This window comes from Microbispora sp. NPDC088329 (assembly GCF_040685655.1).
In the GTDB taxonomy this organism is placed as follows: domain Bacteria; phylum Actinomycetota; class Actinomycetes; order Streptosporangiales; family Streptosporangiaceae; genus Microbispora.
This window is the reverse complement of the sequence record NZ_JBFBIP010000008.1, coordinates 57672-171737: the sequence shown is the minus strand read 5'-3', so window position 1 is coordinate 171737 and position 114066 is coordinate 57672. Positions and strand designations below refer to the sequence as shown.

The window sequence follows — 114066 nt, the reverse complement described above, 5'->3', positions numbered from 1 at the left end:
GTGACCCGCCTCGGCTCGCTGCGCCGGGCGGCCGGCCATCTGCACCTGTCCCAGCCGGCCCTGAGCGAGACCGTGCGCAACCTGGAGCGCGAGCTCGGCGTCGACCTCCTGGAACGGCGCCGGTCCGGCGCCACGATCAGCGACAAGGGCCGCGAGCTGCTGCCGTACATCAACGGAGTGCTGGAGGCGGTGGACCGCCTGCGCGGCGCGGCCGACGAGCAGCACCGCACGGCCCGCCTGGTCAGGCTGGGCACGGTCAACGCGGCCACCGTCCCGCTGCTGATCCCCGCCGTACGGGCGTTCCGCGAGGCCCATCCGGCGACGCAGGTCGAGGTCGTCGGCGCACAGCAGGCCGAGATCCACCGGCGCATCCGGGAGGGGAGCTTCGACCTCGGCCTGGTGAACTACCTGAGCGGCGACGACCTGCCGCCCGACCTCGCCACGACCGAACTGCTGCGCGGCCGCCCCGTCGTGTGCGTGCGCCCGGACAGCCCGCTCGCCTCGCTGCCCGCGGTCGAGGTCGCCGATCTCCTCCTCGAGCCTCTGATCGTGATGCGCGCCGGTTATGTCATGCACCGCCTGGTTCACCGCCTCCTCGGCGGGAGGACGCCGTCGTTCTCGTATTCGACGGACGGCGCGGAGATGGGCAAGCTGATGGTGGCCGAGGGGCTCGGCGCCACCGTGCTTCCCGAGTTCAGCGTGGCCGGCGACCCTCTCCTGCGCAGCGGCGCGATCACCTACCGGCCGCTGGCGCGGCGCGTGGCGGAGGTCCTCCTGGTGATCCAGTCACAGCGCGCCGCGTCCGGCCCCCGGGTCGCCCGCGACCTGCACCGGTTCCTCCTGGACCGGGCGCGCGAGTGCGGTGACGGCACGCGCGTCGCGGGCTGAAAGGGCGGCCCTATCACTCCCCCGCCGATCGTGTGTGGAACTTCCGGCATGACCGCCATACGATTCCTATTGTCTGAGTAGGAAATGCATGGAAGGGGTCCTTCGTGTCCGCGAACGTCAGTTCCGAGCCGCTGCGGTTCGCCTATTGGGTGCCCAACGTCAGCGGCGGGCTCGTCACCAGCACGATCGAGCAGCGCACCGACTGGAGCTACGACTACAACCGGAAGCTGGCGGTGCTCGCGGAGAACAACGGCTTCGAGTACGCCCTGTCCCAGGTGCGGTACATGGCCAGCTACGGCGCCGCCTTCCAGCAGGAGTCGACGAGCTTCAGCCTGGCGCTGCTGCTCGCCACCCAGCGGCTGAAGGTGATCGCCGCCGTGCACCCGGGCCTGTGGCATCCGGCGGTGCTGGCCAAGCTGCTCAGCACCGCCGATCACCTCGCGGGCGGCCGGGCCGCCGTCAACGTGGTGAGCGGCTGGTTCAAGGGCGAGTTCACCGCCCTGGGCGAGCCGTGGCTGGAGCACGACGAGCGCTACCGCCGGGCCGAGGAGTTCATCCGCGTCCTTCGGGCGAGCTGGACCGAGGACAAGGCCCGGTTTCAGGGTGACTTCTACCGGCTGCACGGATACGACCTGCAGCCCAAACCGCTCTCCGGGCCGGACCGCCCGCACCCCGAGATCTTCCAGGGCGGCAACTCCACGGCCGCGCGCGCCATGGCCGGCCGGGTGTCGGACTGGTACTTCAGCAACGGCAAGGACTTCGACGGCGTCACCGAGCAGATCGAGGAGGTCGGCGCGGCGGCGCGGGCCCACGGCCGCCGGGTACGGTTCGGCCTGAACGGCTTCCTCATCGCCAGGGACACCGAGGCCGAGGCACGCGAGACGCTGCGCGAGATCGTGGCCAAGGCCGACGTCGAGGCGGTCCACGGGTTCCGCGACGCGGTCCGCCAGGCCGGCCGGTCCACCCAGGACGGACGGGGGATGTGGGCCGACTCCTCCTTCGAGGACCTGGTGCAGTACAACGACGGCTTCCGCACCCGCCTCATCGGCACGCCGGAGCAGATCGCGCACCGGGCGATCGAGTACAAGAAGCGCGGCGTCGACCTGCTCCTGCTCGGCTTCCTGCACTACCACGAGGAGGTCGAGTATTTCGGCCGCCACGTGCTGCCCATCATCCGCGAGCTGGAGGACGAACTCGCGGCCAAGGGCGCCTTTCCGGTGGAACCGGCCCGGGCCTGATCCCATGACCGATCTCGTCGACACGCCCGGGACCGCGCACGTCGTCGCCGGCGACGAGGAGGCCCTCGCCGTCGCCGCCGAGCTGGCCCGCCGGTTCGCGAGCGGCGCCGCCGGACGCGACGCCCGCCGCGAGCTCCCGCACGCCGAGCTGGCCGAGCTGTCGGCGAGCGGCCTGCTCGGCGTCACCGTCCCCCGCGAGCACGGCGGCGCCGACGTGCGGACCGCCACGCTGGCGGAGGTCGTCCGCCTGCTCGCCACCGCCGACCCCAACATCGCCCAGATCCCGCAGAGCCACTTCGTGTACGTCAACGTGCTGCGGCAGCAGGGGTCGGCGGCGCAGCGCGCGTTCTTCTTCGCCGAGGTCCTTGCGGGCAGGCGGTTCGGCAACGCCCAGTCGGAGGCGGGCACCCGGCACGTGCAGGACTACCGCACCCGGCTGCGTCCCGCCGACGACGGCGGCTTCGTCCTCGACGGCGTCAAGCACTACTCGACCGGAGCCCTGTTCGCCGACTGGATCACCGTGCTGGCCAAGGACCCCTCCGACCGGCTCGTCGTCGCTTATGTGCCGGCCGGCGCGCCCGGCCTCACGGTCGTGGACGACTGGGAGGGCATGGGCCAGCGCACCACGGCCAGCGGCACCGTCCGGCTGGAGGGCGTGCGGGTGCCGGCCGACCGCGTGGTCCCCCATCACCTGACGTTCACCGGGCCGCAACTGCACGGCGCCCACGCGCAGCTGCTGCACGCCGCGATCGACGTCGGCATCGCCCGCGCCGCGCTCACCGAGGCGGCCGAGTTCGTGCGCACCCGCAGTAGGCCGTGGTTCGAGAGCGGCCTCGACGCCGCCGCCGACGACCCCCTGACGATTCAGCGCTTCGGAGAGCTGGAGGTCTCCGTACGGGCCGCGGAGGCGCTTCTGGGCGAGGCCGGGCGGGCGGTGGACCGCGCGCGGGAACGGCTCGACGACGAGACCGCCGCGGCGGCGTCCATCGCGGTCGCCACGGCGAAGGCGTTCGCCGACCCGGCCGCCGTCGAGGTGAGCGACGCGCTGTTCGAGGTGTCCGGCACCAGGTCGGCGCTCGACTCGCTGAACCTGCACCGGCACTGGCGCAACGCCCGCACCCACACCCTGCACGATCCGGTGCGCTGGAAGATCCAGCACATCGGCAGGTACGCGCTGAACCGGACCCCGCCCCCACGGCACGGCCTGATCTGATCCCGGATCCGGCCCATCCGCGTCCGGTCCCCGTCTGACGGAGGTTCCGCCATGTCCGCCATCGTCGTCCTGTCCGGCAGCCCTCCGCCGCGCCGTCGGCTGCCGGCCGCGTCCTGAGGGGAGTCCCATGACACTGACGTTCCACTGGTTCCTGCCCACGTACGGCGACAGCCGTTACCTCGTCGGCGGCGGGCACGGCACGGACATCACCACGGCAGGCGGGGACCGGCCGGCCACCCTGACGTACCTGGGCCAGATCGTGCGCGCCGCCGAGCAACTCGGGTTCGAGGGCGCCCTCACCCCGGCCGGCGCCTGGTGCGAGGACGCCTGGCTGACCACCGCCATGCTGGTCGCGAACTCCGAGCGGCTGAAGTTCCTGGTCGCCTTCCGGCCCGGGCTGCTGTCGCCCACGCTCGCCGCGCAGATGGCCGCCACGTTCCAGCGGCACTCGTCCGGGCGCCTGCTGGTCAACGTCGTCACCGGCGGCGAGGACCACGAGCAGCGCGCCTACGGCGACTTCCTCGCCAAGGACGAGCGCTACGAGCGCACCGACGAGTTCCTCACGGTCGTACGCGCCCTGTGGCGCGGGGAACGGGTCACCCTGGAGGGCAGGCACGTCAGGGTCGCGGACGCCGCGCTGAGCCGGGTGCCGTCCCCGGTGCCTGCCGTGTACTTCGGCGGATCGTCCCCGGCCGCGGGCCCGGTGGCGGCGCGGCACAGCGACGTCTACCTGACCTGGGGCGAGCCGCCCGCACAGGTCGCCGAGAAGCTCGCCTGGATCCGCCGGGAGGCCGCCGCCGCCGGCCGCGAGGTGCGCTTCGGCATCCGGCTCCACGTGATCAGCCGGGACACCTCGGCGCAGGCGTGGGCGGAGGCCGAGCGCCTGCTGTCCGCGCTCGATCCGGAGGTCGTCGCGTCGGTCCAGGCGGGTCTGTCGCGCAGCGGGTCGGAGGGGCAGCGGCGGATGCGGGCCCTGCACGGGGGCCGCACCGACGCGCTTGAGGTCTCGCCGAACCTGTGGGCCGGGGTGGGCCTGGTCCGCGGCGGCGCGGGCACGGCCCTGGTGGGCAGCCACACCGAGGTGGCGGAGCGGATCGAGGAGTACCACGCGCTCGGCATCGACGAGTTCGTGCTGTCCGGTCATCCGCACCTGGAGGAGGCCTACTGGTTCGGCGAGGGCGTGCTGCCCCTGCTGCGCCGCAGGGGACTGTGGCGGCACCCGGTGGACGCGCCCGAAGACACCTCCCCCGCCGCTATCCCGTTCGCCGGCGCCGCGTCACGGTGATGTCCCGGTGACATGTCCCGGGTTCGCGGGCGCCGCGTGCCGTGTGACGCCGCCCGGTTTCACGCGTTGATGCGCGGCGCACGGTGTGACGGGTTGGTGCGCGTTGATGCCCGTTGGTGCGGCTGCGCGCCCTGCCGTCGCCACATCCGATCGCGGCGGGTTATCCATTTCCCGGTGGCACCGGTAAGGGTGCCGGGCAGGGAGGGAGAAGTTCCGTGACGAGGTGGAGCGTCCTGCGCGCCGGTTTCAAGGCACTCGCCGTCGGTCCGGTCGCCGCGGCCGTCGTGCTCGCGGGGACCGCTACGGGAGCGTGGGCCGGGCAGGGATCGGGCGCGGGTTCGGGATCGGGTTCCCCGCCGGCTCCCTCCGGATCGCGAGGGGCCAACGCGGGACCGGCGCCGGCGGGGACCGAGCCGGGGCGCCTGCCCCACCGCTCGGGAACACTGTGCTCGCTCAACCCCGGCAGGGGGCTGTGCGACGGAACCGACCCCGTCGACACCGGATGCGACTCCGACGCGTACACCGTCGCCAGTTCGAGGCTCTGGTTCCACGACCGGAACGGACGCCCGGCCTGGCGCGCGGACGCCACGGTCGAACTGCGCTACTCCCGCACGTGCCGGACCAACTGGTCCAGGGTCACGGCCGGCGGAGGGCACAGGGGCCCGCTGACGGTCGAGGTGTGCCGCGGCACCGGCTCCGGCGCCTGTACGGAGGCCTACGTCTCCTATGGCACCGACGCGTACTCCGACCAGGTCTACGCGCCGGACGTGGTCGCCACGGCGTACGCCTGGTGCTGCGGCGCCGGGCCGGCCACCGCGAGCGCCCGGGCACGGGGGTGAGCGGCCCCCGCGGCGCGAACGCCCGAGCGCGAGGCCGAGCGGGCGGGTGAGGGGAGCCGGGCGGGGTCAGCGCAGACAGCGGGTCCTCGCGTGGGGGCCTTCCCCCTGCCCGGTGACCACCCATCCCTCCACCCACACGCACCCGGGAGCGAGGGAGAGCATGTCGCCGTAGCTGCCGGGCGGGGTGTTGTTGGACCACTGGGAGCGGACCTGGGCCTTGTCCGCCGGGCGGTGCGCGGCGAGCCAGACCGTGTAAAGGCGGGGATTGTCGAAGTACGCCGACGCCCAGGCCGTGTCGCACCCGGGGCTGCGCCGCAGCCGGAGCGTCCCGAACCTCGTGCCGTCCGGCAGGTCGAGCGGGACCGCGTCGAGCGTCTCGATGGTCTCGAGGTCGGTCCCGCACCCGCGGGCGCGGGGATCGTCGCCGTCCATGTCCTCGGCCCTGCTCGCGTCCACCACCCGTTCGGTGACGTGCTGGTTGCGCGCCCGCCAGCCGGGCGCGAGCCCGTCGTGCCCGGCGAGACCGAGCGCCGTCGCGCCGACGGCCCCGAGGGCCACGAGGACGGCGAGGGCCGCGACCGGTGCGGGCAGGCTCCGGCGGCCTGTCGACCGGCCGGCACTGCCGCGCACGAGATTGGCGCCGGGCCGGCCTCCCGCCCCGCCGGACGCGCCGGACGATACGGCCCCCGCTGCGCCGGGCGCCGGGCACGGATCGACGTCGACGGCGGGCTCCGCCGATGCCCTCGCGGACGCCGACAGCTCCTCGCTGACCTGCTGCCAGCGCCGCGCCCACGCGTCCTCGTCGCCGCCGCAGGCCCGTACGAAGGCGAGCGTGACCTCCAGGCTCGGGAGTGCGCGGCCGCCCGCGGCCCGCGACAGGACCGTGGGCGAGTAGTGCGCCCTTTCCGCCAGAGCACGGTAGGGGGGCGACCCGGCCTCCTCGCGCAGCCGCCGCAACGCGACGGCGAACGCCTGTACGGGCCCTTCCTCGGGGCTGAGGTCGCGCTCTGGTCGTCCCATGGTCCCCACACCGGAGTCTCGGCGGCCACGTCGCCGCGGGCGACGCCGTCCGGCGGCATACGGGGACGGGGCGGCCCGGGCACCACGCTCGCTGACAGCCCAAGCCCACTCACGAGAACGGGCGGGAGTCAGACACGCCCAGATGCTAAGCGCGGGGACGGGCCGCGGCAAGACTGCGCCGCGGCCCGTGAGCCCGCGGAACGCGGGACGACGCGAGGGGACGCCGTCAGACGCCCATCGCGTGCACGCCGCCGTCGACGTGGACGATCTCGCCGGTGGTGGCGGGGAACCAGTCGGACAGCAGCGCCACGCACGCCTTGGCGGCGGGGGCGGTGTCGGCCAGGTCCCAGCCGAGCGGGGCGCGCTCGGGCCAGGCCTCCTCGAACTCCTTGAACCCGGGGATGCTCTTGGCCGCCATCGTGCGCAGCGGACCGGCGGCGACGAGGTTGACCCTGATGCCGTGCTTGCCCAGGTCCCGGGCGAGGTAGCGGGAGCACGACTCCAGCCCGGCCTTGGCCACGCCCATCCAGTCGTAGACCGGCCACGCCTTGGTCGCGTCGAAGTCCAGGCCGACGACCGCGCCGCCTTCCTTCATCAGCGGCAGGCAGGCGACGGCGAGCGACTTGAACGAGAACGTCGAGACGTGGACCGCCGTGGCGACGTCCTCCCAGGAGGTGTTGAGGAAGTTGCCGCCGAGGCAGGACTGCGGGGCGAACCCGATCGAGTGGACGATTCCGTCCAATCCGTCGAGGTGCGCACCGACCCGGTCGGCGAGCGTGTCGAGGTGGTCGTCGTTCTGGACGTCCAGTTCGATCACCGGCGGCGGCTCGGGCAGCCGCTTGGCGATGCGCTCGACCAGGCTGAGGCGGCCGAAACCGGTCAGCACGACCTGGGCGCCCTCCTCCTGGGCCAGCTTCGCCACGTTGAAGGCGATCGACGAGTCGGTGAGGACGCCGGTGACCAGCAGTCGCTTCCCGTCCAGCAAACCCATGTCCAGCTCCAGTCTGTCGTTCGCTCAGTGGCCCATGCCGAGGCCGCCGTCCACGGGGACGACCGCCCCCGTGATGTAGGAGGCGTCGTCGCTCGCCAGGAACCTGACGACCCGGGCGATCTCCTCGGCCTGCGCCTGCCGCCCGAGCGGGATGCTCTTGCGGATCTGCTCCTGCTGCGCCTCGTCGAGCACCGCGGTCATGTCGGTCTCCACGAACCCGGGCGCGACCACGTTGACCGTGATGCCGCGCGAGCCGAGCTCACGGGCCAGCGACCGGCCGAAGCCGACCAGGCCGGCCTTGGAGGCGGCGTAGTTGGTCTGGCCGGCGGAGCCGGACAGGCCGACGACGGAGGAGATCAGGATGATGCGCCCGCGCCGCAGCCGCAGCATGGGCCGCACAGCCCGCTTGGCGACGCGGTAGGCGCCGGTCAGGTTCGTGTCGATGACGTCGGTGAAGGTCTCCTCCTTCATCATCGGCAGCAGCGTGTCCTTGGTGATCCCCGCGTTGGCGACGACCACCTCGACCGGGCCGTGCTCGGCCTCGGCCTTCTCGAAGGCGGCGTCGACGTCGGCGGAGCTCGTCACGTCGCAGCGAACCCCGAACAGCCCCTCCGGGGGCTCGCCGGAACGGTAGGTGACGGCGACGGCGTCCCCCGCGGCGGACAGCTCGCGGGCGATCGCGAGGCCGATGCCGCGATTTCCGCCGGTGACGAGAACAGAGCGAACCATGCGACCGACCGTATCGGCTACCCGGGGGTATTCCACTTGTCCGCTGGGCACAAGATCACAGGGTTAGGATCGTGGACATGCGCCAGATCGACCCCGACTTCCTCGCCCTGCCGCTGCGGCGGCTGGCGGACGCGGCCCTGCAGCGCGCCCGTGACCTGGGAGCCGAGCACGCCTCGTTCCGGCTCGAACGCGTACGCGCGGAGACGCTGCGCCTGTTCGACGCCCGGCTCGAGGGGTCCTCGGACGCCGACGACCTCGGCTTCGCCGTACGGGTGATCAAGGACGGCACGTGGGGCTTCGCGTCCGGGATCGAGCTGACCCCGGAGGCGGCGGTCCGGGCCGCCGAGGAGGCCGTGCGGGTGGCGGCGGTCAGCGCGCCCATCAACCGCGAGCCGGTGGAACTCGCCCCCGAACCGGTGTACGACGACGTGACCTGGGTGTCGGCCTACGACGTCGACCCGTTCGACGTACCGCTGCCGGACAAGGCGGCGCTGCTCGCGGAGTGGTCGTCCGGCCTGCTCGGCAGGGTCGACCACGTCTCGGCCTCGCTAATGCAGGTCAAGGAGCAGAAGTTCTACGCCGACACGGCCGGCACGGTGACCACGCAGCAGCGCGTGCGGCTGCACCCCGTCCTGACCGCGATGCGGGCCGACGGCGACCGGTTCGACGACATGCGCACGCTGGCCCCGCCGGCCGGCCGGGGGTACGAGTACCTGACCGGCACCGGCTGGGACTTCCCCGCCGAGCTGGCCGAGATCCCCGACCTGCTCGACGAGAAGCTCAAGGCGCCCTCGGTCGAGGCCGGGCCGTACGACCTGGTGGTCGACCCGTCGAACCTGTGGCTCACGATCCACGAGTCGATCGGCCACGCGACCGAGCTGGACCGGGCCCTCGGCTACGAGGCGGCCTACGCCGGCACCTCCTTCGCCACCTTCGACCAGCTCGGCACCCTGCACTACGGCTCGCCCGTGATGAACGTGACGGGCGACCGAACGGTCGAGCACGGCCTGGCCACCGTCGGCTGGGACGACGAGGGCGTGGCCGGCCAGTCGTTCGACATCGTCCGCGAAGGCACGCTGGTGGGCTACCAGCTCGACCGGCGGATGGCGCTGCTGAAGGGCCTCGGGCGGTCGAACGGCTGCGCGTTCGCCGACTCCCCCGGGCACGTGCCGATCCAGCGGATGGCCAACGTGTCGCTCCAGCCGGCCGCGGACGGCCCGTCCACCGACGAGCTGATCTCGCGGGTCGAGCGCGGGATCTACGTCGTCGGCGACAAGAGCTGGTCGATCGACATGCAGAGATACAACTTCCAGTTCACCGGCCAGCGGTTCTACCGCATCGAGAACGGCCGCCTGGCCGGGCAGCTGCGCGACGTGGCCTACCAGGCGACCACCACGGACTTCTGGCGCTCGATGGAGGCCGTCGGGGGCCCGCAGACGTACGTGCTCGGCGGCGCCTTCAACTGCGGCAAGGGCCAGCCGGGCCAGGTCGCGCCGGTCAGTCACGGCGCCCCTGCGGCACTGTTCCGCGGCGTACGGATCCTCAACACCGTCCAGGAGGGTGGCAGCAAGTGAGCGACGGGGTGACCACACCGCAGGAGACGGTGGAGCGGGCGCTCGCGCTGAGCGAGGCCGACGGCTGCGTCGTCATCGTGGACGAGGGCTCGACCGCCAACCTGCGCTTCGCCGGCAACACGCTGACGACCAACGGGGTCGCGCGCTCGTCCCGGCTCACCGTCATCTCCGTCGTGGGCGCCGGGGTGGGGGTGGTCTCGCGCTCCGCCGTACGCGCCGATCAGCTCGCGGACGTGGTGGCCGCGGCGGACCGCGCCGCACGGGAGGCCCGGCCGTCGGAGGACGCCCGGCCGCTGGTCGAGGGCACGGCCGGGGAGGGCTGGGAGCGTCCGGTGGAGCCGACCTCCATCGACGTGTTCGGGACCTTCGCCCCCGCGCTCGGGGAGGCGTTCGCCGCCGCCGACGCCTCGGGACGCAGGCTGTACGGCTTCGCAGAACACATCATGACCTCCACGTTCGTCGGCTCGTCCACGGGCCTGCGGCTGCGCCACGACCAGCCGACCGGGCGGCTCGAACTGAACGCCAAGTCGTCGGACATGTCGCGCTCGGCGTGGACGGGTGTGGCCACCCGCGACTTCTCCGACGTGGACGTGGCCGCCCTGGACGAGACGCTCGTCCGGCGGCTGGAGTGGGGCAAGCGGCGGATCAGCCTGGAGCCGGGCCGCTACGAGACGCTCCTGCCGCCGACGGCGGTCTCCGATTTGATGATCTACCTGTACTGGTCGGCCGGCGCGCGGGACGCCGCCGACGGCCGCACGGTGTTCTCCCGGCCCGGCGGCGGCACCCGGGTGGGTGAGCGGCTCTCGACGCTGCCGATCTCGCTGCGCAGCGATCCGGCAGGGGCCGGCGTCGAGTGCGCCCCGTTCGTCGTCGCGCACTCCTCCGGCCGGGAACAGTCGGTCTTCGACAACGGCCTGCCCCTGGCCCGCACGGAGTGGATCAGCGACGGCACGCTGGCCAACCTCGTGCAGACCCGGCACTCCGCCGAGCTGACCGGCCTCGCCACCACCCCGCAGATCGACAACCTGGTCATGACGGTGCCCGGTGGCGGCCGCTCCTTGGAGGAGATGATCGCCTCGACCGAGCGGGGCCTGCTGCTGACCTGCCTGTGGTACATCCGCGAGGTCGATCCGCAGTCGCTGCTCCTGACCGGCCTGACCAGGGACGGCGTCTACCTCGTGGAGAACGGCGAGGTCGTGGGCGAGGTCAACAACTTCCGGTTCAACGAGTCGCCGGTCGACCTGCTCGGCCGCCTCACCGAGGTGGGCGCGAGCGAGCAGACGCTGCCGCGCGAGTGGAACGACTGGTTCACCCGTGCCGTCATGCCGCCGGTCCGCGTGCCCGACTTCAACATGTCGACGGTCAGCCAGGCCAGCTGATCACAGCCGGCCCGGCCTCATCCGGTGTCCTCGAGGCGGAAGCCCACTTTCATGCCGACCTGGAAGTGGGCCACCTCGCCGTCCACGATGTGCCCACGCACCTCGGTCACCTCGAACCAGTCCAGATGCCGCAGCGTCTGCGCGGCCCGTCTGACGCCGTTGCGAATGGCCTGATCGACGCTCTCAGCCGAGGTGCCCACTATCTCGGTCACCCGGTAGGTGCGATCCGACATCACGTCCTCCTGCCTGTGCCTGTCGCGTGATCGTAACGCCGGTGCGGGCGTCACCCCCGCCTCCCTCGGGGTCTACCGTGGAAATCGTGAATCCATGGCGCTGGTTGAGAAAAGACCGCCCGGTCGTTCACCAGGTGACGGACGCCCAGCCGTCGCTGTCCGACGACGTCCGCAAGCGGGAGATCAGCTATCTCATCAAGATGGGCATCCGGCTCGCCTGCCTCATTCTGGCCGTGGCGGTGCCGGCCCCTTGGCCGGTCAAGGCCCTGTTCGTCGCGGGGGCGGTCCTTTTGCCATACCTTGCCGTTATCGGGGCCAATCAAAGAGGTCACGAGCCTCCTCCACCCCCGGACTTGACCTCGTCTAACCAAAACGAGATACCACGGCATCGACGCGAGATCGGGTCGTGACAAAGTCTTGACGCAACCCAGTGGTTAGAGGTGTACAGTTTAGCCAAGCGCTCTGGTCCCCCGTCGGAGCGCTGGTGCCGGCGTTCCGGGCCCCCGTCGGAACGCCGATGAAGCGGCGCCGGGTGGTTTGCCCCCGTAACCACCCGGCGTCGCCCTTTTTACAACGTGGCATGGCCATACGGACCGGCCGTCGCGGTCGTCCCCCGCAGGGGATGGCCCTTCCGCCGAGCGGCCCCGGCGCCCGCCCTTCCCCTCTTCGCGGCGCGCCGGGACCGCGGCAGCCGTAGTCAGGAGCCTCGGCGTTTCAGAAGCCGCGCGTGTCAGGAATCGCAGCGCCTCGGGAATCGCAGCGCCTCGGGAATCGCAGCGCCTCGGGAATCGCAGCGCCTCGGGAATCGCGGCGTGTCAGGGGCCGCGAGGTGTCAGGAATCGCGAGCGTCGGGAGTCGCGGGTGGCTCCGCGGTCGCCGCCGCCCAGTCGTTCGCCATCCGGGACACCCGCTCCACCACGTCGGGCGGCGCGGTGCCCGCCCCCTGCGCCAGCCCCACCAGGTAGGCGGTCAACGGGGCGGCCGGCCGCGCCACACCGTGTGCCACATCCCTGGTCAGGTCGAGCACCGCGGTCCGGTCCACCCGGGCGGGGTCGATGCCCAGTTCACGGCAGACCAGTGCCGTCCATTCCTCCAGTACGTTCACGCGCACTCCCTTCACCCGTGCCGCCGGGCCCGCTCCCGGGCCGCGCGGAGATCCTCGACGGTGTCGCAATCGAACCACGGCGGGGTCTCGCCGGGCGCCACCGGCGGGCGCACGGGCGCCGGCCCCAGCGGGCCGAGCAGCCCGCGCAGCGACCGCCCCCGGTAGGCGCCGAGCGCCGTCCGCAGCGCCGCCGTCCGCCACGCACCGGTAAGCCACTGCTCGCGGCCCTCGTCGTCCACGAGCACCGCCCCCGCACCGCTCTCGGGCACCGCCGCGAGGATCGCACCGACGTGACCGGCGACGACGAACGGCAGATCGGCGGCGAGCAGCACGACCATCGGGGATGTCACCTCGGCGAGCCCGGCGCGCAGCGCCGGCACCGGCCCGCCGCCCGGCGGGTCCTCCCGGGTGAACGACACGCCCGGCATGTCTCTCGGCGGGCCCACCACGACCACGGCGCGGGCGTCGCGGACCGCCGCCGCCACGCGCTCGACGAGCGGCAGCCCGCCGACGAGCGCGCCGGGTTTGTCCGCGCCGCCGAGCCGCTCGGCCCGGCCGCCGGCCAGGATCACGGCGTCGTACGGCGGCGGGCAGGGCGGCACGCTGGGTGCCGCATCGGCGCCGGTTCCGGAACGGGGAAGCACGGGTCGCTCCCTGAACTCTCTCTGGCTCTCGGCTCTCGGGGCTTTCTCCGGGCTTCGTCAGCCGCCGATGGCCGACATCGGGCGGGCCGGCTGGAGGAACGCGGCATCGTCGATGCCGTGCCCGGCCTTCTTCCCCCGCACCGCGGCGATCCACCGCGCCGCCAGCTCCTCGTCCGGCACGCCCGAGCGCAGCGCCGTACGCAGGTCGGATTCCTCGGTGGCGAACAGGCAGTTGCGCACCTGGCCGTCGGCGGTGATCCGGACGCGGTCGCAGGCGCCGCAGAACGGGCGGGTGACCGAGCCGATCACGCCCACCCGGTGCGGGCCGCCGTCGACCAGGAACAGCTCGGCGGGCGCGCTGCCCCGCTCGCGCGGGTCGTCCTCGGTGAGGTCGAAGGAGTCCTTCAGCAGCCCGAGGATCTCGTCGGCCGTGATCATCTCCTCGCGGCGCCAGCCGTGCTGGGCGTCGAGCGGCATCTGCTCGATGAAGCGCAGCTCGTATCCCCGGTCGAGGCAGAAGCGCAGCAGCGGCACGGCCTCGTGCTCGTTGACGCCGCGCATCAGCACCGCGTTCACCTTCACCGGAGTGAGCCCCGCGGCCGTCGCGGCGGCGAGCCCGTCCAGCACGTCGCGCAGCCGGTCGCGGTGCGCGAGCCGGACGAACACCTCACGGTCGAGCGTGTCCAAGGAGACGTTGACGCGGTCGAGGCCGGCCCGCGCGAGCGGCTCCGCGAGGCGGGCCAGGCCGATGCCGTTGGTCGTCACCGACACCTGGGGGCGCGGGCTCAGCCCGGCGGTCGCGGCCACGATCTCGACGAGCTCGCGCCGCAGCAGCGGTTCGCCACCGGTGAAGCGGACCTCCCGGACGCCGAGCCGCTCCACGCCGATCGTCACCAGGCGGACGATCTCCTCGCCGGTGAGCAGGTCGGGCTTGGGCAGCCAGTCGAGGCCCTCGGGCGGCATGCAGTAGGCGCACCGCAGGTTGCACCGGTCGGTCAGCGACACCCTCAGATCGGTCGCGACCCGGCCGAACGAGTCAACCAGCACGAGAGGACCTCCAACCCCCAGAGAGCCTCAAGCCTAAGCCCTGCCGTCACGATGGCGGCAACCTCGGTCGCCACGGGCGAAGTCAGCGATCACGGCGGCGCTCGATCCGCTTGCGGCGGGCGACCTCGCGCCGGTGCTCGGCCAGCGCGCGCTCGCGCTCGCGCCGGTTGACGCGCGCCTGACTCTTGGTGCTCTCCAGTTCGAGCCGCAGCGCCTCCTGCGCGGCCGTGCCGCGCCGTGTGACCTGCGCCGCCGCTCGCGCGGCCAGCTTGGCCGCGCGTTTGGGATTGACCCGCCGCTCACCGCTCTCCCCCACGGGTACGGCGGGGGCCGCCTCCGCGCGTTCGAGCAGGGCGACCCCGTGCCGCATGAGGAACTCATGCAGCTCGGGGTCGGTGGGCTCCGATCCGAACACAAACCGGGTCGCGCGGAGCTCGCCGTCCTCGACGATCTCCAGGACGCCCACCCAGAACGGGCTCTCGAAACAGACGGACAGGGAAACCACGATGCCTCCACAGGTATGCCGACAGGCGGCTTGGCGAAGCCGCTTTCCGGCACACCGGACATCCTTCGAGGTTCCCCGAGGGGACACGAGAGGCGGATACGGAAACCACCGGCCCGGAAGGCCCCGGCGGGCGCCCGGGCTACCAACCGGGACCGCGTTTTCGTGTGCTCGGCCCAGCTTAACGCCCGTCTCCCGGCCACGGCCATCGCCTTTTCGCGGCACCGCGTGGAGCCCGGGGCGGACTGACGGACATGGAGCCGATCCGTCTCGGCGTACGTGCCGGGGAACTACTCGAACGCGCCGCCGCGGCGCCCGGCGGGCGCGCGGCCGACACCGTGCACGGCGGCCACGAGCACAGCGCTGCGTCAGACGCTGCTCGCCCTGACCGCCGGGACCGGCCCGCGGCCCGCCGGCGGGAGGAACCGCTAGACGGCCTGCAGGACGCAGCCCAGGGCGAGCAGCGACACGACCTTCACGCCCTCCAGCGCCACGTAGTAGAGGTGCGCCCTCGACCGGTGCAGCGCCGGGTCATCGCCGGACAGGACGCGGTCGGACCTGCGGTTGAGCGGCGGGCGTACGACGGCGACCTGGATCACCAGGACGGCCGCGGCGACCGCTGTGAGCACCACCGCGGCGGTGGCGGGCGATCCGGTCGCGACCGCCGCGATCACGACGACCGCCAGCACGGCCTCGGCGGCGTTGAGCGCGCGGAAGACGAGCCGGCCGATGCCGAGCCCGATCGGAATCGTCACCCCCGGCGCGCGGAACTTCAGGGGCGCCTCCAGGAAGGAGATCGCCAGCACCATCCCGAGCCAGACGAAGGTGGCCGCGCCGCCCACGGCGGCCGAGGCGGGATTCATTCTCGCTCTCCTCTCGCGCACGCGAAATCGGCGGACGGACGGGACCGCGTCCCGGCCGAGCCGTCCCGCCGGTCACGGCTTCCGCCGCCGCCCTCGCCCAGGGTTCCACGCGGGCTCCCCGGTTTCCGACCCAGGGTCATGCGCCAACCGGAGATCACCGCTCCATGCCTGCCCCTTCGCCGCCCTCATGACTCCGGAAAGATGGCCGGCCGCACCGCGAGCACGGGCCCGATCGCGGCGCGGTCGCCGCTGTCATCTCCAGCCGGTCCGCCGCCGCAGCCAGGCCAGCGCCGCCCGGCCCTGCGCGAGCTGGAACGCGCGGAGCGTGGGCAGGCCCGGCGGCGGGGGGAGGCTTCCCCGCTGCAGGAAGAAGCCGGTCACGGCGGCCAGGACCGCGGTGACCGCGTCGCCGTCCGCCTTCGCCGCGACCGGGTGGCCGTCGAAGACCTCGGCCGGCGGCGGCCCGCCCTGCATGACCACACTCGGGAGCATCCCGAGCAGGTCGAACCACGGGGCCGCCAGGCACGCCCAGGGCCAGTCCACCACGTAAACACGCCCGTCCGCGGCGAGCAGCAGGTTGTCGGCCCGCAGATCGGCGTGGGCCAGCGTGTCGCCCTCCGCCGCCGGGCCCCAGCCCGCCTCCAGCTCCGCCAGCCGGTCCAGGTGCCGCCGGGCCCACGCGACGTCGGATCCGTCCGGGCCGAGAACATCCGGGCCGAGGACGTCCGGGCCGGCGGCCAGGCGCCGCCATCCCCGGTATTCCTCCGCGAACCGCTCGGCGGCCGGCGGCACGGCCGCGGGCGAGGGGGTGAGCGACTCGGCCAGCTCGGCCATCACGCCCAGCACGAGGCCCAGCTCGGCCGCGACCCAGGGCTGGGCCGGCTGCCGTCCCTCGACGTCCTCGAACAGCAGGACCACCCAGCCGTCCTCGTCGAAGGACGCGAGCAGCCGGGGCGCGGGCGCCGTGACCGGCAGGGCGGCCGCCACCCGGGCCTCCGATCGGTGGATAGCGGGGCTGAGCGGGCTCGGCTCGGGCCCGACCGCCTTGACGAAGGCCCTGCCGCCACCGGCGAGCCGCAGGCGGGCGGCCACGCCCGGGGAGAAGCCGCCGGGCTGGGTGACGGCCTCGGTCACGCGGTCCCCGAGGTGCGCCTCGACCGCCAGCCGCAGGTGCGCGGGCACCGCGGTCCACGGCAGTCGTACGCCCCTGGCGGGCGGGGGCGGGGCGTCGCCGCCGCGGCGATGCCGTTCCGCCTCGGTCCGATCATCGGGCTCCAGGGAATCGTCGCGCATTGCGGCATGATGCGCGGCGGGCGGGTAGGGCGGCAAACGACTTTCGCGCGCGAATAATTCGGTTGGGATCGCACCCGCCTCCCCGGCACAGTGGATCTCGACCGAGGAGGAGATCCACGATGCCGAAGCACATCGCCCCGAAGCTGCTGTCCTGGGCGAGCGAGATCGACGAGGGAACGATCGACCAGGCCGCCCGCGCGGCGCGCCTGCCGTTCGTGCCCGGCCACGTCGCGCTCATGCCGGACGCGCACGTCGGCATCGGCGCGACGGTCGGCTCCGTCATCCCCACCGAGGGCGCGATCATCCCGTCCGCCGTCGGCGTGGACATCGGCTGCGGCATGGTCGCGACCGAGACCACGCTCACCGCCGCCGACCTGCCCGACTCGCTCGACCCGCTGATGCGGCTGGTGGAGCGGCGCATCCCGGCGGGCGTGGGCAAGGGGCACGACGACCGCGCGGTGGACCGGGCGCTCGCCGAGCTGGGCCGGCCGCACACCTCGCTCACCCCCAAGCAGGAGAACACGGTGGCCTGCCAGTTCGGGACCCTCGGCTCGGGCAACCACTTCGTGGAGGTCTGCCTCGACGAGCGCGACCGGGTCTGGACCGTGCTGCACTCGGGCTCGCGCGGGATCGGCAACCAGCTCGCCACCGCGCACATCAACGGTGCGAAGCGGCTCATGCGCGACCTGGGGATCGGGATGGAGGACTACGACCTCGCCTACTTCACCCAGGGCACCGCGGAGTTCACCGCGTACATCGAGGACATGCTGTGGGCGCAGCGGTACGCGATGGGGTCGCGGGCGCGGATGGACAAGGTGCTGAGCGAGGCGCTGTTCCGCGTCGTCGGGACCGGCGCCCGGGTCCGGACCATCAATTGCCACCACAATTTCACCCAGATGGAGACCCATCAGGGCAAGGAGCTGTGGATCACTCGCAAGGGCGCGATCAAGGCGGACACCGGAGACGAGGGCGTCATCCCGGGCTCGATGGGCACCCGGTCCTACATCGTGCGCGGGCGGGGCAACCCGCTGTCGTACAACTCCTGCTCGCACGGCGCGGGGCGCAGGATGTCCAGGAGCCGGGCCAAGCGTGAGCTGTCGGCGGCGTCGCTCAAGGAGGCGATGCGCGGCCGGACCTGGAACTCCGACCGGGCCGCCGCCCTGGTGGACGAGCACCCCGAGGCGTACAAGCCCATCGACCGGGTGATGGCGGACCAGAAGGACCTCGTGGAGGTCCGGCACACGCTGCGCCAGGTGTTCAACTACAAGGGATGAGCCGCCGGGCGCGGCCGTTCCGCCCCCACCGTCTCCCGGGGCACGGCCGCGCCGGCCGGACGCAGGACGAATCCGCTCGCCACCCGGGCCGGGATCCGGTACGGCGAGACGGTGAGGTCCTGCTCCGGCACGGTGTAGTCCAGCCGGGCCAGCCGTGGCACGAGGGCCTCCAGCAGGCCTGCGGCGACCGGCTCGCCCGGGCACCGGTGGCCGGTCGCCGGGTCGCCCCCGCCCTGCGGGATCAGGTCGTACGGGCCGATCTCCCGCCCGGCGAAGCGGCGGGGGTCGAACGCGCACGGGTTCGGCCACAGGGCCGGGTCGTGGTTCTGGCCCCAGATGTCGAGCAGCACGAGCCAGTCCGCCAGGATCGGCTCATCCTCCCAGGTGAGGTCCTTGACGGCCGTGCCCGCCACGAACGGCGCGAAGGGGTAGAAGCGCCGCACCTCGTGCGCGAACGCCTCGGCGTACGTGCCGTCCGTGTCCTCGCGCAGGCGGACGCGGTTGACCGGCCAGCAGTGCAGCGCGTGCGCGGCGAACGCGAGGAACCAGCTCACGGCCACGGTGGGGCGCACCAGGTTGAGCAGTTCGACCGCCGCGATCCGGGGCGCGAGCATCTCTCCGCCGGGCTCCCGGTGGCGGGCGGCCACGGCGAGCGCCGAGGCGTCCGGCACCCGCAGGGCGCCGCGCCGCACGTCCTCGACCAGTCCCGCCAGCCATGCCTCGCGGCGCCTGCGCGCGGCGCGGGCCCGCCAGTGCCGCGGGCCGGGCGACCCGAAGCCGTCGACCAGCGCGACGAGGTCGTCGGCGAGGGGCCCGGTCTCCTCCTCGGTGAGCGGGATGCCCGCCCATCGGCACGCCCCTCGCGTGATGACGCGGGCGGCCTCGTCGAAGAGCACGACGTGTGCCCTGTGCGGCCAGGTCGCCACCGCCGCGTCCCACGCCGCGGTGGTCTCGCCCACCAGAGCGGCGACGCTCTGCGGGGTCATGAGCGACATGAACATGCCCTTGCGCGCCCGGTGCGCGGCCTGGTCGAGCGTGTGCACGGCGCCGTGGCCGAACAAGGTGCTCTTGATCGGCTCGGGCAGCGCCGGAGCGCGCTGGATGTGGTTGTCGTCGTAGAAGAAGCGGACGGCGTCCGGCCCGCGCAGCACGACGGCGCGCCGGCCCATCAGCCGGGTGTGGACCATCTCCCCCTGGGTCTCCCGCCAGCGGGCCGGCAGCCAGGCGTAGCCCTCGAGCAGCAGGAGCAGCGTGGTGTCGAGCAGCGGCATACGTCCTGACTGCCCGCGTCCGTCCCGGAGAAACGGGTTCCGCCGTACGGCCCGCCCCGGGCGGAGGCCGGCCGTACGGCGGCGGGGATCAGCTCACCACGCAGTTGCGAAGGTTGAGGGTGAAGCTCCGGGGATCGGGATTGGCGCCCGCGTAGGTGCCGTTGAACCCGATCTGCACGGTTGCGCCGGGCTTGATCCTCGAGTTCCAGTCCGCGTTCACGGCCTTGACGTCCCTGCCCGACTGGGACCACGTCGCCGAATAGCCGCTGGTGAGCTCCTGTCCCTGCTCGGGGAAGGCGAAGCGCAGCTCCCACCCGTCGATGTCGGCGGAGCCGATGTTGGTGATCTTCGCGGTGGCCGCGAAGCCGCCGGGCCACGTCCAGGTGCCGTAGTCGACCCTGCACGTCGCCGGTGACGCCGAGTGCGTGGGGTAGTCGGCCGGCACCGTGGCCGTCACCAGGTCGGACGGCAGGCTGACGTTGCCCGCGGCGTCCTTGGCCACGACGAAGTAGACGTACGACTGACCGGCGGTGAAGTACGTGTACTGCTGACCGGGGATGGAGCTGTAGCCGGCCTCGGTGAAGGACCGCGCCGTGCCGGGCAGATCCCTGCCGGCCCGCGTCCAGCCGGTGCCGACGCGCCGGTAGACGTCGTAGCCCGCGACGCCGACGTCGTCGGTGGACGGCGTCCAGCAGAACGACGTTCCGTTGAAGTCGGGCAGGCAGTCGGCCTGCGTCCCGGCCGGCCTGGTCGGCGGCGTGGTGTCGCCCGTGGCAGGGGTCGGCGTCGCGTTCGCGCCGGAGACCGCGGGCGTGCTGAGCAGCGCCGAGGGCTGACTGGCGTTTCCGGCGGCGTCCCTGGCGACGACGTAGAACGTGTAGGTCCGGCCGTGGACCAGCCCGGTGGCGACGGCCGTCGTGCGGGTGGTGGAGGTCACCGGGACGAACCCGTTGGCGGTGAGAAGGTACACGTCGTACCGGGCGACCCCGACGGTGTCGGAGGACGCCGTCCAGCACAGGCCGACCACACCCTGGAAGCTCCCGCTCGGGGGCGGGGGCGGCGGGCACGCCCGCAGGTCGCCCGGCGCCGTCGGCGGCGTCACATCCGACCCCGGCGACGGCGACGGCGACGGCGACGGCGAGACCGTGGTCATCGCCTTGACAACCCGTAATCCGGCCGCGCCGCCCGCGAGCACGGGCGGCGCGGCGATGTTGACCGCCAGCAGGGCGGCCGCGACGGCGCCCGCCGCGGCCCACGCGGCCGGCCATGACAGTCTGGGCACGGTTCCACCTCTTCCGAAGACGAAGATCCGCCGACGATGTGCCCGGATCATCGGTCGGCCGTGCCTCCCCGTCAAAGGATCGCCCCTGTCTCCGCCGGTCATCGCGTAAGGAACTTGAAATTTTCAGCGAGCCGGGCCGTCGCTACCGTGGCGCAATGAAAATCTTGGTCACCGGCGCGGCCGGTTTCATCGGGAGCCGCGTCGCCGATCTGCTGCGGGACGCCGGGCACGAGGTGCGGGGATTCGACCTGCGCGGCGGCGCGGGCGTCACGGAAGGCGACGTGCGGGACGAGGACGCCGTCGGCCGCGCGCTCGCCGGAGTCGACGCCGTCGTGCACCAGGCGGCCAAGGTCGGCCTCGGCGTCGACGTGTCCGACCTGCCGGCGTACGTGTCGGTCAACGCGCTCGGGACCGCGGTGCTGCTCGCCGCCATGGCGCGGCACGGGGTCGCCCGGCTGGTGCTGGCGTCGTCGATGGTGATCTACGGCGAGGGCGTCTACGACTGCGCCGAGCACGGCCGCGCGCGCCCCGGCCCCCGGGACGAGGCGGACCTGGCCGCGGGCCGGTTCGAGCCGGCGTGCCCGCGCTGCGGCGCCCCGCTGGCGCCGGGGACCGTCGACGAGGACGTCCCGCCCGATCCGCGCAACGCGTACGCCACGAGCAAGCTCGCCCAGGAGCACCTTGCGGCCGGCTGGGCCCGCGAGACCGGCGGCGCGGCGGTCGCCCTGCGCTACCACAACGTGTACGGGCCCGGCATGCCGCGCGACACCCCCTACTCGGGGGTGGCCGCGATCTTCCGGTCCGCGCTGGAGGCCGGGCGGGCGCCGGCGGTGTTCGAGGACGGCGGCCAGCGCAGGGACTTCGTCCACGTCGGGGACGTCGCGGCGGCCAACCTCGCCGCGCTCGGCGCACTGGAGTCCGCCCCGCCCGGGCGGCTCCGGGCGTACAACGTGGCCAGTGGTGAGCCCCGCACGATCGGCGACCTGGCGGACGCGCTCAGCGCGGCGCGGGGCGGTCCGGCCCCCGAGGTCACCGGCCGCTACCGGCTCGGCGACGTGCGGCACATCGTGGCCTCCCCGGACCGCGCCGCCGCCGAGCTGGGTTTCCGGGCGCGGATCCGCTTCGCCGACGGCATGCGCGAGTTCGCCCACGCCCCTTTGGCGACGGCCGGCTGAATCACCAGGGAGATCTCACGAACCCCTGCAGCAGCAGGCCGAGCACCGCCTGCGCGGCGAGCAGGCGGCGGTCTCCCCCCGTCCGCCCTCCCGCCGCGGCGATCCAGAGCGCGTACGGCAGCCAGATCCGCTCCACCTCGCCCCTGGTGACGCCGCTGACGTCGAGGGCGAGCACCGCCGCCAGCGCCGCCAGCGGCAGGATCCGCTCCCCGGCCCGCCCCGGCGCCACGAGCCCGGCGGCGGTGGCGGGACCGGTGACCAGGGCGAGCACGGCCAGGTTGGCGGCCAGGAAGTACAGATACGGCCGGTCCGCGCCGGGGTCGGCCGCCCATTCGGCGTGGGTGGCGAGCACACCGGCCGGCCACCAGAACCCCCCGGCGGCGAACAACGCGCTCACCGCGGCCATCCCGGCCAGGCAGGCGGCCACGGCCGCCCGCGGCACTCCCACCGCGACCGCCGCGACGAAGGGAACGAGCAGATACGGCACGAGGCCGTAGCTGAGGTAGGGCAGCGCGCCCAGGGCCAGTCCGGCGCCGAGGCCGAGCGCCACCCGGCCCGCCCGGCTCTGCGCGCCGAGCACCAGCAGCGCCGTCCCCCACGCCGCCACACCCGCGAAGAACGCGTCCATGGTCGTGGCGATCCACACCGCCGCCGGGCTCAGGGCGAGGTACGGCAGCGCGCGCCTGGCCGCCTCCTCCCCCGCGACCCGCCACACGGCCAGCCCGATCGCGACCGTGGCCGAGCACCCCGTCACGACCACGAGGACGGCGGCCCAGAACGGTCCCGGCAGGCCCACGGCGGCCAGTGCCCACAGCACCAGCACCGGCAGCGGCGGATGGCCGCGTACGTGCGTGGGGTAGGCCGGCAGGTCGCGGGTGAAGTGAGCCAGCCAGCCGAGGGGGTCGCCGCCCACGGCCCCGAGCCCGGCCAGGTACTCCTGCGGGTGGGTGAACGGCCACGCCAGCCCCTCCCCCGACACGGCCAGCAGGACCGTCCAGGCGAGCGACGCGGCGAAGGCCGCCGCCAGTGCGGCGCGCATCGGCAGGTGCGCGGTCAGCCGGGGCAGCACCGGCACCGCGACCACGGCGAAGGCCGCCGCCGGAAGCAGCGCGGCCGTGGGCAGCCGCGCCAGCGCGTGCAGCGGCGGGAGATGGTCGATGCGCAGCACCCCGCGGGCGTGCAGCAGCCCGCCCACCGCGAACGCGCCCGCCACGAGCGCCGCCCAGGCCGCCGTCGCACGCCGTCGTGTGATCACGGCCCACACGTTAGGCCCGGCGGGGTCCCTCTCCCCGCCCCGTAGTCACTTCGTAAGAACTCGCCCCGCGTTCGCCCCGGTCCCGGCGGGCGGGCCGCAGGCGTAGTCACTTCGTAAGAACTGCGCGGTCCCTGCGGCCCTAACTTCTGCGGCATGCAGATCGATGTGGTGCTTCCCTGCCTCGACGAGGCGGCGGCGCTGCCCTGGGTGCTCGGCCGCATGCCGGACGGCTGCCGCGCCGTCGTGGTGGACAACGGGTCCACCGACGGGTCGGCCGAGGTGGCCGCCCGGCACGGCGCGCTCGTGGTGACCGAGCCGCGGCCGGGCTTCGGCGCCGCCTGTCACGCGGGCCTGGAGGCCGCGACCGCCCCCGTCGTGTGTTTCATGGACGCCGACGCGTCCCTCGACCCCCGGCAGGTGCCGTACGTCGCGGAGGGGGTGGTGAGCGGCGCCGCCGACCTCGTGCTGGGCCGCCGCAGGCCCGTCACCGCATCGGCGTGGCCGGCGCACGCCCGGCTGGGCAACCGGGTGCTCGCCTGGCGGCTGCGCCGCCGCACCGGCGCCCCGCTGCACGATCTCGGCCCGATGCGGGCGGCCCGCCGTACGGCGTTGCTCGCCCTGGGGCTGCGGGACCGGCGGTTCGGCTATCCGCTGGAGATGGTGCTGCGGGCGAGCGAGGCGGGCTGGCGAATCGGCGAGGTCGAGGTCGACTACCTGCCACGGGTGGGCCGTTCGAAGGTGACGGGGACGGTCCGCGGCACCGTGCGGACGGTCCGCGACATGTGGCGGGCGGCGTGACGCCGGACATCACCCGGGACGCGACGCAGATCGTCGTCATCGCCAAGGCGCCCGTGCCGGGGGTGGTCAAGACCAGGCTCACGCCGCCGTACACCGCGCGGGAGGCCGCCGCGCTCGCCGAGGCGGCGCTGCGCGACACGCTGGCGGCCGTCACGGCCGCTCCCGCCGCGCGCCGGGTGCTCGCCCTGCTCGGCGAGCCGGGGCCGTGGCTGCCCGCGGGGTACGACGTGGTGGCGCAGCGGGGGGACGGCCTGGCGGCACGGCTGGCCGCCGCCTTCGCCGACGCCTGGGCGGCCCTGCCCGTCCCGGCCGTGCTGGTCGGTATGGACACCCCGCAGGTCACCCCCGCTCTGCTGGCCGAGGCGGGACGGCTGCTGCACGGGCACGAGGTCGTGGTAGGCCCGGCCTCCGACGGCGGGTTCTGGCTGCTCGGGCAGCGCAGGCCCGACCCCGCCCTGCTGGCCGGGCTGCCGATGTCCCGGCCCGACACCGGGCCCCTGCTGATGGAGCGGATCCGCTCCGCGGGCGTGCGAGCCGCCCTGCTGCCCGAGCTGACCGACGTGGACACCGCCGCCGACGCGCGCGCGGTGGCCGCGCTGGTCCCTTCCTCCCGGTTCGCGGCGACGCTCGCGGCCCTCGGCGCGGACGTCCCCGCGTGATCAGCCCCCTGCTCCCGGAGGCGCCGCGTGCGGAACCGCCGCGTCCGAAGGTGCCGCATGCCAAGGCCCTGCATCCGGGGGCGCTGTACGCGGAGGCGCTCGACGGCGCCCTGGTCGAGGTCGAGTCGGCCGACGGCACGACACGACCGCTGGAGTCGTGGCGCTGGCTCGACGGCGCCGAGGGGGACGAGGCGATGCTCGCCCGCTGCGCCGACCCCACACTCGACGTGGGCTCGGGGCCGGGGCGGCTGACCGTGGCGCTGACGAGGCGCGGGGTGCGGGCGCTCGGCATCGACGTCGCCCCCCGGGCCGTCCGGCTGACCCGCCTGGCGGGCGGGCGGGCCCTGTGCCGCGACGTGTTCGGCCACGTGCCCGGCGCGGGCCGCTGGGGCACCGTGCTGCTCGCCGACGGCAACATCGGCATCGGCGGCGACCCCGACGCCCTGCTGCGGCGGGTCCGCGACCTGCTGCGGCCCGGCGGCGAGGTCGTCGCCGAGCTCGATCCGCCCGGCACCGCGACCCGCGCGCTGCGGGTCAGGCTGCGCAGGGAGGGCAGGGTCACCGGATGGTTCGCCTGGGCGCGGGTCGGGGTGTCCGGCATCGTCCCGCTGGCCCGGAGCGCCGGCTTCCGCCGGACGGAGGTGTGGACCGAGGCCGGCCGCTGGTTCTCCGTCCTGCGCTGACCCGGTCCGGCGCCCCGGAGCGAGGCAGGCCGGGCACGCGGCCGGACGTGGACGCCCCGTCACTCGGGGCCCGGTTCAGGGACGGGCGTAGAGGCGGTGAGTGGCCAAGATGTTGAGGCGGTGCAGATTCCGGCACAGGTCGAGCATGCCGCGCCGGGCGACGTCCCGCGGGATCCGGTACCACGCGAGCGCAGCGGACAGCGCCGGGTCCAGACCCTCCGCCCACGGGTCGGTGCACGCCGTCATGGTCTCCTCCACCGTACGGCCCGCCTCCACGGCGTGGAGGACTTCCTCGTGCAGCCGCTCGAGGTAGGCGATCAGCGCGTCGATGGCCGCGTGGCCGTCTCCGGAGGGTCCGTGACCCGGCACGATGGTCACCAGATCCGGAAGCGCCTCCTTCATCCGGCGCAGGGTGCCGACGTACGGCTCGGGGCCGCCCTGCAACAGCATGTGGGCGATGCCGGCGTGGCACAGGAGGTTACCCGTCCACGCCACGCGGGCGTCGGGCACGTACACCACCGTGTCGCCGGGCCCGTTCCCCGGGCCGAAATGCCACAGCTGCACACTTCGCCCGCCCAGGTCGATCTCGGCGAAGGCGTCGAACACGAGGTCCGGGGTGCGCCATCGGGTCACCGCGTCGAAGAGCGCCTCGTCGCCGTACATGTTGCCCGACCTGACCCGCTTCTCGTAGGCGAGGTCGGCCATGTTCTCCTTGTTGTGCCGCGACGACACGATGACGGTCGCGGCGGGGAACGCCATGTTCCCGAAGGTGTGATCACCGTGGTAGGTCGTGTTGACGAGGTACCGCAACGGCCGGTCGGTCAGCTCGGCGGCCAGCCCCTGGATCCGGTCGGACACCTCCGGGGTGATTCCCGCGTCCACGACCAGGGCGGCGTCCCGGCCGACGACGAGCCCGTTGTTGTCCTTGGGAGGGATGGTCGCCATCAGCGCGTGGACGCCGTCCGCGAGGGCGTGCGGGACCAGCCGCAGGCCCGAGGGCGACAGGTTCGGCCCCGAGTATCCGCTCGGCCGCTCGGCCAGCTCGCGTTCCGGAATGCGGCTCGTGGCGTTCATCCCTCGCTCCTCAGCAGCTGGGCGGTGAAGGGGTTGAGCTCGACGGGGCCGTCCTCGCCGATGACGACGGTGCCGCCGAGATTGGCCAGGCGTTCGCCGACGACCGCGTTGGGCTCGAAGGCGAAAGTCATCCCGGGCATCAGGGGAAGCCGGCCGCCCATGGTCGGCAGGTCGAACAGCCGGCCGTACCGCGCCGCCTCGGGCAGCCTGCGCAGGCCGGCGCCGAAGCCTCCGACGGGCCCCATCGGGTTGAGCAGGTGCACCAGCGGGTGGACGTTCCACGCGCCGGCGTCGCGCAGCGGACCCTCCATGGCCTCCACCAGGTCGCCGAAGGTGGCGCCGGGACGGGCCGCGGCCAGGCCGGCGTCGTAGCTGGCCCGGGCCACCTTCGCGCCGGTCTCGATGTCCGGGTGCGGCTCGCCCACGGCGATGGCCACCTGGTGCTGGGTCTCCTTCATCCCGAAGCGGCAGAACACCTCGGCCATGACGACGTCGCCCTCCTCGACGACGCGCGGCGCCTGGGGCCGGTAGGACCAGGCGGGCGGCCCCCATGAGACGAAGCCCGGTCCGGACGACAGCAGCATGCCCGGGGCGGCCAGACCGCGCCGGAACGCCGCCGCCATCCCCGCCGCGTAGATCTCCGCCTCGCTCACCCCCGGCCGGGCGGCCCTCCGCATGGCCTCGGCCATGACGTCGCCCGTCTCGGCCGAATACCTGATAACGGCGAGCTCCTCCTCGGACTGCCGCACCGTGGCGAGCAGGAAGCTCAACCCGACGGGTTTGAAGGTCACTTCCGGCAGCTCGGCCAGCACCTGGGACCACAGCCCGTACGGCATGATCGGGTTGATGTGGAACGGCGGGTAGGGGTCCAGCCCCAGCACCCCGACGGACGCCGCCTCCAGGCGGTGTTCCCTGAGGACCTCCGCGACGCCCGCCGCGTGCTTGGCCACCCGGACGCGCTCCGGAGGGATCCACAGCTCCTCGCCGCGTCTGCTCGCCTGGATGTGGTCGGCGACGGGAAGCGTCGACCAGGTCAGCTCCACGGGATCGGCGTCGCCGCAGAAGACGACGATCGCGCCGGGCCGGTCGTTGGTGAAGTAGGCGTCCGGGGCGAAGGGGGCGAGATCCACGCACTCGTGCTCGCCGTACGCGATGAGCGCCTGCACGCCCTCGGCTTCCATGATGCCGCGGGCGAGTGCCCAGCGGCGGTCCCGCTCCGCCAGTGAATAGGTGGGAATGCTCATGCCGCCGAGGCTAGGAACGGACGCGCCCGCGCCGCCTCCGTCATGTGACGGTAATGCCGGGCACGTCGGCGGGGTCCGCTTAGGTCATCACGAACCTGGCGAGTTCGGCACGCGAGCTGATGCCCAGCTTGGGAAACGCCTTGTACAGGTGATAGGCGACCGTACGCGGGCTCAGGAAGAGCTGCGCGCCGATCTCCCGGTTCGACGCGCCGCCCGCCGCCAGCCGCACCACATGGAGCTCCTGCGGGGTGAGCGTGGCCAGCGGGTCGCGGCCGTGGTCGCGGGGGGACGGCGAGACGCCGGTGGCACGCAGCTCCGCCGCCGCGCGGGCGGACCACGGGGCCGCGCCGAGGCGGACGAAGGTCTCCATGGCGGCGTTCAGCCGGATGCGGGCCTCGGCGCGGCGCTGGTGACGGCGCAGCCATTCGCCGTACAGCAGCTCCGTGCGGGCCTGCTCGAAGGGGTGGTCGGCCTCGCGGTGCAGGGCCAGCGCCCGCTCGTACGCCGCCTCGTCGCCGGTCACCAGCGCATGGCAGCGCTCCAGCACGGCGAGCGCCCACGGCTGCCCGATGGCACGCGCCCACGTGGCGAAGCGCTCGAGCGCGTCACGTGCCCGATCGGGGGTGCCCACCCGGACGGCCGCCTCGACGTAGTCGGGATAGGCGTACCGCCAGATGAAGGCGTGCCGGCCGGGCCCGCTCATGCGCTCGTCCATGCGCTCGAGCACCGACGTGTAGCGGGCCGCCCCCAGGTCCAGCATGATGGCCGCGTACGTGGCCCAGGTGGCGCCGGTCATCCACGTCTCGGCCGCACATGCCCGCGCCATCAGCCGGCGGCACTCCTCCTCCGCCCCGGCCACCGCCGCGAGCCAGGCGGAGACGCCGGTGAGGTAGTTGTCCCAGTACGGCTGGTCGTTGTCCGCCGCGATCTGCAGGCCTTCGCTCACGCCGGCCCGCGCGGCGCGGTGGCGCCCGTTGAGGATCTGCGCCACGGCCTGGAGCAGCATGGCCTGCGGGAGGCGGCCGACCCGCCCGGTCTGACGGCATTCGGCGACCAGGCCGTTCGCGTCCTCCAGCATCATGCGCTGCCGGCCGTGGACGAAGCCGAGGTAGGTCCTTATGGCGCGCAGCTCGAACGGGAGCGCCGCCCGATGCCCCAGCCTGGAGTACGGCATGCCGAAGACGGCCGTGTCATCGCCCTCGAGCAGGTGGACCACGTCCATGCTGAACTCTTTGAGCACGCTCAGGGGGCCCTCGACGAGCGGAGTCAGGTCCGCGATACGGCGGGCCAGGCCGAGCTGGTCGGGATGGGGAGTGCTGCTCCAGATGTAGACGCTGGCCATGCTCGCCATCGGCAGCACCGCCTCGGGGTCGACCGGGGCCAGGGCCTCGACGCCGTCGAGGGACAGCCGGATCGCCTCCAGCGGCCGGCCCGCCTCGAAGGCCAGCGTGGCCCGCACCCTCGCCAGCTCGGCCGCCACCGCGGGGTCGGCCGCGGGACAGACCCTGCGGGTGAGCTCCTCGGCGCGCCGCCGCAGGCCGGCGTCCAGGGCGGCCGCCGCGGCGGCGGCCCAGCGGCGCGCCGCGGCCCGCGGATCGGCGGAAAGCCGCGCCGCCCGCTCGTACGCCGCCGACGCCGCCGCCTGGCCGCTGCGCCTCGCGGCGCGGATCGCGGCCTCCTCCAGTTCCCCCGCCACCCGCTCGTCGGGCCCGGTGGCCACCGCCGCCAGGTGCCAGGCACGGCGGTCCTCGTCAGTTGCCCCGGCCAGGGCGTGGTGCGCGGCGACGCGCTGTGCCACGTCCGCCGCGAGCCGAGTCGCCGTACGCACCAGAGGGTGGCGGAAGGCCACACCCGTGGGGGTGACCCCGACCAGCCCCGCGCGTTCCGCGGGCGCGAAGTCGGTGAGCGAGACGCCCATGCCGTGCAGGGCGCGGTTGAGCGTGTCGATGTCGCCGCTGTCGTCAAGGGCCGCCACCAGCAGACATGACCGGGTCGCGGCGGGAAGCTCCAGGATCGCGGCGCGGAAGCCCGCCAGCACCCGGCCGGAGACCGGCTCGGCGCCGCCGAGGGAGAAAACCGGCGGCCCGATGGCTCCGGCCCGTTGCTCGGCGGTGAGCGTGCGGGGAAGCTCCAGCAGCGCCAGGGGGTTGCCCTGCGCCTCGTTCACGATCAGCTCGCGTACGGCCGGCGGGAGCTCTCCGGCCCGCTCGGCGAGCAGGCGCGCGGCCGGTCGCCTCGCCAGCCCGGTCAGCCACAGCTCCGGCTGTCCGGGGGCGGGGAACGACGTCCCGTCGTCGCGCGCCGCGAAGATCAGCGCGATCGGCTCGGCATGCAGGCGGCGGGCCGTGAACAGCAACGCGTCCGCCGACTCCTGGTCCAGCCACTGGGCGTCGTCGACCAGGCAGACCAGCGGCTGGTCGGCCGCCAGCTCGGTCAGCAGGCTCAACGTGGCGAGCCGGACGAGGAAGCGGTCACCGGGCGCCGCCCGGCCCAGCCCCAGGGCGCTCGTCAGGGCGTCCGCCTGCTGGTCCGGCAGCGCCGCGAGGCGGTCGAGCATCGGACGCAGCAGCAGGTGCAGAGCCGCGAACGGCAGTTCCGCCTCCGACTCGACCCCGCTCACCCGCAGGACGCGGCCGTGCGCGGCGGAGGCCGCGTACTCCAGCAGCGCGGTCTTCCCGATCCCCGCCTCGCCGCGGAGGATCATCACACCGGTGCGATCGGTCAGCAGCCGGTCGATCTCGGCCTGTTCCGCTTCGCGGCCGTGGAGCATGACGCATAGTCTGCCGCAGACAGGGGCGGGATGATCCGCTCGCGCATCCCGGCCGCTCCGGGCCGGAGGGAACGCCCGCCGCTCACGTGGCGGTTCCGGGCCGCGCCGTGCGGCGCCGCTAGGCTGCCGCAGGGAGCGGGCGGAAGCGAACGGGACGGATGGCGGGGATCGCGCGAGCAGTCGCAGGGATGGCCGCACGATGGTGCCGGGCGCGGCGCCGGGACCAGTTCGGCGGCGCCCCCTCCACCGGGAAACCCACCCGTGGGGACGTCGCCTGCGTCGCGGCCCTCACCGCCGCGGCCGCGGCGCTCTACGCGTTGTACTCCCTCATGACGCTCGCCCGGTTCCGGGCCGGCGCGTACGACCTGGTGATATTCGATCAGGCGATCCGCTCGTACGCGCGCTTCCAGGCGCCGGTCTCGATGCTGAAGGGCGTGCACAACGGGTTCGGACCGGGGTTCTGCGTGCTCGGCGACCACTGGTCCCCGGCGCTGGCGCTGCTGGCGCCGCTGTACTGGATCCACGACGGGCCCGCCACGCTGCTCGTCGCGCAGGCCGTCCTGCTCGCGCTGTCGATCCCGTTCGTGTGGGCGTACGCCTTCCGCGCCTCCTCACGGGCCTCCTCACGGGCCTCCTTCCGCTCCTCCTCGCCGGCCTCCTCGCCGGTCACGGACGGCCGTCGCGTCGCCTATCCCGTCGCGGCCGCCTACGCCCTGTCGTGGCCGATCACCGAGGCCGTGGCCTTCGACTTCCACGAGGTGGCGTTCGCGCCGCTGCTCACGGCGGTCGTGCTGGAGCGGTGCCAGGCCGGGCGCGAACGGGCGGCGGTCCTCGCGGGGACGGCCCTTCTCCTGGTCAAGGAGGACATGGGCCTGCTGCTGGCCGGGTTCGGGCTGTATCTCCTCACCCGCCGCCGCGGCCGGAGGCTCGGCGCGCTGCTCGTCGCCGGCGGCGTCGCCGCGACCCTGGTGGCGACGCGCGTCCTCATCCCGCACTTCGGCGGCAGGGCCGGCTACTACTGGGCGTACTGGACGCTCGGCCCCGACCTCCCCCGCGCCGTGGTGCACGCCGTCACGCGGCCCGGCGACGTCGTCGCGCTGCTCGCCGACCCGCCGCTGAAGCCGCGCACGCTCGTGCTGACGCTCACTCCCGTGCTGTTCACCGCCGTGCTGTCCCCGTTGGGCCTCGCTCTGCTGCCGCCGCTGCTGGAACGCATGCTCGCGAGCACGTACCCGAACTGGTGGACGCCGCGATACCACTACACGGCCTTCGTCGTCGCGGTAATCTTCGCCGCCGGTGTCGACGGAGCGCTGCGGGCGGCCGCCCGCTTTCCCGGCCGGCCAGGAAGGCTCGTGCGGGGATGGGCGCTGCTGGTGCTCGGCGCCGCGCTCGCGCTGGTGCCGTTCTTCTCGTTCGGCGCGCTGTTCACGCCCTCCTTCTACGCGCAGACCGTCCGGACCCGCGCCGCGGAGCGAGCCGTGGCGGCCGTCCCGGACGGCGTGCTGGTCGAGGCGGCAGGCTCCCTCGCTCCGGCCCTGTCGCCGCGTACGCGGACCCTGCTGTGGGACCGCACGCCGCGGGGGGCGCCGTGGGTCGCCGCCGACGTGGGGGTCAGGACCTTTCCCTTCGACTCGGTCCGCCGGCAGATCGCCCGGGTCGAGGCGCTGCGCGAGCAGGGCTACCGGGTGGTGTTCCGGGAGGCCGGATACGTGGTGCTCACCCGGTCGTGGCCGTCCGCCTCAGGACCGCACGTAGGCGTGCGGGGTCGTGCCGAAGGCGTGCCTGAACGCCTGGATGAACGCGCTGGGCCCGCTGTAGCCGCAGGCGGCGGCCGTCGAGGTCACCGACCGGCCGCCGGCCAGCAGGATGAGCGCGCGGTGCAGCCGCAGTTGGGTGCGCCACTGCGGGAAGCTCATGCCGGTCTCGGCGCGGAAGAGCCTGCTGAGTGTGCGTTCCGAGGCGCCCACCGCCGCGCCCAGCTCGGCGAGGGTCCGGCCGTCCGCAGGATCCGCCTCCAGGATCGCGGCCACGTCGCGCAGCCGGGGATCGGACGGCGCGGGCAGGCACAGCGGCAGCGCCTCGACCTTGCGGAGCTGGTCGAGCAGGACGCGTTCGAGGTTGGCCCGCTGCTCCGCCGTCAGGTCGTCGTCGCCGGTCAGGGCGACCACCACCTCCCGCAGCAGCGGTGTGATCGCCAGGACCGTGGGCCGGTCCAGTCGCAGCGGGTTGACCGGGGGGTCGAAGACCAGCGCCCGCATCTCGGTCGGCCCGTACGCCTCGTGCGCGTGCGCCACCCCGGCCGGTATCCACACGCCCCGATGCGGCGGCACCACCCAGTCCCCGACCGGGGTCGAGATCCGCAGCACCCCGCGGTGCGGGTGAATGAGCTGATGCGCGGCGTGGTCGTGCCAGTCGATGCGCTGGCGGTGGGCCAGCGGCACGCGGGACGGGCCGCCGCTACGCGGATGGCGGGTTGCCGACATGACTCGGCAGAGTATCGATAGTTCGCCGCCGCGGTCCTCCGCGATGCTCGATGGAGCCTCTCAAGGAGACGATCAGTGACACAGACATCCGTACGGGCGCCGGCGGCGCGGGCGACGTCCCCGTGGCGGCGCATGTGGCTGTGGGCCGCCGCGCACGCCGTCGACGACCTCTACCAGGGACTGGTGCCGGCCTGCGTGCCCTATTTCGTGCTCGACCGGCACTACGGCTACGTGGCGGCCTCCGGACTGACGCTGGCCGCGGCGTTGGGCAGTTCGATCCCGCAGCCGTTCATCGGCCTGGCGGTCGACCGTTTCCGCCTGGGCTGGCTGGCCGCCGCGGGCGTCGCGCTGGCCGGGCTCGGCCTCGGGCTGTCCGGACTCGTGGAGCCGTACGCCGCGGTCTGGACCCTCGTCCTGCTGTCCGGTCTCGGGGTGGCCATGTTCCATCCGGCGGCGGGCAAGGGAGCCAGGGAGACGGCGGGTGACAGCGCCGCGGCCATGAGCGTCTTCGCGGCGGGCGGCAGCGTCGGCTTCTTCCTCGCGCCGGTGCTGGCCACGCCCGCCCTCATCGCGATGGGCGTCGGCGCGACGGCGCTGTTCATCCCGCCGGCCCTGCTCATCGCGTTCGTGCTGCTCAGGAAGCGGCCCTCGGCCCGGACGGCGACGGCGGGCACGCGCGCCGGCACCGACAGGTGGGCGCCGTTCCTGGTCCTCACCGGCATCGAGATCGTCAGGTCGGTGACGTTCTTCGGCGTGCTCACCTTCATCGAACTGTTCTGGATCAGGCACCTGCACGCCGCACGCGGCCTCGCGGGCGGGGCGCTGGCCTCCTTCCTGGTCGGCGGGGTGGCGGGCACCCTGCTCGGGGGGCGGCTCGCCGACCGGATCGGGCTCGTGCGGACCGTGCAGATCGGGGGCCTGCTGGCCATCCCCGCGCTCGCCGGGCTGCGCCTGCTGCCGGGGCCCTACCTGCCGCTGCTGTTCGCCCTGCTGGCGGGCATCGCGATCAACATCCCCTTCGCCGTGCTGGTGAAGCTGGGCCAGGACTACCTGCCGAACCGGCCGGGCACCGCCGCCGGGGTCACACTCGGGCTCGCCGTGAGCGTCGGAGGGCTCGCCGCGCCGGTGCTCGGCGTCGCGGCGGAGACGTACGGCCCGCAGGGCGTCTTCACGATCCTCTGCCTGGTGCCGATCGCGGCCGTGGGACTCGGACTGTTCCTGCGGCGCGAATGACCGCCGGCGCGGCCTGGCCGCGACGCCGGCTCAGGCCGCGGATCAGGTTACGGCTCAGGCCACCTCGGGCCGCGGCTCAAGTGGCGGCTCGGGTCGCGGATCAGGCGGCGGCTCAGGCGGTGAAGGCGCCCGGCGTGACCGCGAGCAGCAGGACGTCGATCCCGGCGGCGCCGACGGCGGCGACGAAGGGCGCCGCGGGCACGCGCCGGCCGAGCAGCAGGCCGGCCGCGGCGCACACGGCCACCCCGGCGAGCGCGAGCCATCCGCCCGCGCGGGCCGGTCCCGGAGGCGCCACCACCAGCAGCGCGGACGCGGCCAGCAACGGCAGCGGCAGGAGAACCCGCACCCGGGCGGGGCCGAGGCGCTGCGGCCAGCCCCGCACCCCCGCGGCGACGTCCGTCTCGATGTCGGGAAGCACGTCGGCGAGATGCGCCGCGCAGCCGAGCAGCCCGGCGGCGAGCACGGCCCACCATGCCGGAAGCGGGGCCGGCAGCGGGGCGGGCGAGGAGGCGGACAGTGAGACGGACAGGGCACGGCCCGGCATCCCGGCCGCCACGAACACCGGCACGGCGCCGAACCCTGCGGCGTACGGCACCCACGAGGCGGCCGTGCCCTTGAGCCACAGGTTGTAGGCCCAGGCCGCGGCCACGGCGAGCAGGTGCGTCGCCCCGGCCGTCACGCCGCAGGCCAGCGAGAGCGGCACGCAGGCCGCCAGCGCGGCGAACGCCGCGGCGCGCACCGTCCCCACGGTCACCAGTCCCGCGACGATCGGCTTGGCGGTCCGCTCCGCCGCGGCGTCTCTGGCGGCGTCCACCGCGTCGTTGCACCAGCCCACGGACAGCTGGCCGGTCAGCACGGCGAGGGCCGCGAGCGCGGTCCCCGCCGGGCCCCACCCGGCGAGCGCCACGAGCGCCGCGACCAGGGTCGTCACCGCCGCGGTCGGGCCTGGGTGACACGCACGGGCCAGCCCGGCCACCGTCCGCGCCGCCAGGACCACCACCGGGGCCGCTGTCGGGACCGCCGCCGGGGCCATCGGGGGGTGTCCGGCCGCCTCGTCGCCCGTGATGTCGGTAATGTCGGCAGAGGTGGGGTTCCCGGGACGCGGGCCGCGAACCGGCACCGCGGCGCCCGGGCCGATTTCGGCCGCCTCGTCGCCCGTGATGTCGGCAGAGGTGGGGTTCCCAGGACGCGGGCCGCGAACCGGCACCGCGGCGCCCGGGCCGATTTCGGCCGCCGTGTCCTCGGGTGACGCCCCTGAGCCGGTCACGATCCCGAGCGTAACCGGACTTCGCGGATTAGGATCACGATCAGTCCCGTAAGGCTTGCAGCTCCCCCCAACGGGCAAGAGGGACTTGTCACGATTTCGCCAGCCTGAGGATGTGAGATGACGCGGATCGCGGCCGTCCATGGTGTCGTTCCCCCTCATCGCTATTCGCAGGCGGAGATCACGAACACCCTGGCGAGGGTCTGTCTCCCCCCGGGCGCCGACCGCCGGCTCCTCGACAGGTTGCACGCGAGTGCCCGGGTGGAGCACCGCAACCTGGTGCTGCCGCTCGACCAGTACGGCAAGCTCGACGGCTTCGGCACGGCCAACGACCTGTTCGTCGAGGCCGCGCTCGACCTGGGCGCGCAGGCCGTCACCAGGGCGCTGGAGGCGGCCGGCCTCACCCCCGCGGACGTCGACATGATCATGTGTACGTCGGTCACCGGCGTCGCCGCGCCGTCGCTGGACGCCCGGCTGGTCAACCGCATCGGGCTGCGCCCGGACGTGAAGCGGGTGCCGGTGTTCGGCCTCGGGTGCGTCGCGGGAGCGGCGGGGATCGCCCGGCTGCACGACTACCTGCGCGGCTGGCCCGGTCACGTGGCGGTCCTGCTCTCGGTCGAGTTGTGCTCCCTCACGCTGCAGCGCGACGACACCTCCACGGCCAACCTCGTGGCGGGGGCGCTGTTCGGGGACGGCGCCGCCGCCGTGGTCGCGTGCGGGGACGACCGCGAGCCGCCCGGAGCGGGCCGTGCGGCGGGGCCCGCCGTCGTCGCGACGCGCAGCCACCTCTACCCGGACACCGAACGCGTGATGGGCTGGGACGTCCGCGACGGCGGCTTCCGGGTGGTGCTGGACGCCAAGGTGCCCGACGTGGTCCGCGCGTACCTCGGCGACGACGTGCACGGATTCCTCGCCGATCACGGCCTGACAACCGGCGACGTCACCGCCTGGGTCTGCCACCCCGGCGGCCCCAAGGTGCTGGAGGCCGTCGCGGAGACGCTCGCGCTTCCCGACGGCGCGCTCGACCTCACCTGGGGATCGCTGGCCGCCAACGGCAACCTGTCGTCCGCCTCGGTGCTGCACGTGCTGCGCGACACCCTCGCCCTGCGGCCGCCGCCGGGCACGCCGGGTCTGCTGCTGGCCATGGGCCCGGGCTTCTGCTCCGAACTCGTCCTGCTCAACTGGTGAAGCGGCCGGCGGGAAGCCGGTGAGGAGGGAGAGGGACGGATGTCGTCCTGGCCCGTGTCGTTCTGGTACGTGCTGCTCATCGCGCTCGTCGCGGTGGAGCGCCTCGCCGAGCTCGTCGTCGCGCGCCGCAACGCCCGCTGGAGCCTCGACCGGGGCGGCGTGGTGTACGGCAGGGGCCACTATCCCTGGATGGTCGCCCTGCACACCGGCCTGCTGGCCGGATGTCTGCTCGAGGTGTGGCTGGCGGACCGGCCGTTCCTCCCGGGCCTGGGCTGGCCGATGCTCGGACTGGTCCTGGCCGCGCAGGCGCTGCGCTGGTGGTGCGTCACGACGCTCGGCCCGCAGTGGAACACCCAGGTCATCGTCGTGCCCGGCATGCCGCTCGTGACCCGCGGGCCGTACCGGTTCGAATGGCTGCGCCACCCCAACTACGTCGCCGTGGCGGTGGAGGGCGCGGCGCTGCCGCTCGTGCACTCCGCCTGGCTGACCGCACTGGCCTTCACCCTTCTCAACGTGCCTCTCATGGCCGTGCGCCTGCGCTGCGAGAACGCCGCCCTGGCCGCCGCCCCCGCGCACGCCGGGCCCGGCGCCGGGACGGGGACCGCGGCGTGATCGACGTGCTGGTGGCCGGCGGCGGGCCCGCCGGGCTGGCCACCGCGATCCACGCGGCGCTGGCCGGCATGGAGGCGGTGGTGATCGAACCGCGGCCCGGCCCGGTCGACAAGGCGTGCGGGGAGGGCCTGATGCCCACCGGCGCCGCCGCCCTGGCGGATCTCGGGGTGGCGGTGCCGGAGGGCAGGCCGTTTCGCGGCATCCGTTACGTGGACGGGCGGCACCGGGTGCAGGCGGAGTTCCGCGACGGCACCGGGCTGGGCGTGCGCCGGACGGCCCTGCACGCCGCGCTCGCCCTCCGCGCGCGGGAGCTCGGCGTCCGCGTCGTGCCCGGCAGGGTGGACGCCGTGCGCGCCACCGGCGAGCGCGTACGCGCCCGCGTGACGACCCGGCGGGAACCGGACGGGCCGGAACCGTACGAGCGGGAACTCTGCGGTCCCGAACCCCGCCGGCCGGAACTGGACGCGCCGGAACTGGACGCGCGGTGGCTGGTCGCGGCCGACGGGCTGCACTCGCCGATCCGGGCGCGGCTCGGGCTGGACCTGCCGTCCGGCGGCCCGCGCAGATACGGCCTGCGCCGCCACTACCGGGTCGCGCCGTGGACGGACTTCGTGGAGGTGCACTGGGCCCCCGGCGGCGAGGCGTATGTCACGCCGGTGGGCGACGACCTGGTCGGCGTGGCCGTGCTCAGCAGCGAGCGGCGGCCGTACGACGAGCACCTGGCGCGGTTCCCCGGCCTGCTCGCCCGGCTGGGCGGCCCGCCCGCCACCCCCGTGCGCGGGGCCGGGCCGCTGCGCCAGCGGGTGCGGCGGCGGGTGGCCGGGCGGGTGCTGCTCGTCGGCGACGCGGCGGGTTACGTGGACGCGCTCACCGGCGAGGGGATCTCGCTCGCGCTGCTGTCGGCCCGCGCGCTGGTCGGGTGTCTGCGGGCCGGCCGCCCCGAGGAGTACGAGACCGCATGGCGGCGGCTGTCGTGGCGTTCCCGGCTGCTGACGGCCGCGCTCGTGCGGGCCCGGCGGCATCCCTCCGCGGCCCGGATGATCGTGCCCGCCGCGCGGCGCCTGCCCGCGGTGTTCGGGGCGGCGGTGCGGTCGCTCGCCTGAGCCCCTACGCCTCCCGTCGTGAAGCGGGCACGGCGTCGTGAAATTGTTACATCCGGATTCACAGTTGATGAACGCCCGTTTTTATGGCTATCCAGAGATCCTATACACACTGGTAATAGGACCTACTTTGATATGAATGGACTGGCCATATTTCCTGATCGGTATGCAATGATCTGACGTGTGTACCGAATGGCGAGGCCGATGTTACGGCAAGGATGACTGGAGGGTCGTTACTTGCCCCACTTGCCGCACATCGCCCTGCTCGCCCTGCTCGCTCTCCTCGGTACGCTCCTGATCGCCGCGTTGCTGGTCCTCGCGGTCCGTCTGCGCCGGCTGCGCGTCATGCAGGCCGAGGCCGTACGGCAGGCGGCGGCAGAAGCCCGTGAGCAGTTCGGCCGCGACGTGCACGACCTCGTGAGCAGCCGCCTGTGGCTGGCCACCCTGCGCAGCGAACTCGCCTACCGGCTCGCGGACGACGACAGCCCGCTGCGGCCGGCGCTGGCCGACGTGGTGCAGTCGATCCGCCAGGCGTCCGCCGACATCCGCAACGTGACCCGCTCCTTCCGGGACGTCTCGCTCGCCTCGGAGCTGGCCAACGCCCGCGCCGTGCTCCGGGCGTACGGAACCGACTGCAAGATCGAAACAGCCGACGCCGAGCTGGGCGACGAGGTGAGCGCCGTCCTCGCGATCATGGTGCGGGAGGCGGTGACCAACGTCCTGCGTCACAGCAGGGCGACCCTGTGCACGATCGAGATCGTCGTGCGGGGCGGCGTCGCGACACTCACCGTCGCCAACGACGGCGTCGACCCCACCGCACCGCCCGGCGACGGCACCGGCCTGGGCAACCTGCGCAAGCGGGCGGCAGCGCTCAACGGCATGGTGGGAACGGTCCTCGACCCCGACGGCTGGTTCCGCCTCGTCGCCGAGATTCCCCGCAGGGGCGGCGACCGCCGCTGACGCCGCCCGCACCGCGGCCGGCGTCGTGCCGGACCGGCGAAGGCCGCCCCGGGCCCGGTCGTTTCCGTTCCCCCGCGTCGCCGGGGCCCGGCATGGCCCCGGACCGCGAACTCCCGGCCGCGGGGACCACCTCGCCCATCCCGGCCGGCCCACGCCGGGGTCGCCCGGCCAGGGCGGCGAGGCGCCCCGACGCCCCTCCCCGCGCTTCGAGCGCCGGCCGCGCATCACCCGATCCCCTGCACGCACCCGTCACCTCCCCCGCCGGTCGCGGCCCTTACCGCCGCCGCCGCCTTTGACCAGTCACTTGACCGAATACCTCGCCTGGAACCCCAGATTTGGCCGTCAACGGCATCACCATCGACCCATGACTGCGTCACGGTTCGTTATATGCGGATTTCACATAGCGCAGTTGACGGGCGTAACTAGGCCCTTCTCTTCATTTCCGGAATTCTTTGATGTGACCGGCCTAAGGGGACATCTGGTGATTAGTAAGTACGAGATTTACTGCCTCGCAGATCCCTTCTTCTACGACACCCTCGACGCCAAGCGCGCGGAGCATCCCGACTTCGCCATCGCCGCCCGGCCCACGCCCGACGGATGGGCGCACCTCGCGGGCGAGACCTGGCTGCACTACGCACCGGCCTGCGCGAAGCTGCCCACACAGGGATGGAAGATCCACATCTCCTCCTCCGTGCCGGAGGCGGAGCGGGTGATCGCGGCGGCCTGGGACTACTGCGTGCCCCGCGGGCTGGCCTTCAAGTTCCTGCGCGGCCGGCGCGTGATGACGATGCAGAACTCCAAGTACGCCTTCCGCGGGTCGAGCGGCAAGCTGGTCACGATCTACCCCGTGGACGAGGCCCAGCTCGAGCTGACCCTCAAGGAGCTCGCCGAGATCCTCGACGGCGTCGCGGGCCCGTACATCCTCAGCGACCTGCGTTACGGCGAAGGGCCCCTGTTCGTCCGGTACGGCGGGTTCGCCGAGCGCCACTGCCTCGACGAGAACGGCGAGCGGGTGCTCGCCATCGAGGACGCCGACGGCACGCTCGTCCCCGACATGCGCGGTCCCGCGTTCTCCCTGCCCTCCTGGGTGCCCCTGCCGGCGTTCCTCGAACCGCACCTGGCCGCGCGCAACGCGGTGACGCTCGAAGGCGTGCCGTACGCGGTCGACAGCGTCCTGCACTTCTCGAACGGCGGCGGCGTGTATCTCGGGCGCGACAAGCGCACCGGCGAGAAGGTGGTGCTGAAGGAGGCCCGCCCGCACGCCGGGCTCGACGTCGAGGGACGCGACGCCGTCACCCGGCTGCGGCACGAGGCCGCCATCCTGGAGCGCCTGGCCGGCCTGGACGCCGTGCCCGCCCTGCACGACTACTTCACCGTCGGCGAGCACCATTTCCTGGTCCAGGAACACATCGACGGCACCTCGCTCAGCCAGCTCATCGCCCAGAAGCACCCTCTCACGCGGGCCGACCGCACCCCGGAGATGGACGCGGACTACACCGAGTGGGCCGTCGGGATGCTCGCCAAGGTGCGGGCGGCGCTGTCGGCCCTGCACGAGCGCGGGGTGGTGTTCGGCGACCTGCACCCCTTCAACATCCTCGTCGAGGACGAGCGCGTGGTGCTGATCGACTTCGAGGTCTCCTCACCGGTCGAGGAGCACAGACGGCCCACGCTCGCCAACCCCGGTTTCGTGCCGCCGCGCGAGCTCGCCGGCGTCGAGGCGGACGAGTACGCGCTGGCCTGCCTGCATCTCGGGGTGTTCGCCCCAATGACCACCATGCTGCTGCAACTGCACCGGCCCAAGGCCGCCCAGCTCGGCCGGCTCGTCATCGAGACGTTCCCCGTGCCCCCCGCGCTGATCGAGGACGCCGTACGGACGATCCTCGGACAGAACGCGTCCGCGCCGGAGCCGAGCCGGCTCCCGCGGCCGGGCCGTTCGCGGGAGGGCTGGCCCGACGTGCGGGAGGCGCTGACGACGGCGATCCTCGCCTCGGCGACGCCCGATCGCGAGGACCGGCTGTTCCCCGGCGACATCGTTCAGTTCGAGCCCGGCGGCGGGGTGAGCCTCGCCAACGGCGCGGCGGGCGTCCTGTACGCACTGGCCGCGACCGGGGCCGGGCGCTTTCCGGAGCACGAGGAATGGCTGCTCAGGCAGGCCGCCAAGCCCGGCATCGGGCCCGGCTTCTACAACGGCCTCCACGGCGTGGCGTACGCGCTGGACGCGCTCGGCCGCCGCGAGGACGCGCTCGACGTGGCCGAGCGGTGCGCGCGGGAGTCGTGGGAAGGGCTGGACCTCAGCCTCTACCGGGGCCTGTCCGGCGTCGCCCTCGCCCTGATGCACCTGCACGACGGGACCGGCGAACCCCGGTTCCGCGAGCGGGCCGCGCGCCTCGTGACGAAGGTCGCCGACCGGCTCGGAGGCCCGGACGACGTCCCCGAGATCAGCGGCGGCAGGTACCCGCACGCGGGGCTGATGTACGGCTCGTCGGGACCCGCCCTGATGTTCCTGCACGCCTACGAGCGCACCGGCGACCCCGGGCTGCTCGACCTCGCGGCCACCGCACTGCGGCAGGACCTGCGCCGGTGCGTCGGCCGCGAGGACGGCCAGCTCCAGGTGCAGCAGGGCTGGCGGACCAACCCCTACCTCGACGAGGGGTCGGCCGGCATCGGCCTGGTGCTGGACCGCTACCTCGCCCACCGGCACGACGAGGTCTTCGCCGAGTCGCTGGCCGCCATCCGGCCGGTCACGACGCTGCGCTACTACGTCCAGCCGGGGCTGTTCGCGGGCCGGGCCGGCATGATCGCCTGCCTGTCGTCCGGCTCCCGCCCCGACCCCGAGGCCGCCGCGGCGCAGATCGCCCGGCTGGCCTGGCACGAGCTTCCCCACCAGGGCGGGCTGGCCTTCCCCGGAGCGCAGTTGCTCCGCATGTCCATGGACCTCGCCACAGGGAGCGCCGGCGTGCTGCTCGCGCTCGGCACCGCGCTGCACGACGAGCCGGTCGGCCTCCCGTTCCTCGAGCCCCCCGGACGGTCCCAGGCGCAGGGGCCCCTGCGCACCGCCGCCGGGTCATCCGTCCCGACCAGCCCCGTAAGGAGGTGAACGCACATGGCGCTCCTCGACCTGCAGACCCTCGAGGCCCCCGGTGGCCACGGCGGTGGCGGCGGCAGCAACCTGAGCCTGCTCGGGTGCACCCCGCACGAGAACAGCAGCCTCAGCCTCATCTGCGGCTGACGGACCCTCCGGTGAACACGAACTTCAGCCTCATCCCGGCTGACGACACTCATACAAGGAGATGATCGAAATGGCGCTTCTCGACCTGCAGACCCTCGAGGCCCCCGGTGGCCACGGCGGTGGCGGCGGCAGCAACCTGAGCCTGCTGGGCTGCACCCCGCACGAGAACAGCAGCCTCAGCCTCATCTGCGGCTGATAGCACGCTGAGGGAGTCCTGGGCGGTCGTCGCGGCCGCCCAGGCTTCCGCGTTTCCGGCGCCGTCCCGCCCTCACCCCCGACCTCGCTTATGGAGGACCACGTGAGCTCTCGTCCGGCGGACCTGCTGATCGCGCGGGCCGTACGGCGCGGCGGCCCCTGGCTCGCGGCGCTGAGCGCGGCGGCGTTGCTGGGCGCCGCGGCCGACCTGCTGCTCCCCGCGGCGCTCGGCGGCGCGGTCGACGCCGTGGTGCGGACCCAGGCGCGGGACGCGGAGGGGGCACAGGCCGGCGCCGGGCTCGCCGGGCCACTCACCGGGCCACTCACTGGGCCACTCACCGCAGCCGCGCTGCTGGTCGCGCTGGTCGTCGCGTGTGACGCGCTGCGCGTGCTCGCGGCCGGTGTGAGCGGTGCGCGGGCCGCGCAGTGGCTGCGCTCCCGGGTCGTGGCCCACACCCTGTCCGTCGGCGCCGGCATGACCCGTCACTTCACGCCGGGTGAGATCGTCACCCGGGCCGGGGTGAACGTGGAGGAGGCCGGGCGAACCCCCGAGGCCGTGGTCACGGCCGCCACCCTGATCATCCCGGCGGCGGGCAGCGTCGTCGCCCTCGCGCTGATCGACCCGTGGCTCGCGGTCACGCTGGTGGCCGGGCTCCTGCTGATCGTGGCCGTGCTGCGCGCGTTCATGCGCAGGACCACCGCGGCCTCCGGCGGCTACCAGCAGGCCCAGGGGGAGATCGCGGCCATGCTCGTCGGCGCCCTGGCCGGGGCCCGCACCATCACCGCGGCCGGGACCGAGGACCAGGAGGCCGCGCGCGTGCTCGCCCCGCTCCCCCGCCTGAGTGCTCACGGCATGGCGCTGTGGCGGCTGCAGGCGCGGGCCGGCGTCCAGGCCGCCGTCGTCGTCCCGCTCCTGGAGATCGCGGTGCTCGCCGTCGGCGGGCTGCGCCTGTCGGCCGGCGGCCTCACCGTCGGGGAGCTGCTCGCCGCCGCGCGCTACGTCGTGCTCGGCGCGGGCCTGGGATCCGCGCTCGGGTACGCCGCCCGCATCGCCCGCGCCCGGTCGGCCGCCGGGCGCCTGGAGCAGTTGTTCACCGTGCCGCCCCCGGGATACGGGGACCGGCCGCTGCCACCGGGCCCGGGGGCCCTGGAACTGCGCGAGGTGACCGTACGGGTCGACGGCGCACGCGTGCTGAGCGGTGTCAGCCTGGTCGTGCCCGGCGGCACGTGCACGGCGATCGTGGGCCGGTCGGGCTCGGGCAAGTCGTCGCTGGCCGCCGTCGCCGGCCGGCTCGTCGACCCCGAACGCGGCGCCGTCCTGCTGGACGGCGTGCCCCTGCGGGAGATCGGCAGGGAGCCGCTGCGACGGGCGGTCGGGTACGCCTTCGAGCGGCCCGCGTTGTTCGGCGAGACGCTGGGTGAGGCCGTCGCCTTCGGGCTCGCCGCGCCGGACGCGCCCGACCGGCCGCACGCCGGCCGCGCCCCAACCACGTCGCCCGGGGACACGGTGCCGGCTGACACGGCGCAGGCCGACACGGCGCGAGCTGACACGGCGCGAGCTGACACGGCGCGAGCTGACACGGTGCGGGCGGCGGCGGCCGCGGCCTGCGCGGACGCCTTCATCCGGCGGCTGCCGCTCGGGTACGCCACCCCGGTCGGCGAGGCGCCGATGTCCGGGGGCGAGATCCAGCGGGTGGGCCTCGCCCGCGCGTTCGCGCAGGCCGGCCGGCTGCTGATCCTCGACGACGCCATGTCGAGCCTGGACACGGTGACCGAACGGCAGGTCGGGCACGCGCTCACCGGGCGCCTGGCCGGTCACACCCGCCTGGTGGTGGCCCACCGGGTGGCGACAGCGGCGCAGGCCGACCAGGTCGTGTGGCTGGAGGACGGGCGCGTCCGCGCGAGCGGCACACACGACCGGCTGTGGGAGGACCCCGCCTATCGGGCCGTCTTCCAGGCCGTGGAGGCGTCGTGAGGCGCCGCACGCCCACAGCACCGCCGGCGGAAGAGGGCGAGCAGACCGTGGAGACGCGCGTGACGGCAGGCCCGGGGACCGGCGCGCGGACCGCCGCACGGGCGGACGCCCGGCGGGTGATCGCGAGCGCGCTGCTGCGCGACCCCTCCCGGTTGCTGTGGCTGGCCTGCTGGTCGCTGGCGGAGGCCCTGCCCGCGCTGACCGGCGGATACGCGATCGCGCGGGCGGTGGACGACGGCTTCGCCGCGGGGCGGCCCGGCGACGGCCTGCTGTGGCTGGGCGTGCTCGCCGCCGCGTGGGCGCCGGCCGCGGTGGCCGCCCGGCGGGTGCTGCTGCTCGTCGCCGGGATCGTCGAGCCGTTCCGCGACGAGCTGCTCCGGCGCGTGGTCACGGGGGCGCTGCGGGCCGGGCGGGGCGGCGACAGCTCGGCGGTCGCCCGGATGAACCATCAGGTCGAGCTGGCCAGGGACGCCCTGGGCGCGATCATCACGGTGGTCAGGACCTTCGTGTTCACGCTGGTGAGCGTGGCGGTGGGGCTGACGACCCTGGCTCCCGAGGTCGTCCCGCTCGTGCTGGCGCCGGTGGCCCTGGGGCTCGGCCTGTTCCTCGTCTCCCTGCCCGCCCTGGCCCGGCGTCAGCGCGAGTTCATCGTGGCCGACGAGCGCACGGCCGCCGCGGTGGCCGCGATGGCGGGCGGCCTGCGCGATGTGACCGCCTGCGGCGGCGAGGCGCGCGTCGCGGCGAGCGTCGGGCGGGAGGTCTCCCGGCAGGCGGCGGCCACGCGGGCGCTCGCCCGGGTGACGGCGTCGCGGACGCTCTCGCTGGCGGTGGGCGCGTGGCTGCCGGTCGTGCTCCTGCTCGCGGGCGCGCCCTGGCTGGTACGCCAGGGCGTCACCGGCGGGGTGATCCTCGGCTCGCTGACCTATGTGATGCAGTCGCTCGCCCCCGCGCTCGGCGGTCTCGTCCAGGGCCTCGGCGTCAGCGGGGTGCGCCTGGCCGTCACGCTGGAGCGCATCCTGCACGCGCCCGGCCCGCCGGTGCCGCACGGCGACCGCGATCCGGACGGGGTCCGCCTGGAGCTGCGCGGGGTTCGCTTCGCCTACGGAACGCGGCGGCACAAGGCCCCCGAGCCGGTGATCGACGGCCTGGACCTCGACGTGCCCGAGGGCGACCACCTGGCCGTCGTCGGTCCGAGCGGGATCGGCAAGTCCACACTGGCCGCGCTCGTCGCCGGCCTGCTGACCCCGGACGACGGCGAGGTCCTGGTCGGCGGGGTCCCGGCCGCGCGCGTCCGTCCGGCCGCCCGCGCGCTGATCCCCCAGGAGGCCTACGTCTTCCCCGGCACGCTGGCGGAGAACCTCACCTATCTCGCGCCGGGGACGCCTCCCGAGCGGGTGGACGAGGCGGTGGCGGCGTTCGGGCTCACGGAGCTCGCGCGGCGCACCGCGGGCGGACCGCTCGACCCGGCCGAGCTGTCGGCGGGCGAGCGGCAGCTCGTCGCGCTGGCCAGGACCTATCTGTCCCCCGCCCGGCTGGTCGTGCTGGACGAGTCGACCTGCCATCTCGACCCCGCGGCGGAGGCGCGGGCGGAGGCGGCGTTCGCGGCCCGGTCAGGCACGGTGATCGTGGTGGCTCATCGGATCTCCTCGGCCCTGCGGGCCCGGCGGGTGCTGGTCATGGACGGCACCCATGTCCTGGTCGGCACGCACGAGGAGATGGTCGCCGCCTCCCCCCTGTACGCCGACCTGGTGGGCCACTGGGAGGGCCGCTGGGAGGACCCGGAGAGGCTACCGGCGGGGGCGGTAGCGCAGGATGCCGATGTCGCGGCCGGCGGCGGGCCACAGCCAGCCGCACTCGGAGGCGATCTGGATCGCCTCGACGCGTGAGCGGGCGCCGACCTTGGTGAGGATGCGGGACAGGTAGTTGCGGACCGTGCCCCGCGACAGCGACAGCCGGTCGGCGATCTCGCCGACGGTGGCGCCGCGGGCCGCGGTCTCCAGGACGTCCAGCTCGCGGGCAGTCAGCGGGTTGCTGTCCGCGTCGAGCGCGGCAACCGCGAGTTCGGGGTCGATGACCCGCTCTCCCCCCGCCACGCGGCGGATGCAGTCCACGAGGTGGCTCGGCGAGGCGTCCTTCACGACGAAGCCGCGCACGCCGGCGTCCAGCGCCTTGCGCAGCGCCATCGGCGTCCCGAGCCCGGTGAGGACGACGGTCCTGCAGGAGGGTAATCGGCGGTGCAACTCGGCGGCGGCGGTGAGGCCGTCGACACCGGGCATCCCGATGTCGAGCACCGCGACGTCGGGACGCCGCAGGCAGCCGAGCCGGACGATGTCCTCGCCCTTGTCCGCCTCGGCCACCACATCGAGGTCGTCCTCGCTCGACAGCAGCGCGACCAGCGCCTTGCGGATGAGGTGCATGTCCTCGGCGAGCATCAGTCGGATCAAGCCAGACCCCCCTACACGCGGTGCGAGCGGGTGCTCGCCCTTGGTGACCGCGACGCTCCACTCACTATGAGGGTTCCGCGCGCACGCCGTGACCTCTCTACCCGAACTGTCACCTTTAATCAGGAACCGCGTCAGAGAAAGCCGGACGCCCGGCCCCCCCGAAACGGGAGCCGGGCGTCCGGTCGGATCTTCTAGTGGCGCCAGACCTTCACGTAGTCGGTCGCCTCGGAACCCTTGAAACCGCGGCCGCCGTCGAACCGCACCGCCCAGGTGCCGGACTTCCAGGCCCGGACCTTGGCGGCGAAGTCGCCGTCGCCCTCGGTCTCGACGGTGTCCACGTACTGCCACCGGTGGGAGCCCGAGGACTGGAAGTAGACCTTCACGTCCTGCGAGCCCAGCCAGCGCCAGTCGTTCCAGTAGTTACGGCTGTCGGAGCAGTAGCGGTCGCCGCCACGACGGCCGGAGAAGTCGTTCCAGTCGTCGTAGTACCAGTCACCCCAGCACTGGGCGACCTGCAGCTTGCCCTTGAGGGTCAGCACGCGACCCTTGCGGACCGGGTTGGGCGTGGCGTCGAAGCCGGCGATGCGGGTCGCCTTCGGACCGGTCGGACGCGGCGAGTGCCATTCGTTGCGCTTCACGGTGAAGGACCGGTCGGCGGTGTACTTCTTGCCGTCGAGGCCGATCGCCTCGACGTGCACCCGGTAGGTGCCGGCCCGGTCGTTGTAGTCGAAGCTCCACGAGCGCGACGCGTGGTCGAACTTCGGACCGTCGTGGCGGCCGTTCTTGCGCTTGCCGAACCAGTGGTCGCCGCCGTGGCCGCCATGACCCCGCGGGCTCCACAGGTCGATGTCGACGCTCTGGACGTCCTTGGTCGTGACCCGGGCGGTGACCTGGGCGGATCGGCCCCTGCTCACCACGACCACGTTCGGGTCGACGTCGACCGACAGGATGCGCGGGTCGGGCGTGTAGGCCTTCCGGGCGTTGTCCGCATGGATGGAGTCGGTCCCGGGCGACGGCGAAGGCGCGACAGGGGCCGCATAGGCGGGCGCAGTCGCGAGCGCCGTGGCGCCCATGGCGACCGCTACCAGGGTGGTAGCGACTCGTTTCACCATGAGGGTAATTCCTCTCCCCGTTCAGGAACGCACCCCCGGTTTGGGGCACGCCTACGTCATAGACGCCACAAGGGAGGGAAAAGTTGCCGGAACTTCTGAATAAAGAGGTTACAAAACGATAACTGTCTCTTATGTCTGGTTTGCAGCCAAATAGGGCATTGGTAGCGTTTTAGGCTTCTCGTTGCGGGCTGGCGTCGGCGGCGTAGCGGGACGTACCGGCATACGCGGCACGCCATGTGCCCTCGCCGTCCGCGCGGACCCGGGCGCTGAACCAGCCGTCCCTCCGGGTGACCGCCTCCCCGACGGTCCTCCACCGGGACGACCCGGCGGGGCGGAAGCAGATCCTGACCCGCTGCCCGGCGAAGGGCCGGTAGTCGACCCTCCCGACCGGATCCACCCGCAGCAGCGTCCCGGTGACGCGTACGCCGTCCCCGTCGCGCGTGACCTTGAGCCCCTCGATCTCGGTCGCCCGGCGCAGGTTGAACTCCGTCCGGGCGACGGCCCGCTCGCCTCGCGCGTTCACCGCGGTCGCGGTGACCGTCCAGGGGCCGCTCGGGTACCACCGCGACAGCGGCTTGTCCGGCAGGAACCGCCAGGTCTCCCACTCCCCCGACGACTCACCCGGCCGGGCCGGCGAGATCCGCCGGGCCGGCCGCCCACGCGGCGGCGACGCGCCCACCACGCCGGGCATCGCGCCGGACGCCAGCCCGCCCAGGCCCGGCAGCGGCACCGCGGGCAGGGCCGCGGGCACGGCGGCGGGCACGGCGGTGCCCGGGCTGACCGGTTCGGGGGAGACCGGATCGGAGGGGACGGACGGCATCGGCACGGCGTCGCCGGGCGAGGGGGTGGCGTCCGGTTCGGGCTCCTTGCCGGGCTCCCCTCCGGGCCCATCGCCTCCCGAGGGGGCACGGCCGGGTTCCAGGACGACCGAGACGCGGTCCGCGCCGCGCGCCACCACGTCGACGACCAGCCGCACCGACCCGCTCGGGCCGACCACCGGGTCGGAGGGGCGCACCTCGACGGAGCGGATGGCCAGGTCGCCGGAGGCGGGGGCCGGCGCGGCCGCCGCCGTCGTCGCGGTCGCGAGGACCAGCGTCGCGAGCAGAGGTCTCATCATGCCCCGTGACCGTACGCACGCCCGCGGGCCGTCCCGCCCCCGACACACTCCCGGCTCGGTAAAAACCGTGTGCGGTGGATCAGCCGGTCGCGTACAGCTCCTCGATCACCTCGGCGTACCTGCCGTGGACGACCCGGCGCTTGAGCTTGAGACTGGGCGTGAGCTCGTCGGTCTCGACCGTCCACTCGACGGGCAGCAGCCGCCACCGCTTGACCTGCTGCACCCGGGCGAGCTTGCGGTTGGCGGCCACGATCGCCGCCTCGATCTCCCGGAGCACGTCCGGATGCTCCGCCAGGTCGGCCAGTGAGCCGAAGGGGATGCCGCGCGCCCGCGCCCACTCGGGCGCCACCTCGCCGTCCAGGGTGAGGATCGCCACCGGATAGGGCCGGCGGTCCCCGTACGCGAGGGCCTGCCCGATGAGCGGGTGCTCCGTCAGATGGCCTTCGATGACGGCCGGGGAGACGTTCTCCCCGCCCGAGGTGATGAACAGCTCCTTCTTTCGGTCGACGATGCGCACGAAGCCGTCCTCGTCGATCGACCCCACGTCGCCGGTGTGCAGCCAGCCGTCGGCGTCGAGGAGCTCGGCGGTCGCCTCGGGCAGGCCGAGGTAGCCCCGGGTGTTGAGCGGGCTGCGGGTGAGGATCTCGCCGTCCTCGGCGATCCGCACCTCGACGCCCGGCTCGGCCCGGCCCACCGTGCCGAGCTTGAACACCTCCGGCGTGTTGACCGTGAAGGCGCCGGTCGTCTCGGTCATGCCGTACACGTCGATGACCTTCAGGCCGAGACCGGCGAAGAACCGCTGCACCTCGGCCGGCATCGGCGCGGCGGCGGTGGCGCACCAGCAGGCCCGGTCGAGCCCGATCAGGGCGCGGACCGTCGACAGCAGCGCGGCGTCGGCCCGTTCGTACGCCTCCCGCACCTCGTCCGTGACCGTGTGGCCATATTGCAGCCCCTCGACGTAGGCGAGCCCGGCGGCCATGGCCGCGCGCACGCTCTCCTGCCGCTCGGGTGGCTGGGCGGCCAGCAGCGCCTGCAGCCGGGCCGTCATCTTCTCCCAGACGCGGGGGACGCCGAAGAACAGCACCGGGCGCACCTGACCGAGCGTCGCGCCGAGGTTCGCCATGTCCGTGCAGAAGTAGACGTGGTTGACCTTGACCAGCGGCAGGTAGAGGCTCAGCACCCGCTCGGCGATGTGGGCGTAGGTGAGGTAGGAGATCTGCGTGCCGTGCATGGGCAGGTCGATCATCCGCTGGGTCGTGACGATCTCGAACAGCACGTTCGCGTGCGTCAGCGGGACGCCCTTGGGGACGCCCGTCGTCCCCGAGGTGTACAGGACGGTCAGCGTGTCGCCGGGGGTCACCGCGCGCCAGCGCTCGTCCACGGCCGCCGGGCCGGCGGCGAGCGCGTCGGCGCCGAGCTTCAGGAACGCCTCCCAGCTCAGGAAGCGCTCGTCGCCCTCGGGGGCGCCCTCCAGCATGATGATCCTCGTCAGCGCGGGCAGCTCGCCGAGGATCGGCTCCCAGCGGGCCAGGTCGGCCGGGCCGCCCAGCACCGCGACGCGCGCCCCGACGTTTCGGGCGACGTACGCGATCTGGTCCGGGGCGAAGGTGGCGTAGACGGAGCAGGGGACCGCGCCCGCGTGGATGGCCCCGAGGTCGGCCAGCACGTGCTCGCTGCGGTTCACCAGCATCAGCGCGACGGCGTCGCCCGGCCGCAGGCCCAGCGCGGCGTAACCCGCGGCGATCTCCAGCACCCTCGCGCGGGCCTCGGCGTAGGTCATCGTCGCCCAGCCGTCACCGGCGGGATCGGAGTAGGCCGGCGCGTCCGGATGCTCCTGCGCGGCCCACCTGAGCTGCTCGCACACCGTCCTGCCCGCGATCTCCCGCTCGATCGCGGCCCGTTCCTCAAGTACGCCGGTCATCGCGCCTCCCGACGGGGCATCTCGCACGCGTGGCATGCATCGCACCACAGGAGATCACCGCGGACAAGACCCAAAGGGCGACGCGGGCGGCAGAGAGAAGAACCAGATGCCCGGCGTGCGATCGTTGCCGTCGCAGTTGAGGATCGGCACGCCGAGAAGCGGGGAGTTCAGCGCCGGCTCGGTATGGCGCTTTAAGGCGAGCGCGTGGGCCGGAGTTCCGTCACACAAGGTCAGGGCGGTGGAGGGCCTGCTCACGATCGGCTGATGATCGCGCCCATCGAGCGGATTCACCCGGAGACGGAACCGTCCCACTCGTCTTCCAGCGTCGGAACGGCGGGAGACAGCAGCACGTCGGCGTGTTCGGTTACCGCGCCGCGCACCATCCTGAAGACGCGGAACTCGTTGTGGTGCTCGGGATCCTCGTCGTCCCACACGTACAGCAGGCCGAACGAACCCGGGGCGATGTCGCCGACGCGGGCGAACAGGTCAAGGATCGCCCTCCCCCACGTCCCCCGATGGTTGGACATGCCGCCCACATGGAGGAAGGGGGTGCCGTTCATCCAGCGTAGATCGAGCAGTGCGCCGTCCCCCAGATCGTCGACGAGGCGCCGGATGGCCGCGACCTGTCTCCGCAGCGATTCGTCATCGTCATCGAGGCCGGCCGTCTCGCGGATGGTCACCCACCCGTGATACAGGAACATGCGCCCAGGCTAGTCACGCTCGACCTGGCGGCGGTGCTCGGCCGCGTCCCGGTCCCGGCCTCCGCACGCCCGGGCCGGGACCCCTCGATCGCGTCCGAGCCGGCACGACATCCGGACAAATAGGACATAAAGGCAGGTAAGGTACGGGGACGATGCGTGACCGGGGGGAGAACGCATGGCATCCGGAAGATCGAATCCGCCGGTGGGCGAGCGGACGTTCTTCGGCCATCCACGGGGGCTGGCCACACTGTTCGGCACGGAGATGTGGGAGCGCTTCAGCTACTACGGCATGCGCGCCGTCCTCGTGCTGTTCCTGACCGCGCCCGTCGCGCGCGGCGGCATGGGCCTGCCCGAGACGACCGCGGTCGGCATCTACGGCGTCTACATCGCCTCGGTCTACCTGCTCGCCCTGGTGGGCGGCTGGCTCGCCGACCGGCTGCTCGGAGCCCGCAGGACCGTGTTGTGCGGCGCCCTGGTCATCATGGGCGGCCACGTCAGCATGGCGATGCCCCTCGGCGGGGGTTTCGTCTGGCTCGGTCTCGTGCTGATCGCGCTGGGCAGCGGACTGCTCAAGCCGAACATGTCGGCGCTGGTGGGCGAGCTGTACCGGCACGAGGACGACGCGCGGCGCGACTCCGGCTACACGATCTTCTACATGGGCATCAACCTCGGCGCCTTCCTCGGCATCATGATCGTGCCCTGGCTGCAGACGGGCGGCCGCTGGCACCTCGCCTTCGGCGCGGCGGCGGTCGGCATGGCCCTCGGCCTCGCGCAGTACATACGGGGCCGGGCGACCCTGTGCGGCGCCGGCGAGGAGCCGGACCACCGGCTCACGCCCGAGGAGGAGCGCCGCTTCAAGCGCGTCGCGGGCGTCGCGCTCTCCGCAGGCGCGGGCGCGCTGGCCCTGTGGGCGCTCAGCGGCACGCTCACCGTCGACCGCTTCGCCCTGGCGCTCACCGTCGTGACGGCGGCCGTGCCGGTCGCGTACTTCGTCTTCCTGTTCTCCTCCCGCGAGGTCACCGCCGAGGAGCGCAGGGGGCTGTCCGCCTACGTGTGGCTTTTCCTGGCCGCCGCGATCTTCTGGCTGGTCTACGACCAGGCCGGCAGCGCGCTGCTGCTGTTCGCCAAGCACGACACCGACCTGAACGTGCTCGGCTTCGCGATCCCGCCGGGCTGGGTGGGCAACGTGAACTCGCTCGCGATCATCATCGTCGCCCCTCTCTTCGCGCAGATGTTCCTCAAGGCGGGCACCCGGATCAGCACGCCGCTCAAGTTCGCGGTCGGCCTGGTGATCGTCGGGCTGAGCTTCGTCGTCATGTCGGTCGCGGCGGGCGTCGCCTCGGGCGGGGTGAAGGTCTCGATCATGTGGCTGCTGTCGGTCTACCTCATCCAGACCGTCGCCGAGCTGTTCCTCAGCCCGGCCGGGCTGTCGGTCACCAACAAGCTCGCACCCCGGGCGTTCGAGAACCAGCTCATGGGCCTGTGGTTCCTCTCGATGGCCCTCGGCGACTCCGTCGGCGGTCAGGCCTACCGGCTGACCAGGGTCGTGCCGATGCCCGTTTACTTCCTCACCCTCGCGCTCGCCGCGATCGCGGCCGGGCTCGTGATGCTGATGTTCGTCCGCAGGCTCCGCACGCTGATGGCCGAGCACCACCTGCCGCCCGTACCCACGTCCACCTGAGCGGCAGTGCTCACAGGGTCGGCGTGAGCGGCTCCCGCGGGCGATAGCCGGCGGGGTCGCGGGCGATGCGGCGCACCGCCTCCTCCATCACGGCCGGCGGCTGGGTGAACGGCAGCCGCAGGTGCCGCTCCAGCGTGCCGTCCACGCCGAACCACGGCCCCGGCGCCAGCCGTACGCCGCGGGCCGCGGCGGCCTCGGCGACCGAGCGCGCCACCGGCCCGTCGAGCCGCACCCACAGCGAGCCGCCGCCGCGCGGCGGCGTGAACGCCCAGGTGGGCAGCTCCTCGCGCAGGACCGCGGCGAGCGCCGCGCACGACGCGCCGAGCGTGCGGCGGCGCTCGGCGCGCGCCTCCTCGATGCGCTCGAACAGGTGCGCGACCACGAGCTGTTCGAAGACGCCGCCCGCGATGTCCACGGCGGCGCGCAGCCCGGCCAGGCGGCGGACGGTCGCGGCGCCCGCCCGGATCCAGCCGACCCGCAGGCCGCCCCACCACAGCTTCGAGGCCGACCCGACGCTGATCACCCGGCCGTCGGTGTCGAACGCGGCCAGCGGCGCCGCACGCGCCGCGTCGTCCAGCGCCATCTCGGCCCAGCTCTCGTCGGCGATCAGCGTGACGCCGTGGCGGCGGGCCGCGTCCACCAGCGCGCCGCGGTCGGCGTCGGACATCAGATGTCCCGTCGGGTTCTGGAAGTCGGGGATGACGTAGGCCAGGCGGGCGGCCGACTGGCGCATCGCGCAGCTCACCAGGTCGAGATGCCAGCCGTCCTCCTGGACGCCCACCGGCACCAGGCGGGCTCCCCGCAGCCGCGCCGCGTCGATCGCGTGCGGATAGGTCGGCGACTCGACCATCACCGCGTCGCCCGCACCGGCGAACGCGGCCATCAGCAGATGGACGGCGTGCTGGGCCCCGGCCGTGACGAGGATCTGCTCGGGCCGGGTGGGCAGCCCCCGCTCGCCGTACCTGCGGGCGATCGCCTCGCGCAACGGCGCGAGCCCGGACGGGTGGTAGCCCATGCCCAGCGCGTACCGGTGGTAGGCCCGGCCCGCCTCCTCGATGGCCTCGCCCAGCAGCGCGGTCGCCGGGGGCGCGGCCGCGTGCAGCGGCAGCAGCCCGTCGTCGTCGGACGCGAGCCACGGATTGTCGGTGCCGAGCGCACCCGCGTCGGGCAGGGCCGTGCGACTGCCGGACCCCTGCCTGCTCTCCAGATAGCCCTGCTCGCGCAGCCGGTCGTACGCCGCGGTCACGGTGGTGCGGCTCACGCCGAGCGCCTCGGCCAGGTGCCGCTCGGCGGGCACGCGCACCCCGACGGCGAGCCGCCCGTCGAGGACCAGGCCGCGCACGGCCTCCGCGAGCGCCCTGTAGTAGGGCCGGGCCTCGGCGGGCACCCGGACGAGCCGGGCGAGCTGGGGAGCACTGAGATGCCGATCCATAAAGGCCAATTTCTCTGATTGGCTCTTTTCTCGCAACCCCACCGGCCTGCACGATGGGCCGACTATGACCGAACTTCCATCTCCCCTACCCCCACTCGCTCCCGCTTCCCCCTCCCCCACCCCCGCTCGCTCCCGCTTCTCCCTGCCCCGCCCCCGTTCGCTCGCGCTGCGGCTCGTCCGCCTCTACGCCGGGCTTGCGCTGTACGGCGCCGGGATCGCCCTGCTCGTCAGGTCCGGGCTGGGCCTCGACCCCTGGGAGGTCTTCCACCAGGGCATGTCGGTGCGCACCGGGTGGTCGATCGGCCTGTGCATCAACCTGGTGGGCGCGCTGGTGCTGCTGCTGTGGATCCCCCTGCGGCAGCGGCCCGGCCTCGGCACGATCAGCAACGTCCTGGTGGTCGGCACCAGCGCCGACGGGGTGATGGCGCTGGTCCCGGCGCCCGCGGCCTGGCCCGTCCAGTGGGCCTTCCTCTTGAGCGGCATCGTCGCCATCGCCGCCGCCTCCGGGCTCTACATCCACGCGGGCTTCGGCCCGGGGCCGCGCGACGGCCTGATGACGGGCCTCAACCGGCTCGGTCTGTCGATCCGGCTCGCCCGCACGGTCGTCGAGATCGGCGTGCTCGCCGTGGGCTGGCTGCTCGGCGGCACGGTCGGCATCGGAACGGTGGTCTTCGCCCTGACGATCGGCCCGGTGACGCAGGTCTTCATGAAGCTGTGGGCTCCCGCCGGGGACACCGCCCGGCCACCGGGTACGAAGCCGTCATGATGAGGCGCGCGGTGTGGGAAGGCCTGGCCGCCGGAGCGGCCGGGGCGGCGGTGATGACCCTCGGCGAGAAGGTGGAGCAGCGCCTGACCGGGCGGCCCGGCTCCCACGTCCCGGCGCGGGTCCTCGAACGCCTGACCGGCATGGCCGAGCGCTCCGGGCGCGCGTCCGACGTCGCGAACTGGGCCATGCACTACGGCGAGGGCGCGCTGCTGGGGGTCCTGCGCTCCGTGATGGCCCATGCCGGGCTGCGGGGCCCGTGGTCGTCGGCGAAGTTCGCCGTGGTGCGGCTCACCAACGACCAGATCCTGGAGAACGCCACGGGAGCCGGCGCACCGCCTCCTTCCTGGCCCCGTCTCGAACTGGCCGTCGATCTGCTGCACAAGACCGTCTACGCCTTCGCCACCGGGGTCGTGGCCGACGCTCTGGCGGGCCGTACGGGACCGGGCCCGGGGCAGCGGCACGCGCGGATGCGCCCGGGGCGGCAGGCGGACGTCGGGCCGCTGCCGCGGGAGGAGGCCCACGCCCGGCCCTGAGGGGACACGCCGTACGGCGCGGGGGAGGTGAGCGCATGCGGATCGAGGACTACGCACTGATCGGCGACACGCAGTCGGCCGCCCTGATCGGCCGGAACGGCTCGATCGACTGGTTGTGCCTGCCGCGCTTCGACTCCCCCTCCTGCTTCGCCCGGCTGCTCGGCGACGAGTCCAACGGCTTCTGGCGGCTGGCGGCCGCGGGACGGGACAGGGCCGCCCGGCGGGCCTACATCGAGGACTCACTGGTGCTCTCGACCGAGTGGGAGACCCCCACGGGAACGGCCAGGGTGGTCGACTTCATGCCGGTCAGGTCCGGCAACCCGGACCTGGTCCGGGTGGTGGAGGGCCTGTCGGGCATCGTCGAGATGACGACCGAGATCCGCATCCGCTTCGACTACGGCCGGATCGTGCCGTGGGCGCGCCGGGTGGGCGGCCACCTGCACGCCGTCGGCGGGCCCGACTCGGTCTGGGTCCACTCGCCCGTCCCGCTGCGCGGCGGCGACTACCGGCACGAGGCGACCTTCACGGTGACCGCCGGGCAGCGGATGCCGTTCGTGTTCACCTGGCACCCCTCACATCAGCCGCAGCCCCGGGCCATCGACCCTCTCGCCGAGCTCGGCCTGACCGTGCGGCTGTGGCAGGACTGGGCCGCCCGATGCGGCTACCGCGGGCCCTGGCGGGAGGCCGTGGTCCGCTCGCTGATCACCCTCAAGGCGCTCACCTACAGCCCGACCGGCGGCATCGTCGCGGCGCCGACCACCTCGCTGCCCGAACGACTCGGCGGGGTACGCAACTGGGACTACCGCTACTGCTGGCTGCGCGACGCGGCGATGACGCTCGACGCGCTCCTGCGGGCCGGGTACGTCGAGGAGGCGGACGCCTGGCGCGTGTGGCTGCTGCGCGCCATCGCCGGCCGCCCCGAGGACCACCAGATCATGTACGGCGTGGCCGGCGAACGCCGCCTGCCGGAGATGACGCTCGACTGGCTCCCCGGCTATGAGAACTCGGCCCCCGTGCGGATCGGCAACGGCGCCGCCGGCCAGTTCCAGCTCGACGTCTACGGCCAGGTGGTCAACGCCCTCTACCGGGCGCGCAAGCGGGGCATGCCGCCCGACGACTACACCTGGGCGCTGCTGGTGAAAGGGGCCGAGTTCCTCGAACACAACTGGGACCGGCCGGACGAGGGACTGTGGGAGGTGCGCGGCCCCCGCCGCCACTTCGTCCACTCGAAGATCATGGCGTGGCTCGCCATGGACCGCATGACCCAGGGGGCCGCGGAGCTGGGCCGTACCGGGCCGTTCGACCGCTGGTGCGCCCTGCGCGACCGCATCCACGCCGAGGTCTGCGACAAGGGCTACGACCCCGGGCGCAACACCTTCACCCAGTCCTACGGCTCACGCGAGCTCGACGCCGCCCTCCTGCAGATCCCCATCGTCGGCTTCCTGCCCCCCGACGACCCCCGCGTCATCGGCACCGTCGAGGCCGTCGAACGCGAGCTCACGAGCGACGGCTTCGTCCTGCGCTACCCCGTCGCCGCGGTCAACCCCGTCGACGGCCTGCCCGGCGGCGAAGGCGCCTTCCTCGCCTGCAGCTTCTGGCTCGCCCAGGCACGCGCCATGATCGGCCGCCACGACGAGGCCGTCGAACTGTTCGAACGCCTCGTCGCCCTCGCCAACGACGTCGGTCTCCTCGCTGAGGAATACGACCGTGAAACAGGCCGTCAACTCGGCAACTTCCCCCAGGCGTTCACCCACGTCCACCTGATCCACACCGCCCAGGCGCTGAGCGAGGAGGTCGGCGGCGGCCTGTCGCAGGTGCGCCGTACGCGTCCACGATGAGAGGACCGCCTCCTGCGGGTAGCGTGACGGGCATGCGGATCGAGGACTACGCCCTCGTGGGCGACATGCAGTCGGCCGCCCTGATCGGCCGTGACGGCTCGATCGACTGGCTGTGCCTGCCGAGGTTCGACTCCCCCTCCTGCTTCACGCGGCTGCTCGGCGACGAGTCCAACGGCTTCTGGCGCCTGGCCCCCGCGGGCCGCGAGCGGGCCGCGCGCCGCGCGTACGTCGAGGACACGCTCATCCTGGAGACCGTCTGGGAGACGCCCACGGGCGCGGTCAAGGTGATCGACTTCATGCCGCCCCGCCACGCCAACCCCGACCTCGTACGGATCGTGGAGGGCCTGTCCGGCACCGTCGAGATGACGACCGAGATCCGCATCCGCTTCGACTACGGCCGCATCGTCCCCTGGGTGCGCCGCAGCGACGGGCACCTGCACGCCATCGGCGGTCCCGACTCGGTCTGGATCCACTCCCCCGTCCATCTGCGCGGCAGCGACTACCGGCACGAGGCGACCTTCACCGTCGCCTCCGGGGAGCGGGTGCCGTTCGTCTTCACCTGGCATCCCTCCCACCAGCCGGAGCCGGAGCGGATCGATCCGCTGGAGCAGCTCACCGAGACCAGGCTCCTGTGGGAGGAGTGGGTCTCCCGGTGCGGTTATCGGGGCCCGTGGCGTGAGGCAGTGGTCCGCTCGCTGATCACGCTCAAGGCGCTCACCTACAGCCCGACCGGCGGCATCGTGGCCGCGCCGACCACCTCGCTACCCGAGCATCTCGGCGGGGTACGCAACTGGGACTACCGCTACTGCTGGCTGCGCGACGCGGCGATGACGCTCGACGCGCTGACCGGCGCCGGGTACGTCGAGGAGGCCGCCGCCTGGCGATCCTGGCTGCTGCGCGCCATCGCCGGCCGTCCCGAGGACGTCCAGGTCCTGTACGGCGTGGCCGGCGAACGCCGCCTTCCGGAGATGACCCTCGACTGGCTGCCGGGCTACGAGAACTCGGCTCCCGTGCGGATCGGCAACGGCGCCGCCACCCAGCTGCAGCTCGACATCTACGGGGAGTTCGTCGACGCCCTCTACCAGGCGCGCAAGCAGGGCATGACGCCGGACGACCACGCCTGGGCCCTGGTGACGAAGGTCATGGAGTTCTTCGAGCACAACTGGGACCAGCCCGACGAGGGACTGTGGGAGGTGCGCGGCCCCCGCCGCCACTTCGTCCACTCCAAGGTCATGGCCTGGGTCGCGGCCGACCGGATGGTCCGCGTCATCGAGGAGCTGGGCCGGCGCGGCGACGCGGAGCGCTGGCGCGCCCTGCGCGACCGCATCCACGCCGAGGTCTGCGACAAGGGCTACGACCCCGGGCGCAACACCTTCACCCAGTCCTACGGCTCACGCGAGCTCGACGCCGCCCTCCTGCAGATCCCCATCGTCGGCTTCCTGCCCGCCGACGACCCCCGCGTCATCGGCACCGTCGAGGCCGTCGAACGCGAGCTCATGACCGACGGCTTCGTCCTGCGCTACCCGGTGGCGGAAGACAACCCCGTCGACGGCCTGCCCGGCGGCGAAGGCGCCTTCCTCGCCTGCAGCTTCTGGCTGGCCGAGGCCAGAGCGATGATCGGCCGCCACGACGAGGCCGTCGAACTGTTCGAACGCCTCGTCGCCCTCGCCAACGACGTCGGCCTCCTCGCCGAGGAGTACGACCCCCGATCAGGCCGTCAACTCGGCAACTTCCCCCAGGCCTTCACCCACATCCACCTGATCCGCACGGCCCAGGCGCTGGCCCGCTACGCCGAGAGGCGGTAGCCGAGGCTCCTGGCGCACTCGCGGAACCCCAGCGACCGGTACAGGCGCGCGGGCACCGGGTAGGCGTCGTCGCCGCGCGGGCTCACCACCGCCCTCCGTGCGCCCGCCCGCCGCGCCGCCTGCAGCGCGGCCAGGCAGACGGCCCGCGCGACGCCGTGCCGGCGATGGCCCGGCACGGTGCCCGCCGGTTCGATCCGGGCGGCCCGGTTGGCCTCGTCCAGCCACACCAGGCAGAACCCCGCGGCGCTCCCGTCCGGCGCCTCGGCGATCCAGTCCAGGTCCGGCCGGTACGGCCAGGCCTCCCGTACGGCCCGGTAGCTCTCCTCGGTCACCCGCGACGGATGGAACGCCGCCCGGTGCGCGGCGACGCGTCCCGGGACGTCGGCGTCGCCCACCGCGCGCAGGCGGTATCCGGCGGGCGGGCCCGGATCGGGCAGGCCGTCGTCCAGGTCCATGACCATGTGCAGGAAGAAAGGGCCCTCGTCTGTACGGCGGTAGCCGTGCCGGTCGAGCGCCGGAAACAGGTGGGTCTCGGTGCTGGAGACCACGACCGTGCGGGCCGGCCCCGGAGCCTGGGCGGCGAACCAGTCCAGGACCTCCTCGGCCAGCGAGGCGTGCGCGGGATCGGCGAGCAGACTCAGATGCCCGGCATCGGCCCACCCCCAGGCCGCGGTCCGGCCGCCGGCACTCCAGAGCATGGTCGCCCACTCATGCTTCCTGCCGCTGTGTTGGAAGCGTTCCCACGCCAGATCGCCGACGTGCCAGGTCGCCCCGGGTGACCACACCCGTCCGGCGAGATCCTGCATGGCACGCAGGTCCTCCGCGCCGGCGTACGGCCTGCGGTCGAAGTCTTTGATCGCCATGCGGCCAGTCTGATCCCGCGCGGGCGTCCCCCGCACGCGATTTTCGGCGCGGGTCACGCGTCACAGCCGCAGCTGCGCCGCGGGACGAGACGTGCGGCGGGAAGCGACGCGTTCGGGGGCTCCCGGTCGAGGAGCAGCGCGACGGCCCGCTCGGCCATGTCGTCCAGCGGTTGCTCCGTCACGCTGAGCGCGGGGGCGGTGTAGGCGCTGTCCGGGGTCCCGTCGCAGCTGATCAGGGCGAGCCGGGCGGGGACGGCCAGCCCCGCGGCCGACGCGGCGGCGAGGACCCCGATGGCCTGTTCGTCGGTCGCCGCGATCAGGGCGCCCGGCATCGTCCCCCCGGCGATCAGCTCGGCCGTCAGCCGCGCCGCCGCGTCCCGCGAGTAGTCGCAGCGCAGCAGCAGGGGTTCGAGGCCCGCGGAGGAGACGAGGCGGTGCCAGGCGTCCCGGCGTTCGGCGACCGGACCGGCGTCGTGGGGACCGGACAGGAAGGCGATGCGCCGGTGCCCGTGGCCCCGGAGGTGCTCGACGGCCGCGCGGACCGCGGCGTCGTTGTCGGCGGACACGAGCGGAGCCTTACCCGGGACCGGCCGGTGATGGACGTAGACGGACCGCACGCCCGCCTCGACCGCCTCGGCCGCGACGTCGCCGCCGCCGTCGGCGGAGACCACGACGAGACCGTCGACCTGCGCCGCGAGGAAGCGCTCCACCAGGTGCTGCTGCCGGTCGGGACGGTAGCCCGCGTTGCCCGTCATCATCAGCGTGTCCCGCCGGTCCAGCGCACGCTCGATGCTCCGCGCCAGGGCGGCGAAGTAAGGGTTGGAGGCGTCGGCCAGGACCAGGCCGACGACCCCGGTGGTGCCGGCCCGCAGCGCCCGGGCTATCCGGTTGGGGCGATAGCCCAGCTCGGCGGCGGCGGCGAGGACCCGCTCCCTGGTCGCCGGAGCCACCGGGCGCGGGCCGTTGTTCATCACGTAGCTGACCACCGCCGTGGACGTGCCGGACCGTCGGGCGACGTCCGCGAGCGTGACGGCCAATGGACGCTCCTTTCCTGTACGGGCTTGCATCTTCTCATCTAAACGATTAGAACTGCCATCCGACGTTCTTTGCGATCGCCGGCTCCACCTCCTCCAGTTCCGTCACTCTCCGTCCAGAAAGTCGCGGCATGCCCCCGATACCTCTCCTGATCGACACCGACACCGGGTCCGACGACGCCGTGGCCCTCCTCCTTGCGGCCGCCGGCGGCCTGGCCGACGTGCGGGCCGTCACCACCGTGGCCGGCAACGTCCCGCTGCCGACGGCCACCCGCAACGCGCTGATCTCCCTGGAGATCGCGGGAGCGGCCGACGTCCCCGTCCACGCGGGGTGCGACCGCCCGCTGCTGAGACCCCTGTCCACGGCCCAGCACGTGCACGGGCAGGACGGCATGGGCGACATCGGCCTGCCCGGCCCGCGGCGCGGTCCCGAACCTGGCCACGCGGCCGACGTCCTGCTGTCCCACGCCCGGCGGTTCCCGGGCGAGCTGACCCTGGTCACCCTGGGCCCGCTGACCAATCTCGCCGCCGCCCTCCTGCGGGAGCCCGGCCTGCTCGGCGGCTTCCGGCACGTGTACTGCATGGCGGGCGCGGCGGACGCCCACGGCAACGTCTCCGCCACCGCGGAGTTCAACGTGTGGGCCGACCCCGAGGCGGCGGGCGTGGTCCTGCGGGCGGCCCGCCCGGACAAGGTCACCTGGATCGGCTGGGACGTCTCCCGCAAGTACGCCGTGATGACGCCGGAGGACCAGCGGCGGCTCGAACGGCTGGGCACCCCCATCGCCGCCTTCGCCCATCGGATCAACCGGACGGTCGCAGAATGGGCGCGCGAGGTCACCGGCCTGGCCGGTTACGACCTGCCCGACCCGGTCGCCATGGCCGTGGCGCTGCGGCCCGATCTGGTCCTCGAACAGGAGCGGGCACACGTGACGGTCGCGCTCGGCGACGAGACCCGCGGGCAGATGATCGTCGACCGCCGCCGTGCGGCACCTGAGCCCAATCTGACCATGGTGCGCCGCGTCGACGAGGCCGGCTTCAAGGACCTGCTGTTCGCCACGTGCGCCGGAACGGGCCGGGCCGCATGACGCTCCCATCGTCCATCCCACGGGCGGAAGGGCGCTTCGAGCTGCACTGCCATCTCGACGGCTCGGTCCGCCCCGCCACGGTCGCGGACCTCGCCAGGGCTCAGGGGATCACGCTGACGCGCCCCGCGCACACGCTCGTGACCGCGCCCGCCCGATGCGGCAGCCTGGCCCGGTTCCTCACGTTCATCGACCTCCCGTTGCGCGTCCTGCAGACGCCGGACGCGCTGCGACGCGCGGCACACGAGCTCGTCGAGGACTGGCACGCGGACGGCGTGGTGTACGGGGAGGCGCGTTTCGCCCCGCAACTGCACGGCCGTCAGGGCCTGACCCAGGATGAGGCGGTGAAGGCGGTCGCCGCCGGTCTCGCCTCCGGCGCGGCGGCGACCGGCGTACGCACCGGGCTGGTGCTGTGCTGCCTGCGGCATCAGACGCCGGACGAGAGCGTCGCCGTCGCGGAGACCGCGGTGCGCCACCGGGACAAGGTGGCCGGGCTCGACCTGGCCGGCGACGAACGCCTGCATCCGGGCGCTCCGCACCGCCCCGCCTTCGCGGTCGCCCAGGCGGCGGGACTGCCCTGCACCGTCCACGCGGGCGAGGCGGCGGGCCCGGAGAGCGTCTGGGAGGCGATCGACGTCCTGGGCGCGCGCCGCATCGGGCACGGCGTGCGGTCCGCCTCCGACCGCGCCCTGCTCCACCGGCTCCGACGCGAGCGCATCGCGCTGGAGATGTGCCCCACCAGCAACGTCCAGACCGCCGCGGTGCCCCGGCTGGCCGATCACCCGGCTCACGCGCTCCTGATGGCGGGCCTGAGCGTCACCATCAGCACCGACACGCGTACCACCTCGGGGACGACGTTGCGCCGCGAGTTCGGGGCGCTGCGGGAGGAGTTCGGCTGGACGGCCCGCGAGGAGACGGCCTGCCAGGCGCACGCGGCCGGTGCCGCCTTCGCCTGGCCCGCGGCCCCGCGGGACACCCGGCAGGGCGCGGGAAGGGCCTGATCGCGGCCCCCCCCGGTGTGGGCTACCCCTGGCCGGCGATGCGGGCGAGGAGGCGGGCGAACTCCGGCGGCGGCGCGACGACCAGCCGGGTCTGACCGTCGTGGCTGATGAGGTCGGCCTGGATGCGGGTCAGCTTGCCCCGGCGCCACCAGTACACGTGAGGGCTGAGCCCGTCGGCCCGGCAGGCGTGCTCGCGGTGGGCGAAGATGCGCAGGCGCTCGATCGCACGGACGACGCCGATGCCGGCCACCGGATGCACCGCGACCATGCCCCGGTGCGGCAGCACCGCGAGCATGCCGTCCTCGGGCACGTCCATGTACGCCGTGAGACGGCGCAGGTGGGCCGCCGCGCTGGGCGCGGTCAGCAGCGACACCTCGGTGCCGCCGAGGTCGAGGCGCGACACGGTGGGCCGCTCGTCGGTCAGGGCGTTGCCGATGGCCACGTCGAGCGCCTCCGCCGGCGGGATGGGCCAGCAGAACGCCTCCTCCGGGCGCACCGGACGGGCGCCGATCGTCAGCACCTCGATGAGATCGGCGCTGAGGTGGCGGCCGATGATCCGGGAGGGGTCGGGGAAGGCGGGGTCGTCGGCGGCGTGGACCCGCGTCCGCAGCAGCGGCTTGATCGGCGTGAGGTTGCAGGCGTCGAACGGCTCGCCCGACACGGCGTGGGCCAGATGCTCGGAGACCAGCATCGGCCAGTCCTCGCGGGCGCGGCGCCCGGCCTCCCGGCGAAGGCCGACGAGGTTCACGACCCGCTCACGCTCCGGCGAGTTCAGCGTCAGTGACGTGCCGTCGGCCGCGAACACGCAGGAATAGCCCATGGTCTCGGCGACCAGGGCCAGCAGGGAGTCGAGATCGACGTCCTCGACGGCTCTCGGGGCGGGATGGTCCGGCCGCGTCCGGCTGAGCAGTCGCCGCAAGAGTCCCAACGCACCATCCCTTCGCCACGGCCCGGGCACATCCGGGCGCGTCTCAGGTTGCCGCGTCAGAGTCGCGGAAGGTGCCCGCGACAGAGCACGATTCGGTCACAATAGCCACATTCGTCTCCAACCACATCGCCAACTGTGGTGCGCCGTGGCCCACCGGCAGGCCCGCGATGGTCGGCACACCCAGCGGGGCGAGGAGTTCGGCCAGCACGGGCAGCGGGTCGCCGCAGTCCACCCACGATCCCAGCACGATCCCCGCCACGCCGTCCAGACAGCCCGCCTGCAGCAGTTGTGTCACCATGCGGTCGATCCGATACGGCTCCTCGGTCACGTCCTCGAGCAGCACGACACGGCCCCGCCCCCGCAGCGCGTACGGCGTGCCGCACAGGGCCGCGAGCAGGGCGAGGTTCCCCCCGGTGAGCCGGCCCTCGGCCCGGCCCGGCACGATCACCCGGTCACCGGCGACGGGCGGGGGCGTGCCGCCCTCGAACAGGGCCTCCCGCAGGTGGGCGAAGGTGGCCGGCTCGGGCCCCTCCGGGCCGCCGATCGTCGTGGTCGCCGGCATCGGCCCGAACAGCGTCGCCAGGCCGAGCCGGTCGGCGAAGGCCCGGTGCAGGGCGGTGATGTCGCTCGACCCGAGCAGGATCTTGGGCCCGGCCGCCGCCATGGCGTCCCAGTCGAGCAGCCCGAGCAGCCGGGTGGTGCCGTAGCCGCCCCTGGCGCAGACGACCGCCGCCACCCCGGGGTCGCACCACGCGTCCTGGAGGTCGGCCGCCCGTGCGGCGTCCGGCCCGGCGAGGTAGCCGTCCCGCGCGAGGATCGACGCCCCGTGCACGACCCGCAGCCCGAGCCCGGTCAGGACCTCTGTGCCGCGCTCCAGCCGTACGGGATCGACCGGGCCGGCCGGCGCGACCAGCGCGACGGTGTCCCCGGGCCGCAGCCGCCGGGGCAGGCCCGGGACCGTTACCGAGGCGTCACCGTCCGCCCCGCCGCGGAAGCGCTCGCTCACCCTTCAAAGGGTGTCAGACTTAGCGGTATCTATGCGACCTCCGACGCACATCCTCGTGGTCAACGGTGTCAAGGTCCGTCGTCCGGTGTTCGTTGTCGCGGCGCCGCACTCCGGCGCGGACCTGCTGGGCCGTGCCCTCAAGCGCTCGCCCGGCTTCCACGTGACCATGGGCAGGGGCCCGGTCGCCCGGGTCGTCTACGCCTTCGCCAGGAGGCCGTCGATCGCCCGCAGCGGCGGCGCCCCGCAGGTGCTGCGGGACGTGCTGGCGGAGGCGTGGCAGGTGGTCCCGGGGGCCTGCGCGGAGTGCACGGCCGCCTGCCGGGAGGCGGGCGGCATCGTCGGCGCGGGGCCGTGCGCCGGGCCGGGCACGCCGTCCCGGTTCGGCGACGCCAGCCCCGACCTGCTCTACAGCGCGCCGGTGCTGCTGCGGGCGTTCCCCGACGCCCGGCTCATCCAGATCATCCGCGACGGCCGCGACGTCGTCGCCGACATGCTCACCGACCCCGCCTGCATGACCTGGGCCAAGCCCGCCATGCTGAGCGAGGACGCGGAGTTTCCCAACCCGTTCCTCGGCGTGCGGTCGGCCGAGCACCGCGAGCGCTGGGCCGGGATGCCGCCCGCGGGCAAGTGCGCCCTGCGCTGGCGCGGTGCCGTACGGCTGAACGCCGCGTTGCGCCGCGAACTGCCCGCCGAACATCTGCTCACCCTCCGGTACGAGGACATGGTGGCCTCGCCGGGAGAGGCGATCGACGCGGTGTCGTCCTTCCTCGACGCCAAGGTCTCCACGATCGCGTTGTACGGCGCGGCGATCCCCCGTCCGGGGAGCTGGCGCAGGCGGCTGCCGGCCGAGGACGCCGAGCTGGTGGAGAAGGTGGCCAGGGAGGAGCTCGCCCGTCTCGGCTACCGCTGAGGAGCGGCCTCAGGCCGTCTCAGGAGCCGCCCGGGCCCGAGCCCGTGAACTGGGTGCGGTACAGCTCGGCGTACGCGCCGCTCCGCTCCAGCAGCTCCTCGTGCCGGCCGCGTTCGACCACCCGGCCGTCCTCGATCACGAGGATGGCGTCGGCCTCGCGGATGGTCGACAGCCGGTGCGCGATCACCAGCGACGTCCTCCCCCGCAGAGCGGTCTTCAGCGCCTGCTGCACCGCGGCCTCGGACTCGGAGTCGAGGTGGGCGGTGGCCTCGTCCAGCACCACCACGCGCGGCGCCTTCAGCAGGAGGCGGGCCAGGGCGATGCGCTGCTTCTCCCCGCCCGACAGCCGGTAGCCGCGGTCGCCCACGACCGTCTCCAGCTCCTCGGGCAGGTTCTTGACCAGGTCGGCGATCTGGGCCGCGTGCAGGGCGTCCCAGATCTCCTCGTCGGTCGCCTCCGGGCGGGCGTAGCGGAGGTTGTTGCCGATCGTGTCGTGGAACAGGTGGGCGTCCTGCATGACCACTCCCACCGCGTCCCTGATGCCGTCCAGGGTGGCGTCGCGGACGTCCACGCCGTTGATCCGCACGGCGCCCTCGTTCACGTCGTACAACCGGGACACCAGCGAGGTGATGGTCGTCTTGCCCGCGCCCGAGTGACCGACGAGCGCCACCAGCTCGCCCGGATGCGCGGTGAACGTCACGCCCTTGAGCACCTCCTGTGAGGGCCCCGTGTCCGGGCGGGCCACCGACTCCAGCGACGCCAGCGAGACCTCGGAGGCGGCCGGGTAGCCGAAGCGGACGCCGTCGAACTCGATCGTGACCGGCCCCTCGGGGATCGGCCGCGCGTCCGGCTTCTCCGCGACCATCGGCTTGAGGTCGAGCACCTCGAAGACCCGGTCGAAGCTCACCAGCGCCGTCATGACGTCCACGTGGACGTTCGACAGGCTGGTCAGCGGGCCGTACAGGCGCATGAGCAGGGACGACTGGGCGACCAGGGTGCCGAGCGCGAAGGCCCCGGAGATCGCGAGCGCGCCGCCGAGACCGTAGACGAGCGCGGTCGCCAGCGCGGCGACCAGGCCGAGCGCGATGCGGAAGACCGCGCCGTACATGGCGACGATCACACCCACGTCGCGAACGCGGCCCGCGCGGTCCGCGAAGTGGGCCGCCTCGTCGTCCGGCCTGCCGTACAGCTTGGCGACCATCGCTCCGGCGACGTTGAACCGCTCGGTCATCACCGAGCTCATCTCGGCGTCGAGCTGCATCTGCTCGCGGGTGAGCGCGGACATCCGGCGGCCGACCCACTTGGCCGGGAAGATGAAGATCGGCAACAGGACCAGCGCGACCAGCGTGACCTGCCACGACAGCACGAGCATGGTGCCGAGCACCATGACCAGGCTGATGACGTTGGACACCACGGACGACAGCGTGCTGGTGAGGGCCCGCTGCGCCCCGATGACGTCGGTGTTCAGCCGGGAGACCAGCGCGCCGGTCTGGGCGCGCATGAAGAACGCCACCGGCATCCGCTGCACGTGGTCGAAGACCTCGGTGCGCAGGTTGTAGATCAGGCCCTCGCCGATGCGCGCGGAATACCACCGCTGCAGCAGGCCGAGCCCGGCGTCCAGCACCGCGAGCGCCCCGATCGCCACGGCGAGCCACACCACCACGTCGACCCGTTTCGGGGTGATCCCGTAGTCGATGATCGCCTTCATCAGCAGCGGGTTGGCGACCACGATGACCGCGTCGACCACGACCAGCGCGAGGAACCCGGCGATCTGTCTGCGGAACGGCCGGGCGTAACCGGCGATGCGCCGGACGGTCCCCGGCGTGAGCCGCTCCTTCGTCACGGAGCTGTCACGCCGTAAGGACCGCATCACCTGGAGACCGTAGCCTCCGTTCATCATCGACATATGCCGTACATCCTCCCAGGCATGCAGCGGTGGGAGGACTCCCCCGATTCCCCGGTCAGCTGGAAGCGAACAGCGTCATCAGTTCGATGCGAACAACGCTTTGATGCGGATCATCTGTTCGGCCCGCTCGGCGGCGGCCTGTTCTTCCAGCGTGCGTCCCGGCGCGGCCTGCAGCAGCCGCTTGGTGGCGGCCGAGGCGGCGCGATCGGTGGCCAGCAGTGCGGCGGCCAGATCCTCCACGGCCTGGGCCAGCTCGGACGCGGGCACCGCGATCTCGGCCAGGCCGAGCCGTACGGCCTCGGCGGCCCCCACGGTACGCGCGGTCAGGCACATCTCGATAGCCCGGGACACCCCCACGATGTCGGCCAGGGGCTTGGTCCCGGTCAGGTCGGGAACCAGCCCCAGCGCGGGCTCCTTCATGCAGAACTTGACGTCGTCGGCGACGACACGCAGGTCGCACGCGAGTGCGAGCTGGAAGCCCGCCCCGATCGCGTGGCCCTGAACGGCCGCGATCGACACGATCTCCGGCCTGCGCAGCCACAGGAAGCCCTTCTGGGCCTCCGCGATGCGCTGCTCGAACTCGGCGTCGCCGAGCGCGGCGGCGCTCGTGAACGATTCCTGCCCCGGCACTCCCTCCGGCGTGAACATGCGCAGGTCGATCCCGGCTGAGAAGGACGGCCCCTCGCCTCTGACCACGACCACTCTCACCTGCTCCGGAAGGGTTTCCCCGATCCGGGCCAGGGCCGACCACGTAGCGAACGTCTGCGCGTTGCGCTTGTCCGGCCGGTCCAAAGTGACGGTCGCGATCTCGCCGTCCACCTCAAAGCGCACTCCGACCTCGGCCGGCGCGGCCGCCGAGATCGTCGACACATCGGAGCCGCCGCCCGTCTCACGGGCGTGCTCCAGATTCCCCCCCATTGCCGCTTCCGCCATGCCTTGCTCCTGCGTCCTGTGTGGAGCGACGTCGCCTCGCACGGCCGGTCCGGTGCGGCGCACCGTCCGTGCCGGCGTCCGCCCTCCTGTTCATACCGCGGTCGCGCCCGAGCTTACCGAATATCGTTCTGGCGAGTCGGACGCGACCGCTCCTCCTGCAGGAACGAGCGGCTGCGGTCGCGCGTCTTGAGGTGGATCTCTAGCGCTTGGACTTGCCCCGGGTCGCGCCGCCGCGCCCGCGCAGAGTCACCCCGGACTCGCTCAGGATGCGGTGGATGAACCCGTACGACCGGCCGGTGGAAGCAGCCAGAGCGCGGATGCTCTCACCCGCGGAATAGCGCTTCTTGAGATCAGCGGCCAGCTTTTCCCGGTCGGCCCCGGTCACCCGGGTGCCCTTCTTCAGAGTCTCGGCCACGAGTACCTCCTGTAGTGCCAGACTTCCGCAGCGTTACTTCAGCCCATGATCAGTCATTTGGACGGGATCGGCTACCTACTCCGCGGGAAAAGATCCCTACCCGCTCAAATTAAGATCAGGCAAGCGCCACAAGATCGGAAAATTCGTCGCTCCATGCGTCTTCTACTCCGTCTGGCAACAGAATCACCCTATCCGGCTTCAGCGCCTCCACGGCGCCCTCGTCGTGCGTGACCAGCACAATCGCGCCCGTGTAGGAGCCGAGGGCGCTCAGCACCTGATCGCGGGACGCCGGATCGAGGTTGTTGGTGGGCTCGTCGAGCAGCAGCACGTTGGCGCTCGACAGCACCAGCGTCGCGAGGGCGAGACGGGTCTTCTCGCCGCCGGACAGGACCCCTGCGGGCTTGTCCACGTCGTCGCCGGTGAACAGGAACGACCCCAGCACCTTGCGCAGGTCGACGTCGGCCAGATCGGGCCCGGCCGACCGCATGTTCTCCAGCACCGTACGGCCGGCGTCGAGTGTCTCGTGCTCCTGCGCGTAGTAGCCGAGCTTGAGCCCGTGGCCGGGCACCACCTCGCCGGTGTCGGGCTTCTCGATGCCGCCGAGCAGGCGCAGCAGCGTGGTCTTGCCCGCGCCGTTCAGGCCCAGGATGACGATCCGCGACCCGCGGTCGACCGCGGCGTCGACATCGGTGAACACCTCGAGCGAGCCGTACGACTTGGACAGGCCGCGGGCCGTCAGCGGGGTTTTCCCGCAGGGTGCGGGGTCGGGGAAGCGCAGCTTGGCGACGCGGTCGGACCGGCGCTCGCCCTCGACGCCCGAGAGCAGCCGCCGGGCGCGCCGCTCCATGTCCTGGGCCGCCTTGGCCTTGGTGGCCTTCGCCCGCATGCGGTCGGCCTGGGACAACAGGGCGGACGCCTGCCGCTCGGCGTTGGCCCGCTCCCGCTTGCGCCGCTTCTCGTCGGTCTCTCGCTGGGCCAGATACGCCTTCCAGCCGACGTTGTAGGTGTCGATGACGCAGCGGTTCGCGTCCAGATGGAGCACCCGGTTTACCGTCGCCTCAAGAAGGTTTACGTCATGGCTGATGATCACCAAGCCGCCCTGGTGGGAGCGCAAAAACTCACGAAGCCAGCCGATCGAGTCCGCATCGAGGTGGTTTGTGGGCTCGTCGAGCAGGAGAGTCTCCGCTCCGGAGAACAGGATGCGGGCCAGTTCCACCCGGCGGCGCTGCCCACCGGACAGGGTCTGCAGCGGCTGTCCGAGGACGCGGTCGGGCAGCCCGAGGCTGGAGGCGATCGAGGCGGCCTCCGACTCCGCGGCGTAGCCGCCGAGGACGTGCAGGCGGTCCTCCAGACGGCCGTAGGCGCGGACCGCCCGGTCGCGTACGCGCGGGTCGTCGGCCGCCATGCCGGCCTCGGCCTCGCGCAGTTCGCGCAGCACGTCGTCGAGGCCGCGGGCCGACAGGATCCGGTCGCGCGCCAGCACGCTCAGGTCGCCGGTGCGGGGGTCCTGCGGCAGATAGCCGACGCTGCCGGAGATCGTGACCGTGCCCGTGGCGGGCAGGCCCTCTCCCGCCAGGACCTTGGTGAGCGTGGTCTTGCCGGCTCCGTTGCGGCCGACGAGACCGATCTTGTCGCCGGGGTTCACCCGGAACGAGGCGCCCTCGATGAGCAGGCGTGAGCCCGCGCGAAGTTCGACGTCGGTAGCGATGATCATGATGAAGGGGACACTCCCGTAGGTGATGCGGTCAGGATCGGGGCCGGGAGCGATCAATCGGGAGTGCGCATGGCTCAAGTGTAGTGCCGTCGTCCGCACCACCGCCTGCGGCGAATTTCCGCCCGCGCCCCGCCGCCGCGCGGCCGGTCAGGGGTCGATCAGGCGGATCCGTACGGCGCGGAACCGGTCCGGTGCGCCCTCCAGGACCGCCCACCTGGGGTCGGGGACGGTGAGGAAGGGGCCCGTCTCCAGAGCGAACAGCGGAGCGAGGCGCCGATCCCGTCTGATCTCCTCGATGGAGCGCCGGTCTCCGCCGAGCACGACGGCCTCCAGGTCCGTGAGCCTCGGCAGGAGCACCCGGACGGCCACGTCGGCGGCGGCCCGCAGCGCCTCGGCCGACTGCTTGTCCCTGCGCCGGGCGAAGCGCCGCTGCGACCACCCGCCCGCCGCGCTGCGCCCGTGGACCTGCCGCGAACCGACCTTGGCCACCACGAGGCGGGCGCCGGTGAAAACGCCGACGGCGTGCCCGCCGAGCCGGGCCAGCAGCACGCCGACGGTCCGGTCACGGCACGCGTGGGCCACCAGCGCGGCGGCAGGCGGAGGAAGGCGGAACTCACCCTCGCGCCCACCGCCCGGCACTGCGGACCCGGGTGCCACGGGCTCCGGCGGCACGGACTCCGGCGGCACGGACTCCGGCGGCGCGAAGGGCCGCGCGGACGGTACACGGCAGTGCTCCGGCGGCACGGGCGCCGGCGGCGGGGACGGCGAACGCGGCGGTGGCACCGTGGACGAGCGCAGCGGCGGGAACGGCACGTGGCACTCGGCGACCGCGCCGTCCGCGGCGTCGAGGCGGACCATGTCCCGCAGGACGACCGCCTCGATCACGCCGTGCCGCTCGGCGAAGCGCGCGATCCATCCCGCGAGCCGCTCGGGGGCGACCGAGATCCATCTGCCGCCGCCCGCGGCCGGCCGTGCCGTCATGGCTGATCAGCCTATCGGCGCACCGGTTCGCCATATTCCGTCCAACTGACGGGGAAATATAGGTGAATTTCCTTCGCCGAGCGTCAACGTCCGGGGCCCCGCGTCTCACAATGCAATCGTGTCGCTCCCCTCTTCCCCGGCGGCGCCGCTCGCCGCGACCCCTCAGCGCGTCCCGGTGCCCGGCCCTGTCCCGGCGACCCCGTTCTCCGGGGAGCACGTGCAGGAGCACAGCCCGGCGAGCATCGCGCGCAGATACGCCCCCGCGGCCGCCGCCCAGCCGTACGACCAGCGCGCCTACGCGCCCGTGCCCGGCTTCCCCGACCGGCCTCCGTCCGCCCCGCTCTTCCTCCCCGTGGTGGACCTCGACACCGGCGGCGCCGTGGCCGTCGAGGTGATCGCCGAGGGCGCCTCTCCCGGCGCTCCGGGCGCGGCGGGCACAGCGACCGGCCCAGCAAACGCCCCAGCAAACGCCCCAGCGACCGGCACGGTGAACGGCCCGGCGACCGGCACGGTGAACGCCACGGTGAACGGCGTGCTGGCCGCCGCCCGCGAGGAGGCCCTGCTGCCGCTGGTGCTGCCGATCTCCGCGGCCGCGGTGGCCGGAGGTTCGGCCGGTCTCGCGCCGCTGCACGAGGCGATCCGCATGTGCAACCGGCGCCCGCGCGAGGTCATCCTCGTGATCGAAGGCGAGCCGGCCCTGGTGGAGCGCTCGGCCCTGCTGTCCGCGATCGACGGCCTGCGTGCGGTGGGCTACCTCATCGCGTTCGGCGGGCTCGGCGCCGCGGCGCTGCCGCTCGACCTGCTCGCCGACGCCTCGCCGTACGTGATCGCCCTGTCCGCCGACCTGGTGGCTCGGGGGCCGCGGGACCACCGGCGCGGCGCGCTCGCGGAGTCGCTGGTCCGCCTGGCGCGGGGCGTGGGCGCGCACGTGCTCGCCCCCGGCGTGCGGGACGAGACCCAGCTGACGGCCGTACGCGGCTGGGGCATCAGGCTCGCCCAGGGTCCCCTGCTCGCGCCGTCCGACTGGCGGCCCTCCCACGGATACAACCGCGTCCACGTGCCGCTGCCGGTGACCGAGGCCGTCACCCCCACGGCCACGCTGGGGCCCCGGGTGCAGGAGATCCTGCTCCCCGCGGTGACGCTGCCGGCCGAGTCGACGGCCGAGGAAGTGGTCGCCGTGCTGAGCGCCGAGCCGTCGATCACGAGCGTGATTCTGGTGGACGAGTACCAGCGGCCCCAGGGCAGCATCGACCGCAGCCGGTTCCTGCTGTTCATGGCCGGGGCGTACGGCCACGCGCTGCACGCGAGGAAGCCGGCCGGCCGCCTGGCGGACCCCGCGAAGATCGTGGCGAAGACGACCCCGGTGATCGCGGCCATGCAGGTGGCGGGGCGGGACAACGCCCGCGTGTACGACGACCTCGTGGTGGTCGACGAGGTCGGCAGGTGCATGGGCGTGGTCCGGGTCGGTGACCTGCTGCGGCACGCCGCCGACCTGCGGGCCGCCCGCTGAGCCCGCCGCCCTGGACCGCCCGGGGCCGACCCGGGGCCGCCCGGGGGCGGCGGCCCGTGCCCGCCTGCCTGACGTCTGCCCGGGGGCCGCCGATGTGCGCCCGCCGGGATCGCCGTGTGGCCAGGCCCGTTTTAGAGCCAGCCCTGCGTGCGGGCCTTCTGGACGGCCTCGATGCGGTTGCGCGCGCCGGTCTTGTGGATGGCCGCCGACAGGTAGTTGCGCACGGTGCCCTCCGACAGGTGCAGCCCCAGCGCGATGTCGTTGATGGTCGAGCCGTCCGCGGCCGCGGACAGCACGTCGCGCTCGCGCGGCGACAGCGGGTTCGGCCCGGCGCTGAGCGCGGCGGCGGCCAGCCCCGGATCGATCACGCGCTCGCCCCGCAGCACCCGCCTGATCGCGGCGGCCAGTTCGCTCGCGGGGCTGTCCTTCACCAGGAAGGCCACCGCCCCCGCCTCCATCGCGCGGCGCAGGTAGCCGGGCCTGCCGAAGGTCGTGAGGATCACGACCCGGCATTCGGGGACTCGCCGGCGCAGCTCCTCGGCGGCGGAGATCCCGTCCCTGCCAGGCATCTCGATGTCGAGCAGCGCGACGTCCGGCCTGGTCGCCTCGGCGACGCCGATCACCTCGTCGCCGTCCGCCGCCTCTCCGACCACCTCGATGTCGGGCTCCAGGCCGAGCAGGGAGGCGAGCGCTCCCCGCACCATGCTCTGGTCCTCCGCCAGCACGACCCTGATCACTGGCCCAACCTATCCGCGATCATCTCGGCCGTACGGTCCAGGGGCGGCGGAACCGCCACCCGCACCCTGAACCCGTGCTTGCCGGCCTCGACCTCCAGGCTCCCGCCCGCCGCGCGCACCCTCTCGCCGAGCCCGGTGAGGCCGTTGCCCGGCTCGTACGCGCCGCCGCCGTTGTCGGCGATCTCCAGCACCGCACCCTCCTCGCCGTACGACACGTCGATCTCGCAGCGGGTGGCCCCGGAATGCCGTACGACGTTGGTGGTGGCCTCGCGCACGGCCCAGGCGAACAGGCCGTCGAGGTCCTCGGGCAGCGGGGTGCCGCGGGTGCGCACGGTGAGGGCGACGTCGGCGGCGCCCAGCGCCGACCTGGCGCCGTCGATCTCCTCCGACAGGCGGCGCCGGCGATATTCGCTGACGGCTTCGCGCACCTCGGCCAGCGCCTGCCGCGCCACCGTCTCGATGTCGGCCACCTCCCCTGCGGCCTTCGGCGAGCCCTGCTCGCCCAGGCGGCGGGCCAGCTCGCTCTTGAGCACGATGAGCGAAAGGCTGTGCCCCAGCAGGTCGTGCAGATCGCGGGCGATCCGCAGCCGCTCCTCGGTGGCGGCCAGCCTGGCGACCTCGCTCTGCGCCTGCCTGAGCTGGACGACGAGGACGCGGGTGTTGCGGACGCTCACGAACAGCACGCCGAGCGTGATGATCTGCAGCACGAGCGCCCATACCGTGCCGTCGTCGGCGCCCATGACCTTGCCCTCGGCGACGACGAGCCCGGCCATCGCCGCGATCCCCAGCAGGGCGCGGCGGGGCGGCAGGCCCATCGCGTAGACGACCACCATGTAGACCGACAGGGTGAGCCAGGAAGGGCTCCGGAAGATCAACGGGAAGACGGCCGCCATCGTCGTCACGACGCCGATCAGGGGGAACATCCACCGGGGGTGGTGGTTGAAATCTCGCGGCCCCAGCACGATCGCCAGGTAGACGGCCACGAAGACCGCGAGCGAGACCATCCACCAGACCGCCCGCGCGCCGCTCACCGTGCCGTCGGCCACCTCGGACACCGGGTAGAAGAGGTAGATCAGACCCAGCGACATGCCCATCAGGCGCCTCAGGCGGGAGGGACGCTCGTCGATCCCGCCGAAGGTGAACACGTTGGCCAACCGGCTCATCCCGCTGTCCCTCCGAACATGGTGGATGTCAGGCGCGCATCGCTGCGCTGTTCCTTCAGGCGCGCACCGTCGCACGACGGTAGGCGACGAGGGCCAGCGCCACCAGGGCCACCCCCCAGACGAGGATGCCGGCCGCGTCCGCCACGTGCGGGGCCTCGCCCGCCGCGATCCGCCAGCCGATGCGCGCGTAGTCGTACGACGGAGTCACGTGGGCGATGCTCTTCATGGCCGCGGGCATCATGCTCTCGGGGAACCAGAGCCCGCCGAGCAGGGCCAGCCCGAACATGCCGATCATCGCGACGGGCTGCGCGGTGTCGGGCGGCAGCAGGGATCCGATCGCCAGGCCCAGCGCCGCGAAGGGGATCGTGCCCGCCCACATCACCAGGATCAGCTCCACCCACTGCACCGGCGACAGCGACACGTGCTGGGTCAGCACCGCGGCCAGGCCGACCAGCAGCAGCGACGGCAGGACCAGTAGCAACGAGGAGACCAGCTTCGTCAAGATGATCGCCCGGCCCGGCAGCGGGGTGATCTGGAGCTGCCGCAGCCAGCCGCTGTGCCGCTCCTGCGACCAGGGCACGGCCGTCGACATGATGGAGGCGGCCAGCGCGCCGTACGCGGCCATCGAGACCATGAGCAGGACACTGCCCCGCAGCCCGGTCGCCTGGTCGGACTCCGACCCCCAGAGGTTGGAGTAGAGGAGGTAGAACCCGACGGGGAAGGCGATCACGAAGATGACGTAGCGCTTGTTGCGCATCATGCGCAGCAGCTCGACCTTGATGTAGTGACGCATCGTCAGGCCTCCTTGGTGAGTGCGAGGAAGGCGTCCTCCAGGTCGGCCCCGTGGAGCTGGAGGTCGCGGATGTCGAGGGTGGTCTTGCGATATAGCGCGGCGACGGTGGCGTCGAGGTCGGTCGTGCGCAGCGTGACGCGGCCGCCCTGGAGTTCCACTCCGGTCGTCCCCGGCAGCGCGTCGAGCCCGGCGACCGGCTGCTCGCCGAGCAGGAAGCTCACCGCCTGGTCGGCGGCCCCGGCCTTGATCTCGGCGGCGCTGCCGTCGGCGACGACCCGGCCGCGCGCGATCACGACGACCCGGTCGGCGTTCTCGTCGGCCTCCTCCAGGTAGTGCGTGGCGAACAGGATCGTGCGGCCCTGCGCGGCGTACGCCCGCATGTTGTCCCAGAACGTACGGCGGGACTCGACGTCCATGGCCGCGGTCGGCTCGTCGAGCAGCAGCAGCCTCGGCCCGCCCGCGATCGCCAGCGCGAAGCGGACCCGCTGGGTCTGCCCGCCCGACAGCCGGTCGGCCCGCCGACGGGCGATTTCGGTGAGGTCGGCGAGCCGGAGGATCTCCGGCAGCGGCAGCGGGTTCGGATAGAGCCTGCGGACGAACTCCACGGTCTCGGCGACGGTCAGCTCGGGGATCAGCGTGCCCTCCTGGAGCATCGCGCCGATCTGGCCGTTGGCGACCGCCGTCTCCGGCCGCTCGCCGAAGATCCGGATCTCGCCGGACGTGGGCCGCAGCAGGCCGAGCAGCATGTTGATCGAGGTGGACTTGCCGGCCCCGTTCGGCCCGAGGAGGGCGACCGTGGCGCCGGCCGGGACCTCGAGGTCGAGACCGTCGACCGCGAGCACGTGCCCGTATCTCTTGGTCACGTCGGTGAAGGCGATGGCGTTCATGCCCTCACGGTAAAGATCGGGCGGGTCCGGCCATCAGTGCCGCGTCTCCGGCCTTCGCGATGACATTTGTCATCCGCCGGGCCACCGGGCCGCCGGAGCTCTGCCCGCCCGCGCAGCCGGCTTTCCTTCTCCGCGACGTCCGGCCCTGGCTGCCGGACGATGTCCGCAGCGTGATAACCAGGAGAGATGCGCCGTATGGCGACCTTCCGAGGTCTCCGCCGGGTTCTCCAGGCGAGCCATTTCCTGGTGGTGATCCCGCTCGGGCTCATTGTGATCATCACGGCCCTCGACCTCGCGCTTCCGAGGAGCGTTCACCTGGGGCCGCTGCTCGTCGTCGCCCCCGCGCTCACCGCGTCGTTCGCCGGGCCGTGGTGCACCGCGGTCATCGGGGCGCTGGCCATGGCCGCCGAAGTGGTGGACGGCCTGGGACAGGGCGTCCTGGGAAGCTCCGAACACCACGTCGAGATGATCGCCCTGTTCGCGGTAACGGCCGTCGTGGTCGTCTTCCGTGCGATCCACGAACGGCACCAGGCTGTGCTCCACCAGGTGCGGTCGATCTCCGAGATCACCCAGCGCGTCCTGCTGCGACCGCTGCCCCGGCGGGTCGGCCCCTTGCGCATCGCGTCGATCTATCTGGCCGCGGCCGCTGAGGCGAAAATCGGTGGTGATCTGTACGCGGCCGCTCGGGCGGACAACGTCACCCGTCTTCTGATCGGTGACGTGCGGGGAAAGGGACTGGCCGCGATCAATGACGCGGCGGCGTCGCTCTGCGCTTTCCGCGAGGCGTCACACCGCCATCTGAGCCTCTCCACGTTGATCACGCGGATGGAGACCAGCATCTGCCAGAACCTCACTGAGCGCGCCGAGACCGATCCGGACGTCCAGGAGTGCTTCGTCACCGCGGCCGTCGTCGAGATCCCGGACACCGAACCGACGGTGAACGTGATCGCCTGCGGCCACCCGCCGCCGCTCCTCCTCCGCGGGAACCGCGTGCTGACCCTGCAGCCCGACCAGGTCGGTCCCCCGTTGGGGCTCGAACTGCTGACGGCGTCCGAACCCCGGCCGGCTACCTACCCCTTCGGACCCGGCGACGTCCTCCTGCTGTACACCGACGGCGTCATCGAGGCCCGCGACCGCACCGGCGAGTTCTTCGATCTCCCCGCACGCCTGGGCGAACGGGCCGGCGACGACGTCGACACCCTCGTCGAACGGATCCGCGAGCGCCTGTTCCTCCACGTGGACGGCCGGCCCGACGACGACACCGTCATGATCGCGATCGAGCGCCTGCCGGCGCCGGACCCCTGAGCCGCGGGCGCCGCCCGGGGGGTCAGAGGCGGCAGGCGTAGATGTCGGTGACCAGGATCGCCTTGGCGCCAAGGTCCCAGAGCTGGTCCATCACCTGCTGGTGGCCCTTGCGCCGGACCATCGCCCGTACGGCCACCCATCCCTCGCGGTGCAGCGGGGAGACGGTCGGCCCCTCCATGCCCGGGGTGATGGCGATGGCCTCGTCGATGCGCTCGGCCCGGATGTCGTAGTCGATCATCACGAAGTCGCGGGCCACGAGCACGCCCTGCAGGCGGCGGATGAGCTGCTGGAACCCGTTGGCCTCTGGGGCCCCAGCCCGCTTGATCAAAATGGCCTCGGAGTGCGCGATCGGCTCCCCGAACACCTCCAGGCCGACGTTGCGCAGCGTCGTGCCGGTCTCCACCACGTCCGCGACCGCGTCGGCGACGCCGAGCCTTATCGCCGTCTCGACCGCGCCGTCGAGTTTGATGACCCGGGCGTCCACCCCCTGGTCGGCGAGGTACTTGCCGAGCAGCCCGGCGTACGAGGTGGCGATGCGCAGGCCGGACAGGCCGGCGACGCCCGAGTAGGCGCCGGGCGTGGACGCGAAGCGGAACGTCGACCGGCCGAAGCCGAGCGGCATGATCTCCTCGGCGGGGGCGCCGGAGTCGAAGAGCATGTCGCGCCCGGTGATCCCGGCGTCCAGGGTGCCCTCGCCGACGTAGACCGCGATGTCGCGGGGGCGCAGGAAGAACAGCTCGCAGGAGTTGTCGGAGTCGACGACCACGAGCTCCTTGCTGTCCCTGCGCTGGCGGTAGCCCGCCTCCTTGAGCATGGTCTGGGCGGCCTCGGAGAGCGCGCCCTTGTTCGGTACGGCGATGCGCAGCATGAGTGGGAGATCCTTTCAAGCGGAGCGAGGTGGTCGAGATCCGGGGCCGCCGCGGCGGCTACAGATGCTTGTAGACCTCGTCCAGCCCGATCCCGCGAGCCAGCATCAGCACCTGGACGTGGTAGAGCAGCTGGGAGATCTCCTCGGCCGCCCGGTCCGCCGACTCGTGCTCGGCCGCCATCCAGCTCTCCGCGGCCTCCTCCACGACCTTCTTGCCGATGGCATGGACGCCGGCGTCCAGGGCGGCCACGGTGCCGGACCCCGCGGGCCTGGTGCGCGCCTTCTCTGCCAGCTCGGCGTACAGCTCTTCGAAGGTCTTCATGGTCTCTCTCGGGTCGTGGGCCTAAGTCGTGTCCAGGGTATCGGGCCCCAGGGTAGTCGCGGGGGCGGGCGGCCGTGCCCCGCGTCCACCCTGCGAGATCGGGCCCTCTGAGATCGGACCCCGCGAGATCGGGCCCCGCGGGATCGGGCTCAGCCGAGAATCTTCCTGGCCAGTCTCAGCTGCTCGAGCGCCTGCTGCGACTCACCGCCCTCATGGCCGTTGAACGGCCAGACCGTGATGTCCTTGGGTCCGGCGTAGTGGTTGTACGCCCCGAACACGGTCGAGGGCGGGGTGACGCCGTCGCGCAGGGCGACGGAGAACCGGGCGGGCGTACGGGCCCGTGCCGCGAAGTGCAGGCCGTCGAAGTAGTCGAGGGTCGCGAAGATCTCCTCGACCCGGGTCCTGTGGATGCCGCAGAACCGGCCCAGCTCGCCGTACGGGTCCTCGTCGGTGATCTCGACCGCGCGCCGGATGTCGCACATGAACGGCACGTTGACGAACGCGTAGGCGAGGTCCGGCACGAGCGCGGCGGCGGCCAGCGCCATGCCGCCGCCCTGGCTGCCGCCGGTCACCACGACGCGATCGGCGTCCACGCGGGGGTGCGACCTGGCCGCCTCGATCGCGCGTACGACGTCGGTGTAGAGCCGCCGGTAGTAGTAGTCGTCCCGGTCGAACACGCCCTGGGTGAGCTTGCCGGGGATCTGCGCGCCGTTGCCGCCGACGGGGTCGGGAGTGTCGCCGGAGCGCCAGGTGCCGCCCTGTCCGCGGGTGTCCATCACGAACGTCGCGTATCCGGCGGCCGGCCACAGCAGCCAGTCGTGCGGCCGGCCCCGGCCGCCGCCGTACCCGATGAACTCCACCACGCACGGCAGTGGTCCCGGCGCGCCCGTCGGCGCGACGAACCATCCCTTGATCGGATGCCCGCCGAACCCCGCGAACGTCACGTCGGCCACGTCCATCAGCGCGAGTTCGGCCTCGTACGGCTCGAAGACGGGGTTCAGGCCGTGCGCACGGGCCTCGGCCAGTGTGCGGTCCCAGAAGGCGTCGAAATCGGCGGGCTCCCGGCGCTCGGGCAGGTACGCGCGCAACTGGTCGAGAGGCATGTCGACGAACATGGGGAACTCCCGTGGGTGATCGGCCTGGCTCGGGTTACGCCGCAAGGGTACACAAGTGCCTTGTTTCAGACCTCTGACCCGGTTAAGGGCAGTACACCACTACTCTCTCCATTGCCGAGAACACTACTGACCTGCGAATAAGCCTCCATAACGGCGCGATGTCCGCATTGACGGAATGAAACACCCCCTTGAAACTAATCCGGTTTAGTGCTGGACTCTGCACCAATTCGAAGCGGGGGTGCGCCGCACCGGCACGGTCTCGCGGCGGGCCGCCTCTCGGGGGACACGACATGTCAGTCGATCACTTTCCGTAGAGATCGGAGACGTTCATGCGACGAACGACGGCGGCCACCTGCGCCGCCCTGATCGCCGCCCTCGGCGCCGGCTGCGCGACAAGCGGCACGTCGGAGACCAAGCAGGCGGACGCGAACGCCCCCGCCGCCATCACGTGGTGGTCCACCGGGGGCGACGACGAGAGCGCGGCCTTCCAGAAGGCCGCCGACCTGTACACGAAGTCGCACCCCAATGTGACGATCAAGGTGCAGACGCTCGCCTGGGACGACGCGTACGCCAAGCTGCTCGCGGCCTCGACCAGCCGCAGCGGGCCCGACATCATCTCCGGCGGCATGACCTGGACCATCCAGTTCGGCCTGCGCGGCGGCATGGTGGACCTGCGCAAATACGGCGTCGAGCAGCTCCAGGCCCAGGCGCAGCCCGCCCAGTGGAAGTCGGCCGTCTCCCCCGACGGCACCATTTACGGCATTCCGCTCGACATGTCCACCGAGGCGCTCTACTACCGGACCGACCTGCTGGACAAGGCGGGCATCAAGGAGCCGCCCAAGACCTGGGACGAGCTGACCGCCGACATCGAGAAGCTCAAGAAGTCGGGGGTCAAGACGCCGTTCAGCATCGACTGGGGCAACCTCGACTGGATCGGCTACTTCAACTTCCTCTACCAGGCGGGCGGCGCTTTCTACACGCCGGACTGCAAGCCCTCGCTGAACACCCCGCAGGCCGAGCGGGCGTTGTCGTACTGGATCGACCTGCACCGCAAGTACGGCGCGCCCACCGACACGATCACCACCTCCGACGCGCTGGGCACGGGCACCGCGATGGTCTACGGCGGCAACTGGAACGCCCTCGCCATCGACACCAGCAAGCCCGAGCTGAAGGGCAAGTGGGCGATCGCCCCCCTGCCGGCCGGCCCGGCGGCGCCCACGGCCTTCATCGGCGGCCGGGCCGTCGGGGTCACCTCCTACAGCAAGCACATCCAGCAGGCGGCGGACTTCGTCAAGTACCTCTACACCGACGAGGCCGTCGACGCGGTGACGGCGGAGTCGAAGGCCCGCAACGTCGCCTACGTCCCGCCCCGCCCGGACAAGGTCGCCGACTCCCCGTTCACGCCGGAGCACTCCGCGGTGTTCGCGAAGATCATCAAGACCGGCGCGGCGGCGCCCGGGTGTCCCGGCTGGGACGAGAGCGCGTCCGACGTGGCCAAGCAGTTCCAGGCCGCGATCCTCGGCAAGGCCGACGTGAAGACGGCCCTGGCCGAGGCCGCCAAGGTCATGGAGCGCAACGCCGGATAGCCGGGACGGCCGTGGCTCGCCGGTGACGCCTGACCCCTCACCGGCCGCGGCTTCCGTCCTCCACACCCGCCCGGGCCGGTGACACCTGACCTCTCACCGGCCCGGGTCCGCCCACGGTTTCCCTCCGACTGGAAACGACCCGACTGGAGACGACATGGCAATTCACGCCGCCGCGCCCCGGCGACGATGGCGCCGCTACGGCACCTCCTACCTGATGCTGCTGCCGTTCCTCGGCCTGTTCGCCGGTTTCCTGGTCTGGCCGCTGGCCAATTCGCTCTACCTCAGCTTCACGAAGTTCGACGGCGTGAACGCCCCGGAGTTCGAGGGGCTGGAGAACTTCCGGCATCTGTTGTTCGACGACGACCGGTTCCGGCACGCCCTCGGCAACACGTTCCTGTACGTCGTGGCGTCCGTCGGGATCGGCACACTGCTGTCGCTCGGCCTCGCGCTGGCCTTCAGCGGATCGAGCTGGCCCCATCGCATCATGCGGACGATCTTCTTCCTGCCCTCGGTGACCTCGTCGATCGCGCTCATGCTGCTCTGGAAGTGGATTTTCAATCCGGGCGACTTCGGCCTGGCCAACACCGTCGCGAGCTGGTTCGGCGGCAGGGCCGTCGAGTGGCTGGCCACCCCCGGGCTCACGATCCCGATCCTCGTGCTCATGTCGGTGTGGGGCGGGATGGGCTACGGCATGGTCCTGTACGTCGCCGGGCTCAACACGATCCCGCAGGAGTACTACGAGGCGGCCCGCATCGACGGCGCCGGCACCTGGCAGCAGTTCCGCCGGGTGACGCTGCCGCTGCTGCGCCCGGTCACGACGTACGTGGTCGTGACCGGCCTCATCGGGGCCTTCCAGGTCTTCGAAGCCGTCTACATCGTGTTCCGGGGCACCAACAACATCGGCGGCGTGCTCGACTCCGGCCTGATGATCGTGCCCTACCTCTACGACCAGGGCTTCACGCATTTCAAGCTCGGTTACGCATCGGCGATCGCGTGGGTGCTCTTCCTGATCATCTTCGCCCTCAGCATGGTCAACCTCCGCATCGGCCGCGCCCTGAAGGAGCTGTGATGGCCGTCGCCCCCACGACCGCACCGATCGTCACCGGCCCGCCCGCCGCGCCCCGGCGGGCGCCCGCCGGGGCGCGCACCACCTGGCGGGGACACCTGCTGCGCCTGCCGTTCTACCTGCTGTCGCTCACCATGGTCGCGCCGTTCTACTGGATGCTGATCACGGTGTTCAAGCCGGTGACGGAGTTGAACCGGCAACCCCCGTCGTTCGTGCCCGAGCATCCCACGCTGAGCAACTTCTACGACCCCGGCTACTCCCCCGCCCGGGTCAACCCGGGCCACCTCCAGGGCATCTTCCAGCGGTTCCAGGTGGACTTCGGGTTCGCCCGTTTCATGTTCAACAGTCTGGTGATCACCGTCGCGATCACGGTCGGGTCGCTGCTGATCGCCTCCCTGGCGGCGTACGTGATCACCAAGCACCGCGTGCCGGGGCGACGGCTCATCTTCCTGCTGATCGTCGCCTCGATGATGGTGCCCTGGCAGACCACCCTGGTGCCGAACTACGTCATCATGCGCAACCTGGGCTGGCTGGACACCTACCAGGGCTACATCATCCCGGCGCTGGCCAAGGCGTTCGTGCTGTTCTTCCTGGTGCAGTTCCTCCACTCGATCCCGGACGAGCTCATCCAGGCCGCCCGAGTGGACGGCGCCGGAGAGTGGCGCATCTGGTGGCGGATCGTGCTGCCGCTGCTGCGCCCGGCTCTCGCCGCGATGTCGATCTTCATCGTGCTCGCGGAGTGGAACAATTTCCTCTGGCCGCTGATCATCGTGCAGAGCGACGAGATGGCGAACATCCCTGTCGCGCTGGCCCGCCTCAACTCCTACTTCACGGGCGCACAGCACCAGGGGGCGATCATGGCGGGCGGCATGCTCGCCTCCCTGCCGTCGATCGCCTTCTTCCTCGCCTTCCAGCGCTACTTCACCCGGGGGATCGTGCTGAGCGGTCTCAAGGGCTGAGTGGTCTCACGGGCCGAGCGGTCTCACGGGCGGAACGGCGGACGCGCCCGGGGAGGCGTTCCAGGCGGCGGCTCCGGCGACCTCCTCCGGGTGCGTCAGCTGGGGGTGGTGGCCCGCGCCGTCGACGACCGTCACGGTGGCCCGTGGAAGAGCGTCGGCGAAGGCTCGTCCTTCCGGGCTGAGCGGGTCGTGGGAGCCCACGACGATGTGCACGTGCCCGGGGTACCGCGCCAGCTCGGCCCGCAGCCTCGCCCGCCACCGCGGCGACGCCGTGGCCGCCAGGAGGCGGGCGGCGGTGGCGGCGGCGCCGCGGCGCAGATCCGCCACGCTCGATTCGAGGGCGGGCGCGTGGGCCGGATCCCCCGTGAGCCGCTCGGCCAGCGCGTGGGAGGAGACCCGGCCGAGGTACCGGCGGGCCAGGAGCCGGGGGATGGGAGCGGGGCGCGCCTGGAGGAAGAACGGCGCCACGAGCGTGAGCCGGTCCACCGCGCCGGGATGGGCGGCCGCGGCCTCGACCGCGGCTGCGGCGCCGATGGAGTGACCGATCAGGTGACGCGCGCCGGTCTCGGTCACGAGGGCGGCCAGCCACGACGGCCAGTCGTCGTGGTGTCCCGCGCTCATTCCGAGCCCCGGCAGGTCGGCGGCACGGGCGCGGCCCATCGCCGCGACGACCGGCGCCCATGTGTCGGCGTTGACCGGCAGTCCCGGCAGCACCACCGTGGGCGCGCCCGGTTCGCCGGTCTCGAACGTCCGTACCCCGCCCGGGTGGGTGAACCGCCTGCCGCGGGCCGGAGCGTCCCCGAAGCGGCTCGCCGCCAGGTCGTCGGCCCAGCGGCGGATCGTCGTGACGGTGTCCGGCATGACCAGCCCGTGACGGGCGGCGAAGGCCCGCGCCGAACCGGTGGGATAGCGGTCGCCCGACAGGAACGTCAGCGTCTCGGGATCGGCCTTCGTGAGCCGGCGGGGCAGGCGCTTGACCAGTGCCACCGGAACCCGCACACGGGGCGCCTTGACCCGGTAGTGCTCCGCGACGAGCGCGAGCAGGCCGGGCAGCGCGGGCGTGTCGTCGTCCAGCAGCCAGTAGGAGGCGCGCTCGGCGGTCTCGTCGACCGGCAGCAGGGTCATGAACCGGGCGAGGTAGTCGACCGCCACTACGGGTACGAACGTCCGCGCGTCCCCGGGAATCGCCGGGAGACCGCCCTGCCAGAGGTCGCGCAGGGTCGTCGCGAGCCCGAGATACTGACCGGCCTCGCCGGTGGCGCTGTCGCCGATCACGCTGGCGGGGTTGACGATCGACCAGGGCACGCCCAGCCGCTCCGCCTCGGCCTGGAAGACGGCGTCCGCCTCCGCCTTGGACGCCTCGTACGCACCCAGAGTGCGGTAGGCCTCCCGCCGCCGTTCCTCGGTCCAGGGACGGGGATCCTGTCCGCCCACGCGGTATCCCGAGACGTGGACGAGGCGGCGCAGACGCGGCAGCCGCGCCGCGAAGGCGACGACCGCGCGGACACTGCCGACGTTGGCACGGCGGGCCTCGTCCGCCGGCATGCCGAACCGGTAGGCGCCGGCGCAGTTGTAGATCTCCGTCACACCGTCGCACTCGCCCTCGATCGGCGACGGCCTGGTGAAATCGACCCGCAGGTCCGCCGGGGGTTCGTCGTGCCCGTGCTCGGCGAGCCAGTGGCCGAGCCTCCGGAAGGACTCGTGGCTCCGGCTGGCCGTGCTCACCCGGACGCCGGCCCGGCCGAGCGCGAGAACCAGGTGGCGTCCGACGAACCCGGTCGCCCCCAGGACAAGTGCGTGCCGGTCCGCGGCGCTCACGGCGACACCCCCGTGCCCGTGCCGCTGTGGCCCTGCCGCTGCACCGTTTCGGGCACCGGCGTCACAAGCCGCGCGCCGATCCCGGTTCTTGTTCCGATCATGAGGACACAATAGACCGGTCTACATAGTTAGAGTCAAGCCAGTGCCCTGAAGCACGCTCGGGCGGGCGCCGGTTCCTCACGCCGTGCGAAGTTGAGGACGAGGCGACTGAGAACGAGGGCGTGGGACGGCACAATCGGCCCCACACACCACCGGGCCGCCCATACGGACGGCCCGGTGGTGGAGAAACGTGAAAAACGGGGTGGATCAGCGGCCGGTGAAGCGGCGTCCGCGGCCGCCACGGCCGCCTTCGCCCGCGCCGTACCCGGCCTGCCCGCCGGCGTGGCCGCGGTGGTGACCGCCGCCCCGCCCTCCTCGGGACTCGCCGCGGCCGTCGGCGCGACCGTCGCCGGCCCACGCCGCACTCGGCCGCTCGCCCTGGTCGGACCACCTGCGCCGGGCGTCGCCCTCGCCGGGGCGGTCACCGGGGCGGTCGCCGCCGCGGGGACGGTCGCCGAAGCGCCGGGAACGGCCGCGCGGCTTGTCGTCGCGCGGCCTGTCATCCCGCCTGGGCCGCAGCGGCGCGCGCACGTCGGGCTCCCACACGGGCACGGACGCGCCGCTCGGCCGCCGGGCCCCGGCGATCTCGGCCAGGATCGGGTCGCCCGGCGCCACCCGGTGCCGTGACGCGGTGACCCCGGCCTTTCGGGTCATCGACTCGGTGGAGCGCCGCTCACTCGGCAGCACCAGCGTCAGCACCACGCCGCGCTCGCCCGCACGTGCCGTGCGGCCGCCCCGGTGCAGGTAGCTCTTGTGGTCGGCGGGCGGATCCACGTGCAGCACCAGGCTGACGTCGTCGACGTGGATGCCGCGTGCCGCGACGTCCGTGCACACGAGCACCCCGATGTCGCCCTGACGGAACCCGTCGAGGATGCGGGTGCGCTGGTTCTGCCGCTTGCCGCCGTGCAGGCCGCCCGCGCGGACGCCCGCCCGGGCGAGTTGCTTGACGATGCGGTCGACACCGTGCTGGGTGCGTACGAACATGATCGTACGGCCGCCCCGGTTGGCGATCTCCGCCGTCACGTCCGCCTTGTCGTCGCGCTGCACCTGGAGCAGGTGGTGCTCCATCGTCTCGACCGGGGAGGTGGCCGGGTCCAGCGAGTGGACCACCGGGTCGGTCAGGAAGCGCTGGACCAGCGTGTCCACATCGCCGTCGAGGGTCGCGGAGAACAGCAGACGCTGACCGTCGGCGGGCGTGCGGGCGAGCAGCGCGCTCACCACGGGGAGGAAGCCGAGGTCGCACATGTGGTCGGCCTCGTCGAGGACGGTGATCTCGACGTCGTCCAGCGCGCAGGCGCCCTGCTCGATCAGGTCGGTGAGGCGGCCGGGCGTGGCGACCACGATCTCGACCCCCCGGCGCAGGTCTTCGATCTGGCGGCCCATCGGCATGCCGCCGACGACCGTCCTGGTGCGCAACGACAGCCCCCGGCCGAGCGGCTCGATGGTGGCGGCCACCTGGAACGCGAGTTCGCGGGTCGGCACCAGGACGAGGGCGCGGGGCCGCCGCGGCGCCGCCTTCTCCCCCGCGAGCCTGGCCAGCGTGGGCAGGCCGAAGGCGAGGGTCTTGCCGGAGCCGGTCCGGCCACGGCCCAGGACGTCCATCCCGGCGAGGATGTCGGGAATCGCCGCACTCTGGATCGGGAACGGCGTGGTGATGCCCTGCCGGGCGAGCCCTGTCACGAGCGGTCTGGGCAGCCCCAGCGCCGCGAACTCGGCGGAGGTCGTCGTGCCCTCGCCGAGGTCAGAGATGGTCACGTAATCGTGCCTTTCGAAGAAAGACGTGCCGGAACACGCGGGCGCGTCACTTCTGCGAAAGGACGAGCCAGGTCAGGCACGGCAGGCGTGCCGTGCCAATAGGGCGGGCCGGAGACAGCGGCGGCCTGCGCCCGCAGATGCCGTGAGTATGCGTCCCGCAGATGTGCAGACCGCCGGGCGGCGGCTCTCACGGACGCCTTTCACTCACGTCGCAAAAGGAAGAGCAAAGAACAACTGTACGGCATTCCCGCACAACTCATCCCCGCCACCACTCCGACCACCGTGATCGCGCAGCTTGTCGCAGACCACGCGGCCGGCCTGCGATCGAACCCGCGTGATCGTGCAGTTTGCCGCACACCATGCTCGTGACCCGGGCACAAACACGCCGTGATCCTGCAGTTCATCGCAGCATGCCCTGTCCGGCCCGCATCTTCGCCCTTCGCGACCGTGCGACTGCACGATCACGAACAGGGTTCACCAAGGCAGGCCGGCGCAGGCGACCGCGACAAACTAAAAATCACGGCAAGGGGTCGTGGCGGCGTGGAGAGGAAGGACGATCAGACGTTGAAACCGAGCATCCTGAGCTGGTCGCGCCCCTCGTCGGTGATCTTGTCCGGGCCCCACGGCGGCAGCCACACCCAGTTGATGACCACGCTGGAGACCAGGTCGGCGAGCGCCGAGTTGGCCTGGTCCTCGATCACGTCGGTCAGCGGGCAGGCGGCGCTGGTCAGCGTCATGTCGATGGTGGCGATCGGCCGCTCGCCCTCGCCGGCCGGGTCGAGGTTGACGCCGTACACGAGGCCGAGGTCCACCACGTTGATCCCCAGCTCGGGGTCCACGACGTCCTTCAGCGCCTCGAGCACGTCGTCGAGGGAGCTCTCCCCGTCGTAGGTTCCGGTCGCCGCCTCGGTCGCGGTTCCCGTCGGGGTCTCGGTCGGCTTGCTCACGTCGTCTCCTCACCTCGCGGCGCCCGCGGCGCGGCGCCGTACTTCCCAACACGGCGGAGGCCGCCGGTCATCCCTGGCTCCTCATGAGCGCGTCCTTGTAGGCCATCCAGGCCAGCAGCGCGCACTTGACGCGGGCGGGGAACTTCGCCACCCCGGCGAACGCCACCGCGTCGCCCAGCACGTCCTCGTCGGGCTCCACCTGACCCCTGCCCTGCATGAGCCGGGTGAACTCCTCCACCACCGACAGCGACTCCTCCACCGTGGAACCGGTGGCGAGCTCGTGCAGCACGGAGGCGGCGGCCTGGCTGATGGAGCAGCCCTGGCCGTCGTAGGACACGTCGAGCACCTTGCCGCCGTCGGCCACCTTCACCCGCAGCGTCAGCTCGTCGCCGCAGGTGGGGTTGACGTGGTGCACCTCCGCGTCGTACGGCTCACGCAGGCCCCGGCCCTGGGGATGCTTGTAGTGCTCCAGGATCAGCTCCTGGTACATGGATTCACCGATCATGGCTCAGCCGAACACCTTCTGCACGTGGTGGAGGCCGCGGACCAGTGCGTCGATCTCGGCCGTCGTGTTGTACAGGTAGAAAGACGCCCGCGTGGTCGCCGGAATTCCGAACCTGAGGTGGAGCGGCCGGGCGCAGTGATGACCTACCCGGACGGCGATCCCGTACACGTCGTCGAGGATCTGCCCCACGTCGTGCGGGTGGATCCCTTCGAGCGTGAACGAGATCGTGCCGCCGCGGGCGATGGGCGTGCGCGGGCCGATGATCCTGAGCCCGGGGACCTCCGGCAGCGCCTCCAGCGCGTACGCGACCAGCTCCTTCTCGTGCGCCTTGATCTGGTCCATGCCGACGGCGGTGAGGTAGTCGACCGCGGCGCCGAGGCCGATCGCCTCGACGATGGGCGGCGTCCCCGCCTCGAACTTGTGCGGCACCGGCGCGTACGTCGAGCGGTCCATCCAGACCGCCTCGATCATCTCGCCGCCGCCGAGGAACGGCGGCATGGCGTCGAGCAGCTCGCGGCGGCCCCACAGCACGCCGATGCCGGACGGCCCGGCCATCTTGTGGCCGGTGAACGCGACGAAGTCGACGCCCAGCTCGGTCACGTCAACGGGCTGGTGCGGCACCGACTGCGACGCGTCGAGCATCATCAGCGCGCCGACCTCGCGTACGCGGGCCAGGACCGGCGAGACCGAGTTGACCGTGCCGAGCACGTTCGACTGGTGGGCGATCGAGACGATCTTCGTGCGCTCGTTGACCAGCTCCTCCAGGCCGCCGATGTCGAGGCGGCCCTCGTCGGTCACGGGGAACCAGCGCAGCGTCGCGCCGGTCCGCTGCGCGAGCAGCTGCCACGGCACGATGTTGGAGTGGTGCTCCATCTCCGAGATGACGATCTCGTCGCCGGGGCCGAGCCGGAACCGCTCGTCCTCGCCGATGGGGTTGCCGAAGGCGTACGCCACGAGGTTGAGGGCCTCGGAGGCGTTCTTGGTGAAGACGATCTCGTCGCGCGACGGGGCCTGCACGAATGCGGCGATCTTGTCGCGCGCCGTCTCGTACGCCTCGGTGGACTCGCTGCCCAGCACGTGCAGCGCCCGGCCGACGTTGCCGTAGTGCCAGGTCAGGTGGTCGCGCATGGTCTCGACCACCTGGGTCGGCTTCTGGGAGGAGTTGCCGGAGTCGAGGTAGACCAGCGACCTGCCTCCGGGAAGTTCGCGGCCGAGGACCGGGAAGTCCTTCCTGATCCTCTCCACGTCGAAGCCGGGCGCACTCATCAGGCGGACGCCGCCTTCGTCGTGTACGCCTCGTAGCCCTCGGACTCCAGCTTGTCGGCCAGCTCGGGGCCGCCCTCCTCCACCACGCGCCCGCCGGCGAAGACGTGGACGAAGTCCGGCTTCACGTAGCGCAGGATGCGGGTGTAGTGGGTGATCAGCAGCACGCCGGTGTCACCGGAGGCGCGGAACCGGTTGATGCCCTCGGACACGACGCGCAGGGCGTCGACGTCGAGGCCGGAGTCGGTCTCGTCCAGCACCGCGATCTTGGGCTTGAGCAGCTCCAGCTGGAGGATCTCGTGGCGCTTCTTCTCGCCGCCGGAGAAGCCCTCGTTGGTGTTGCGCTGCGCGAAGGCCGGGTCGATGGACAGCGCCTCCATGCCCCCCTTCAGCTCCTTGGCGAAGTCGCGCAGCTTGGGCGCCTCGCCCCGGACCGCGGTGATCGCCGAACGCAGGAAGTTCGACACGGTGACGCCGGGGACCTCGACCGGGTACTGCATGGCCAGGAAGAGGCCGGCGCGGGCGCGCTCGTCCACCGACATCTCCAGCAGGTCCTCGCCGTCGAGCAGCACGGAACCGGAGGTGATGGTGTACTTCGGGTGACCGGCGACGGCGTACGCCAGCGTGGACTTGCCCGAGCCGTTGGGGCCCATGATGGCGTGCGTCTCGCCGCTGCGGACCGTCAGGTCGACGCCGCGCAGGATCTCCTTGTCGCCCACGGCGACGTGCAGGTCACGAATCTCAAGAGTGGACACGAGTATTTACTCCTTCGAGAGCGAGACGTACACGTCGTCGCCTTCGATCTTGACACGGTAGACGTTGACGGGCCTGGTCGCGGGCGGCCCGGTGGGCTTGCCGCTGCGCAGGTCGAAACAGGAGCCGTGGAGCCAGCATTCCAGGGTGTGGTCGTAGACCTCGCCCTCGCTGAGCCGCACCTCGGCGTGGGAGCACACGTCGTGCAGGGCGAAGACCTCGCCGCCGGTCCTGACCAGAGCGACGGGCGTCTCACCGACCTCCAGGCCGATGACGCCGCCGTCGGGGATGTCCCCGACCTGGCAGACCTTCTCCCAGTGGGCGATCTCGGAGCTCATCGGGCCAGCTCCGCCTCGACCGCGGACAGGACGCGCTCGCGGATCTCCGGCACCTCGATCTTCTCCAGCAGCTGGGCGAAGAAGCCGTGGATGACCAGGCGGCGCGCCTCGTCGAACGGGATGCCGCGGGCCTGCAGGTAGAAGATGTGCTCGTCGTCGAGACGGCCGGAGGCGGACGCGTGTCCCGCTCCCGCGACCTCGCCGGTGAGGATCTCCAGGTTCGGCACCGAGTCGGCGCGGGCGCCGTCGGTGAGGATGAGGTTGCGGTTCAACTCGTAGGTGTCGGTGCCCTCGGCCTCGGCCCGGATGATCACATCGCCGATCCAGACCGCGTGGGCGCCGTCGCCCTGCAGCGCGCCCTTGTAGGTCACGTTGCTGCGGCAGTTGGGCACGCTGTGGTCCACCAGCAGGCGGTGCTCCAGGTGCTGGCCCGCGTCGACGAAGTACAGCCCGGTCAGGTCGGCGTCGCCGCCGGGGGCGGTGTACGACACCGAGGGCGACAGCCGTACGAGGTCGCCGCCGAGGGTGACCACGAACGAGCGGAACGTCGCGTCCTTGCCGAGCCGCGCGTGGTGGTGGGAGACGTGCACGGCGTCGTCGTCCCAGTCCTGCAGGCTGACCACCTTGAGCGTCGCGCCCTCGGCCACGTCGAACTCGACGTTGTCGGCGTAGACGGCGCTGCCGCGGTGGTCCAGGACCAGCACGGCCTCGGCCATCGGCTCGACGGACACGAGGATGTGCCCGTACGCGGCTGCGCCGGCGCCGGACCCCCGCAGGTTGATCACGGTGGGCCGGGAGGCGGCCGTCATCTTCGGCACCGTGACGACGGTGGCCTTCTCGAACGACGAGTACGCCTGCGCGCTGACCCGGTCGGCCGGCGTGTAGGCCTTGCCGAGCCGGGCGTCGTCGCGGCCGACGGTCTCCACGCGCACCTCGGGCGCCGCCTCGACGTCCACCACGACGCCGCCGGTGACGGCGGCGGTGCCGTTGTGCAGCCCCTTCAGCCGCGACAGCGGCGTGAAGCGCCACTCCTCCTCGCGGCCCGTCGGCACCGGGAAGTCCGCCACGTCGTACGACGCCTTCTCATGCAGCGTCGACAGCGGTTTGGTCTCCAGGCCCATCAGCCGACCGCTCCTTCCATCTGCAGCTCGATCAGTCGGTTGAGCTCCAGGGCGTATTCCATGGGCAGCTCGCGGGCGATCGGCTCGACGAAGCCGCGCACGATCATGGCCATCGCCTCGTCCTCGCCGAGGCCGCGGCTCATCAGGTAGAACAGCTGGTCCTCCGACACCTTGGACACCGTGGCCTCGTGGCCCATCGACACGTCGTCCTCGCGGACGTCGACGTACGGGTAGGTGTCGGACCGGCTGATCTGGTCGACCAGCAGCGCGTCGCACTTGACGGTCGAGGCCGAGCCGGCCGCGCCCTCGTCGATCTGCACCAGGCCGCGGTAGGACGTGCGGCCGCCGCCGCGCGCGACGGACTTGGAGATGATCGTCGAGGACGTCTTGGGCGCGAGGTGCACCATCTTGGCACCCGCGTCCTGGTGCTGGCCCTCGCCCGCGAAAGCGACCGACAGCGTCTCGCCCTTGGCGTGCTCGCCCATCAGGTAGACGGCCGGGTACTTCATCGTGACCTTGGAGCCGATGTTGCCGTCGATCCACTCCATGGTCGCGCCCTCGTACGCCACGGCGCGCTTGGTGACCAGGTTGTAGACGTTGTTCGACCAGTTCTGGATCGTCGTGTAACGGCAGCGGGCGCCCTTCTTCACGACGATCTCGACGACCGCCGAGTGGAGCGAGTCGGACGAGTAGATCGGCGCGGTGCAGCCCTCGACGTAGTGGACGTAGGAGTTCTCGTCCACGACGATCAGAGTCCGCTCGAACTGGCCCATGTTCTCGGTGTTGATCCGGAAGTAGGCCTGCAGCGGGATCTCGACGTTCACGTTCGGCGGCACGTAGATGAACGAGCCGCCCGACCACACGGCGGTGTTGAGCGCGGCGAACTTGTTGTCGCCCACCGGGATCACCGTGCCGAAGTACTCCTTGAAGAGCTCCTCGTGCTCACGCAGGCCGGTGTCGGTGTCGACGAAGATGACGCCCTTCTCCTCGAGGTCCTCACGGATCTTGTGGTAGACGACCTCGGACTCGTACTGGGCGGCGACGCCGGCGATGAGGCGCTGCTTCTCCGCCTCCGGGATGCCGAGCTTGTCGTAGGTGTTCTTGATGTCCGGGGGCAGCTCGTCCCAGGAGGCGGCCTGCTTCTCGGTGGAGCGGACGAAGTACTTGATGTTGTCGAAGTCGATGCCCGTGAGGTCGGAGCCCCAGGTCGGCAGCGGCTTCTTCTCGAACAGCCGAAGGCCCTTGAGGCGCAGGTCGAGCATCCACTCCGGCTCGTTCTTGAGCGCGGAGATGTTGCGGACGACCTCTTCGGACAGCCCACGCCGGGCAGTGGCCCCCGCCACGTCCGTGTCGGCCCAGCCGAACTTGTAATTCCCGAGGCCTTCCAGCTCCGGGCGGTCGGTGACAGTCACCTTCCGGACTCCTTGCTCGTCGATGTACTCGAAAGATCTGCGGTCGATAGATCGGCACGCGCGTGCCGTGCGGCGAGCGCGTGTGAACTCACATGGGTGGTGCAGACCCCGTCGCCGTTGGCGATCGTGGCCAGCCGCTGCACCGGGGTGCCGAGCAGCCGGGCGAACGCCTCGGTCTCCGCCTCGCACAGCTGCGGGAACTGTGCCGCGACGTGCGCGACCGGGCAGTGGTGCTGGCACAGTTGCTCGCCGCCCTTGCCGGTGGCGGACGCCGACGCCGCGTAACCCTCCGCGGACAGCGCCTCGGCCAGCACCCTGATCCGCTGGTCGGCCGGAACCTCGCGCATCAGCGCCTCGAGCCGGCCGACCAGCCCGGACACCTGCGCCCGCGCGAACTCCGACACCGCCTCGCCGCCCAGACGCTCGGCCAGGAAGCGCAGCGCGCTGCCGGCGAGGTCGTCGTAGGCGTGGACGAAGGCGCTGCGGCCCGCGTCGGTGATGGCGAACATCTTCGCCGGCCTGCCGCGCCCTCGCTGGCCGCGCGGGCGGGCCGTACGGGGTTCTATCATGCCTTCGGCCAGCAGCGCGTCGAGGTGACGGCGCACCGCGGCCGGCGTCAGCCCGAGCCGCTCGCCGAGCGCGGCGGCGGTCACCGGGCCGTGCTCCAGGATGAGCCGCGCCACCCTGGCGCGGGTCCCGCGCTCGGCACCGATGTCCTTGTTGACGACGTCCCTGTGCGCAGGGGATGCCGGAACGGGCCGCGTCACCACGGCCTTCTCGGCGTTCTGCTTCCCCTGCACGTATTTCACAACATCAGTGTGCCGTAATTCCTTCCCTGGCGACAAACCCAAGGTGAGGTCGATGGGGATGCAATTTCTCACGCAGGCAAGGCTTACCTAACCTGGCCTGACGACAGTTTTCCGCATCCTTTACCGCCATGGGCTGGAATAGCGGCACTCGCCGACGAGGGCGCGCTCGCCGCTCCCTAGACTCGATGCCGTCGGCGATTGACCAGAGCGACCGCGTCCGGCCGGCTCTGGCGGTCGATCCTGCGAGGGGAGGCCGGTGGGAGTGCCGGGGGTTGGCAGCACGCCTGAGGGCACGCTCGACGGCGCGCCCGCGGTCGAGATCGACGGGCTGGTCAAGCGCTACGGGAGCACCACCGCCGTCGACGGGCTGACCCTCACCTGCGCGCGGGGCGCCGTGACGGCGATCCTCGGGCCCAACGGCGCCGGCAAGACCTCCACGATCGAGATCTGCGAGGGCTTCCGCCGGCCGGACGGCGGGACCGTGCGCGTGCTCGGCCTCGACCCGGCCGACCCCGCGCTCAGGCCGCGCCTGGGAATCATGCCGCAGACCGGTGGGGTCCCTCCCGCCGCCCGTGCGGGCGAGTGGCTGCGGGTGGTCTCCCGGTTCTACGCCCACCCGCTCGACCCCGGCGCCCTGCTCCGCGTGCTCGGCCTGACCGGCCACACGCGTACGCCGTACCGGCGGTTGTCGGGCGGCCAGCAGCAGCGCCTGTCGCTCGCGGCGGCGGTGATCGGGCGGCCCGAACTGGTCTTCCTCGACGAGCCGACCGCCGGGCTCGACCCGCAGGCCCGGCACGCCTGCTGGGACCTGGTCGCCGCGCTGCGCGCCGCCGGAGTGTCGGTGGTGCTGACCACCCACCAGATGGACGAGGCCGAGAAGCTCTCCGACCACATCGTGGTCATCGACCACGGCCGGGTGGTGGCCGAGGGCACGCCCGAGTCGCTCACCGGCGCGGAACGCCAGCTCAGGTTCCGCGCGCGTCCGGGTCTCGACCTGGAGGAACTGCTGGCGGCGCTGCCGCCGGGCAGCGCCGCCAAGGAGTCGCCCTCGGGCCACTACATCATCGAGGGCCAGGTCGGCCCGCAGCTGCTCGCGACCGTCACCGCCTGGTGCGCCACCGAGGGCGTGACCACCGAGGACCTGCGCATCGAGCGGCGCACGCTGGAGGACGTCTTCCTCGAACTGACCGGCAGGGAGCTGCGTTGAGCACGATCGCCACGCTGGACCTGACGCCGCGGCCGGGGGCCGCGCCGCTGCGCCGGATGGTCCTCGCCCAGGCGGGCGCGGAGATCCGGGCCACGCTGCGCAACGGCGAGCAGCTCCTGCTCACGATGATCATCCCGATCCTGCTGCTCGTCGGTTTCTCCACGGCCCCGCTGGTTGACGTCGGCGGCGGCCCGCGCGTCGACTTCGTCGCCCCCGGCATCCTCGCGCTGGCGGTCATGTCGACCGCGTTCACCGGGCAGGCGATCGCCACCGGCTTCGAGCGCAGGTACGGCGTGCTCAAACGCCTGGGCGCGACCCCGCTGTCGCGGACCGGCCTGCTGCTGGCCAAGACCGCCGCGGTCGTCGCCGTGGAGGCGTTGCAGGTCGTGGTGATCGTCGTGGTGGCGCTGGCGCTCGGCTGGTCGCCGCACGGCGACCCGCTGTGGGCCGTGCCGCTCCTGCTGCTGGGCACGGCGGCCTTCAGCGGCCTCGGCCTGCTCATGGCCGGCACGCTGCGGGCCGAGGCCACGCTGGCCGGGGCCAACCTCGTCTACCTGGTGCTGCTCGGGCTCGGCGGCGTGCTGTTCCCGCTGGACAGGTTCCCCGCCGGGGTGCAGCACGTGCTCGGGCTGCTGCCGATCAGCGCGCTCACCTCCGGCCTGCGGACCGCCTTCAGCGCGGGCGGGGGCTTCCCCGGCGGCGCGCTGCTCGTGCTGCTGTGCTGGACGGTGGCCGCGCTCGCCCTGGCCGCCCGCACGTTCCGCTGGGAGTGACACGGGGCCCCTGGGAGTGACACGGGGCCCCTGGGAATGGCACGGGGCCGCCGGGAATGGCACGGTGCCGCCCGAAGTGACGCCAGGGGCCCGCACCGGAGATCTCACGGCCACGCATATGATTGCGGGCATTGTTCGTGATCAATGGCAATTTGTGGGGTCGCCGGCATGACCGCTGAATCCCTTCCGGGGGCCGAGCCGTACCGAATGAGGCCGTCGCCGGGCAGGGCGCTTCGGGCCGCGTCGAACGCGATACCGCCGCCGGGGCTGGTGCTGCTGGGCATCCTGTCGGTCCAGGTGGGCGCGGGCCTGGCCAAGAACCTGTTCACGCAGCTGCCTCCTTCGGCCGTGGTCTTCCTGCGCATCGCGACCGGCGCCGTCATGCTGCTGGCCGTCGCCCGGCCCAAGGTACGCGGGCTGTCGCGCCGCGACCTCGCCGTCGGTATCGCGTTCGGGCTCAGCCTCGGCCTGATGAACCTGTCGTTCTACGAGGCCCTCGCCCGGCTGCCGATCGGGATCGCGGTGGCCATCGAGTTCATCGGGCCGCTCACCCTGGCCGTGGTGTCCTCCCGCCGCCGGCTCGACCTGCTGTGGGTGGCGCTGGCCGCCGCGGGCGTGATCCTGCTCGCCCCCTGGGGAGGAGCGGGGGCCGCGAGCTGGGTCGGCATCGGGTTCGCGGCGCTGGCGGGAACGTGCTGGGCCGCCTACATCGTGTTCTCCGCGGCCACGGGCACCCGCTTCCCCGGCGCGAGCGGGCTGTCGTTCGCCATGATCGTGTCCACGGTCGTCGTCGCGCCCATCGGCGTCACCGCGGGCGGGAGCGACCTGCTGCGGCCCGAGATCCTGCTGATCGGCGCGGGGGTCGGTCTGCTCTCCTCGGTCATCCCCTACTCACTGGAACTCGAGGCCCTGCGCCGGATGCCCAAGCGGGTCTTCGGCATCCTGATGAGCCTGGAGCCCGCCGCCGCCGCGCTCGTCGGCCTGTTCGTCCTGGGCGAGGTGCTCCAACTCCGCGAGTGGGCCGCGATCGGCTGCGTGGTCGTCGCCTCCATCGGCGCCACCCGCGCCGGCGGCGGCTGAGCCGTACCGCTCAGGCCGGGGCGGGCCGGCCGACCAGATCGCCCGCACATGCCGGAGATGGTGGTTCATCAGGCTCTCAACCGCCCCGGCGTCGCCGCGTACGACGGCGTCGAGGAGGTCGAGGTGCTCGCGCGCCGAGGCCGCCAGCATCCGGGCGTCGGGCAGCCCGCGCAGGCCGTAGAGCCGGGCCCGGGCCCGCAGGTCCCTGACGGTCCCGACCAGCCGGGCGTTGCCCGACAGGGCCAGCAGCCCGAGATGGAACCTCTGGTCGGCGGCGACGTAGGCGAGCAGATCGCCCCTCCCGGCGGCCGAGACGATCTCCTCGGCGATCGGGCGCAGCTCCTCCGCCTCCACGGCCCGGCGCTCCCGCGCGAGCCGGGCCACCGTGGGCACCTCGAGCAGCCGCCTGATCTCGATGATCTCGTCGAGGTCGCGCTCGGACACCTCCGCGACCCGGAAGCCCTTGTTGCGCAGGGCCTCGAACAGGCCCTCCTTGGCGAGATCGAGCATCGCCTCGCGCACCGGTGTGGCGGAGACCCCGAATCTGGCCGCCAGCGCGGGGGCCGAATAGACGACACCGGGCCGCATCTCCCCGGCCACCAGCGCGTCGCGCAGCGCCTGCGCCACCTGCTCGCGAAGGTTTCGCCGTGCTCCGCCGCCCGGCCCGCGGAGGTCGTCACGCGTGCGGTCCCCCGGTCCGTCCCACGCCCCGCCCATCGACCGGCCACCGCCCTCCTCGGTTCCGTACGGCCGATCGTACCGGCCGGTCCCGATGTGACGATCAAGGCGTACGGCGCGCGGGCCGGGGAGGGGACCACCCACAGGGCCGCCTACGATGAATTCCGTGAATCCCACGACTGACCGGATCCGCGGCACGCTGCTCGCCTTCTACCGCTCGTTCATGTCCCCGACGGGCGAGTCGATGCGGCGGTGGGCCCTGGCGGCGATCGTGGTCAACGTCGGCATCACCGTCACCGGCGCCGCCGTCCGCGTCACCGGCTCCGGCCTCGGCTGCCCGACCTGGCCCCGCTGCACGCCGGACAGCTTCGTGCCCGCGAGGATCGACACGCACGCGCCGGTCAACATGGCGATCGAGTTCGGCAACCGGCTGCTGGCGTTCCTCGTGCTCGCGGTCGCGGTCGCGTGTGTGATCGCCGCCTGGAAGCTGTCGCGGGGCGAACGCGGCCGGCCGGTCCTGCTGCGGCTCGCGCTGGTGCAGCCGGTCGGCGTCGTCGTCCAGGCCCTCTGGGGCGGGGTCGTGGTCCGCACGATGCTCAACCCGGTGACCGTCAGCGTCCACTTCCTGCTGTCCATCGGCATGATCGCCGCCGCCGTCGTGCTGTTCGCCCGGGCCGGCGAGGGCGACGCCCCTCCCGAGCGGGTGGTCCACAGGGACATCCGCACGCTCGGATACGTGCTCGCCGCGGCCACCCTCACGCTGCTGCTGGCCGGGATGGTGGTGACCGGCACCGGGCCGCACTCGGGAGACGAGGCGGCCTCCCGTTTCGGCTTCGACATCCAGAGCGTGGTGCGGCTGCACACCGACATCGCCTACGTCGTCGTCGGGCTGACGTTCGCCCTCCTGTTCGCCCTCCACGTCACCGGCTCCCCCGGCCGGGCCCGGCGCGGCGCGCTCGTGCTGCTCGGAGTGGAGCTGTCCCAGGGCGTGGTCGGGTACGTCCAGTACTTCCTGGCCGTCCCCGCGGCCCTGGTGCTCCTGCACGTGCTGGGAGCGACGCTCGTGTGGGTCTGCGCGCTGCGCGTCGTGTTCCGGCTGCGGACCCGGGGCCCGGTGCCCGCCCTCGCTCCCGAGCAGCCGGAGCTCCACCACGCGGGGGTGTGACCCCAGGTGGAGGGATCGCCGGGCTCCTCCTCGCTCAAGGGCGTCCTGTCGTGGGCCGTCCGCCCCTGGACCTGGTCGCGTACGGCCCTGCGCAGGGGTTTCCAGTGCCTGGTCGCCCTGAGCGTGCTGCCGCTGACGCCGATGACCTGGGTCTGGCTGACCAGCGCCGCCCACCGGGTGACGGCCGAGCCGGGCACGCGCTGGACCGCCGAGGTGCCCGCGATGCCGGCCGCGCTCGTGCTGGGCGCGGGCGTCCTGGGCGGCCGGCCGAGCCCGATGCTGCGCGCCCGGCTCGACATCGCCGCGGAGCTGTACCGCACGGGCAGGGTGCGGGCCCTGCTGCTGTCCGGCGACAACAGCCGCAAGGACTACGACGAGCCCTCGGTCATGCGCGACTACCTGGTCGCCCGGGGCGTGCCGGCGGCGAAGATCGTGCTGGACTACGCCGGGTTCGACACGTGGGACTCCTGCGTACGGGCCAAGACGATCTTCGGTGCGTCCCGTCTCGTCGTCGTGACCCAGGTGTTCCATCTCGCCCGTGCCGTCGCGCTGTGCCGTACGGCCGGGCTGGACGCGTTCGGCGTCGGTGACGATTCGAGCCGCGACTGGCCGGTCGAGACGATGGCCTACGCCGTCAGGGAGTTCCCCGCCTCGGCCAAGGGCCTGGTCGACAGCCTGGTCCTGCACTCCTCGCCGCGGTTCCTCGGCCGGCGCGAGACCGCGCTCGACCGCGCGCTGGCCGGCTGACTCCCGCCTCCAGGACCGTGGCGGGGACGGCGGCGAGCGGCCGCCGAGAGGGCGCGACGGGCGGCCGTGGCGGGAGGCGCGACGAGCGGCCGTGGCGAAACTTTCATCGTGTGCCGCGCTCTGAGCTGGGCGGACATGCCGGGCCGGGGCGGGTCCGCTGGCCGGTGACGGCGCGGCGCGTTAGGGTCCGGCCACGTGGGAGCGCTCCCACCACCCCAGAGGGAGGTGAGGCCACACCCACAGTGGCTATCGCACCGCGGGTACGAGGCGGATCCTCCTCCGCCCACCCATCGCGCAACGCCCGGGGGTGCCGCCTGGCGGCACCCCCGGGCGTCTCCCGCGGATCCTGCGCCGCGGGAACCGGCGTCAGCCGCAGCTGATGTCGCTGATCGACGGCGTGGCCGAGCCGGCGCCGAGGAACCCGGCCGTGGCCGAGGCCCCCGGGGCCAGCGAGGAGTTCCACTCAGGTGCGTGGATCATCGCGAACGGGCCGCTCTGCATCGACGTTCCGTTCCACGCCTGGCTGATCGTCGCGCCGTTCGACATCTGCCACTGGACGTACCAGCCGTTGAGCGGGCCCGTACCGGTGTTCTTGATCGTGACCTCGCCCTGGAAGCCGCCCTGCCAGGTGTTGGTCAGCTTCACCGTGGCCGTGCACGCCGGGTTCCCGGCCGGGGAGGGCGAGGGGGTCGGCGACGGGTCGTTCGTGCCGGGCGAGACGCGCGGCGACGGGCTCGGCGAGACGCCGTCGTTGAGGAAGTTCACATCCGAGCAGCCGTAGAAGGTCTCCTGGCTGTCGGACCGGTACCACACGGCGTAGATGACGTGCCGGCCGCTCTTGTTCGGCAGCTTGCCGGAGAAGCGGTAGGCGCCGTTGGTGACGGCGGGCTCGGGGTCGGCCGTGAGGAACGGCTGCTCCTCCATGTCCGCCCAGGTCAGCGGCTTGGTCGGGTTGTAGCCGTCCTTGGTGACGTACAGCTTGAAGCCGCCGGGGTGCGGCACCCACGCGCCGTAGACGAAGTCGTAGGTGCTGTTCGCCTTCAGCGTGGTGGTCGGCCAGTCGGTCCTCGGCGCGTCGTAGGCGGCGTACTTGCTGAAACCGCCGCTGCAGAGCTGGCCGTCGGGGATGAAGCCCCGGGTGCGGCCGCCCCCGTCGGAGCGCAGCACGCCGTACCAGTCGTAGAGCGGCTGGGTGCCGCCCGCCGCCACGGCGTCCTTGCAGGCGGCGTTCTTCGGGATGATCTGGCCGCCGGTGAGGCCGTCGGTGTAACACGCGTACGTGCGGCTCGCAGGGGCCTGCAGGGCGCCGTGCGCCTCGGCGGCGGTCTGCGTCAGGACCGCGACGAGACCGGCGAGCACGGCCGCCACCGCGGCGAGGACGGCGAGCCTGCGCCCGGATTTCAATGACAGCGATCTCATAGGGGGTTCTCCTCATGATGGGCGGGCACGCCTTCCGCGAAAGGACGCGCCGTCGGGGCTGTCGTACGAGAAGAACGCATGCGGCATCGCCGCACGCCCTCCTGGAGCCCACCCATCATGTGGCCACCGCGCAACAGTGATTGAAACACGTACGGGCCGCCGGGGCCAAGCGGCCCAGCCGGGACCGGCACGGTCGCCGGCGGCGTGGTGGCCCGGGCTCGGCGGGCTGCGTCAGGTCACCTGAGGCGGCGTGGGGACGCCGTCGGCGCTCCGGGCCACCTCCGCCCGGATCGCGGGACCGTCGGCGTCGAGCACCGGTGGCGCGGCGTGCTCGCGGCGGGTGGTCTCCGTCTCGCCGTCCGGGCCGGGAGAGAAGAAGCGCAGCGGCGGGCCGGGCAGCCGCAGCCGGCCGAGGGTGGCGTGCTCGACGTCGACGAGCAGCCCCTGCGACAGGGTCTGCTCCCAGGCGTAGACCTGATCGATCGTGCGCACCTTGCCGGCCGGGATGCCGGCCGCGGCCAGCCGGGCCAGCAGTTCCTCGGCGGGATGCTCCGCGAACGCGTCCTCGATCAGCTCGATCACCCGCTGCCGGTTGCCCACGCGCTCGCCGTTGGTCGCCATCCCCGGCGCCTCGGGGTCCAGGCCGAACTCACCGCAGAGCCGGCGCCACAGCGACTCGCTGCCGCACGACAACTGCACCGATCCGTCCTTGCAGCGGAACAGCCCGTACGGCGCGATCGACGGATGGTGGTTGCCCTGCGGCCGGCCGGCCCGGCCGGCGACCGTCCACGCCGTCCCCTGGAAGGCGTGCACACCGACGATCGCCGCGAGCAGCGAGGTGCGCACCACCTGGCCGCGGCCGGTGCGTTCCCTTTCGATGAGCGCGGCAAGCACGCCGTAGGCGCCGTACATGCCGGCCAGGAGGTCGCCGATGGGGACCCCGACGCGCTGCGGGTCGTCCGGCCCTGACCCGGTCAGGGACATCAGCCCGGCCTCGCCCTGGGCGATCTGGTCGTAGCCCGCCCGGCCGCCCTCCGGTCCGTCGTGCCCGAAGCCGCTGATCGACAGCGTGACCAGCCGCGGGTTCAGCTCGGCCAGGACGTCGGTGCCGAACCCGAGCCGGGCCAGCGTGCCGGGCCGGAAGTTCTCCAGCAGCACGTCGGCGCGGCGCAGCAGGCCCGTGAGCACCTCACGGTCGGCGTCGTCCTTGAGGTCGAGGGCGATCGACTCCTTGTTGCGGTTGGCCGACAGGAAGTAGGTCGACTCGCGGTCGCCGGTCTCGGGCTGTACGAACGGCGGCCCCCAGCCGCGGGTGTCGTCCCCGCTTCCGGGGTTTTCCACCTTGATGACGCGGGCGCCGAGGTCGCCCAGCATCATCGCGGCGTGCGGCCCGGCGAGGGCGCGGGTGAGGTCGACGACGAGCACACCGTCAAGTGGTCCTGACACGGCGACTCCGTTCCTTGAGTCGGCCGGGGCCGCGGTCCGGGCCGGCCGACGGCGGCCACGGTCCCCGAGCGCGGGTGTGGCGGTGCGTGGGATGTCCGTACGCCCCCGGCACCGGCCGACGCGTACGGCCTCGCGCCGACGTCAGCCTACGGCGACGGGCGCAGGCGCGCCCTGAGGCGGGAGAGGAAACCGGTGACGAGCCCGGCGACGCGTCTCCCGCCGGCGCCAAGACTCCCGAGCAGGCACTGGCCGAAGGCAGCGTGGCGTCGGGCGACCCCGCGCTTCTCCACCGGTTCGTCGAGGCGGTCCGCTTCTGACCGTCCTCACGGCGGCGGCAGGTTCCGGCCACGGCCCTCCGGCCGGGCGGCGCCTACGGCTTGCCCAGCCCCGGATCCTGCGGCCCGTCCCCCGAGGGCGCCGGGCCGTGCCCGTACGGCCCGGGCGGAGGCCCGTAGCCGGGTCCGCCCGGCTGAGGAGGGTGGCCCGGCCATCGGCCCGGAGCCGGCGCCCCCGGGGCGTATCCCGGCGGGGGCACCCCTCGCGCGGCGTTCGCCTGGTGGCGTTCGGGCAGCGGGAACGACAGCCGGGCGTAGGCCATCAAGTTCGCCAGCGACCGCTGCTGGGCGCGGAAGGTCTCCTCGTCCACCCCTCCCCGCGCCGCACGGGCGTGCAGCAGCCCGAGCTCGGTGGACGCGACCTGATAGTCGATCATGGCTCGTGCCCCGGCTCTGCCTCCGTGTGCCTTGGCCCACGCCCTGGCCTGCCGCCGCCGGCGCAGGGACGACAGCATGAAGATGTCGGCCTGGTTGATCAGCCCGTTGCGCTCGTACGGCGGCAGATAGTGCTGGATCAGGCCGACGATCCGCCGTCTGTCCCGGAAGATCACGATGAGCTCGACGACGAGCAGCACCATCAGCAGCAGGTAGGCGATGGCGAGCCCGCCGAGGCCGGCGAAGGAGGCGAAGCCGTTCCAGAGGCCGTGCAACAGCATGGCGCCGATCCACCCGATGACGATGACGACGACCCCCACCGCACCGCCGCGCTGCGCGGCGTACGCCACCGCGATGCCGATCAGGGAGGTGAACAGCGGATGGGCGAAGGGCGACAGCACGGCCCGCAGCACGAGCGTGGCGGCCAGCCCCTGCGCGCCGTTCTCCTCCAGGGCGGCCAGGTAGTAGCTGACGTTCTCCGACATGGCGAAGCCGAGCCCGACCATGCTGGCGTAGATGATCCCGTCGGTGGGCCCGTCCAGCTCCTGCCGCCGGAACCACAGCAGCCCGAGAAGGACCAGCCCCTTGGCCGTCTCCTCCACGGGCGGGGCGCCGAACGTGGCGACGAGGTTGCGCGCGCTGGTCGTGTCCCCCAGCTGATGGGCCACGTAGACGAGGTTGAGCGAGTTGAGCACGCCGGCGAGCAGGACGGCGATGCCCGCGCCCCAGGCGAACGCGAAGATCAGGTTGCTGCGCGGCTCCGGCTCCATCCGGTCGAGGGCGAGCACGCCCGCGAGCAGCAGCGGCACGGGGGCCACGGCGAGCCCGAGCGCGATGAAGAACTGGACCGGCTCGCCGTTGATGATGTCGAAGGAGAACGACACCAGGGCGCAGATTCCGGCGACGACCAGACCCACGATGAGGCCGATGGACGGACGCTCCCTGAGAACGGCGCGGGGGTCGAGGCCTGCCACTGTGCGACTGTAACCGACCACGCCCGCCGCGGTCCCCCTCCGGCCCCAAAAGATCCCCATGCATTCCGTGCCGGGACAAGTATCTCGCAGCCCGGTCGCGCGGCCTGTCCCGAGCACGTCCCGGTTGCGGGCACAATGGGCGATCATGGATGTCGCACCACGTGACGGGCTCGGACGTCGCGGATTCCTCCGTGTCGCGTGCGCCGCCGCCGTCGGTTCGGTCGCCGCATGCGCGCCCGGGTCCCGCGAGGCCTCCGCTCCCGCCTCCCCCGCCCCCACTCCCACCCCCACTGCGGCGGCCGGGAAGCCGGTGGGGGAACGGCTGCTGCCCGGCGACCCGGACTGGCGGGTGCGCAGGCGCGGCCCCGATGAGGCGATCGAGGGCTACAGCGACCGCGCGAGCGTGCTGCCCGGGGAGAAGTTCGGGCTGCACGTCTCCACCACCGAGGGCCGCTACCGGGTCACGGCCTACCGGATGGGCTGGTACGGCGGGACACTCGCCCGCCGGGTGTGGCGTTCGGGGTGGATGAGGGGACGCGACCAGGGCCGCGGACGGCTCGTCGGCGACACCCGCACCATACGGGCCGGGTGGCGGCGCACCCTGACCGTGACCACCGAAGGCTGGCCGGAGGGGGCCTACCTGCTGCGACTGGACACCGAGCGCGGCCACCAGCGGTACGTGCCGCTGGTCGTGCGCTCGGCCTCCGGGGCGGGCCGCACGGTCCTGGTCCACGCCACCCCGACCTGGCAGGCGTACAACCGGTGGGGCGGCTACAGCCTCTACTACGGCGAGGACGGCCGCTACGACAGCCGCTCGCTCGCGGTCAGCTTCGACCGCCCCTACGACAGCACCGGGATGGAGAAGTTCCTCATCCACGAGCGGCCCGTGGTGGCGCTGGCCGAGCGGCTCGGCCTGCCCCTGGCGTACACGACGGGCGGGGACCTGGAGGCCGGCGACGACGTGCTCACCGGCGCCTCCGCGGTGATCTTCCTCGGGCACGACGAGTACTGGACGCCCGGGGTGCGCCGCGCCGTGACCGAGGCCCGCGACGCCGGCGCCAACCTGGCCTTCCTTGGCGCCAACACCTGCTACCGCCGGGTCCGGATGGAGGAGGACGGCAAGCTGGTGGTCTGCTACAAGACCGCGGTGGACCGCGACCCGCTGGTCCGCACGCGCCCGTCGCTGGCGACGACCGACTTCCGGGCGGCGCCGAAGGCCGATCCCGAGTCGTCCCTCATCGGGGTCTACTACGACGGATATCCCGTGGACGCGCCCTTCGTGGTGCACGAGCCCGGACACTGGATCTTCGAGGGCACCGGCGTGCGCCGCGGCGACGCGTTCCCGCACCTCGTGGGCGTGGAGTACGACCGGGTCAACACGGACGTGCCGACGCCGAGGCCGCTGCAGATCCTCGCCCACTCGCCGGTGACCTGCGCCGGGCGGCCCAGCTTCGCCGACGCCGCCTACTACACGGCGCGGAGTGGGGCCGGGGTGTTCGCCTCGGGGACCATGCGGTGGGCCGAGACGCTCATGGCACGCACCCGCGACCTGCCGCGGGCGCACGGGATCGACGCGCGTACGCGGGCCTTCGTCACGACCGCGACGACCAACCTGCTGAAGGGCTTCGCCGAGGGCCCCGCCGCCGAGCGCCTGCCCGCCCCCGACGACAACGTACGGAAGACCTACCGCCGCTGACGCCCAGGCGGTCGCCGGCAGGGCCCTCCATGCATGATCCCGGCCGGGTCTGGTCGGTCGCCGGGTGGCCGCGCCTGGGCCGGCTGACAGGGCGTCAGAACTCGTCCAGGGCCCTGGCGATGCCGAAGTCGACCACGCGCGGTCCGTCCGGAGACAGGATGACGTTGGCGGGCTTCAGGTCGCGGTGCACCACACCGGCGGCGTGGATGGACACGATCGCCTCCGCCAGACCGTACAGGCCGTCCCCGGCCAACGGGCCGTGTCCGCGTATGTAGGCGTCCAACGTCGGCCCGGCGACGTACTCGGTGGTCGGCCAGGGCTTCTCGGCGGTGGTGTCGGCCTCGATCACATGGGCGATGCACGCACCGGCGACTCTGCCGGCGACCGCGGTCTCCCGCGCGAAGCGGGCGCGAAATTCCCCGTTCCCGGCGAAGGCCGGGTGGACCACCTTGACCACGACCCTGCGGCCGTCGGGACCGACTCCCGCGTAGACGACTCCCATGCCTCCCGATCCGAGCCGTCCCACCAGCCGGTACCCCCCGACCCTCGCGGGGTCGGCCGCGCTCAGCGGACCGATCGCCGCCGGTGTGGCGGCCGCGGGCTCTGGTGGCTCCTTCCACCACAGCCAGTACGGCGGTGCGGGGGGCCAGTCCGGATCCGGTCCCTCCCAGTCGGCAGGAGATTCCCAGTCGTCGGGAACGGTCCATCCGGGCGGCGGGTCGAACGACCACCCGTCCGCGGGCCGAGGGGGAATGGTGCCGCTCAAATCTCGGCCTCGCTGCGCGCGGGCAGGCCCTGCTCGGTGGCGATGGGATTCCACAGCCGCACGAACTCGGTCTTGGCCGCGGTGGCGTCCTCGGACGCGGCGTTGCCCGCGTCGTACGCGGAGTCGCCCACGGTACGCCCCCGGCATCCGCCGTCGCGATACCGCTTGGCCCACTTCAGGTACGCCTTGTCCGCCCGGTAGGAGGTGGTCAGCGCCCGTACGAGGGCGTCCTTGAGCTCGTCCCCGTCCCGCAGGGCGCCCGTCTCGAGTTCTTCGGCCTGGCCGGCCTGCCCGCCTCGTTGACTGGTCACTCTCTCGATGGCCTCGACCCCCTCGGCGACCTCGGAGCACCGCAGGATCCGGCTCAGGGCCTGCCGCAACGTTCCGCGGCTGGGCTTGCTCTGGTCGAGCAACGCGTCGACGGCCGCCGCCTGCTCCCGAGTCGGGATGCTCTCCGCGCCCGGCTCCGGTTCCGGGGTGTCAGCCGCGCCAGCGGCCCGGGCCGCCGATGCCGACACGGATTCGGGCGCCGTCCCCGCGGGCGCCTCGGCCTCCGTGGCGGCTGCCGGGTCCTTCACCCACCAGATCCAGTAGGGCGGAGCCTCGGGCCAGTCGTCCTCGGGTCCCGACCAGGCCGCCGTCGGCACCCAGTTCTCCGGAGGGGACGGCCACCCGGGCGGTGCGTTGAACCTCCAGCCGGGACCAGGCCGGGGAGGAATGGCCACGAAGTCCTGCTTCACGTCATATCGATCAGTGCGGGGAGATTATCCACATATAGGCGCGACAGCACCAGACGGGGCTAGACCTGAGATAAGAGGCGAAAGGGTAAAGAGTGATAGAAGGAGGTACATAATCTCGCCCCATCGGCGACCTCGACGTCCCGGTCTGCCGGCTGTCGCTCGAAGAACCCGGCCAGAAAACCGTGGGCCTCGGTCCGCACCGCACCACCCGGGGTCGCGGCCCTCGGATACGGCAAGACCGGCGCCCCCGTCTCGCTCGCCACCGGTCCCGGGGCCCGGGACTGACGACGCGCGGCTACCACCACGACAGCGGCGCCGGACCAGCGCGGAATTGAACCAGCACAAAAAAAGAGGTCCCGTCCGAAGTTCGGATGGGACCTCTCCTGCTTTCGCAGGAACGCCACGGCTCGTGCGTCGGCGCGTTCCAGCCGGCCGGAAGCGGCGGCCGGGCCGGAAAGGGTCAGACGAGCAGAGAGTCGAGCGCGACGGCGAGGAACAGCAGCGCCAGATAGATGTTCGACCAGTGGAAGAACCGCATCGGGCGCAGGTCGACGCCGGTCTTGCCGGCGTTCACCCGGCCGAGGAGGCGGTAGACCTCCACCAGGCAGACCACGCCGAGCACGAGCGCGGCCGCCGGGTAGAGCAGGGAGGTGCCGGCGATCGGCCACAGCAGCAGCGAGCACAGCACGGTGGCCCAGGTGTAGGCGACGACCTGCTGAACGACCCGGCGCTCGGTGGTGACCACCGGGAGCATGGGCACGTCGGCCGCCGCGTAGTCCTCGCGGTATCGCATGGCGAGCGTCCAGGTGTGCGGCGGCGTCCAGAAGAACACGACGCCGAACAGCACGACCGGGGCCCACGACAGCTCTCCGGTGATGCCGGCCCAGCCGATCAGCACCGGCATGCAGCCGGCGATGCCGCCCCACACGATGTTCTGCGAGGTGCGCCGCTTGAGCACCAGCGAGTACACGAAGACGTAGAACAGGATCGCGCCCAGCGACAGCACCGCGGCCAGCCCGTTGACCGTGAGCGCGAGTCCGAGCGTGGAAAGAGTGCCGAGAATCACACCGAAAACCAGCGCGCCCATCGGCGACACGTCGTGCTTGGCGAGGGGCCGCCTGCGGGTGCGCCGCATCGTCCGGTCGATGTCCCGGTCGATGTAGCAGTTCAGGACGTTGGCGCTGCCCGCCGACAGGGTGCCGAACACCATGGTGGCCGTGGCGATCCACAGATCGGGAAGACCGTGCGCCGCGAGGAACATGACCGGCAGGGTCGTGATCAGCAGCAGCTCGATGATCCGGGGCTTGGTGAGCGCCACGTAGGCCTTCACGAGCGCCCCGACGGAGCGGGGAGCCGTGGCCGTCGCGGTGGACCCGATGGGGGCCACCGTCTGCTTGTTCGTCAAGACCGTCAAGGCGCTTCCAACACGTGCGGGGTCAACGCGTAACCTCTGATTAGGGCGGATCTCCGGGCAGCAGCCGGCACTTGGTCAATCACTGTAGTCGCCACCGCAGGTGGTCCCCCAATCGGGGCCGAACCCGCAGGCGCCGTTACCGAGGTGGCTACCAAACGGTATTACGGCGAACCCGTTAGGGTCCCCTGTGGGCGGGAAATGCCAGAACCGGCGCGAAAACAAGAGGGGATCGAGCAGTTGAGCAGCGCAAGCCTTGAGTGGAGTGACCTTGACCGGCAGGCGGTCGACGTCGTGCGGACCCTGGCGATGGACGCCGTGGAGAAGGCGGGATCGGGTCACCCCGGCACCGCTATGAGCCTCGCCCCCGCCGCCTACCTTCTTTTCCAGCGGGTCCTGCGTCACGACCCCTCGGATCCCAAGTGGGCGGGACGGGACAGGTTCGTCCTGTCCTGCGGGCATTCGAGCCTGACGCTTTACATCCAGCTGTACCTGTCCGGCTACGGCCTGACCCTGGACGACCTCAAGGCGCTCCGGCAGTGGGGCAGCCTCACTCCGGGCCACCCCGAGTACGGCCACACGGCCGGCGTGGAGACCACGACCGGCCCGCTCGGCCAGGGCATCGGCAACGCGGTCGGCATGGCCATGGCGGCCCGGCGCGAGCGCGGCCTGTTCGACCCGGACGCCGCGCCCGGCACCTCGCCGTTCGACCACATGATCTGGTGCTTCGCCTCCGAGGGCGACCTCGAGGAGGGCATCAGCCACGAGGTCAGCGCGATCGCGGGCCACCAGAAGCTCGGCAACCTGGCCGTGGTCTTCGACTCCAACCACATCTCCATCGAGGACGACACCCAGATCGCCCTGTCCGAGGACATCGCCAAGCGCTACGAGGCGTACGGCTGGCAGGTCCTGGAGGTCGACTGGACCGCCACGGGCGAGTACAAGGAGGACGTCCAGGCGCTGTACGAGGCGATGGAGGCGGCCCGCGCGGAGACCGAGCGGCCGACGTTCATCAAGCTCCGTACGATCATCGGCTGGCCGGCGCCCAACAAGCAGAACACCGGCAAGATCCACGGCTCGGCCCTGGGCGCCGACGAGGTCGCCGCGACCAAGCGCGTCCTCGGCCTGGACCCCGACAAGAGCTTCGATGTCCCGGCCGAGGTGCTGAGCCACGCGCGTGAGGTCGTCGAGCGCGGCCGGGCCCTGCGCGCCGAGTGGGACAAGGGGTACCAGAGCTGGCGCGAGGCCAGCCCCGAGAGGGCGGAGCTGTTCGACCGGATCTCCAAGCGCAAGCTGCCCGAGGGCTGGGACAAGGCCCTGCCGTCGTTCGAGATCGGCTCGCAGGTCGCCACCCGCAAGGCGTCCGGCGAGGTGCTGAGCGCGCTCGCGCCGGTGCTGCCGGAGCTGTGGGGCGGTTCGGCCGACCTGGCGGAGTCCAACAACACCACCATGAAGGGCGAGCCGTCCTTCATCCCGGACGAGTACCAGACCAAGGAGTTCCCCGGGAACCGGTACGGCCGGACACTGCACTTCGGCATCCGCGAGCACGGCATGGGCGCGATCCTGAACGGCATCGCGCTGCACAACGGCACCCGCCCCTACGGCGGCACGTTCCTGGTGTTCAGCGACTACATGCGGCCCTCGGTGCGGCTCGCCGCGCTGATGAAGCTGCCGGTGACCTACGTCTGGACGCACGACTCGATCGGTCTCGGCGAGGACGGCCCGACCCACCAGCCGATCGAGCACCTGTGGGCGCTGCGCGCGATCCCCGGCCTCGACGTCGTCCGCCCGGCCGACGCCAACGAGACGGCGGCCGCGTGGAAGGCCGTTCTGGAGAACAACGACCGCCCGGCGGGCCTCGCCCTGACCCGGCAGAACGTCCCCAACCTGGACGGCGCGGGCGACCCCGACGCCGTCGCGAAGGGCGGCTACGTCCTGCAGGACGCGTCCAACGGCCAGCCCGAGGTCGTGATCATCGGCACCGGCAGCGAGGTGCAGCTCGCCGTCGAGGCCCGCACGATCCTCGAGTCGCAGGGCATCCCGACCCGCGTGGTCTCGATGCCGTGCGTGGAGTGGTTCCGTGAGCAGGACGCCGCCTACAAGCAGACCGTGCTGCCCCCCGCCGTCAAGGCGCGGGTCGCGGTCGAGGCGGGAATCACGCTCGGCTGGCGCGAGTTCGTGGGAGATGCGGGCGAGGTCCTCGGTCTCGACCACTTCGGCGCCTCCGCGCCGTACAAGACGATCTACGAGCAGTTCGGCCTCACCGCCGACCGCGTCGTCGCCGCCGCCAAGGCCAGCCTGGCCAAGACGGGCGCCGACAAGGGCGAGACGACCGGAAACTGAGGGACGAAGGATGAATGAGAATCTGAAGCGGCTGACCGACGCCGGAGTCTCCATCTGGCTCGACGACATCAGCCGGGAGCGGCTGCGCTCCGGCAACCTCGCCGCCCTGATCCGCGACAAGAACGTGACGGGTGTCACCTCCAACCCCACGATCTTCGCCTCGGCGCTCAGCAAGGGTGACGCCTACGACGCGCAGCTGCGCGACCTCGCCACCCGCGGCGTGACGGTCGAGGAGGCCGTACGCGCGATCACCACGTTCGACATCCGCTGGGCGGCCGACGTGCTGCGGCCGGTCTTCGACGCCACCCGCGGCGTCGACGGGCGCGTGTCGATCGAGGTGGACCCGCGCCTGGCCCGCAAGACCGAGGCGACGATCGCCGAGGCCCGCGCGCTGTGGTGGCTGGTCGACCGGCCGAACGTGCACATCAAGATCCCGGCGACCGTGGAGGGCCTGCCGGCGATCACGCAGGCCATCTCCGAGGGCATCAGCGTCAACGTCACGCTGATCTTCTCGCTGGAGCGGTACCGCCAGGTGATGGACGCCTGGCTGAGCGGGCTGGAGAAGGCCAAGGCCAACGGCCTCAACCTGGCCACGATCGAGTCGGTCGCGTCGTTCTTCGTCAGCCGCGTCGACACCGAGATCGACAAGCGCCTCGACAAGGTCGGCACGCCGGAGGCCGCCGAGCTCAAGGGCAAGGCCGCCGTGGCCAACGCCCGCCTGGCGTACGCCGCGTACGAGGAGGTCATGAACTCGCCGCGCTGGCAGACGCTGCGCGCGGCCGGGGCGCACCCGCAGCGGCCGCTGTGGGCCTCCACCGGTGTGAAGAACCCCGACTTCCCCGACACCCTGTACGTGGAGCAGCTCGTCACGGCCGGCGTCGTCAACACGATGCCGGAGAAGACGCTGGACTCGACGGCCGACCACGGACGGATCTCCGGCGACACGATCCGCCCCTTCTACCAGCAGGCGTGGGACGTCATGGCCTCGCTCAAGCAGGCCGGCATCGACTACGACGACGTCGTCCGCGCGCTGGAGGAGGAGGGCGTCGAGAAGTTCGAGACGTCCTGGAGCGAGCTGCTGGAGACCGTC

Annotated in this window: 102 protein-coding genes and 2 pseudogenes (2 of these 104 running past the window's edge); 46 read left to right on the top strand and 58 right to left on the bottom strand. The window is 72.7% G+C overall.

Annotation, left to right across the window (positions count from 1 at the left end; translation table 11 throughout):
• The 5 genes from AB0O28_RS17655 to AB0O28_RS17635 all read left to right on the top strand — a co-directional run.
• Positions 1 to 888, top strand: the 3' portion of a protein-coding gene (locus AB0O28_RS17655; protein WP_363641257.1) for a LysR family transcriptional regulator. It extends 33 nt beyond the left edge of the window; 888 of the gene's 921 nt are visible here — the last part of the coding sequence; its start codon lies beyond the left edge, outside the window; the stop codon is at positions 886 to 888.
• Positions 889 to 992: 104 nt separating this feature from the next.
• A complete protein-coding gene (sfnG, locus tag AB0O28_RS17650; protein WP_363641255.1) occupies positions 993 to 2126 on the top strand; it encodes a dimethylsulfone monooxygenase SfnG in 1134 nt (377 codons plus the stop codon).
• Positions 2127 to 2130: 4 nt separating this feature from the next.
• The gene (locus tag AB0O28_RS17645; RefSeq protein ID WP_363641253.1) at positions 2131 to 3339 is read left to right on the top strand and encodes an SfnB family sulfur acquisition oxidoreductase; all 1209 of its coding nucleotides are present in this window, start codon (positions 2131 to 2133) and stop codon (positions 3337 to 3339) included.
• Between the two features lie 127 nt (positions 3340 to 3466).
• Positions 3467 to 4624, top strand: coding sequence for an LLM class flavin-dependent oxidoreductase (locus tag AB0O28_RS17640; RefSeq protein WP_363641251.1), 1158 nt, complete (start codon positions 3467 to 3469; stop codon positions 4622 to 4624).
• Between the two features lie 215 nt (positions 4625 to 4839).
• Positions 4840 to 5463, top strand: a complete 624-nt coding sequence (locus tag AB0O28_RS17635; RefSeq protein ID WP_363641249.1) for a DUF2690 domain-containing protein — start codon at positions 4840 to 4842, stop codon at positions 5461 to 5463.
• A 66-nt stretch (positions 5464 to 5529) separates the two neighbouring features.
• Here the strand turns inward: AB0O28_RS17635 and AB0O28_RS17630 are convergent, their stop codons facing one another.
• From AB0O28_RS17630 to AB0O28_RS17620, 3 genes are all read right to left on the bottom strand, one after another.
• Complete coding sequence (locus AB0O28_RS17630) at positions 5530 to 6483, bottom strand: helix-turn-helix domain-containing protein (protein WP_363641247.1); 954 nt, start codon at positions 6481 to 6483, stop codon at positions 5530 to 5532.
• Between the two features lie 226 nt (positions 6484 to 6709).
• Positions 6710 to 7474, bottom strand: coding sequence for an enoyl-ACP reductase FabI (fabI, locus tag AB0O28_RS17625; RefSeq protein WP_363641245.1), 765 nt, complete (start codon positions 7472 to 7474; stop codon positions 6710 to 6712).
• Positions 7475 to 7498: 24 nt separating this feature from the next.
• Positions 7499 to 8203, bottom strand: coding sequence for a beta-ketoacyl-ACP reductase (locus tag AB0O28_RS17620; protein WP_363641243.1), 705 nt, complete (start codon positions 8201 to 8203; stop codon positions 7499 to 7501).
• A gap of 77 nt (positions 8204 to 8280) precedes the next feature.
• On the opposite strand from AB0O28_RS17620, the gene AB0O28_RS17615 reads away from it, so the two are divergent.
• Positions 8281 to 9777: a TldD/PmbA family protein gene (locus tag AB0O28_RS17615; protein ID WP_363641241.1), complete on the top strand. Its 1497-nt coding sequence runs from the start codon at positions 8281 to 8283 to the stop codon at positions 9775 to 9777.
• Positions 9774 to 11156 (top strand): metallopeptidase TldD-related protein, encoded by a 1383-nt coding sequence (locus AB0O28_RS17610; protein ID WP_363641239.1) that lies wholly within the window; start codon positions 9774 to 9776, stop codon positions 11154 to 11156. The genes AB0O28_RS17615 and AB0O28_RS17610 overlap by 4 nt, the downstream gene beginning before the upstream one ends.
• Before the next feature lie 17 nt (positions 11157 to 11173).
• Here AB0O28_RS17610 and AB0O28_RS17605 read toward each other — a convergent pair whose 3' ends face one another.
• Positions 11174 to 11389 (bottom strand): dodecin, encoded by a 216-nt coding sequence (locus tag AB0O28_RS17605; RefSeq protein WP_363641237.1) that lies wholly within the window; start codon positions 11387 to 11389, stop codon positions 11174 to 11176.
• An 86-nt stretch (positions 11390 to 11475) separates the two neighbouring features.
• On the opposite strand from AB0O28_RS17605, the gene AB0O28_RS17600 reads away from it, so the two are divergent.
• A complete protein-coding gene (locus AB0O28_RS17600; protein ID WP_363641235.1) occupies positions 11476 to 11799 on the top strand; it encodes a DUF3099 domain-containing protein in 324 nt (107 codons plus the stop codon).
• A 422-nt stretch (positions 11800 to 12221) separates the two neighbouring features.
• On the opposite strand, the gene AB0O28_RS17595 is transcribed toward AB0O28_RS17600, so the two are convergent.
• From AB0O28_RS17595 to AB0O28_RS17570, 6 genes are all read right to left on the bottom strand, one after another.
• Positions 12222 to 12494 (bottom strand): DUF6457 domain-containing protein, encoded by a 273-nt coding sequence (locus tag AB0O28_RS17595; protein WP_363641233.1) that lies wholly within the window; start codon positions 12492 to 12494, stop codon positions 12222 to 12224.
• Between the two features lie 11 nt (positions 12495 to 12505).
• Positions 12506 to 13138: an NTP transferase domain-containing protein gene (locus AB0O28_RS17590; protein ID WP_363641231.1), complete on the bottom strand. Its 633-nt coding sequence runs from the start codon at positions 13136 to 13138 to the stop codon at positions 12506 to 12508.
• 57 nt (positions 13139 to 13195) lie between these two features.
• Entirely contained in the window at positions 13196 to 14185 is a 990-nt protein-coding gene (moaA, locus tag AB0O28_RS17585) for a GTP 3',8-cyclase MoaA (protein WP_363641229.1), read from the bottom strand.
• An 82-nt stretch (positions 14186 to 14267) separates the two neighbouring features.
• Positions 14268 to 14690 carry a YjdF family protein gene (locus AB0O28_RS17580; protein WP_363641227.1) on the bottom strand — a complete coding sequence of 141 codons (423 nt, stop codon included), beginning with the start codon at positions 14688 to 14690 and terminating at the stop codon, positions 14268 to 14270.
• Between the two features lie 425 nt (positions 14691 to 15115).
• Positions 15116 to 15550: a hypothetical protein gene (locus AB0O28_RS17575; RefSeq protein WP_363641225.1), complete on the bottom strand. Its 435-nt coding sequence runs from the start codon at positions 15548 to 15550 to the stop codon at positions 15116 to 15118.
• A gap of 252 nt (positions 15551 to 15802) precedes the next feature.
• Positions 15803 to 16843 (bottom strand): aminoglycoside phosphotransferase family protein, encoded by a 1041-nt coding sequence (locus tag AB0O28_RS17570; protein ID WP_363641223.1) that lies wholly within the window; start codon positions 16841 to 16843, stop codon positions 15803 to 15805.
• Positions 16844 to 16962: 119 nt separating this feature from the next.
• Between AB0O28_RS17570 and AB0O28_RS17565 the strand changes: the two genes are divergently transcribed.
• Complete coding sequence (locus tag AB0O28_RS17565) at positions 16963 to 18117, top strand: RtcB family protein (RefSeq protein WP_363641221.1); 1155 nt, start codon at positions 16963 to 16965, stop codon at positions 18115 to 18117.
• Here the strand turns inward: AB0O28_RS17565 and AB0O28_RS17560 are convergent.
• Together AB0O28_RS17560 and AB0O28_RS17555 are read right to left on the bottom strand one after the other, a co-directional pair.
• On the bottom strand, positions 18105 to 19388 hold the full coding sequence (locus AB0O28_RS17560) for a cytochrome P450 (RefSeq protein ID WP_363641219.1): 1284 nt from the start codon (positions 19386 to 19388) through the stop codon (positions 18105 to 18107). The genes AB0O28_RS17565 and AB0O28_RS17560 overlap by 13 nt on opposite strands.
• A gap of 88 nt (positions 19389 to 19476) precedes the next feature.
• Positions 19477 to 20670 carry a cellulose binding domain-containing protein gene (locus AB0O28_RS17555; RefSeq protein WP_363641217.1) on the bottom strand — a complete coding sequence of 398 codons (1194 nt, stop codon included), beginning with the start codon at positions 20668 to 20670 and terminating at the stop codon, positions 19477 to 19479.
• Between the two features lie 155 nt (positions 20671 to 20825).
• Here AB0O28_RS17555 and AB0O28_RS17550 point away from each other — a divergent pair, with 155 nt between their 5' ends.
• Entirely contained in the window at positions 20826 to 21845 is a 1020-nt protein-coding gene (locus AB0O28_RS17550) for an NAD-dependent epimerase/dehydratase family protein (RefSeq protein WP_363641215.1), read from the top strand.
• 1 nt (position 21846) lies between these two features.
• On the opposite strand, the gene AB0O28_RS17545 is transcribed toward AB0O28_RS17550, so the two are convergent.
• Positions 21847 to 23100 (bottom strand): hypothetical protein, encoded by a 1254-nt coding sequence (locus AB0O28_RS17545; protein WP_363641213.1) that lies wholly within the window; start codon positions 23098 to 23100, stop codon positions 21847 to 21849.
• A gap of 153 nt (positions 23101 to 23253) precedes the next feature.
• Between AB0O28_RS17545 and AB0O28_RS17540 the strand changes: the two genes are divergently transcribed.
• The 3 genes from AB0O28_RS17540 to AB0O28_RS17530 are packed head-to-tail and all read left to right on the top strand — an operon-like array spanning position 23254 to position 25240.
• Positions 23254 to 23898, top strand: coding sequence for a glycosyltransferase family 2 protein (locus tag AB0O28_RS17540; RefSeq protein ID WP_363641211.1), 645 nt, complete (start codon positions 23254 to 23256; stop codon positions 23896 to 23898).
• The gene (locus tag AB0O28_RS17535; protein ID WP_363641209.1) at positions 23895 to 24557 is read left to right on the top strand and encodes a TIGR04282 family arsenosugar biosynthesis glycosyltransferase; all 663 of its coding nucleotides are present in this window, start codon (positions 23895 to 23897) and stop codon (positions 24555 to 24557) included. The genes AB0O28_RS17540 and AB0O28_RS17535 overlap by 4 nt, the downstream gene beginning before the upstream one ends.
• Entirely contained in the window at positions 24554 to 25240 is a 687-nt protein-coding gene (locus AB0O28_RS17530) for a methyltransferase domain-containing protein (protein ID WP_363641208.1), read from the top strand. The genes AB0O28_RS17535 and AB0O28_RS17530 overlap by 4 nt, the downstream gene beginning before the upstream one ends.
• Positions 25241 to 25315: 75 nt before the next feature.
• On the opposite strand, the gene AB0O28_RS17525 is transcribed toward AB0O28_RS17530, so the two are convergent.
• The 3 genes from AB0O28_RS17525 to AB0O28_RS17515 all read right to left on the bottom strand — a co-directional run bounded on the left by AB0O28_RS17525 (position 25316) and on the right by AB0O28_RS17515 (position 30328).
• Positions 25316 to 26314, bottom strand: coding sequence for an MBL fold metallo-hydrolase (locus AB0O28_RS17525; RefSeq protein WP_363641206.1), 999 nt, complete (start codon positions 26312 to 26314; stop codon positions 25316 to 25318).
• Positions 26311 to 27558, bottom strand: coding sequence for a M24 family metallopeptidase (locus AB0O28_RS17520; protein ID WP_363641204.1), 1248 nt, complete (start codon positions 27556 to 27558; stop codon positions 26311 to 26313). Before AB0O28_RS17520 ends, AB0O28_RS17525 begins: the two co-directional genes overlap by 4 nt.
• A gap of 79 nt (positions 27559 to 27637) precedes the next feature.
• Positions 27638 to 30328, bottom strand: a complete 2691-nt coding sequence (locus AB0O28_RS17515; protein ID WP_363641202.1) for an AAA family ATPase — start codon at positions 30326 to 30328, stop codon at positions 27638 to 27640.
• 158 nt (positions 30329 to 30486) lie between these two features.
• Between AB0O28_RS17515 and AB0O28_RS17510 the strand changes: the two are divergent.
• Positions 30487 to 32028 (top strand): annotated as a pseudogene (locus AB0O28_RS17510) (DUF2079 domain-containing protein); the annotation flags it as partial.
• Between the two features lie 39 nt (positions 32029 to 32067).
• Here the strand turns inward: AB0O28_RS17510 and AB0O28_RS17505 are convergent.
• On the bottom strand, positions 32068 to 32586 hold the full coding sequence (locus AB0O28_RS17505; RefSeq protein ID WP_363641436.1) for an AraC family transcriptional regulator: 519 nt from the start codon (positions 32584 to 32586) through the stop codon (positions 32068 to 32070).
• A 300-nt stretch (positions 32587 to 32886) separates the two neighbouring features.
• On the opposite strand from AB0O28_RS17505, the gene AB0O28_RS17500 reads away from it, so the two are divergent.
• Complete coding sequence (locus tag AB0O28_RS17500) at positions 32887 to 34044, top strand: MFS transporter (RefSeq protein ID WP_363641200.1); 1158 nt, start codon at positions 32887 to 32889, stop codon at positions 34042 to 34044.
• A 112-nt stretch (positions 34045 to 34156) separates the two neighbouring features.
• On the opposite strand, the gene AB0O28_RS17495 is transcribed toward AB0O28_RS17500, so the two are convergent.
• Positions 34157 to 35311, bottom strand: a complete 1155-nt coding sequence (locus AB0O28_RS17495) for a UbiA family prenyltransferase (protein WP_363641198.1) — start codon at positions 35309 to 35311, stop codon at positions 34157 to 34159.
• A gap of 117 nt (positions 35312 to 35428) precedes the next feature.
• Between AB0O28_RS17495 and AB0O28_RS17490 the strand changes: the two genes are divergently transcribed.
• From AB0O28_RS17490 to AB0O28_RS17450, 9 genes are all read left to right on the top strand, one after another.
• Complete coding sequence (locus AB0O28_RS17490) at positions 35429 to 36496, top strand: 3-oxoacyl-[acyl-carrier-protein] synthase III C-terminal domain-containing protein (protein ID WP_363641196.1); 1068 nt, start codon at positions 35429 to 35431, stop codon at positions 36494 to 36496.
• 39 nt (positions 36497 to 36535) lie between these two features.
• Positions 36536 to 37108 (top strand): isoprenylcysteine carboxyl methyltransferase family protein, encoded by a 573-nt coding sequence (locus AB0O28_RS17485; protein ID WP_363641194.1) that lies wholly within the window; start codon positions 36536 to 36538, stop codon positions 37106 to 37108.
• Positions 37105 to 38211 (top strand): NAD(P)/FAD-dependent oxidoreductase, encoded by a 1107-nt coding sequence (locus tag AB0O28_RS17480; RefSeq protein ID WP_363641192.1) that lies wholly within the window; start codon positions 37105 to 37107, stop codon positions 38209 to 38211. The genes AB0O28_RS17485 and AB0O28_RS17480 overlap by 4 nt, the downstream gene beginning before the upstream one ends.
• A gap of 234 nt (positions 38212 to 38445) precedes the next feature.
• On the top strand, positions 38446 to 39168 hold the full coding sequence (locus tag AB0O28_RS17475) for a histidine kinase (protein WP_363641190.1): 723 nt from the start codon (positions 38446 to 38448) through the stop codon (positions 39166 to 39168).
• 481 nt (positions 39169 to 39649) lie between these two features.
• Positions 39650 to 42265 carry a class III lanthionine synthetase LanKC gene (gene lanKC / locus AB0O28_RS17470; RefSeq protein ID WP_363641188.1) on the top strand — a complete coding sequence of 872 codons (2616 nt, stop codon included), beginning with the start codon at positions 39650 to 39652 and terminating at the stop codon, positions 42263 to 42265.
• 6 nt (positions 42266 to 42271) lie between these two features.
• On the top strand, positions 42272 to 42397 hold the full coding sequence (locus AB0O28_RS17465; protein ID WP_357045027.1) for a SapB/AmfS family lanthipeptide: 126 nt from the start codon (positions 42272 to 42274) through the stop codon (positions 42395 to 42397).
• A 61-nt stretch (positions 42398 to 42458) separates the two neighbouring features.
• Positions 42459 to 42593 (top strand): SapB/AmfS family lanthipeptide, encoded by a 135-nt coding sequence (locus AB0O28_RS17460; protein ID WP_363641186.1) that lies wholly within the window; start codon positions 42459 to 42461, stop codon positions 42591 to 42593.
• Positions 42594 to 42695: 102 nt separating this feature from the next.
• Positions 42696 to 44567 carry an ABC transporter ATP-binding protein gene (locus AB0O28_RS17455; protein ID WP_363641184.1) on the top strand — a complete coding sequence of 624 codons (1872 nt, stop codon included), beginning with the start codon at positions 42696 to 42698 and terminating at the stop codon, positions 44565 to 44567.
• The gene (locus tag AB0O28_RS17450; RefSeq protein ID WP_363641182.1) at positions 44564 to 46453 is read left to right on the top strand and encodes an ABC transporter ATP-binding protein; all 1890 of its coding nucleotides are present in this window, start codon (positions 44564 to 44566) and stop codon (positions 46451 to 46453) included. The genes AB0O28_RS17455 and AB0O28_RS17450 overlap by 4 nt, the downstream gene beginning before the upstream one ends.
• Here AB0O28_RS17450 and AB0O28_RS17445 read toward each other — a convergent pair.
• The 6 genes from AB0O28_RS17445 to AB0O28_RS17420 all read right to left on the bottom strand — a co-directional run bounded on the left by AB0O28_RS17445 (position 46355) and on the right by AB0O28_RS17420 (position 51862).
• On the bottom strand, positions 46355 to 47011 hold the full coding sequence (locus tag AB0O28_RS17445) for a response regulator transcription factor (RefSeq protein ID WP_363641180.1): 657 nt from the start codon (positions 47009 to 47011) through the stop codon (positions 46355 to 46357). The two genes, AB0O28_RS17450 and AB0O28_RS17445, sit on opposite strands and share 99 nt — an antisense overlap.
• A gap of 191 nt (positions 47012 to 47202) precedes the next feature.
• Positions 47203 to 48123 carry a hypothetical protein gene (locus AB0O28_RS17440; RefSeq protein ID WP_363641178.1) on the bottom strand — a complete coding sequence of 307 codons (921 nt, stop codon included), beginning with the start codon at positions 48121 to 48123 and terminating at the stop codon, positions 47203 to 47205.
• 169 nt (positions 48124 to 48292) lie between these two features.
• On the bottom strand, positions 48293 to 49240 hold the full coding sequence (locus tag AB0O28_RS17435) for a hypothetical protein (protein WP_363641176.1): 948 nt from the start codon (positions 49238 to 49240) through the stop codon (positions 48293 to 48295).
• A 79-nt stretch (positions 49241 to 49319) separates the two neighbouring features.
• Complete coding sequence (locus tag AB0O28_RS17430; RefSeq protein ID WP_363641174.1) at positions 49320 to 51161, bottom strand: AMP-dependent synthetase/ligase; 1842 nt, start codon at positions 51159 to 51161, stop codon at positions 49320 to 49322.
• A 54-nt stretch (positions 51162 to 51215) separates the two neighbouring features.
• Positions 51216 to 51452: a hypothetical protein gene (locus tag AB0O28_RS17425; RefSeq protein WP_363641172.1), complete on the bottom strand. Its 237-nt coding sequence runs from the start codon at positions 51450 to 51452 to the stop codon at positions 51216 to 51218.
• On the bottom strand, positions 51449 to 51862 hold the full coding sequence (locus tag AB0O28_RS17420; protein ID WP_363641170.1) for an Imm7 family immunity protein: 414 nt from the start codon (positions 51860 to 51862) through the stop codon (positions 51449 to 51451). The genes AB0O28_RS17425 and AB0O28_RS17420 overlap by 4 nt, the downstream gene beginning before the upstream one ends.
• A gap of 175 nt (positions 51863 to 52037) precedes the next feature.
• Between AB0O28_RS17420 and AB0O28_RS17415 the strand changes: the two genes are divergently transcribed.
• Complete coding sequence (locus AB0O28_RS17415; protein WP_363641168.1) at positions 52038 to 53543, top strand: oligopeptide:H+ symporter; 1506 nt, start codon at positions 52038 to 52040, stop codon at positions 53541 to 53543.
• A gap of 10 nt (positions 53544 to 53553) precedes the next feature.
• Here AB0O28_RS17415 and AB0O28_RS17410 read toward each other — a convergent pair whose 3' ends face one another.
• The gene (locus AB0O28_RS17410; protein WP_363641166.1) at positions 53554 to 54975 is read right to left on the bottom strand and encodes a PLP-dependent aminotransferase family protein; all 1422 of its coding nucleotides are present in this window, start codon (positions 54973 to 54975) and stop codon (positions 53554 to 53556) included.
• A gap of 64 nt (positions 54976 to 55039) precedes the next feature.
• Here AB0O28_RS17410 and AB0O28_RS17405 point away from each other — a divergent pair, with 64 nt between their 5' ends.
• The 4 genes from AB0O28_RS17405 to AB0O28_RS17390 are packed head-to-tail and all read left to right on the top strand — an operon-like array spanning position 55040 to position 59917.
• Positions 55040 to 55741 (top strand): hypothetical protein, encoded by a 702-nt coding sequence (locus AB0O28_RS17405; protein WP_363641164.1) that lies wholly within the window; start codon positions 55040 to 55042, stop codon positions 55739 to 55741.
• Positions 55738 to 56274, top strand: a complete 537-nt coding sequence (locus tag AB0O28_RS17400; RefSeq protein WP_363641162.1) for a hypothetical protein — start codon at positions 55738 to 55740, stop codon at positions 56272 to 56274. The genes AB0O28_RS17405 and AB0O28_RS17400 overlap by 4 nt, the downstream gene beginning before the upstream one ends.
• A 35-nt stretch (positions 56275 to 56309) precedes the next feature.
• Complete coding sequence (locus AB0O28_RS17395) at positions 56310 to 58112, top strand: glycoside hydrolase family 15 protein (RefSeq protein WP_363641160.1); 1803 nt, start codon at positions 56310 to 56312, stop codon at positions 58110 to 58112.
• 32 nt (positions 58113 to 58144) lie between these two features.
• Positions 58145 to 59917, top strand: coding sequence for a glycoside hydrolase family 15 protein (locus tag AB0O28_RS17390; RefSeq protein ID WP_363641158.1), 1773 nt, complete (start codon positions 58145 to 58147; stop codon positions 59915 to 59917).
• On the opposite strand, the gene AB0O28_RS17385 is transcribed toward AB0O28_RS17390, so the two are convergent.
• Together AB0O28_RS17385 and AB0O28_RS17380 are read right to left on the bottom strand one after the other, a co-directional pair.
• Positions 59899 to 60780 carry a GNAT family N-acetyltransferase gene (locus AB0O28_RS17385; protein WP_363641156.1) on the bottom strand — a complete coding sequence of 294 codons (882 nt, stop codon included), beginning with the start codon at positions 60778 to 60780 and terminating at the stop codon, positions 59899 to 59901. The two genes, AB0O28_RS17390 and AB0O28_RS17385, sit on opposite strands and share 19 nt — an antisense overlap.
• Before the next feature lie 53 nt (positions 60781 to 60833).
• Positions 60834 to 61817, bottom strand: coding sequence for a LacI family DNA-binding transcriptional regulator (locus AB0O28_RS17380; protein WP_363641154.1), 984 nt, complete (start codon positions 61815 to 61817; stop codon positions 60834 to 60836).
• A gap of 128 nt (positions 61818 to 61945) precedes the next feature.
• On the opposite strand from AB0O28_RS17380, the gene AB0O28_RS17375 reads away from it, so the two are divergent.
• On the top strand, positions 61946 to 62899 hold the full coding sequence (locus tag AB0O28_RS17375; protein ID WP_363641152.1) for a nucleoside hydrolase: 954 nt from the start codon (positions 61946 to 61948) through the stop codon (positions 62897 to 62899).
• Positions 62896 to 63897: an adenosine deaminase gene (gene add / locus AB0O28_RS17370; protein WP_363641150.1), complete on the top strand. Its 1002-nt coding sequence runs from the start codon at positions 62896 to 62898 to the stop codon at positions 63895 to 63897. Before AB0O28_RS17375 ends, add begins: the two co-directional genes overlap by 4 nt.
• Positions 63898 to 63919: 22 nt before the next feature.
• Here the strand turns inward: add and AB0O28_RS17365 are convergent, their stop codons facing one another.
• Both AB0O28_RS17365 and AB0O28_RS17360 read right to left on the bottom strand, forming a co-directional pair.
• Positions 63920 to 64825, bottom strand: a complete 906-nt coding sequence (locus AB0O28_RS17365) for a hypothetical protein (protein WP_363641148.1) — start codon at positions 64823 to 64825, stop codon at positions 63920 to 63922.
• Positions 64826 to 64868: 43 nt separating this feature from the next.
• Positions 64869 to 65831, bottom strand: a complete 963-nt coding sequence (locus AB0O28_RS17360; RefSeq protein ID WP_363641146.1) for an LD-carboxypeptidase — start codon at positions 65829 to 65831, stop codon at positions 64869 to 64871.
• A gap of 31 nt (positions 65832 to 65862) precedes the next feature.
• Between AB0O28_RS17360 and AB0O28_RS17355 the strand changes: the two genes are divergently transcribed.
• Entirely contained in the window at positions 65863 to 66741 is an 879-nt protein-coding gene (locus tag AB0O28_RS17355) for a sulfotransferase (protein WP_363641144.1), read from the top strand.
• A 19-nt stretch (positions 66742 to 66760) separates the two neighbouring features.
• Here AB0O28_RS17355 and AB0O28_RS17350 read toward each other — a convergent pair whose 3' ends face one another.
• The 5 genes from AB0O28_RS17350 to AB0O28_RS17330 all read right to left on the bottom strand — a co-directional run bounded on the left by AB0O28_RS17350 (position 66761) and on the right by AB0O28_RS17330 (position 72690).
• Positions 66761 to 68647: an ABC transporter ATP-binding protein gene (locus AB0O28_RS17350; protein WP_363641142.1), complete on the bottom strand. Its 1887-nt coding sequence runs from the start codon at positions 68645 to 68647 to the stop codon at positions 66761 to 66763.
• 78 nt (positions 68648 to 68725) lie between these two features.
• Positions 68726 to 69580 carry an enoyl-CoA hydratase/isomerase family protein gene (locus AB0O28_RS17345; RefSeq protein WP_363641140.1) on the bottom strand — a complete coding sequence of 285 codons (855 nt, stop codon included), beginning with the start codon at positions 69578 to 69580 and terminating at the stop codon, positions 68726 to 68728.
• Between the two features lie 199 nt (positions 69581 to 69779).
• Positions 69780 to 69995: a helix-turn-helix domain-containing protein gene (locus AB0O28_RS17340; RefSeq protein WP_030507271.1), complete on the bottom strand. Its 216-nt coding sequence runs from the start codon at positions 69993 to 69995 to the stop codon at positions 69780 to 69782.
• Positions 69996 to 70110: 115 nt separating this feature from the next.
• Positions 70111 to 71709, bottom strand: coding sequence for an ABC-F family ATP-binding cassette domain-containing protein (locus tag AB0O28_RS17335; RefSeq protein WP_363641137.1), 1599 nt, complete (start codon positions 71707 to 71709; stop codon positions 70111 to 70113).
• 147 nt (positions 71710 to 71856) lie between these two features.
• Complete coding sequence (locus AB0O28_RS17330) at positions 71857 to 72690, bottom strand: acVLRF1 family peptidyl-tRNA hydrolase (RefSeq protein ID WP_363641135.1); 834 nt, start codon at positions 72688 to 72690, stop codon at positions 71857 to 71859.
• Positions 72691 to 72808: 118 nt separating this feature from the next.
• Between AB0O28_RS17330 and AB0O28_RS17325 the strand changes: the two genes are divergently transcribed.
• On the top strand, positions 72809 to 74200 hold the full coding sequence (locus AB0O28_RS17325; protein ID WP_363641133.1) for an EAL domain-containing protein: 1392 nt from the start codon (positions 72809 to 72811) through the stop codon (positions 74198 to 74200).
• A 131-nt stretch (positions 74201 to 74331) separates the two neighbouring features.
• On the opposite strand, the gene AB0O28_RS17320 is transcribed toward AB0O28_RS17325, so the two are convergent.
• From AB0O28_RS17320 to AB0O28_RS17305, 4 genes are read right to left on the bottom strand one after another with little or no spacing between them, the layout of a single operon-like run.
• On the bottom strand, positions 74332 to 74937 hold the full coding sequence (locus AB0O28_RS17320; RefSeq protein ID WP_363641131.1) for a response regulator transcription factor: 606 nt from the start codon (positions 74935 to 74937) through the stop codon (positions 74332 to 74334).
• Entirely contained in the window at positions 74934 to 76100 is a 1167-nt protein-coding gene (locus tag AB0O28_RS17315) for a sensor histidine kinase (RefSeq protein WP_363641129.1), read from the bottom strand. Before AB0O28_RS17315 ends, AB0O28_RS17320 begins: the two co-directional genes overlap by 4 nt.
• Positions 76101 to 76155: 55 nt before the next feature.
• Positions 76156 to 76893 (bottom strand): ABC transporter permease, encoded by a 738-nt coding sequence (locus AB0O28_RS17310; protein ID WP_363641127.1) that lies wholly within the window; start codon positions 76891 to 76893, stop codon positions 76156 to 76158.
• A 2-nt stretch (positions 76894 to 76895) separates the two neighbouring features.
• Positions 76896 to 77780, bottom strand: a complete 885-nt coding sequence (locus AB0O28_RS17305; protein WP_363641125.1) for an ABC transporter ATP-binding protein — start codon at positions 77778 to 77780, stop codon at positions 76896 to 76898.
• Positions 77781 to 77975: 195 nt separating this feature from the next.
• On the opposite strand from AB0O28_RS17305, the gene AB0O28_RS17300 reads away from it, so the two are divergent.
• A complete protein-coding gene (locus tag AB0O28_RS17300) occupies positions 77976 to 79085 on the top strand; it encodes a PP2C family protein-serine/threonine phosphatase (RefSeq protein WP_363641123.1) in 1110 nt (369 codons plus the stop codon).
• Between the two features lie 22 nt (positions 79086 to 79107).
• Here AB0O28_RS17300 and hisG read toward each other — a convergent pair whose 3' ends face one another.
• The 3 genes from hisG to AB0O28_RS17285 form a co-directional block, all read right to left on the bottom strand.
• Complete coding sequence (hisG, locus tag AB0O28_RS17295; protein ID WP_363641121.1) at positions 79108 to 79953, bottom strand: ATP phosphoribosyltransferase; 846 nt, start codon at positions 79951 to 79953, stop codon at positions 79108 to 79110.
• A gap of 58 nt (positions 79954 to 80011) precedes the next feature.
• Positions 80012 to 80275 carry a phosphoribosyl-ATP diphosphatase gene (locus tag AB0O28_RS17290; protein WP_030507281.1) on the bottom strand — a complete coding sequence of 88 codons (264 nt, stop codon included), beginning with the start codon at positions 80273 to 80275 and terminating at the stop codon, positions 80012 to 80014.
• 149 nt (positions 80276 to 80424) lie between these two features.
• A complete protein-coding gene (locus tag AB0O28_RS17285) occupies positions 80425 to 81390 on the bottom strand; it encodes an acetylxylan esterase (protein ID WP_363641118.1) in 966 nt (321 codons plus the stop codon).
• A 329-nt stretch (positions 81391 to 81719) separates the two neighbouring features.
• Between AB0O28_RS17285 and AB0O28_RS17280 the strand changes: the two genes are divergently transcribed.
• From AB0O28_RS17280 to AB0O28_RS17270, 3 genes are all read left to right on the top strand, one after another.
• Complete coding sequence (locus AB0O28_RS17280) at positions 81720 to 82976, top strand: extracellular solute-binding protein (protein ID WP_363641116.1); 1257 nt, start codon at positions 81720 to 81722, stop codon at positions 82974 to 82976.
• Between the two features lie 154 nt (positions 82977 to 83130).
• Positions 83131 to 84045: a sugar ABC transporter permease gene (locus tag AB0O28_RS17275; RefSeq protein ID WP_363641114.1), complete on the top strand. Its 915-nt coding sequence runs from the start codon at positions 83131 to 83133 to the stop codon at positions 84043 to 84045.
• Positions 84045 to 85001 carry a carbohydrate ABC transporter permease gene (locus AB0O28_RS17270; RefSeq protein WP_363641112.1) on the top strand — a complete coding sequence of 319 codons (957 nt, stop codon included), beginning with the start codon at positions 84045 to 84047 and terminating at the stop codon, positions 84999 to 85001. Before AB0O28_RS17275 ends, AB0O28_RS17270 begins: the two co-directional genes overlap by 1 nt.
• Before the next feature lie 6 nt (positions 85002 to 85007).
• Here the strand turns inward: AB0O28_RS17270 and AB0O28_RS17265 are convergent, their stop codons facing one another.
• From AB0O28_RS17265 to AB0O28_RS17220, 10 genes are all read right to left on the bottom strand, one after another.
• Positions 85008 to 86819 (bottom strand): alpha/beta fold hydrolase, encoded by a 1812-nt coding sequence (locus tag AB0O28_RS17265; protein WP_363641110.1) that lies wholly within the window; start codon positions 86817 to 86819, stop codon positions 85008 to 85010.
• A gap of 306 nt (positions 86820 to 87125) precedes the next feature.
• Positions 87126 to 88673, bottom strand: coding sequence for a DEAD/DEAH box helicase (locus AB0O28_RS17260; RefSeq protein WP_363641108.1), 1548 nt, complete (start codon positions 88671 to 88673; stop codon positions 87126 to 87128).
• A gap of 557 nt (positions 88674 to 89230) precedes the next feature.
• Positions 89231 to 89536 carry a metal-sulfur cluster assembly factor gene (locus AB0O28_RS17255; protein ID WP_363641434.1) on the bottom strand — a complete coding sequence of 102 codons (306 nt, stop codon included), beginning with the start codon at positions 89534 to 89536 and terminating at the stop codon, positions 89231 to 89233.
• A 151-nt stretch (positions 89537 to 89687) separates the two neighbouring features.
• Positions 89688 to 90125 carry a Fe-S cluster assembly sulfur transfer protein SufU gene (gene sufU / locus AB0O28_RS17250; protein WP_363641106.1) on the bottom strand — a complete coding sequence of 146 codons (438 nt, stop codon included), beginning with the start codon at positions 90123 to 90125 and terminating at the stop codon, positions 89688 to 89690.
• Positions 90126 to 90128: 3 nt separating this feature from the next.
• On the bottom strand, positions 90129 to 91391 hold the full coding sequence (locus AB0O28_RS17245; RefSeq protein WP_363641104.1) for a cysteine desulfurase: 1263 nt from the start codon (positions 91389 to 91391) through the stop codon (positions 90129 to 90131).
• On the bottom strand, positions 91391 to 92143 hold the full coding sequence (sufC, locus tag AB0O28_RS17240) for a Fe-S cluster assembly ATPase SufC (protein ID WP_363641102.1): 753 nt from the start codon (positions 92141 to 92143) through the stop codon (positions 91391 to 91393). Before sufC ends, AB0O28_RS17245 begins: the two co-directional genes overlap by 1 nt.
• Before the next feature lie 6 nt (positions 92144 to 92149).
• Complete coding sequence (locus tag AB0O28_RS17235; RefSeq protein WP_346228942.1) at positions 92150 to 92479, bottom strand: non-heme iron oxygenase ferredoxin subunit; 330 nt, start codon at positions 92477 to 92479, stop codon at positions 92150 to 92152.
• Positions 92476 to 93600, bottom strand: coding sequence for a Fe-S cluster assembly protein SufD (gene sufD, locus AB0O28_RS17230; RefSeq protein ID WP_363641100.1), 1125 nt, complete (start codon positions 93598 to 93600; stop codon positions 92476 to 92478). The genes AB0O28_RS17235 and sufD overlap by 4 nt, the downstream gene beginning before the upstream one ends.
• Positions 93600 to 95036: a Fe-S cluster assembly protein SufB gene (sufB, locus tag AB0O28_RS17225; RefSeq protein WP_363641432.1), complete on the bottom strand. Its 1437-nt coding sequence runs from the start codon at positions 95034 to 95036 to the stop codon at positions 93600 to 93602. The genes sufD and sufB overlap by 1 nt, the downstream gene beginning before the upstream one ends.
• Positions 95009 to 95725, bottom strand: coding sequence for a metalloregulator ArsR/SmtB family transcription factor (locus AB0O28_RS17220; protein WP_363641430.1), 717 nt, complete (start codon positions 95723 to 95725; stop codon positions 95009 to 95011). Before AB0O28_RS17220 ends, sufB begins: the two co-directional genes overlap by 28 nt.
• Before the next feature lie 358 nt (positions 95726 to 96083).
• Between AB0O28_RS17220 and AB0O28_RS17215 the strand changes: the two genes are divergently transcribed.
• The 3 genes from AB0O28_RS17215 to AB0O28_RS17205 all read left to right on the top strand — a co-directional run bounded on the left by AB0O28_RS17215 (position 96084) and on the right by AB0O28_RS17205 (position 98881).
• Positions 96084 to 97028, top strand: coding sequence for an ABC transporter ATP-binding protein (locus AB0O28_RS17215; protein WP_363641098.1), 945 nt, complete (start codon positions 96084 to 96086; stop codon positions 97026 to 97028).
• A gap of 56 nt (positions 97029 to 97084) precedes the next feature.
• The gene (locus AB0O28_RS17210; protein ID WP_363641428.1) at positions 97085 to 97801 is read left to right on the top strand and encodes an ABC transporter permease; all 717 of its coding nucleotides are present in this window, start codon (positions 97085 to 97087) and stop codon (positions 97799 to 97801) included.
• A 168-nt stretch (positions 97802 to 97969) separates the two neighbouring features.
• A complete protein-coding gene (locus AB0O28_RS17205; protein ID WP_363641096.1) occupies positions 97970 to 98881 on the top strand; it encodes an EamA family transporter in 912 nt (303 codons plus the stop codon).
• A 63-nt stretch (positions 98882 to 98944) separates the two neighbouring features.
• Here AB0O28_RS17205 and AB0O28_RS17200 read toward each other — a convergent pair.
• Positions 98945 to 99598, bottom strand: a pseudogene (locus AB0O28_RS17200) (GntR family transcriptional regulator); the annotation flags it as partial.
• A gap of 118 nt (positions 99599 to 99716) precedes the next feature.
• Between AB0O28_RS17200 and AB0O28_RS17195 the strand changes: the two are divergent.
• Positions 99717 to 100724, top strand: coding sequence for a COX15/CtaA family protein (locus AB0O28_RS17195; protein ID WP_363641094.1), 1008 nt, complete (start codon positions 99717 to 99719; stop codon positions 100722 to 100724).
• Between the two features lie 6 nt (positions 100725 to 100730).
• Positions 100731 to 101471 (top strand): ElyC/SanA/YdcF family protein, encoded by a 741-nt coding sequence (locus AB0O28_RS17190; RefSeq protein WP_363641092.1) that lies wholly within the window; start codon positions 100731 to 100733, stop codon positions 101469 to 101471.
• Positions 101472 to 101837: 366 nt separating this feature from the next.
• Here AB0O28_RS17190 and AB0O28_RS17185 read toward each other — a convergent pair whose 3' ends face one another.
• A complete protein-coding gene (locus tag AB0O28_RS17185) occupies positions 101838 to 102890 on the bottom strand; it encodes a lytic polysaccharide monooxygenase (protein WP_363641090.1) in 1053 nt (350 codons plus the stop codon).
• A gap of 231 nt (positions 102891 to 103121) precedes the next feature.
• Positions 103122 to 104336: a CoA transferase gene (locus tag AB0O28_RS17180; RefSeq protein WP_363641088.1), complete on the bottom strand. Its 1215-nt coding sequence runs from the start codon at positions 104334 to 104336 to the stop codon at positions 103122 to 103124.
• Between the two features lie 86 nt (positions 104337 to 104422).
• Here AB0O28_RS17180 and AB0O28_RS17175 point away from each other — a divergent pair, with 86 nt between their 5' ends.
• Positions 104423 to 104653: a hypothetical protein gene (locus tag AB0O28_RS17175; RefSeq protein WP_363641086.1), complete on the top strand. Its 231-nt coding sequence runs from the start codon at positions 104423 to 104425 to the stop codon at positions 104651 to 104653.
• Positions 104654 to 104706: 53 nt separating this feature from the next.
• On the opposite strand, the gene AB0O28_RS17170 is transcribed toward AB0O28_RS17175, so the two are convergent.
• On the bottom strand, positions 104707 to 106020 hold the full coding sequence (locus AB0O28_RS17170) for a PrsW family intramembrane metalloprotease (protein WP_363641084.1): 1314 nt from the start codon (positions 106018 to 106020) through the stop codon (positions 104707 to 104709).
• Positions 106021 to 106165: 145 nt separating this feature from the next.
• Here AB0O28_RS17170 and AB0O28_RS17165 point away from each other — a divergent pair, with 145 nt between their 5' ends.
• Entirely contained in the window at positions 106166 to 107716 is a 1551-nt protein-coding gene (locus AB0O28_RS17165; RefSeq protein WP_363641082.1) for a N,N-dimethylformamidase beta subunit family domain-containing protein, read from the top strand.
• Positions 107717 to 107810: 94 nt separating this feature from the next.
• On the opposite strand, the gene AB0O28_RS17160 is transcribed toward AB0O28_RS17165, so the two are convergent.
• From AB0O28_RS17160 to AB0O28_RS17150, 3 genes are all read right to left on the bottom strand, one after another.
• Positions 107811 to 108482 (bottom strand): serine/threonine-protein kinase, encoded by a 672-nt coding sequence (locus AB0O28_RS17160; RefSeq protein WP_363641080.1) that lies wholly within the window; start codon positions 108480 to 108482, stop codon positions 107811 to 107813.
• The gene (locus tag AB0O28_RS17155) at positions 108479 to 109207 is read right to left on the bottom strand and encodes a hypothetical protein (protein ID WP_363641078.1); all 729 of its coding nucleotides are present in this window, start codon (positions 109205 to 109207) and stop codon (positions 108479 to 108481) included. Before AB0O28_RS17155 ends, AB0O28_RS17160 begins: the two co-directional genes overlap by 4 nt.
• Positions 109208 to 109682: 475 nt before the next feature.
• Entirely contained in the window at positions 109683 to 110627 is a 945-nt protein-coding gene (locus AB0O28_RS17150; protein WP_363641426.1) for a heme o synthase, read from the bottom strand.
• A gap of 207 nt (positions 110628 to 110834) precedes the next feature.
• On the opposite strand from AB0O28_RS17150, the gene tkt reads away from it, so the two are divergent.
• Both tkt and tal read left to right on the top strand, forming a co-directional pair.
• Positions 110835 to 112976, top strand: coding sequence for a transketolase (tkt, locus tag AB0O28_RS17145; RefSeq protein ID WP_363641076.1), 2142 nt, complete (start codon positions 110835 to 110837; stop codon positions 112974 to 112976).
• Between the two features lie 10 nt (positions 112977 to 112986).
• Positions 112987 to 114066: the 5' portion of a transaldolase gene (gene tal / locus AB0O28_RS17140; RefSeq protein ID WP_363641074.1), read on the top strand. The gene runs 24 nt beyond the window's last position; only the first 1080 of its 1104 coding nucleotides appear in the window; its start codon is at positions 112987 to 112989; its stop codon lies beyond the right edge, outside the window.

Excerpts from the sequence above, each read along its gene's own strand:
- AB0O28_RS17645 (WP_363641253.1), top strand. The coding sequence starts at position 2,131 with ATGACCGATCTCGTCGACACGCCCGGGACCGCGCACGTCGTCGCCGGC.
- AB0O28_RS17640 (WP_363641251.1), top strand. The coding sequence starts at position 3,467 with ATGACACTGACGTTCCACTGGTTCCTGCCCACGTACGGCGACAGCCGT.
- AB0O28_RS17630 (WP_363641247.1), bottom strand. The coding sequence starts at position 6,483 with ATGGGACGACCAGAGCGCGACCTCAGCCCCGAGGAAGGGCCCGTACAG.
- fabI (WP_363641245.1), bottom strand. The coding sequence starts at position 7,474 with ATGGGTTTGCTGGACGGGAAGCGACTGCTGGTCACCGGCGTCCTCACC.
- AB0O28_RS17620 (WP_363641243.1), bottom strand. The coding sequence starts at position 8,203 with ATGGTTCGCTCTGTTCTCGTCACCGGCGGAAATCGCGGCATCGGCCTC.
- AB0O28_RS17615 (WP_363641241.1), top strand. The coding sequence starts at position 8,281 with ATGCGCCAGATCGACCCCGACTTCCTCGCCCTGCCGCTGCGGCGGCTG.
- AB0O28_RS17605 (WP_363641237.1), bottom strand. The coding sequence starts at position 11,389 with ATGTCGGATCGCACCTACCGGGTGACCGAGATAGTGGGCACCTCGGCT.
- AB0O28_RS17575 (WP_363641225.1), bottom strand. The coding sequence starts at position 15,550 with ATGAATCCCGCCTCGGCCGCCGTGGGCGGCGCGGCCACCTTCGTCTGG.
- AB0O28_RS17570 (WP_363641223.1), bottom strand. The coding sequence starts at position 16,843 with ATGCGCGACGATTCCCTGGAGCCCGATGATCGGACCGAGGCGGAACGG.
- AB0O28_RS17565 (WP_363641221.1), top strand. The coding sequence starts at position 16,963 with ATGCCGAAGCACATCGCCCCGAAGCTGCTGTCCTGGGCGAGCGAGATC.
- AB0O28_RS17560 (WP_363641219.1), bottom strand. The coding sequence starts at position 19,388 with ATGCCGCTGCTCGACACCACGCTGCTCCTGCTGCTCGAGGGCTACGCC.
- AB0O28_RS17550 (WP_363641215.1), top strand. The coding sequence starts at position 20,826 with ATGAAAATCTTGGTCACCGGCGCGGCCGGTTTCATCGGGAGCCGCGTC.
- AB0O28_RS17540 (WP_363641211.1), top strand. The coding sequence starts at position 23,254 with ATGCAGATCGATGTGGTGCTTCCCTGCCTCGACGAGGCGGCGGCGCTG.
- AB0O28_RS17525 (WP_363641206.1), bottom strand. The coding sequence starts at position 26,314 with ATGAACGCCACGAGCCGCATTCCGGAACGCGAGCTGGCCGAGCGGCCG.
- AB0O28_RS17520 (WP_363641204.1), bottom strand. The coding sequence starts at position 27,558 with ATGAGCATTCCCACCTATTCACTGGCGGAGCGGGACCGCCGCTGGGCA.
- AB0O28_RS17515 (WP_363641202.1), bottom strand. The coding sequence starts at position 30,328 with ATGCTCCACGGCCGCGAAGCGGAACAGGCCGAGATCGACCGGCTGCTG.
- AB0O28_RS17505 (WP_363641436.1), bottom strand. The coding sequence starts at position 32,586 with ATGCGGGCGCTGGTCTTCGACCCCCCGGTCAACCCGCTGCGACTGGAC.
- AB0O28_RS17490 (WP_363641196.1), top strand. The coding sequence starts at position 35,429 with ATGACGCGGATCGCGGCCGTCCATGGTGTCGTTCCCCCTCATCGCTAT.
- AB0O28_RS17485 (WP_363641194.1), top strand. The coding sequence starts at position 36,536 with ATGTCGTCCTGGCCCGTGTCGTTCTGGTACGTGCTGCTCATCGCGCTC.
- AB0O28_RS17465 (WP_357045027.1), top strand. The coding sequence starts at position 42,272 with ATGGCGCTCCTCGACCTGCAGACCCTCGAGGCCCCCGGTGGCCACGGC.
- AB0O28_RS17460 (WP_363641186.1), top strand. The coding sequence starts at position 42,459 with ATGATCGAAATGGCGCTTCTCGACCTGCAGACCCTCGAGGCCCCCGGT.
- AB0O28_RS17440 (WP_363641178.1), bottom strand. The coding sequence starts at position 48,123 with ATGGTGAAACGAGTCGCTACCACCCTGGTAGCGGTCGCCATGGGCGCC.
- AB0O28_RS17435 (WP_363641176.1), bottom strand. The coding sequence starts at position 49,240 with ATGATGAGACCTCTGCTCGCGACGCTGGTCCTCGCGACCGCGACGACG.
- AB0O28_RS17430 (WP_363641174.1), bottom strand. The coding sequence starts at position 51,161 with ATGACCGGCGTACTTGAGGAACGGGCCGCGATCGAGCGGGAGATCGCG.
- AB0O28_RS17420 (WP_363641170.1), bottom strand. The coding sequence starts at position 51,862 with ATGTTCCTGTATCACGGGTGGGTGACCATCCGCGAGACGGCCGGCCTC.
- AB0O28_RS17415 (WP_363641168.1), top strand. The coding sequence starts at position 52,038 with ATGGCATCCGGAAGATCGAATCCGCCGGTGGGCGAGCGGACGTTCTTC.
- AB0O28_RS17410 (WP_363641166.1), bottom strand. The coding sequence starts at position 54,975 with ATGGATCGGCATCTCAGTGCTCCCCAGCTCGCCCGGCTCGTCCGGGTG.
- AB0O28_RS17405 (WP_363641164.1), top strand. The coding sequence starts at position 55,040 with ATGACCGAACTTCCATCTCCCCTACCCCCACTCGCTCCCGCTTCCCCC.
- AB0O28_RS17400 (WP_363641162.1), top strand. The coding sequence starts at position 55,738 with ATGATGAGGCGCGCGGTGTGGGAAGGCCTGGCCGCCGGAGCGGCCGGG.
- AB0O28_RS17395 (WP_363641160.1), top strand. The coding sequence starts at position 56,310 with ATGCGGATCGAGGACTACGCACTGATCGGCGACACGCAGTCGGCCGCC.
- AB0O28_RS17390 (WP_363641158.1), top strand. The coding sequence starts at position 58,145 with ATGCGGATCGAGGACTACGCCCTCGTGGGCGACATGCAGTCGGCCGCC.
- AB0O28_RS17385 (WP_363641156.1), bottom strand. The coding sequence starts at position 60,780 with ATGGCGATCAAAGACTTCGACCGCAGGCCGTACGCCGGCGCGGAGGAC.
- AB0O28_RS17375 (WP_363641152.1), top strand. The coding sequence starts at position 61,946 with ATGCCCCCGATACCTCTCCTGATCGACACCGACACCGGGTCCGACGAC.
- add (WP_363641150.1), top strand. The coding sequence starts at position 62,896 with ATGACGCTCCCATCGTCCATCCCACGGGCGGAAGGGCGCTTCGAGCTG.
- AB0O28_RS17355 (WP_363641144.1), top strand. The coding sequence starts at position 65,863 with ATGCGACCTCCGACGCACATCCTCGTGGTCAACGGTGTCAAGGTCCGT.
- AB0O28_RS17350 (WP_363641142.1), bottom strand. The coding sequence starts at position 68,647 with ATGTCGATGATGAACGGAGGCTACGGTCTCCAGGTGATGCGGTCCTTA.
- AB0O28_RS17345 (WP_363641140.1), bottom strand. The coding sequence starts at position 69,580 with ATGGCGGAAGCGGCAATGGGGGGGAATCTGGAGCACGCCCGTGAGACG.
- AB0O28_RS17335 (WP_363641137.1), bottom strand. The coding sequence starts at position 71,709 with ATGATCATCGCTACCGACGTCGAACTTCGCGCGGGCTCACGCCTGCTC.
- AB0O28_RS17330 (WP_363641135.1), bottom strand. The coding sequence starts at position 72,690 with ATGACGGCACGGCCGGCCGCGGGCGGCGGCAGATGGATCTCGGTCGCC.
- AB0O28_RS17315 (WP_363641129.1), bottom strand. The coding sequence starts at position 76,100 with ATGAGCCGGTTGGCCAACGTGTTCACCTTCGGCGGGATCGACGAGCGT.
- AB0O28_RS17310 (WP_363641127.1), bottom strand. The coding sequence starts at position 76,893 with ATGCGTCACTACATCAAGGTCGAGCTGCTGCGCATGATGCGCAACAAG.
- AB0O28_RS17305 (WP_363641125.1), bottom strand. The coding sequence starts at position 77,780 with ATGAACGCCATCGCCTTCACCGACGTGACCAAGAGATACGGGCACGTG.
- AB0O28_RS17300 (WP_363641123.1), top strand. The coding sequence starts at position 77,976 with ATGGCGACCTTCCGAGGTCTCCGCCGGGTTCTCCAGGCGAGCCATTTC.
- hisG (WP_363641121.1), bottom strand. The coding sequence starts at position 79,953 with ATGCTGCGCATCGCCGTACCGAACAAGGGCGCGCTCTCCGAGGCCGCC.
- AB0O28_RS17290 (WP_030507281.1), bottom strand. The coding sequence starts at position 80,275 with ATGAAGACCTTCGAAGAGCTGTACGCCGAGCTGGCAGAGAAGGCGCGC.
- AB0O28_RS17285 (WP_363641118.1), bottom strand. The coding sequence starts at position 81,390 with ATGTTCGTCGACATGCCTCTCGACCAGTTGCGCGCGTACCTGCCCGAG.
- AB0O28_RS17280 (WP_363641116.1), top strand. The coding sequence starts at position 81,720 with ATGCGACGAACGACGGCGGCCACCTGCGCCGCCCTGATCGCCGCCCTC.
- AB0O28_RS17275 (WP_363641114.1), top strand. The coding sequence starts at position 83,131 with ATGGCAATTCACGCCGCCGCGCCCCGGCGACGATGGCGCCGCTACGGC.
- AB0O28_RS17270 (WP_363641112.1), top strand. The coding sequence starts at position 84,045 with ATGGCCGTCGCCCCCACGACCGCACCGATCGTCACCGGCCCGCCCGCC.
- sufU (WP_363641106.1), bottom strand. The coding sequence starts at position 90,125 with ATGATCGGTGAATCCATGTACCAGGAGCTGATCCTGGAGCACTACAAG.
- AB0O28_RS17245 (WP_363641104.1), bottom strand. The coding sequence starts at position 91,391 with ATGAGTGCGCCCGGCTTCGACGTGGAGAGGATCAGGAAGGACTTCCCG.
- AB0O28_RS17235 (WP_346228942.1), bottom strand. The coding sequence starts at position 92,479 with ATGAGCTCCGAGATCGCCCACTGGGAGAAGGTCTGCCAGGTCGGGGAC.
- sufD (WP_363641100.1), bottom strand. The coding sequence starts at position 93,600 with ATGGGCCTGGAGACCAAACCGCTGTCGACGCTGCATGAGAAGGCGTCG.
- AB0O28_RS17210 (WP_363641428.1), top strand. The coding sequence starts at position 97,085 with ATGGTCCTCGCCCAGGCGGGCGCGGAGATCCGGGCCACGCTGCGCAAC.
- AB0O28_RS17205 (WP_363641096.1), top strand. The coding sequence starts at position 97,970 with ATGACCGCTGAATCCCTTCCGGGGGCCGAGCCGTACCGAATGAGGCCG.
- AB0O28_RS17195 (WP_363641094.1), top strand. The coding sequence starts at position 99,717 with ATGAATTCCGTGAATCCCACGACTGACCGGATCCGCGGCACGCTGCTC.
- AB0O28_RS17185 (WP_363641090.1), bottom strand. The coding sequence starts at position 102,890 with ATGAGATCGCTGTCATTGAAATCCGGGCGCAGGCTCGCCGTCCTCGCC.
- AB0O28_RS17165 (WP_363641082.1), top strand. The coding sequence starts at position 106,166 with ATGGATGTCGCACCACGTGACGGGCTCGGACGTCGCGGATTCCTCCGT.
- tkt (WP_363641076.1), top strand. The coding sequence starts at position 110,835 with ATGCCAGAACCGGCGCGAAAACAAGAGGGGATCGAGCAGTTGAGCAGC.